The sequence below is a fragment of the Kocuria sp. JC486 genome (genome assembly GCF_011602805.1).
Taxonomy (GTDB): Bacteria; Actinomycetota; Actinomycetes; order Actinomycetales; family Micrococcaceae; genus Kocuria; species Kocuria soli.
In genome coordinates this window covers 1-105,147 of record NZ_JAAOZS010000010.1, presented here as the reverse complement: position 1 = coordinate 105,147, position 105,147 = coordinate 1, and the positions used below count along the sequence as shown (strand labels likewise).

Annotated in this window: 87 protein-coding genes and 2 tRNA genes; 28 read left to right on the top strand and 61 right to left on the bottom strand. The window is 68.1% G+C overall.

Going from position 1 to position 105,147, the window contains the following annotated elements:
- Positions 1-109: 109 nt before the first annotated feature.
- The 10 genes from GWK18_RS07205 to GWK18_RS07160 form a co-directional block, all read right to left on the bottom strand.
- Positions 110-1,663, bottom strand: coding sequence for a lipopolysaccharide biosynthesis protein (locus tag GWK18_RS07205; RefSeq protein ID WP_166834208.1), 1,554 nt, complete (start codon positions 1,661-1,663; stop codon positions 110-112).
- Between the two features lie 153 nt (positions 1,664-1,816).
- Positions 1,817-3,808: a hypothetical protein gene (locus GWK18_RS07200; protein ID WP_166834206.1), complete on the bottom strand. Its 1,992-nt coding sequence runs from the start codon at positions 3,806-3,808 to the stop codon at positions 1,817-1,819.
- A 30-nt stretch (positions 3,809-3,838) separates the two neighbouring features.
- Positions 3,839-5,626: a hypothetical protein gene (locus tag GWK18_RS07195; RefSeq protein WP_166834204.1), complete on the bottom strand. Its 1,788-nt coding sequence runs from the start codon at positions 5,624-5,626 to the stop codon at positions 3,839-3,841.
- Complete coding sequence (locus GWK18_RS07190; RefSeq protein ID WP_166834202.1) at positions 5,619-8,387, bottom strand: hypothetical protein; 2,769 nt, start codon at positions 8,385-8,387, stop codon at positions 5,619-5,621. The genes GWK18_RS07195 and GWK18_RS07190 overlap by 8 nt, the downstream gene beginning before the upstream one ends.
- 1 nt (position 8,388) lies before the next feature.
- The gene (locus GWK18_RS07185; RefSeq protein WP_166834199.1) at positions 8,389-9,426 is read right to left on the bottom strand and encodes a DUF1839 family protein; all 1,038 of its coding nucleotides are present in this window, start codon (positions 9,424-9,426) and stop codon (positions 8,389-8,391) included.
- On the bottom strand, positions 9,423-10,508 hold the full coding sequence (locus GWK18_RS07180; RefSeq protein ID WP_245192986.1) for a hypothetical protein: 1,086 nt from the start codon (positions 10,506-10,508) through the stop codon (positions 9,423-9,425). Before GWK18_RS07180 ends, GWK18_RS07185 begins: the two co-directional genes overlap by 4 nt.
- The gene (locus tag GWK18_RS07175) at positions 10,505-11,758 is read right to left on the bottom strand and encodes an acyl-CoA dehydrogenase family protein (RefSeq protein WP_123825061.1); all 1,254 of its coding nucleotides are present in this window, start codon (positions 11,756-11,758) and stop codon (positions 10,505-10,507) included. The genes GWK18_RS07180 and GWK18_RS07175 overlap by 4 nt, the downstream gene beginning before the upstream one ends.
- Positions 11,758-12,609, bottom strand: a complete 852-nt coding sequence (locus GWK18_RS07170) for an acyl carrier protein (RefSeq protein WP_166834197.1) — start codon at positions 12,607-12,609, stop codon at positions 11,758-11,760. The genes GWK18_RS07175 and GWK18_RS07170 overlap by 1 nt, the downstream gene beginning before the upstream one ends.
- The gene (locus tag GWK18_RS07165; RefSeq protein WP_166834195.1) at positions 12,606-13,811 is read right to left on the bottom strand and encodes a glycosyltransferase; all 1,206 of its coding nucleotides are present in this window, start codon (positions 13,809-13,811) and stop codon (positions 12,606-12,608) included. The genes GWK18_RS07170 and GWK18_RS07165 overlap by 4 nt, the downstream gene beginning before the upstream one ends.
- Before the next feature lie 371 nt (positions 13,812-14,182).
- Entirely contained in the window at positions 14,183-14,563 is a 381-nt protein-coding gene (locus GWK18_RS07160) for a hypothetical protein (RefSeq protein ID WP_123825058.1), read from the bottom strand.
- A gap of 160 nt (positions 14,564-14,723) precedes the next feature.
- Between GWK18_RS07160 and GWK18_RS07155 the strand changes: the two genes are divergently transcribed.
- Positions 14,724-15,221, top strand: a complete 498-nt coding sequence (locus tag GWK18_RS07155; protein ID WP_166834193.1) for a DUF2505 domain-containing protein — start codon at positions 14,724-14,726, stop codon at positions 15,219-15,221.
- A gap of 148 nt (positions 15,222-15,369) precedes the next feature.
- Positions 15,370-16,668: a Na+/H+ antiporter NhaA gene (gene nhaA, locus GWK18_RS07150; protein WP_166834191.1), complete on the top strand. Its 1,299-nt coding sequence runs from the start codon at positions 15,370-15,372 to the stop codon at positions 16,666-16,668.
- 37 nt (positions 16,669-16,705) lie between these two features.
- Here the strand turns inward: nhaA and GWK18_RS13445 are convergent, their stop codons facing one another.
- The 6 genes from GWK18_RS13445 to GWK18_RS07120 form a co-directional block, all read right to left on the bottom strand.
- Entirely contained in the window at positions 16,706-19,552 is a 2,847-nt protein-coding gene (locus tag GWK18_RS13445; protein WP_166834189.1) for a LuxR C-terminal-related transcriptional regulator, read from the bottom strand.
- Positions 19,549-22,113 (bottom strand): LuxR family transcriptional regulator, encoded by a 2,565-nt coding sequence (locus GWK18_RS07140; RefSeq protein WP_166834187.1) that lies wholly within the window; start codon positions 22,111-22,113, stop codon positions 19,549-19,551. The genes GWK18_RS13445 and GWK18_RS07140 overlap by 4 nt, the downstream gene beginning before the upstream one ends.
- Positions 22,110-22,583: a Fe-S cluster assembly sulfur transfer protein SufU gene (gene sufU / locus GWK18_RS07135; protein ID WP_166834185.1), complete on the bottom strand. Its 474-nt coding sequence runs from the start codon at positions 22,581-22,583 to the stop codon at positions 22,110-22,112. The genes GWK18_RS07140 and sufU overlap by 4 nt, the downstream gene beginning before the upstream one ends.
- A gap of 15 nt (positions 22,584-22,598) precedes the next feature.
- A complete protein-coding gene (locus GWK18_RS07130) occupies positions 22,599-23,852 on the bottom strand; it encodes a SufS family cysteine desulfurase (protein WP_245193012.1) in 1,254 nt (417 codons plus the stop codon).
- 285 nt (positions 23,853-24,137) lie between these two features.
- Complete coding sequence (gene pth, locus GWK18_RS07125) at positions 24,138-24,719, bottom strand: aminoacyl-tRNA hydrolase (protein ID WP_166834182.1); 582 nt, start codon at positions 24,717-24,719, stop codon at positions 24,138-24,140.
- A 123-nt stretch (positions 24,720-24,842) separates the two neighbouring features.
- Positions 24,843-25,481, bottom strand: a complete 639-nt coding sequence (locus GWK18_RS07120) for a 50S ribosomal protein L25/general stress protein Ctc (RefSeq protein ID WP_123825051.1) — start codon at positions 25,479-25,481, stop codon at positions 24,843-24,845.
- Positions 25,482-26,127: 646 nt separating this feature from the next.
- Here GWK18_RS07120 and GWK18_RS07115 point away from each other — a divergent pair.
- The 3 genes from GWK18_RS07115 (at position 26,128) to GWK18_RS07105 (ending at position 31,221) form a co-directional block, all read left to right on the top strand.
- A complete protein-coding gene (locus tag GWK18_RS07115; RefSeq protein WP_245192984.1) occupies positions 26,128-27,822 on the top strand; it encodes a sugar transferase in 1,695 nt (564 codons plus the stop codon).
- A gap of 195 nt (positions 27,823-28,017) precedes the next feature.
- A complete protein-coding gene (locus GWK18_RS07110) occupies positions 28,018-29,781 on the top strand; it encodes a GH25 family lysozyme (RefSeq protein ID WP_348535877.1) in 1,764 nt (587 codons plus the stop codon).
- 210 nt (positions 29,782-29,991) lie between these two features.
- Positions 29,992-31,221 (top strand): S-layer homology domain-containing protein, encoded by a 1,230-nt coding sequence (locus GWK18_RS07105; RefSeq protein WP_166834178.1) that lies wholly within the window; start codon positions 29,992-29,994, stop codon positions 31,219-31,221.
- 91 nt (positions 31,222-31,312) lie between these two features.
- On the opposite strand, the gene GWK18_RS07100 is transcribed toward GWK18_RS07105, so the two are convergent.
- The 3 genes from GWK18_RS07100 to GWK18_RS07090 all read right to left on the bottom strand — a co-directional run bounded on the left by GWK18_RS07100 (position 31,313) and on the right by GWK18_RS07090 (position 33,968).
- A complete protein-coding gene (locus tag GWK18_RS07100) occupies positions 31,313-32,293 on the bottom strand; it encodes a ribose-phosphate diphosphokinase (protein ID WP_123825049.1) in 981 nt (326 codons plus the stop codon).
- Positions 32,290-33,810: a bifunctional UDP-N-acetylglucosamine diphosphorylase/glucosamine-1-phosphate N-acetyltransferase GlmU gene (gene glmU / locus GWK18_RS07095; RefSeq protein ID WP_267900143.1), complete on the bottom strand. Its 1,521-nt coding sequence runs from the start codon at positions 33,808-33,810 to the stop codon at positions 32,290-32,292. Before glmU ends, GWK18_RS07100 begins: the two co-directional genes overlap by 4 nt.
- Positions 33,811-33,895: 85 nt before the next feature.
- Positions 33,896-33,968, bottom strand: a tRNA-Gln gene (locus GWK18_RS07090).
- A 150-nt stretch (positions 33,969-34,118) separates the two neighbouring features.
- Here GWK18_RS07090 and GWK18_RS07085 point away from each other — a divergent pair.
- The gene (locus GWK18_RS07085; RefSeq protein ID WP_166834176.1) at positions 34,119-35,969 is read left to right on the top strand and encodes an ABC-F family ATP-binding cassette domain-containing protein; all 1,851 of its coding nucleotides are present in this window, start codon (positions 34,119-34,121) and stop codon (positions 35,967-35,969) included.
- Positions 35,970-36,074: 105 nt separating this feature from the next.
- On the opposite strand, the gene GWK18_RS07080 is transcribed toward GWK18_RS07085, so the two are convergent.
- Positions 36,075-37,535, bottom strand: a complete 1,461-nt coding sequence (locus tag GWK18_RS07080) for an APC family permease (protein WP_123825047.1) — start codon at positions 37,533-37,535, stop codon at positions 36,075-36,077.
- A 250-nt stretch (positions 37,536-37,785) separates the two neighbouring features.
- Between GWK18_RS07080 and GWK18_RS07075 the strand changes: the two genes are divergently transcribed.
- Both GWK18_RS07075 and GWK18_RS07070 read left to right on the top strand, forming a co-directional pair.
- Complete coding sequence (locus tag GWK18_RS07075; RefSeq protein WP_348535876.1) at positions 37,786-38,811, top strand: zinc-dependent alcohol dehydrogenase family protein; 1,026 nt, start codon at positions 37,786-37,788, stop codon at positions 38,809-38,811.
- 107 nt (positions 38,812-38,918) lie between these two features.
- Complete coding sequence (locus GWK18_RS07070) at positions 38,919-39,926, top strand: MFS transporter (RefSeq protein ID WP_348535875.1); 1,008 nt, start codon at positions 38,919-38,921, stop codon at positions 39,924-39,926.
- A 3-nt stretch (positions 39,927-39,929) separates the two neighbouring features.
- On the opposite strand, the gene pdxH is transcribed toward GWK18_RS07070, so the two are convergent.
- Complete coding sequence (gene pdxH / locus GWK18_RS07065; RefSeq protein ID WP_245193010.1) at positions 39,930-40,628, bottom strand: pyridoxamine 5'-phosphate oxidase; 699 nt, start codon at positions 40,626-40,628, stop codon at positions 39,930-39,932.
- Positions 40,629-40,728: 100 nt separating this feature from the next.
- Here pdxH and GWK18_RS07060 point away from each other — a divergent pair, with 100 nt between their 5' ends.
- Positions 40,729-42,000, top strand: a complete 1,272-nt coding sequence (locus GWK18_RS07060; RefSeq protein ID WP_166834172.1) for an aminoglycoside phosphotransferase family protein — start codon at positions 40,729-40,731, stop codon at positions 41,998-42,000.
- On the opposite strand, the gene GWK18_RS07055 is transcribed toward GWK18_RS07060, so the two are convergent.
- The 5 genes from GWK18_RS07055 to rsmI all read right to left on the bottom strand — a co-directional run bounded on the left by GWK18_RS07055 (position 41,979) and on the right by rsmI (position 47,543).
- Positions 41,979-43,115 carry an acyltransferase gene (locus GWK18_RS07055; protein ID WP_166834170.1) on the bottom strand — a complete coding sequence of 379 codons (1,137 nt, stop codon included), beginning with the start codon at positions 43,113-43,115 and terminating at the stop codon, positions 41,979-41,981. The two genes, GWK18_RS07060 and GWK18_RS07055, sit on opposite strands and share 22 nt — an antisense overlap.
- Before the next feature lie 273 nt (positions 43,116-43,388).
- Positions 43,389-44,381 carry a 4-diphosphocytidyl-2C-methyl-D-erythritol kinase gene (locus tag GWK18_RS07050; protein ID WP_166834168.1) on the bottom strand — a complete coding sequence of 331 codons (993 nt, stop codon included), beginning with the start codon at positions 44,379-44,381 and terminating at the stop codon, positions 43,389-43,391.
- Positions 44,382-44,545: 164 nt separating this feature from the next.
- Entirely contained in the window at positions 44,546-45,529 is a 984-nt protein-coding gene (gene rsmA / locus GWK18_RS07045; protein ID WP_166834165.1) for a 16S rRNA (adenine(1518)-N(6)/adenine(1519)-N(6))-dimethyltransferase RsmA, read from the bottom strand.
- A 27-nt stretch (positions 45,530-45,556) separates the two neighbouring features.
- Positions 45,557-46,585, bottom strand: a complete 1,029-nt coding sequence (locus GWK18_RS07040; RefSeq protein ID WP_166834163.1) for a TatD family hydrolase — start codon at positions 46,583-46,585, stop codon at positions 45,557-45,559.
- Positions 46,586-46,667: 82 nt separating this feature from the next.
- A complete protein-coding gene (rsmI, locus tag GWK18_RS07035; RefSeq protein WP_348535874.1) occupies positions 46,668-47,543 on the bottom strand; it encodes a 16S rRNA (cytidine(1402)-2'-O)-methyltransferase in 876 nt (291 codons plus the stop codon).
- Positions 47,544-47,604: 61 nt separating this feature from the next.
- On the opposite strand from rsmI, the gene GWK18_RS07030 reads away from it, so the two are divergent.
- On the top strand, positions 47,605-49,266 hold the full coding sequence (locus GWK18_RS07030; protein WP_348535873.1) for a phospholipid carrier-dependent glycosyltransferase: 1,662 nt from the start codon (positions 47,605-47,607) through the stop codon (positions 49,264-49,266).
- Between the two features lie 58 nt (positions 49,267-49,324).
- On the opposite strand, the gene GWK18_RS07025 is transcribed toward GWK18_RS07030, so the two are convergent.
- From GWK18_RS07025 to GWK18_RS13135, 4 genes are all read right to left on the bottom strand, one after another.
- Positions 49,325-50,281 (bottom strand): TIGR01906 family membrane protein, encoded by a 957-nt coding sequence (locus GWK18_RS07025; protein ID WP_245192983.1) that lies wholly within the window; start codon positions 50,279-50,281, stop codon positions 49,325-49,327.
- Between the two features lie 60 nt (positions 50,282-50,341).
- Positions 50,342-50,605, bottom strand: coding sequence for a hypothetical protein (locus GWK18_RS07020; protein WP_123825038.1), 264 nt, complete (start codon positions 50,603-50,605; stop codon positions 50,342-50,344).
- A gap of 121 nt (positions 50,606-50,726) precedes the next feature.
- Positions 50,727-51,392: a DUF3499 family protein gene (locus GWK18_RS13310; RefSeq protein WP_166834157.1), complete on the bottom strand. Its 666-nt coding sequence runs from the start codon at positions 51,390-51,392 to the stop codon at positions 50,727-50,729.
- Between the two features lie 17 nt (positions 51,393-51,409).
- Entirely contained in the window at positions 51,410-51,874 is a 465-nt protein-coding gene (locus GWK18_RS13135; RefSeq protein ID WP_123825036.1) for a WhiB family transcriptional regulator, read from the bottom strand.
- 355 nt (positions 51,875-52,229) lie between these two features.
- Here GWK18_RS13135 and GWK18_RS07005 point away from each other — a divergent pair, with 355 nt between their 5' ends.
- Entirely contained in the window at positions 52,230-53,120 is an 891-nt protein-coding gene (locus GWK18_RS07005) for a TIGR03089 family protein (RefSeq protein ID WP_166834155.1), read from the top strand.
- Here GWK18_RS07005 and GWK18_RS07000 read toward each other — a convergent pair.
- Complete coding sequence (locus GWK18_RS07000; RefSeq protein WP_166834153.1) at positions 53,107-53,703, bottom strand: GtrA family protein; 597 nt, start codon at positions 53,701-53,703, stop codon at positions 53,107-53,109. The genes GWK18_RS07005 and GWK18_RS07000 overlap by 14 nt on opposite strands.
- A gap of 204 nt (positions 53,704-53,907) precedes the next feature.
- On the opposite strand from GWK18_RS07000, the gene GWK18_RS06995 reads away from it, so the two are divergent.
- From GWK18_RS06995 to GWK18_RS06980, 4 genes are all read left to right on the top strand, one after another.
- Positions 53,908-55,134: a 5-(carboxyamino)imidazole ribonucleotide synthase gene (locus tag GWK18_RS06995; protein WP_348535878.1), complete on the top strand. Its 1,227-nt coding sequence runs from the start codon at positions 53,908-53,910 to the stop codon at positions 55,132-55,134.
- Positions 55,135-55,277: 143 nt separating this feature from the next.
- Positions 55,278-55,796, top strand: coding sequence for a 5-(carboxyamino)imidazole ribonucleotide mutase (gene purE, locus GWK18_RS06990; RefSeq protein WP_166834151.1), 519 nt, complete (start codon positions 55,278-55,280; stop codon positions 55,794-55,796).
- Between the two features lie 50 nt (positions 55,797-55,846).
- Entirely contained in the window at positions 55,847-57,637 is a 1,791-nt protein-coding gene (locus tag GWK18_RS13440; protein WP_348535872.1) for an LCP family protein, read from the top strand.
- Between the two features lie 50 nt (positions 57,638-57,687).
- Complete coding sequence (locus tag GWK18_RS06980) at positions 57,688-58,743, top strand: peptidoglycan bridge formation glycyltransferase FemA/FemB family protein (protein ID WP_166834149.1); 1,056 nt, start codon at positions 57,688-57,690, stop codon at positions 58,741-58,743.
- Between the two features lie 70 nt (positions 58,744-58,813).
- On the opposite strand, the gene GWK18_RS06975 is transcribed toward GWK18_RS06980, so the two are convergent.
- Together GWK18_RS06975 and glpX are read right to left on the bottom strand one after the other, a co-directional pair.
- Positions 58,814-60,775, bottom strand: coding sequence for a hypothetical protein (locus tag GWK18_RS06975; RefSeq protein ID WP_166834147.1), 1,962 nt, complete (start codon positions 60,773-60,775; stop codon positions 58,814-58,816).
- Positions 60,776-60,964: 189 nt separating this feature from the next.
- Complete coding sequence (glpX, locus tag GWK18_RS06970; protein WP_233568733.1) at positions 60,965-61,960, bottom strand: class II fructose-bisphosphatase; 996 nt, start codon at positions 61,958-61,960, stop codon at positions 60,965-60,967.
- Between the two features lie 156 nt (positions 61,961-62,116).
- Here glpX and GWK18_RS06965 point away from each other — a divergent pair, with 156 nt between their 5' ends.
- The 4 genes from GWK18_RS06965 to GWK18_RS06950 all read left to right on the top strand — a co-directional run bounded on the left by GWK18_RS06965 (position 62,117) and on the right by GWK18_RS06950 (position 67,021).
- Complete coding sequence (locus GWK18_RS06965) at positions 62,117-62,800, top strand: DUF4245 domain-containing protein (RefSeq protein WP_166834143.1); 684 nt, start codon at positions 62,117-62,119, stop codon at positions 62,798-62,800.
- An 87-nt stretch (positions 62,801-62,887) separates the two neighbouring features.
- A complete protein-coding gene (locus GWK18_RS06960; protein WP_123825027.1) occupies positions 62,888-63,574 on the top strand; it encodes a carbonic anhydrase in 687 nt (228 codons plus the stop codon).
- Positions 63,575-63,649: 75 nt separating this feature from the next.
- Positions 63,650-65,062: a class II fumarate hydratase gene (locus GWK18_RS06955; protein WP_123825026.1), complete on the top strand. Its 1,413-nt coding sequence runs from the start codon at positions 63,650-63,652 to the stop codon at positions 65,060-65,062.
- A gap of 213 nt (positions 65,063-65,275) precedes the next feature.
- The gene (locus tag GWK18_RS06950; RefSeq protein WP_348535871.1) at positions 65,276-67,021 is read left to right on the top strand and encodes a pyruvate dehydrogenase; all 1,746 of its coding nucleotides are present in this window, start codon (positions 65,276-65,278) and stop codon (positions 67,019-67,021) included.
- 57 nt (positions 67,022-67,078) lie between these two features.
- Here the strand turns inward: GWK18_RS06950 and GWK18_RS06945 are convergent, their stop codons facing one another.
- On the bottom strand, positions 67,079-67,594 hold the full coding sequence (locus tag GWK18_RS06945; protein WP_166834139.1) for an NUDIX domain-containing protein: 516 nt from the start codon (positions 67,592-67,594) through the stop codon (positions 67,079-67,081).
- A gap of 104 nt (positions 67,595-67,698) precedes the next feature.
- The gene (locus GWK18_RS06940) at positions 67,699-68,214 is read right to left on the bottom strand and encodes an A24 family peptidase (protein WP_166834137.1); all 516 of its coding nucleotides are present in this window, start codon (positions 68,212-68,214) and stop codon (positions 67,699-67,701) included.
- A 100-nt stretch (positions 68,215-68,314) separates the two neighbouring features.
- Here GWK18_RS06940 and GWK18_RS06935 point away from each other — a divergent pair, with 100 nt between their 5' ends.
- Entirely contained in the window at positions 68,315-69,145 is an 831-nt protein-coding gene (locus tag GWK18_RS06935; protein ID WP_209280907.1) for a hypothetical protein, read from the top strand.
- 114 nt (positions 69,146-69,259) lie between these two features.
- The gene (locus GWK18_RS06930; RefSeq protein WP_166834135.1) at positions 69,260-70,639 is read left to right on the top strand and encodes a glycosyltransferase 87 family protein; all 1,380 of its coding nucleotides are present in this window, start codon (positions 69,260-69,262) and stop codon (positions 70,637-70,639) included.
- On the opposite strand, the gene GWK18_RS06925 is transcribed toward GWK18_RS06930, so the two are convergent.
- Both GWK18_RS06925 and GWK18_RS06920 read right to left on the bottom strand, forming a co-directional pair.
- The gene (locus GWK18_RS06925; RefSeq protein WP_166834133.1) at positions 70,589-71,950 is read right to left on the bottom strand and encodes a PhoH family protein; all 1,362 of its coding nucleotides are present in this window, start codon (positions 71,948-71,950) and stop codon (positions 70,589-70,591) included. The genes GWK18_RS06930 and GWK18_RS06925 overlap by 51 nt on opposite strands.
- A gap of 151 nt (positions 71,951-72,101) precedes the next feature.
- The gene (locus GWK18_RS06920; protein WP_123826398.1) at positions 72,102-72,863 is read right to left on the bottom strand and encodes an isoprenyl transferase; all 762 of its coding nucleotides are present in this window, start codon (positions 72,861-72,863) and stop codon (positions 72,102-72,104) included.
- Between the two features lie 307 nt (positions 72,864-73,170).
- Between GWK18_RS06920 and GWK18_RS06915 the strand changes: the two genes are divergently transcribed.
- The gene (locus tag GWK18_RS06915) at positions 73,171-73,947 is read left to right on the top strand and encodes a hemolysin III family protein (protein ID WP_233568868.1); all 777 of its coding nucleotides are present in this window, start codon (positions 73,171-73,173) and stop codon (positions 73,945-73,947) included.
- Between the two features lie 96 nt (positions 73,948-74,043).
- Here the strand turns inward: GWK18_RS06915 and GWK18_RS06910 are convergent, their stop codons facing one another.
- Together GWK18_RS06910 and mca are read right to left on the bottom strand one after the other, a co-directional pair.
- Positions 74,044-74,349 carry a hypothetical protein gene (locus GWK18_RS06910; RefSeq protein WP_123826396.1) on the bottom strand — a complete coding sequence of 102 codons (306 nt, stop codon included), beginning with the start codon at positions 74,347-74,349 and terminating at the stop codon, positions 74,044-74,046.
- Positions 74,350-74,431: 82 nt separating this feature from the next.
- Positions 74,432-75,379: a mycothiol conjugate amidase Mca gene (gene mca, locus GWK18_RS06905; protein ID WP_348535870.1), complete on the bottom strand. Its 948-nt coding sequence runs from the start codon at positions 75,377-75,379 to the stop codon at positions 74,432-74,434.
- 151 nt (positions 75,380-75,530) lie between these two features.
- Here mca and GWK18_RS06900 point away from each other — a divergent pair, with 151 nt between their 5' ends.
- Together GWK18_RS06900 and greA are read left to right on the top strand one after the other, a co-directional pair.
- Positions 75,531-75,953: a DUF4307 domain-containing protein gene (locus GWK18_RS06900; protein ID WP_123826392.1), complete on the top strand. Its 423-nt coding sequence runs from the start codon at positions 75,531-75,533 to the stop codon at positions 75,951-75,953.
- 239 nt (positions 75,954-76,192) lie between these two features.
- Positions 76,193-76,699, top strand: a complete 507-nt coding sequence (gene greA, locus GWK18_RS06895; RefSeq protein ID WP_166834129.1) for a transcription elongation factor GreA — start codon at positions 76,193-76,195, stop codon at positions 76,697-76,699.
- 187 nt (positions 76,700-76,886) lie between these two features.
- Here the strand turns inward: greA and ilvA are convergent, their stop codons facing one another.
- Positions 76,887-78,188 carry a threonine ammonia-lyase gene (gene ilvA, locus GWK18_RS06890; protein WP_166834127.1) on the bottom strand — a complete coding sequence of 434 codons (1,302 nt, stop codon included), beginning with the start codon at positions 78,186-78,188 and terminating at the stop codon, positions 76,887-76,889.
- A complete protein-coding gene (locus tag GWK18_RS06885) occupies positions 78,188-79,843 on the bottom strand; it encodes an AI-2E family transporter (RefSeq protein WP_123826386.1) in 1,656 nt (551 codons plus the stop codon). The genes ilvA and GWK18_RS06885 overlap by 1 nt, the downstream gene beginning before the upstream one ends.
- Before the next feature lie 84 nt (positions 79,844-79,927).
- Between GWK18_RS06885 and GWK18_RS06880 the strand changes: the two genes are divergently transcribed.
- The gene (locus tag GWK18_RS06880) at positions 79,928-80,530 is read left to right on the top strand and encodes a hypothetical protein (protein WP_123826384.1); all 603 of its coding nucleotides are present in this window, start codon (positions 79,928-79,930) and stop codon (positions 80,528-80,530) included.
- A 125-nt stretch (positions 80,531-80,655) separates the two neighbouring features.
- Here the strand turns inward: GWK18_RS06880 and GWK18_RS06870 are convergent, their stop codons facing one another.
- Positions 80,656-81,501, bottom strand: a complete 846-nt coding sequence (locus tag GWK18_RS06870; RefSeq protein ID WP_123826382.1) for a Bax inhibitor-1/YccA family protein — start codon at positions 81,499-81,501, stop codon at positions 80,656-80,658.
- 231 nt (positions 81,502-81,732) lie between these two features.
- On the opposite strand from GWK18_RS06870, the gene GWK18_RS06865 reads away from it, so the two are divergent.
- Positions 81,733-84,165 carry a heavy metal translocating P-type ATPase gene (locus GWK18_RS06865; protein WP_166834125.1) on the top strand — a complete coding sequence of 811 codons (2,433 nt, stop codon included), beginning with the start codon at positions 81,733-81,735 and terminating at the stop codon, positions 84,163-84,165.
- Positions 84,162-84,515, top strand: a complete 354-nt coding sequence (locus GWK18_RS06860; protein WP_166834123.1) for a metal-sensitive transcriptional regulator — start codon at positions 84,162-84,164, stop codon at positions 84,513-84,515. Before GWK18_RS06865 ends, GWK18_RS06860 begins: the two co-directional genes overlap by 4 nt.
- A gap of 15 nt (positions 84,516-84,530) precedes the next feature.
- Here GWK18_RS06860 and GWK18_RS06855 read toward each other — a convergent pair whose 3' ends face one another.
- The 3 genes from GWK18_RS06855 to GWK18_RS06845 are packed head-to-tail and all read right to left on the bottom strand — an operon-like array spanning position 84,531 to position 86,683.
- Positions 84,531-85,118: a TetR family transcriptional regulator gene (locus GWK18_RS06855; RefSeq protein ID WP_166834121.1), complete on the bottom strand. Its 588-nt coding sequence runs from the start codon at positions 85,116-85,118 to the stop codon at positions 84,531-84,533.
- Between the two features lie 48 nt (positions 85,119-85,166).
- Positions 85,167-85,922 carry an ABC transporter permease gene (locus tag GWK18_RS06850; protein ID WP_166834119.1) on the bottom strand — a complete coding sequence of 252 codons (756 nt, stop codon included), beginning with the start codon at positions 85,920-85,922 and terminating at the stop codon, positions 85,167-85,169.
- The gene (locus GWK18_RS06845) at positions 85,919-86,683 is read right to left on the bottom strand and encodes an ABC transporter ATP-binding protein (RefSeq protein ID WP_245192981.1); all 765 of its coding nucleotides are present in this window, start codon (positions 86,681-86,683) and stop codon (positions 85,919-85,921) included. The genes GWK18_RS06850 and GWK18_RS06845 overlap by 4 nt, the downstream gene beginning before the upstream one ends.
- Positions 86,684-86,745: 62 nt before the next feature.
- Between GWK18_RS06845 and GWK18_RS06840 the strand changes: the two genes are divergently transcribed.
- Positions 86,746-87,543 carry an SDR family oxidoreductase gene (locus GWK18_RS06840; protein WP_166834117.1) on the top strand — a complete coding sequence of 266 codons (798 nt, stop codon included), beginning with the start codon at positions 86,746-86,748 and terminating at the stop codon, positions 87,541-87,543.
- A 17-nt stretch (positions 87,544-87,560) separates the two neighbouring features.
- Here the strand turns inward: GWK18_RS06840 and GWK18_RS06835 are convergent, their stop codons facing one another.
- The 16 genes from GWK18_RS06835 to GWK18_RS06760 form a co-directional block, all read right to left on the bottom strand.
- Positions 87,561-88,220, bottom strand: a complete 660-nt coding sequence (locus GWK18_RS06835) for an HAD family hydrolase (protein ID WP_166834115.1) — start codon at positions 88,218-88,220, stop codon at positions 87,561-87,563.
- A gap of 141 nt (positions 88,221-88,361) precedes the next feature.
- Positions 88,362-88,435 (bottom strand) — tRNA-Leu (locus GWK18_RS06830).
- Between the two features lie 51 nt (positions 88,436-88,486).
- Positions 88,487-89,872, bottom strand: coding sequence for an FAD-dependent oxidoreductase (locus GWK18_RS06825; protein WP_166834113.1), 1,386 nt, complete (start codon positions 89,870-89,872; stop codon positions 88,487-88,489).
- Between the two features lie 126 nt (positions 89,873-89,998).
- On the bottom strand, positions 89,999-91,522 hold the full coding sequence (locus tag GWK18_RS06820; RefSeq protein ID WP_348535869.1) for a S8 family serine peptidase: 1,524 nt from the start codon (positions 91,520-91,522) through the stop codon (positions 89,999-90,001).
- Positions 91,523-91,586: 64 nt separating this feature from the next.
- Positions 91,587-92,552 carry a Ppx/GppA phosphatase family protein gene (locus GWK18_RS06815; RefSeq protein ID WP_166834111.1) on the bottom strand — a complete coding sequence of 322 codons (966 nt, stop codon included), beginning with the start codon at positions 92,550-92,552 and terminating at the stop codon, positions 91,587-91,589.
- A 38-nt stretch (positions 92,553-92,590) separates the two neighbouring features.
- Positions 92,591-93,166, bottom strand: a complete 576-nt coding sequence (locus GWK18_RS06810; protein WP_123826366.1) for a DUF501 domain-containing protein — start codon at positions 93,164-93,166, stop codon at positions 92,591-92,593.
- A gap of 9 nt (positions 93,167-93,175) precedes the next feature.
- Positions 93,176-93,772 (bottom strand): septum formation initiator family protein, encoded by a 597-nt coding sequence (locus tag GWK18_RS06805; protein WP_166834109.1) that lies wholly within the window; start codon positions 93,770-93,772, stop codon positions 93,176-93,178.
- 137 nt (positions 93,773-93,909) lie between these two features.
- Positions 93,910-95,190, bottom strand: a complete 1,281-nt coding sequence (gene eno / locus GWK18_RS06800; RefSeq protein WP_123826362.1) for a phosphopyruvate hydratase — start codon at positions 95,188-95,190, stop codon at positions 93,910-93,912.
- Between the two features lie 213 nt (positions 95,191-95,403).
- Positions 95,404-96,141: a MazG family protein gene (locus tag GWK18_RS06795; RefSeq protein WP_348535868.1), complete on the bottom strand. Its 738-nt coding sequence runs from the start codon at positions 96,139-96,141 to the stop codon at positions 95,404-95,406.
- Positions 96,138-97,388, bottom strand: a complete 1,251-nt coding sequence (locus GWK18_RS06790; protein ID WP_166834107.1) for an adenosine deaminase — start codon at positions 97,386-97,388, stop codon at positions 96,138-96,140. The genes GWK18_RS06795 and GWK18_RS06790 overlap by 4 nt, the downstream gene beginning before the upstream one ends.
- Before the next feature lie 12 nt (positions 97,389-97,400).
- Positions 97,401-98,963 (bottom strand): hypothetical protein, encoded by a 1,563-nt coding sequence (locus tag GWK18_RS06785; protein ID WP_166834105.1) that lies wholly within the window; start codon positions 98,961-98,963, stop codon positions 97,401-97,403.
- 50 nt (positions 98,964-99,013) lie between these two features.
- Positions 99,014-100,342, bottom strand: a complete 1,329-nt coding sequence (locus GWK18_RS06780; RefSeq protein WP_166834103.1) for a thymidine phosphorylase — start codon at positions 100,340-100,342, stop codon at positions 99,014-99,016.
- Positions 100,343-100,393: 51 nt separating this feature from the next.
- The gene (locus GWK18_RS06775; RefSeq protein ID WP_123826354.1) at positions 100,394-100,840 is read right to left on the bottom strand and encodes a cytidine deaminase; all 447 of its coding nucleotides are present in this window, start codon (positions 100,838-100,840) and stop codon (positions 100,394-100,396) included.
- A 2-nt stretch (positions 100,841-100,842) separates the two neighbouring features.
- On the bottom strand, positions 100,843-102,165 hold the full coding sequence (locus tag GWK18_RS06770) for an ABC transporter permease (protein WP_166834101.1): 1,323 nt from the start codon (positions 102,163-102,165) through the stop codon (positions 100,843-100,845).
- A complete protein-coding gene (locus GWK18_RS06765; RefSeq protein WP_166834099.1) occupies positions 102,162-103,400 on the bottom strand; it encodes an ABC transporter permease in 1,239 nt (412 codons plus the stop codon). The genes GWK18_RS06770 and GWK18_RS06765 overlap by 4 nt, the downstream gene beginning before the upstream one ends.
- The gene (locus GWK18_RS06760) at positions 103,397-105,013 is read right to left on the bottom strand and encodes an ABC transporter ATP-binding protein (protein ID WP_166834097.1); all 1,617 of its coding nucleotides are present in this window, start codon (positions 105,011-105,013) and stop codon (positions 103,397-103,399) included. Before GWK18_RS06760 ends, GWK18_RS06765 begins: the two co-directional genes overlap by 4 nt.
- Positions 105,014-105,147: the final 134 nt, after the last annotated feature.

Below are 105,147 nucleotides of genomic sequence, written 5' to 3'. Positions count from 1 at the left end.
CCCCCCAACTACCCACATCGCCCGGACCCGCCACGCGCCAGGGGGGGCCCCCCCCCCCCCCCCGCCCCCCCCCCGCCCCCCCGGGCCACGGCCCGCTGCACATGACCCGTCAGTCGCCCGTCGCCTCGCGTTCGCCCATAAGCGCTTCGGAGTTCTCCTCGCTCATCTCGGCCACCACCGCACCGTCGGCGCGCACCAACTTGAGCATCCGCAACGCCATGACGGCCAGGCCCGCGCCAACCACCGCGATGGTCGGCCAAGCGGGCAGGAAGTGCGCCAGGATCAGCGCAACGCCGCCGAACGCGACGGCACCGGCCACCATCCCCGTCCAACGCATCAGGTCGGCTTTGACGATCCCGTAGGAGACGTCCTTCTCCGCCAGGTACATCTGCAGGCCGGAGAGCAGGAAGCTCGGGAGGACCGTGGCCAGGGCGACCAGCGTGATGCTGTCCGTGTGCGTGGCCGCCCACACCGAGGGCAGGGTCAGCACCAGCACCGCCAGGCTGAGCATCGAGGCCCGCATGGGTGACCCGCGCAGGTTCATCACCAGGTTCGCGGGTTGGGTGATGGCCTCCCCCATGATCCCGAAGGTCAGCATGGCCAGACCTGTGGCGGCGAACGCGAAGTCGTCGCCCATCCAGGCGGTCATCAATTCGGTGGGAATCACCGCCAATGCCGTCCCCATGAGCACTCCGATGCCGAAGGTCAGCGTCAGGCAGTTCTTGAGGATCCGGGCGGCCTTGTCCGCGGTGGCGATCCGCAGCGGGTAGCCGTAGGGCAGCGCGATCCAGGACACCACCAGTCGACAGGACTGGTAGACCCTCATCAAGGCACCGAAGGCCGTGGTCGCGTGGAGGCCGAGCGTGGGGCCCACCAGGAACAGTGGCAGCTGGTAGATGCCCAACTGGGACAGCGCACCGATGGACATGACGGAGGAGACTTTGATCAGCGGCTTACCGTGCTCGGACCACAGTCCCTTGGCGAAGACCGGCGAGTGGAACCGACGCCCCACCGCGATCAAGCACACGAGCGGCGGGAGCATGAGGGACAGGCACTCCACGATCACGATGCCGAGCAGCCCCGTGTCCGTGACCATGACGATCCCGTAACCGGCGGCGCGCCCGAGGATGGCCACGACGGCGGCCTTGCGTTCGATGTCCGGGCGGTTGAGACCCCACAGCACCGAGTTCATGCCACGCCCGATCAGGGAGATGAACAGGGTCAGTCCGGCCAGCACGGTCATCGGCCAAAGGATTGAACGGTCCTGCTCCGGAATCGTGACCGTCTGGAGGTAGAACGGGAACACGGCGACGTAGACCGCCGTCAGCACCGTGGCAAGGATCAGAAAGACCAGGAAGGCGGCGGTGACGAACATGCGCCGTTCCCGCTGGTAGGACGGGTCGTCGGGGATGCCCGTCAAGGTGCGGACAATCCCCGCTCCCAGACCGAAGTCCGTCATGGTGAGCATCTGGATCGCGCCGATGGCCAGGACCCACAGCCCATAGGAACTGGCGCCCACGATGGTGACGGCCAGCGGGTAGAGCAACAGCAGGCCGAAGATCGAGGTGAACCCGGAGAGGTAGTTCCACAGGATGTTCTGACCCAGGCGGGAGGCACTGGTGTCGGCGCCCGTCGTGTGCTCTTCCTGGTCCGGTTTCCCCACGTGATGTCCTGTCTGTCTCGGCGCCGGATCCTCGGCGCCCGCTTGTGCATTTGCCCCCACTCGTTGCTTCGAGACAGGCGGCTCCGTCCCACGGCCCGATCCGGGCCGGACGTCTTCCCCCGAAGGACGCCCCGACCCCGCCGTGTTCACGCGTCAGTCAGGTGTTCGGACAAGGAGCTCGTGGAGGATGGTACGCACGGCATCCCTTGCAACGGCACTCAGCAGCCCGTGGTCAAGTTCGGGGACAGACCGTAGGACGACGCCGGATGCGCGAGATTCCAGGGGTCCGGCGGCCTGCGGGGTGAGCAGGATCTCAGGGACCGTAACGCCGTCGCGCCCGCCGCGTTCCGTGGTGCGGCCCTTCATCCGGCTCAGGGCCCAGGGGCCGTGCAACTGTTCGAAGCGCTGCAGGTCCTCCCGGCCGAGGATGAGGTCCACGGCGGGTGGCATGGCGGGGTCTGCCAGGACGACGGACGGCGCATCGACGATGCCGGTGCGGCCGATGGCGTGCCACAGCCAGGCCGGGGCGTCCGCCTCCACCCGCGCCTTGGACACTGACAGGAAACGACGAGCGGACTTCTTGGCCCTGCTGAGCGTGGAGTCCGACGGGACCACGTCCGGGACCAGACCGGCGGGGGCACCGTCCCAGGTCGCGATCTCCCGGTACACCCGCTGGTAGAAGGCCGTGCCGGTTCGCCAGGCGATGTTGTTGAAAGCGATGACCCGGGACAGGTTCCCCCCGGTCCCCGTCCGCAGGAGCAGCCAGGCCCCGACGCACAGCCCCACACCCGTGACGGGCAGCCCCGTCCGTCCCGCGAGCCAGTGGGCGTCGTCGGCGACGGCATCGATCGCTGCGTCCTCGTAGGGCACGGGCGGGTCGTCGTCCAGCGGGTCCGTGGACACTCCGCACCTCGGCCGGTCCGACCGCAGCACCGTGAGTCCGTGGGCCGCGAGGTCTCGCGCACAGGTGGTCCACAGGCCTGTGGGACCGTCGGCGGGTTCCGCCGCTGCGGACACCATCAAGACGGCGGTCTCCGCGGGCAACGGGGTCGCATCCGCGGGTTCAGTGAGGATCCCCGGGTGCCCGGCGGTGGTGCGCACCAGGGTCTCCGTGATGTCGACGCCTTGATGGGTGCTACGGACGACGCTCACGGGTTCCAGGTCCAACCCTCTCGCGCCGTCGTCGCCGTTCGCGCCGTCCGACCCGTGCGGATCGTCCGAGCCGCTCGAACGGGGTGCGACGGACGTGGCCAGTTCGTCGGCGATGGCCTTGACGGTGGTCCGGGGCACCCGGGCGAACTCGCTCGAGACCTGGTACAGCAGCTCGGCCGATTCGGGATCGGATTCCACGTGGATGCGCCAACCGGTCGGAAGGGAGGCCCGCGCGGGGTCCGCCAGACGTTTGAGGGACGCGGCCTGGGCGGGTGAGTACAGCTCGCCGGCGGTCTCCGTTCCACGATCCGCCTCGACCGTCTCCCGGTCCAGGCTCATCCGCCGGAGCGCGGCGGCCCTGCGCAGGTACGCGCGACCGCCCACTGGCTCCCACAGGATCACCCGCTGCGGGCGCACGGCCGACGGGGGTTCGCGCACGAGGGCGGTGGACAGCGCAGCGGCACCCATTCGCAGACCCACCGCCGTGAGGGGCAGGCCGGGACTCCGTGCGGCGAGTTCTGCCAACCCGGCCTGCACGTCCGCCGCCCACGCCGCCGCCAAGTCCTCCGGGGCCGCGGAGGAATCTCCCGTGCCTCGCAGGGCGATACGCAGCACCAGAGCACCGCGCATCGCCAGCTCATGACTCAGCGCCACGACGGCGCGCAGGCTCACCACGTGCTCCCGTCCGACGGGGTGAACGAGCAGCACCGCGAAACGGGCCCCTCCCCGCCCCGTGACCCCGTGCGGCCCCGCGAAATCGGATTCGGAATCGGGTTCGGAGCCGGACACGGTCATCTGGGCGGTCGCAGGGGCTTCGAGAACCCCGTGGAGCACGGGGCCCGTTGCGACGTCGCGACCTTCCACGGTCTGCGCGTCCCGTCGCGTCGTGGTCGGGGCGAGACCCTCCGCAGTGTCGCGTTGGGCTGCGGTCTCCGGCACCCGGACCCAGGTCGGAATCGGACCGCTGGTCCTGTTCTCCGTCGTGGACGACATCGTCCGTTGCCCCTTCACGTCACGTCCCGATCATGACCCGGCCGCGGCCGGGCGTTTGGGGGCCTCCCGAGTGACCAGTTGCTGCCGAAGTGTGTCCAGCACCGTGCGGCACCCGGTGGCCGTGATCACGGAGTGGTCCAAGCGGTCGGAGGCAATCGCCGTGATGTCCCTGCCCGCTGCGGCCAGCCGCTCGACGGCCCGGTCGGCACGGGTCTCCACCCACCTCGGCAGATCGTCCGGGCCGTTGAGAACCACCACCCGCGCGTGCCTGGTCGCGGGTTCCAACACGCGTTCCGGGGTCTCCATGACGCCGAGCCGGCCGGCCACCCGCCACAGGACGTAAGGCATTCGGGTCCGCACGGCCACGACGGCCGCTTCCCGGGCCCGTCGTTTGAGTTCGCGCACCCCACCCACCCGGAACACCTCGCGGGCCCATGCCGCTCGGTCCAGCAGACCCACGAGCCCGGGTCGGAACGTGGGGTCGGGCAGACGCAGGGCGGGTTCGCTGCGGGCCGCGCGGTTCGACGCCGCGGGGGCGTCTCGCGGGGCGTCCGCGTTGTAGAACTCGCGGGCCTCGGCCCAGAGTTGTTGGTCCATCTTCCACTCGGAGTGACCCACGAGCACGATGGTTTCCGCGTCCACAGCAGCGCCGTCGTGCAACTCCCCCAGGCAGGCCGCCCAGGCTGACGCGCACAGCAGGGCGGCGCTGACGCGTCCGCAGCCGTTGGCCCGCAACCAGTCCAGGGACTCCCGGAAACTGAGGGCACTGCGCAACGTGTAGCTGTTGGTGGCCCGTAGGGCGTCCACCGGGGTCGAGTCCCCCACCAGCGGGCGGTCCACGCGTAGGGTCACGATCCCGTCGGCGGCCAGTTCCCGGGCGATCATGGGCCACTCGCCGCTGCCCACGCGGCCGTCGGGCCCGCCCCCGGATACCAGTACCCCGTGCGCTCCGTGGAACTTCCCCGGAGCACCCTCCTGGTCGCGCCAGGTCACCACGCCGATCCGACGCTCGGGGCCGATCTCCACGATCCGTTCGTTGAGTCGGTTGCCCGCGGAGTCCGTCCAGGTGTTCTCGCGGACCGTGGCAAGACGCGCGGCCACGGGTTGCGGATCGCCGCCTGGCAGGGCCTCGATGACCGTTCGGAAGACGTCGTCGTGCAGGCGCAGGTCGAAGGGCTCGACTGCGTACATCGCCTTGGCGCGGCGCCGGTCCGCCTCCTTGACCTCCACCACCGGGGTGGATCCGTTGTCGTCGCCGGGACGGGGCGCAGGCAGGGCCGAGAACTGATCGGTCTGTTCCTGTGTGAGGGCCATGCCGAGCAGGTCGATCAGTCCCTCGGACGCCGGAACGTGTCCCGCGACGGTGCCGCGCAACCGGGACCACTGGCGAACGAAGGCCTGTCCGGACAGCGGTTCCCAAGACACCACGGTGCGGAACCGCTCGGCCACGGAACCGACGACGGCGGCCCCGGTCCGGTAACCGATGGCGTCCACGGGAAGGTCATCGGCACCGAGCAGGCCCTGGGTCGCTTCCACCACGGCGGCGAGGTCCTGCTGCCAGGCGACCACGGCGTCGTCGGTGGCGGAGAGCAACTGGGAGTCCTTGCTGCCGCGCCACCCGAAGCGCACGGCCGTATACCCCTGCCTGGCCAGAAGGATGCACAGGCGCCGCACCGTCAGTTCGGACAGCATCAGCTCCCGACCCGCGGGGGGTGCCACCACCACGATGCCGCGGCTGGTGGCGTCTTCAGGGGTGTGGATCCAGGCCAGGACCGCCGAGGCATCGGCTCCGATCCAGGTCGGTTCGCCCTCAATCATTCCCGTCTCTCCTTGAAAAGTACGCCGAAGCGGGCCAGTGCTGCACCGGTCGGACGGTGAGGATCCGTCGTCCGCCCGGTGGCATGTCCATGAAGTCGTCGTCCGGGACCAACCCCGGCCCCGGATCGACGGCGACTGCGGCAGCCGCCCGTCCCGCCGTCAGTTCCACGGTAGTGGGCCCGATCGAGTCGTGAACGCCGTCCGTGTTTGCCGCGTCGACGGTTCGCCGTTCCAGCCCCTGACCTTCCCGGAGGTCGGCGAGCGCGTGCCGGTGACCGCCCCCGAGAAGACGTACCGCCCGCAGCGATTCGACGACCTGCGGCTGGGCCTTCGATGAATCGTCCGGGACCAGCTCGACCTCCAGGGCTTCCCACTGCCGGTCGCCGAACCCCCAGGCGTGGTCGAGGTCCAGGAATCCGCCGAGGAGCTTTTCGACGGGGTACACCAACTCCCCCGGACCCGTCAGTTCAACGGACAATTCCGCTTGTGGACCCGGATTTTGATGCACTGTCCATGTTCTCACATACAGCCTGCCCGTGAGGACGACCGGTTGGTCGTGGTGCACGTGAACGTGCAATCCGGACAGACCGTCGTCGATTAGTGTCACGGCGGTCTCCGCACAGGCCCTGCGCATGGCGTACCACGTGGCCTTGGGTCGGCCCGTGGAGTCCAGCAGACCCCATCCGGCTCCCGGAGTGAGGTCCCTGGAGGCCAACACGATGACCCCGTCGCACCCGGAGTCCCCGCGGCGCAGGTCGGTCAGCGTGTGTTCGACCGCTTGGGCTACCGCGGCACGTTCCGCGTGCAGTTGGGTATCCCGGGACAGAGCGGACCACGCGCCGTCGGAATTGCCGGTGTCCGACAGCCTGACCGGCGGGGTGGAGGACTCGGCACCGGCTGCCCCGGTGTCAGCCTCCATCCCGGGTTCGATCCACCGGCGGGCGTAGTGGACGCTCGTGTCCTCGAAGTCCCATGCGGCGCCGGGGTCCCGAGCGGCCGCGGACCGCCAGTCCGCCGCAACCGAGTCGTCAGAGTCGGCCGTCCCGGTGCCGAAGAACCGTGTGATCTCCGAAGGCGCCGGGGGCACCCCGAAGGCCAAGGCTTCCGCCGCGAAGCGCACGCCACAGGTCCGGACGTCGCTCAGAGGCCTGCGGTAGGCCCCCACCCCGAACCAGTGCGAGATTCCGTGGTCCGGCCGAATCGGCGGCTCACCGCCACACGGTGTGCTGCTCACGTGGACCACCTGCGGTGCAAGCTCCGCCGTCAATCGAGGGATCAGGTCATCGATCACCGGAATCGGGAGCTGGGAGAGGTCGCGTCCCCACAGGACGGGTTGTTGGAGGACCTCGTTGCCGCCGGAGAACACGGCCACGCACGGATGCGCCCCGAGTCGCGGCAGCCAGGTGCGCAGCTCGTCTTCGACCAACGCCAACCAGGACGGATCGGAGGGTGGATCCAGGGTGGCCAGCATCGCATCGTGCCAGACCAGGAGTCCGTGGCGGTCGCAGGCACGGTAGAAGGCCTCGGCCTCCCATGCGTGGGTGCCGGAGATGCGCAGGAGGTTTGCGCCCGCAGCTCGCATGGCGCGCACGGTCCGGTCGATCTCGGCGGGGTCGTCCCCGAGGGTCAGGGCGTCGACGGGCGTCCAGACCGCTCCGCGAACGAAGACACGGGTCCCGTTGACCTCCAGGGTGAAACCGCCGTGGTCCGTGCGCGCCCGGATCTGGCGGAAGCCCACCCGTCGGCGTTCCACGAGTTGTCCGCCGGCCTGAACCTCGAGGTCGTGCAGGGTGGGGGTTCCGTGGGTCGCTGGCCACCACAGTGCAGGGCCCCGGACCTCCAGGGCCACTCGGTGCTGCCCGGCCGCGAGCGTGGCCGTGTGCTCCGCCCCCGCACACCGCACGGTGAGTGTCGTGGCCCGGTCGGCGGTGAGGTCGACGTGCACCGTGGCCGGGCCGCCGTCGGTTTCGCTCAGCTCAGTTCGGACCGCGGTCACGGACACCCCGTGGTGGGGCACAGCGCGCAGGGAGGATTCTCCCCACGGGCCCACGACGACGGCTGTCCCGGCCCACGGGATACGCCCGATCAGCGGCGTCCGACGCCAGCGGAGAGAGGAGTCCGAGACCAGGGTCGAGCGCCATCGGGGGCGCGGCTTTCGAGGCACGGGGACCAGTTCGAGCGCGCGGCACACGATGGCCAGTTCGTGCTCACCGGGTCGCGCGGTCAGATCGGCCACGATGTCGTCCAGGCCCGAGACCGATGCCGCCACGCGGCGGCCGTCCCAGAAGACCTCGCTCACGGTGGCCACGCCCCGCAGTTCCAACCGGTAGGCCCGTTGGCCCGGTGACTCCTGTGGGTCCTGCGAGTCCTGTGGGTCCTGTGGGTCCTGTGGAAGGTTCACGGTGGTCGTCCACCACCAGTCGTGCGCATCCGCCTGGAACGTGGCGGACGGGAGCTCAGCGTCCCGCCAGGCACCGGCCGCGGTTCCGGGCACGGTCGCCGCCAGAACATGATCCGCGGCGGCGGCCACCCGGTCGGCGAGCCTCCCGTGCTCCCCTTCCACGGCGTCGTCGTCCGATTCGGGGGCGGCAGAAAGCGCAACGGAGTCACCCCGGACCTGGGAGGCGGGCGGTTGCGCGGGCGCGGACCGCGTGTCCCAGTTCAGGTCCCCTCGCCAGGAAACCGCCCCGGGGGCAGTCCGGTACAGGTACCAAGCGTCCCGCGGCAGGTGATCACGAATGTGGTCGGTACCCGTGAGCATGTCAGCCGGCCCAGCGGCGCAACGTGGCCGCTGCGTCGTCCCACTGATCGGTGATCGTGGTCATGGTGGATTCCAGCGACTTGGACGTACGTCCGCGGGCCACGCGAGCCAGCTGGAACTGGAGGGCCTTGGCCTCCCTGCTGACGGTCTCCCAGGAATCTGCGGCCGACTGCAGTTCGGGCACCTGGCTGAATCGCACGGCGGCGGCGGCCAGGAGGGCCACCAGGCCCAGTTGGCGGGTGGTTTCGAAGCACAGGGCGTGATATCCGTCCATGCCCGCGCCCTGGAGCCAGTCGAAGCGGGAGCGCAGGACGTCCATGAGCGCCAGAGCCGGGTTGTGGTCCGGGGCACGGCCTGCGTGGTGGGCCAGCAGTCGCATGGTGTCCTCGCGCGCACGGGAGTCGTCCGCCGGGACCAAGCGGTCCAGCCGCACGAGTTCGACGTAGGGCGCGGGCACGATCCCCTCGCTGCGGCGCTCCCCCAAGACGAAGTCGAAGTCCTCACCCCGGAGTTCGTGCAGTCCCTCGTTGTGCAGGTAGACCAGGTGCTGCGCCGTCACGTCCAGGTGCAGCGGGACGATCGAGGTCTTGGTGTGCTCCAGCCCGTAGGACACCCCGCGGGTGTCGGGAAGCCAGTGAGCGTCCGCCTCCACGATCATGAGGTTCCCGGCCTGCATCTGGGTGCGAACGTGATCGACCAGGGTGGTCCACACGTCGTACTCCCCGACCCGGATGCCGTGAACCTCCTCCAGGTCCCGGTGGTCGATCTTGAGGAACTCGAACTGTTCGACCTGGGTGTCCGCCGCAACCGCCGCCGCGAACAGCGGTTCGGGGCGGCGCCCCAGACCGTGCAGCAGCTCGATCCACACGTCCAGGTAGCAGTTGGTGTTGGACCACACGGATTCCTCCCCGTGGAGGGTATGCCGCGAGAAGCCCTCCGGCGTGAGTCCGGGGGCGGACACCGTGACCGGGGCCGTTGCCCCGGTCCCGTCGACGGCGCGGGCGGGGCCCGCCGTCGATCCCGTGTCCGTGCCCGTCACGCCTGTTCCAATCCCAGCAGGTCGCGAGTCCGCGCGGGCCAGGTGGTCAGGTCCGTGCCGTGCCTGCGGGCCAGGGCCAGGGCGATCCGCTCGAGGCCGAACCCGAAGCAGGCGGAGTGGGCGACGGCGCCGTCGTCCGTGGTCAACCCGAACTCCGCGCCGAAGTGCTCGTCGTGATAGTTCCCGGAAGCGATCGCGGTGTCCCGCCCCGCGTAGACCTGGGTGGTGATCTCGAACTTGAGTTCGGCCGCCCGTTGGCCCTTGGCCAGCATGACCCCGGCCCGGCCGAAGAAGGGATCGTTGGCCCCTTCCACGCTCACGGTCAGGCCGAGGTCACGCAGCAGCTGCGAGCCCAGCTCAAGCATGGCGCCGCGATGGGCCAGAGCCTGCTCCGGGGTTCCGAGGAGGACGAACTCGAGCATGCGGAAGCTCACCAGCCGCATCGGGTCCGGCGAGGGTTCGTTGCGGAAGCAATCGCCCGTGAGCGCCCAGACGGTGCCGTCGACAACCGCCCGGGTCTCCGGCTGCCCCCCACCGTCGCCGTTGGGCTCACCGTGCGCGGGAGCGGTGTTCCCGGTCATCGACAGCCACGCATAGAGCGGGTGGCAGGCCGCGGGTACCAGCGCGTAGTCGCTCGTGTGGAGGTGCCCGTCCCAGGGCAGCCCCGCTTCCCGGTCCGCCAGGAGTCTCCGGTGGGCCTTCGTGTCACCGGTGAAGACGTCGATCGTGCCGAGCAGCTGGGGGAAGCTGGCCACGTAGTCGGTGCGTTCCAGCATCGAGCGCCCGTTGACCGGTGGGAATCGCACCGCGCGGACGGCCCCCGGACGGTCCAGGTGCTCCTCGACCCGTTGCCGGGCCAGGACTTCCAGGCCCCGGATCACGGCTTCCATGGCCACCCCCGTGCCGGTCACGCCCGGTCCGAGCGTGGGCAGCAGCCACTGCGCCTCGAGCAGTTCACGCTCGAAGGCAACCTCGGCTTCGGCCGTCGGGTCGGCTTCGGTCTGGTCGGTCGGGTTCGGTTCGGTCGGGGTCGAGTCGGTGGGTTCGGTCGGGGTCGAGTCGGTGGGTTCGGTCGGCGTCATCGTCTGCCCCTCGAGACCATTTGGAGGGTCGCGGTGTTGTGGAGGATGCGGTCATTGTTGACCTGAAGGGACGGGCCCATCGCGTCGCGCAACGGCCGGGCCAGGGACAGGGGGCCCACGTTGGAGTAGGAGGCGATGCCCACGATCACCATGGCGTCCGCCACGATCTTGCGCACCAGTTCCGAGGTGGACACCTTGAGGGTGTTCATGGCGATCGCGAAGGACATGGAGGACAGTTCCTCCGGGTCCTCGGCGTGGTCGTCGAAGCGCTGCACGTTGGTGCGCACGACGTCCGTCATCCGCTGCAGGTCGATCTCGAGTTCGGCCAGGCGCAGCCCACCGGGCGGCAGCTGCCCCGGGGTGGCGCGGGCCTTCTTCTGCACGAACTTGCGCGCAACGTCTCCGGCGTTGGAAGCCAGTCCGAGCCACGAGGAGGCCCAAAGCGTATGGGAACCGGGCAGCATGGTGCGAGCGGAGATCGTGGCGAAATCCACCGGGAGTACGTACTCGGCCGGGACGGTGGCGGCCAGTTCAAAGCCCTCGGACATCGTGCCGCGCAGACCCAGCGCATCCCATTCGGAGGTCCGGTCCAGCTCCAGATTGGCCTTGGGCACGGCCACGAGCGACTGCTCGGAGGACGGTGCCTCCGGCGTGGACCGGGCGGTCACGAACACGGCGTCGGCGTACCGGGCGTAGGAGATCACCGGTGCAGACTTACGGACGGACACGGTGCCGTCGCCGTTGTCCACCACCGCACAGGAGGAGGTTCGGGTGTCCCCACCGATGTTCTTCTCGGTGGTGGAGGACGCGATCAGCCACTGCTCGGTGACCACCCGCTGCGTGAGCTCGGTCAGCGGTGAGTCCTGGCTCAGGTCCACGTGCCGGGTGAGGCAGAGCTCCTGGCTGAAGTGCATGGCCACGATCGCCGCGGTCGAGGCGCACACGCGTCCGAGTTCCTCGACCAGTTCGCAGATCTCACCAATCGAACGACCGGCGCCACCGTTGGCGGACGGGACCGCAGCACCGAAGATTCGCTGGGCGCGGCACTCACCGATGGCTTCGTGCGGAAACCGGCCCTCGGCGTCCACGGCAGCCGCGAACTGCGCGGCCACGGCAACCACGGAGGCGATGCGCTCCGACCAGTCGGCCGCGGTGTCCTCGGCCAGTTCACGGACGATGGTGGTGCCTGACGGAACCTCGTGTTCGTCGATCACCTTGGCGGACGTGCCCAGTTCGCTGCGCACGCTCATCACTGCTCGTCCTGCAGTTGCGCGACGGCGGCGGCGATGGAGTTCAGGGACTCGAAGGTCTCCTTGGTCAACATCTCCTCGGGGAACTCGATGTCAAACGCGTCCTCGACCCCCAACATGACGTTGACGGAGGCGTGCGAGGTCATGCCCGCCCCGTACAGGCTGTCGGTTTCTGCCAGCGTTGCGGCGTCGGTGCTCAGGTGCGCGTGCTGCGCCACGACCTGGCGAACGGTCTCCACGGCGTCGTTCACGGCGTCGGTCTGTTCCTGACTCATGTGTGTTTCCCCCAACCTCGGCGCATCGGCCGTTGTGCGTTCCGGTACCCCGCCCGGCATGTCTGCCACGGCCGTCCGACCTCCCCCGAGGTCGGTTGTCCGGTGGCTCTCGACGGCGGTGCAGTCACCGCGTCGAGTCTCCATCATGGCCCGAATCGATGATTTCGCACCAGCCAGCGCGAGCACGGTTGCGATTGCCGTGTCACATGTGTCACCTGGGTCGGCCTCGACCAGCCAGTGCGTGATCCCGGCGGTCCGTGCATAGCTACGGGCGGCTCCGGTCAGGTGGACCTGCCACACCTGCGCTGCCGGCTCGGGGCCGGCGGGTTCAGCCGACCGCGCACCGAGCACGGAGATCTCGCGCCAGGGCAGCGGCTGATCGGACCGGACCTGCAGTGCCTTGGCCACCGATTCCTTCACGGCGAACCGCAGCGCCATGAGTGGCACGTCGGCGGAGGCGCTACGGCGTTCGAGCGGGGAGAACACGGTTCGCAGATACCGGTCGCCGTGGCGCGACCATGCCGCCCGCACCGGCTGGTGCGCCTGCAGATCACATCCGATCCCCGCGACGGTCATGATTGCGCCGGTGCCACGATCAGGTCGATCCCCAGGGCCCCGGTGGGCAGCAGCTCGATCCCGTAGGCCTCCGCCAGGCGTTCGCGCTGCATGGAGCGCGTGTTCTCCCACAGGGCTGCATGCTGCTCGGCCACCACGGTCGAGCGGGCCTGTGGATCCTTGAGTCGCCCCCAGTGCTGCACGATCTCCGCGGGTTCCTGGAGCACTAACGGCATGCCGATGTCGTCGAACGCGCGAATTCCGCGCACAGCCATCGGCCGGTCCAACCGGGCTGCCTCCAGCACGGTGATGGGGAACCCTTCCCAGCGCGCCGTGTGCACGTACAGGTCCGCCTGGGCCAGATGCTCCAGTACGGTGCCCGGATCCACCCAGCCGGTCACTTCGATGTCCTGCGCTTCCAAGGAGGCCTGGAGGGCGTCGTCGCCGCCACCGACCCACAGTGCACGCACTGACTCTCCCGAGGCACGAAGGGCGGCGATGAGCTGCGCGAACCACTCGGGGTCCTTCTGCATGGTCAACCGCCCCGACCCCACGACCAACGGCCCGCGGGGATCCGTCCATTCCTGGATCGGAGCGCCGGTGATCTCACGCTGCGGATCGGGCGCCACGTTGGGCACGTAGACAGTCTTGAGCTTGCTCCCCCACTTACGGGCTTCCTGGTTCTCCGCGCGCGAGCACCCGGCCAGCACGTCCGTACGGCGGCTCAGCGCGCGCTCGACGCTGCGGTAGGTGCGACGTTCGGCCGCGGATTTGTCCTCCCGGTCGAAGGCCCAGGCGTGGGGGGTGTAGACGCAACGGACGCCGTCGATGCCGACCAGCGCGGTCCGCGCCCACACTCCCGCATAGCTGCTGTGGGCGTGCACGACGTCGGGGCGGAGCTGCGCCAGGGTGGCGCGCACGAACTTGGTGGCTCCCATGTGGCCGCCGTCGATCCGGTGGATCGAGGCGAACTCGTCGATCCACTCCGGTTCCAGCGTGTCCGCCTCCGGACGCAACCGGCACACCAGGTGGTGTTCACACTCGGGCAGCGCACGTACGTAGTCCCGCACGGCGGCCGCGACGCCGCCACCGAAGGCCTCGACGACGTGCAGGACACGGCGTCGATGACCACCCCGCCCGGCCTCCGGGCCGCCCGGAGTGGAGTGCTGCGCGCCGGATCGGGTGCGGTCGATCGCCCCCGATGCACGATTGGGCAAAGCCATGTAGGTGTCCCCTGTGGTTTCTCTCTGAGTGGCGCTCACGCATCCCCGTGCCCTGCGCACCCGCGTCATGTTCCGGCCGATGATCCACCCGCTGCCGAGGGTCGCGACACCAATCCGTGTCCGGCCCCCGGCAAGTGTATGTATTTGCGAACCTGCCCATCATGCGCCCATGACCCCACTTGAACCCACACCGCGAAAACACGCGCGCCTGGGGCGTGAACCTCGCCACAGGCGCGGCTACGGAGCAATGGGGGGTCGCCATGCCGTTTAGGACCGTGGCCTCCCTCCACCCCTGTGGAGGTGACCGACCGGTTGAGCCCCGGGTGCATCACCTCAGAGGGGGGTCGGCGAGGCGCCGCCGTCCAGCTGCGTCATGAGTCGCGATGGACCCGCTCGGCGCGGACTATGAGGTCGGCCTGCAACGGCAGGCGACCCAATGAGACGAGCTGCCATGGCCACGACTTGTGGCGCCAGTTCCAGGCCATCTGAACGTTCCCGGGGAAGACGCCGAGGTACAGCACCGTCGCGGCTCGGCCTGCGGCACGGCGGGCCTGGGGTACCAGCAGGCCGCCGGTGATCACGAGTTCGGCGACCCCGCTGGCGAGCGTCCAGAAGCGCGGCGAACCGGGCAGGGCGCGCGGAATTAGGGAGTCGAATGGCTTGGGCTTGAGGAAGTGCAGGACGCCGAGGCTGCCGGTCAGGCCAGCCAGCAATTTCGCATCGCGGCGAGCTCGTTTGGTCTTGTCATGCATCACTTGGCCTCCGTGGGTTGCGTCCCGCCATCCTCGCATCAGTTTCGTTCCTTCATCCCCCACCAGGTGACCACAACGTCATGACCCGCAACAACTACGATGGTCGAGCCGGTGATCGGACCCGGCGCCAACCCCGACCCCCTTATCCAAGGAGGAACCCATGGCTGTTTCCGCGCAACAAACCGTCAATGCACCGGTCGACAAGGTGGTGGCCACTTTCCTCGACGAATCCTTCAACCGGCACGTCGCCGAACGCGCCGGCGCCACGCTGGCCTCCCAGACCGTGGACGGGGACCCGTCCGGTCCGTTCACCGTGACCACGGTCCGCAAGATGGGTTCCGAGAAGCTGCCCGACATCGCAAAGAAGGTCATCAAGGACGGCCTGACCATCACCCAGGTGGATTCGTGGGACGCCCCGGAGGCGGACGGGTCACGCAGCATCCGCACGGAGATCACGGTGGGCGGCCTGCCGGCCTCCGGCCAGGGCAGTCAGCGTCTGACCGCCTCCGGTGACAAGACCGACGTTGCCGTGGAAATGACCCTGACCACCAAGATCCCGATCCTGGGCGCCAAGATCTCCGCCGCCGCCGAACCGTACGTGGGCAAGGCGCTGTCCCTGCAGGCCCGCGAAGCCAACGCTTGGATCGCCTCGCACTGATTCCGCACGAACGAGGGCCCAGGTAACCACCGATGCCCCGCCTGGACCGGCCGGGAAGTTTGCCGTCACCCGGCCGGTTCCATGGCCCTTCGTGGATCCAACCCCGCGTAGACTGACTCGCTCGCACCACGCTTCAGGAGGACGTCCCGTGTCCGATGCACCGACCCAACACGCCACCTCGGAAAGCGCTCTCGGAGCCTTCCTCCGGAAGGACCTCGTGGGCGGTGCACTGCTGCTCGGCGCTATGGTGGCCGCTCTCGTCCTGGCGAACTCGCCCTTGGCCGACCTCTACTTCCAGGTCCGTGACTACGAGATCGGCACGGAGGCAGTTCCCGGACTCATGCACACGGTGGGTGAGTGGGCCGCGGACGGATTATTGGCGATCTTCTTCTTCCTGATCGGCCTTGAGCTCAAGGCAGAGTTCGTGGACGGCGAGCTGCGCAATCCACGACGCGCGGCCCTGCCGATCGTGGCGGCCGTCGCCGGAGTCGCGCTGCCGGCTCTGATCTTCGTGGGCGTCAACACGCTGAACCGGGCAGATCCCACCACCATGCACGGTTGGGCGATCCCCACCGCCACGGACATCGCCTTCGCCGTGTCGGTCCTGGCCGTGGTCGGGTCAAAGCTGCCCGTCGCCATGCGGACGTTCCTGCTGACCCTGGCCGTCGTGGACGACCTGATCGCGATCATGATCATCGCAATCTTCTACAGTCACGGCATCAACCTGCTGTCCCTGGGTGGCGCACTGATGACGGCAGCCGTGTACTGGGTGATCACGCACCGTTTCACGGACTTCTTCATGACCAAGAAATGGGCCGCATGGGCAGTCCTGCTTCCATTGGCCGTTGTCACCTGGTTGTTGATTTACAACGGTGGGGTGCACGCAACCATCGCCGGAGTTCTGCTCGGATTCGCCACCCCGGTGTTCCGGGTTCCTCCGCGCCTGATCACAGATGAGGCGCCAGTTCTGGGTCTGGCCCCCGAGCTCGAGCACCGTTTCCGGCCGTTCGCGAATGCCATCGCCGTTCCCGTGTTCGCGTTCTTCTCCGCGGGTGTGGCGGTGGGTGGATGGTCCGGGTTCAAGGACTCCTTGGGCGACCCCGTGGCAATCGGGATCATCTTGGGTCTGTTCTTCGGCAAGGCTGTTGGAATCTTCGGATCTTCCTGGCTCATGGACCGATTCACCCCTGCCAGCAAGGACTCCGACTACTCGTGGATCGATCTCCTGGGGCTCGCGATCGTGGCGGGCATCGGATTCACCGTGTCGCTGCTCATCGCCGATCTGTCCTTCGGGACGGGCTCCGCTCACGACGACCACGCCAAGGTGGGTATCTTGACCGGCTCGATGATCGCCGCACTCGTGGGCGGCTGCCTGCTGCTGATTCGCAACCGTCACTACGGTGCGTTGCGCGCGGCCGGACACGAGGTCGACACCTACGACGCCTGAGCGCCTCGGTTTCTGAAGAGCGGCACCACGGGGAACGTCAGCCTCTGAGGGCGTCCTCGACCTCGCCGCGCTGAGAAATCCCCAGTTTGTCGAACAGGCGGTACACGTGGCCTTCCACGGTGCGCCGCCCGAGCCCCAGCTCCGCAGCCACCTGGGCATTCGTGAGTCCTTGCGCGACCAGTTCGGCGACCTGTTGCTCCCGAGCGGTCAGGGTCGCGTTCCGTCGCCCTCCTGCGGCCGAGCGGGGACGCATGTACCGGCCCGTGGCCTTGAACGCCGCGTCGGCGGCCTCCGTGACCGCGGTGACCACAGCCTTCGGCGCGTACGGGCTCAACAACACCAAGGAGCGTTCCAGCGCGTCCCCCGCTAGGCCGTCGATTCCAGCGGCGTGGCACTGGAGACCGACGGTGACCAGCTCCTCCACGTCCACGGACAGAACAGCCCGGCAGATGCGGTGGACCAGTTCCTGGTAGAGCCCGCTGGTGCCGTGTGAGACCTCCAGGAGCTTTCGGATGAAGGCGTCCTCGCCCGTCTGCATGATCTGGGCGAGCGCGAAGTGCGCGGTGACCACTTCACCGTCGGCCGTGGCCGACTCCAGGACCCCCAGGATCGTGCTGAGGTCCGCTGCGTTGTCCTGAGCAGTGCGCGCGACGGCGTCGAACAGTGCCGCGGCCCATCGCAGCGGAAGCAGGTCTGCGTCCGGCAGGGACGGGTCCGTGGGTTCCGGCAGGTCCTCCCGTTCCGCGAGTCGTCCGGTGGTGAGGAACGTGGTCAGTTCCAGGGCGCGCCGACACATAGCCAGGAGGTGCGGTGCCGTGTCGTCGCGCGAACACGCCACGGCAGCCCGGAAGTAGCCGTGAGCGGAATCCGCCGTGCCGCGGATGAGGTGGTGCATGCCCGTGGCCGCGTAGTAGTGGCCGGCCAGGGCAAGGTACGGGGCCGAGTCCTCCGGGCCCCATGTGTTGGGCAGTGCACTCAGCGGGGTCACGGGGTCACCGCTGAGGGCCCCCGCCCAGAGTCTTCCGATACGCGCCGAATCCGTGAACACGCCCAGCAGCCCGGGCCGGTCCTCGGCCAGCAGGAGCGCCCTCGACCATGCCTCGGCGGAGGCATTCAGGTCGGCGCGCCGGGTCAGGTGGCGCCCGGAGAGGCACAGTCCCAGCATGGCGATCTCGGGGACGTCACTGTGGCAAGCGTGCTCCCAGACCTCCGGGCGGTCCTCCTGGCCGAAACGTCCCCAGTCCGCCCAGAGCTGGACCAGCTCGGCGCAGTGTTCGAAGAACCGCTCGTCCTCCGCCGACGAGCCGTCTTCGGCACCGTCTCCGGGGTCATCTGCCGCGTCACCCGCCTCGTCGTCTCCCGCGGCCAACGCACTGCGTGACAGCTGCTCCCAGCGGCTCGCCCACGTCGCGGGAGAGTACGGCAGTTCGCCAGTGCCCAGGAGGATCCCCTCGCAGGTCATGAGGAGACGAAGCTGCCTCGTGTCCAGCGCGGAGGTGTCGATGGCCGCGGCAATCGCCCCCGCCTCCAGGTGGTGGCGCAGCTTGATGCGGGCCCGGAGCCGTTCGAGATCAGCGGCGGACTGCCGGGCGGTGTCCATGGGGCCCTCCACCGTGCGGAGGGCGTAATCGGCCCAGAGCCTGTCATTGGCCGCTGCCGCCAGGGAGACGAGTTCACCGCTGTCCACCGCCGTCCCCGTGTTCACGGCCCACGCGGCGCGGGTTTCCGGGCCGAGCCCGCCGTCGAGAACGGAGTCGTGCTGCGCGCCCAGGTGGACCGCCAACCCCGGGGGAAGGTGTTGCCGGACGGCCTCGGCGAAGTGCTCACAACTGGGAAGCAGGCTCCACCGCTGGCCCTCGAAACGGCTCTGCACCATCCCGGATTCCAGCAGGGCCTCCAGGTCCTCACCCAGGGCGCCGTTGACGCGGGGGTTCATCTCGATCCGCTCGGCCAGGACGACGACGAACAGTGCCTCCCGCTGCGCGGCGGTCAGCTGGGCCAGTTGCACCGCCACGACCTCGCGCAGTTCGTCGGAAACACCTTCCACGGGCCCCGTGAAGTGCCACAGACCGTCGTCGAAGACCAAGAGTCCGTCCTCGCGGGCCCGGTCCAGGTAGGAGATCACGAGGCGCGGAACACCCGCCGTGAGCATCGTGGTCCACTGCGCGGTGAGTGACGGAACCACACCACCGAGTTCTTGTTCCATGAGCTCCCGCACACCGTCGCCGTCAAGGGCGGACAGGGTGTGTGCGCGCAGCAGCCCCCGGCGCAGCACGGGGAGGAGATCCCCGGCTGCATGGGTAGCCGAGGCCGTGGACGCGACCAGAATGACCTTCACCAGCCCCGCGCCCAGCAGCGCGGAGACCATCTGCTGGGCAGCCGGGGGCATGCGATGCAGATCCTGGATGACCATGACGGGCGTGGGCCCGGTTGCGCTTCGTCGCTCGCGGCAGACCCCGGCCACCAGGTCCAGTGCCGCCGCGGGGTCGTGGAGCGGCGCTTCGGGAAGCCCCCGGTCCTGCGCCAGGGCGGCCACCATGAATGCAAGCCCACCCAGCGGGGAGTCGATGGTGCCCTCCGGCTGGTGTTCGGCGCGCAGGATGGGTACGGCCCCCACGAGTTCCGCCAGGACGGCCCGCGCAACCGTGGAGGTTCCGGCCCCGAAGACGCCGTGGATCACGACGCCCATGCACGCACCGTCCCGCAGGTCGTTCACGGCCGCCTCCACGGCCTGGGCCCGAGAGGCCACCAGGTGCGTCGGCTGCAGACGGGCTCGAAGTCGCCGGTGTCTGGCACTGCGGTCACCATCCGCCGTGGGCTTGGGCAACACGTTGCGGTGCCCAGGTCCTCTGCTGCGGTCGATCGTCGTGTTCGAAGGGTTCACGCAGTCCCCACTCTCCACGTGTCCACCAGTTCGGTACGCCGTGACAGTGCGAGCTTGCGCAGCACCTGCCGCATGTGACCTTCGACGGTGCGGCGGGACAAGCCCACCTCCTCGGCGATGGCCTGGTTGGTCAACCCGGCCGCCGCCAGATCGGCGACCTCCCGTTCCCGGGTCGTGAGAACGGCAGCCATGACCAACGACGGGGTGTCCGTCACCCCGGCGTCATCGCCCCCGAGTTCGTCGTCGGGAAAAGCGACGACGGGCCCCGCTGTCGTGGTGTTGCCACGTTCGCCGACGAGGCGTTCGAGGAACCCTGCGAGCCCGAGATCCCCCATGGCAACGGCTCCGCGCAATGCGGCGCGCATGTCCGTGATCCGCTGCCCGTCCAGTGCCTGGGCAAGTGCTCCGAGGGTCTCCGCCCAGGCGCCCTGGCACCGCGCGGAGACGGTGAGGAGATCCTGCACGGCCAGCTCGGAACCGGCCCTGGCCAGAGCTTGCAGAAAGACCAGTGCCAGGCCGTCGGCTCCGCGCGCCACGGCGTCGTCGGCCCGGGACCGCCACCGCTGCACACCATCGGCCACGTCCCCCAGCAGCAGTTCCGCCAGTCCGCGGAAGTAGTCACCGACGGCTCGGTAGAAATATGACTCCTGGACATCCATGGTCTCGACCATCCGGAGCAGGGCCTTGGCCGAGTCCGATTGACCGATCCACGCGTAGGCGCACGCGGTGGCGCTCACCACCAGCTGCGGCACCGGGAAGTCGTTGTCGGACTCGCTGTCCCGCAGGCCCTCGGAGAGGTGCTGCAGCGCCTTGCGGGGCCGACCCGAGAGCAGGAGCACCGCCCCGAGCACCAGGTTGTGGCGAACCCAGCCAGGGTTGTGGGCGAAGGCATCGTCCCCCCGCCACGCCTCTTGGAGGATCACCGGCCACTCCCCCGCCAGGATGCCGGCGAGCATCGCGGCGTCCACCGTGTGGCGCTGCGCCAGATTCGCGTTGCGGGCCGAGGTGTCGACTCGAACAGCGCGGGCCAGCTGCGCCTGCCCGTCCAACGGGCGCCCGGCGATGGCGCTGGCTTTCGCCGTCATCCCGACCATGAGGGCGCGGGTGGTGCGGTCCACCCTGCTGCCCGCGGACACGCGACTCACCGAGTCCGCCAGGTCCGTGTACTCCCCCAGGAAGTCGTCCATGACCCACCGGCCGGTCAGCGCAGCCTCCCGCAGCGCCTTGGCCTGGGCCAGCGACTGGGGGGCGTCCGAGTCTTGAACGAGTTTCCTGTGCTGGCGTTGCGCGGTCTCCAGGAGCTGCTCGAATTCACCAGGCTCACGCCTGGACTGTGTGCTCATGGCCGCCAGGACGTAGAGCGCTTCGACCTCACGGGTGGTCAGGCCCTTGGCCTGCGCGTCCGCGTCGGCCTCCAACAAGGGCCGTGCGAGTTCGGTGGCGGCGTCGATGCGCCCCAGGCTGGCCAGAGCCAGGGTGTGCAGGCCGCGCAATGGTGCCGATTCGTTGCCCAGGGTCTCGATGAGAGCGTGGACCGTTCCGTAGTCCGCGTTCTCGGCCGCTTCCTCGGCCAGTTGCGCCACCCGCGACTCGTCCAACGCGAGCCCCAGGTCATGGCGCCACAGGAGCAGGTCCGCGGCGGCTCCGGCACTCAACCGGACGTCGGTCAGATACGGCGTCAGGCTCTCGCAGAGTTCCCGGTCGATCTCGGGCGGGGTGGTGGCGGCAACGGTGTCCGCCACCCAGGGGTTCGCGATGCACACCGCTCTGGCCACCCCCGAACCCGTGAGGCGCAGGACGTCGGTGTCCCGCAGGGCGTCCAGGTCCTCGGCCCCGTACAGGTCGACCAGGATGACCGCCGCGAAGTCACGGACCCGGGCCAGGATGCGCAGAATGCGCTCCTGGTTCCCGCTGACGTCGGGAACGTGCGCGAGCGAACGCGGTCGCCCAGGAGTCGCGTCCAGATGACCCAGCGCAGCCACGGCGTGCCCGGGAATTCCAGCCGAGGCCCTCAGCACCGCGGTGGCTTCCGTGAACGGCACCCTGCGTTGCAGCAGGAAGCGGCCCAGCTCCATGACGTCCGTGACATCGAGTTCCGGTACCCGACGTTCGTGGAGCATTCCGTCCCGCCACAACGTGCCCAGTGCGCGACCTGCCAACCGGACCGCCGTTGCCGTCACCAGCAGGCCGATCTCCTGGTTCCGGACCATCTCCGTGAGGGCTCGCCTGTCGGCCTCGGCCACCGTGTTCACGTCGTCCACGACGACGACCGTGGGTCGGTCGTTTGAATCCGCGGCCAACCGGGAGCGGTACCGAAGGTAACGGTCCACGGCCGAATCAGCGCCCATGGGCTCGTCCATGTCCTCCCACCGCACGATCCGTGAGGTGGACTGCAGCTGGTCCACGACCTCCTCCATCAGGACCGATTTGCCGATGCCCTGGGGGCCGGTCAGGAGCACGTTGAGTCCGTAGGATTCCCGGCGACCCAGCGCGACGAGTTCCTCGACCAGCGCGACCCGGTTGGGCAGGCGTGCCCGACCGGCTCGCTCGGAGGTGCTCATGCGGACTCCGCGAGCGCCTTGGTCAACGCCGCTTCGGTGGCCACCCAGGCCAGCGCGGCGCATTTCACGCGCGCCACGAAGCGGGAAACCCCCACGAATGCGACGGCGTCCCCCAGCAGTTCCTCATCGGGTTCGTGGTTTCCGCGCGAGCGCAGCATCTCCCGGAACTCTTCGATCTGGGTCCGCAGGGTGCCCAGGTCGGTACCCGGGGCCATCTCCGAGAGCACGGAGGCCGCCGCCATGGAGATCGAGCACCCGTCGCCCTGCCAGCTCAGGGACGAAATCCGGTCGCCGTCCACGCCCACGCGCACCAGGATCTCGTCACCGCAGGTCGGGTTGTATTCGTGATGACATCCGGCGGCGGTCTCACCTTCCAGGGGTGATTCGTCCGGCGCCGCCAGACCTTCGCCGATCCGGCGCTTGGAATGATCGAGGATGACGTCCTGGTACATCTGATCCAGTGCGCTCATGGTGGTTCAGCTCCTTCAGTCGTCCACGCGGAAGTAGCGCCGCACCCCGGAGAGTTCTTCCAGGAACCGGTCGACGTCGTCGGTCGTGTTGTAGAGGTAGGTGCTCGCCCGGGTGGTCGCGGTCAGGCCCAGCCGCCGGTGCAGCGGCTGGGCGCAGTGGTGCCCGACCCGCACGGCCACACCGGCGACGTCGAGCAGCTGCCCGACGTCGTGGGAGTGCACGCCTTCGACCGACACGGAGGCCAGGCCCACCCTCTCCTGCCCCGGCCGGGGGCCGACCAGGCGAACCCCGGGCAATTGCGAGACACCGACGGCGAGCCGTTGACCCAGGTGCGCCTCCCACGCGGCCACCTTGTCCATTCCGACGTCGGTGAGGAACCGGACCGCCGCCGCGAGGGCCACGGCCTGGGAGATGCGCTGGGTCCCGGCCTCGAACCGGGTGGGGGCGGGGAGGTACTCGCTGCGTTCCATGGTCACGGAGGTGATCATCGATCCGCCCGTGAGGAAGGTGGGCAGCGAATCCAGGAGTTCACCACGTCCGTAGAGCACCCCGATGCCCGTGGGGCCCAGCATCTTGTGGCCCGAGAACGCGGCGAAGTCCACGTCCAGGGCATGGAAGTCCACCGGAAGATGCGGGACCGACTGGCAGGCGTCCAGCACGGTGAGGGCGCCCACGCGTTTGGCGGCGGCCACGAACGCGGCGACGTTGTTGACCGCCCCCGTGACGTTCGAGACGTGGGTGAAGGCGACGACCTTGGTCCGTTCACCCACGAGGTCGTCCAGGGTGTCCATGCGCAGCAGTCCGTCGTCGTCCACGGGGACCCAGCGCAGGGTCGCGCCGGTGCGCGCGCACAGTTCCTGCCAAGGCACCAGGTTGGCGTGGTGCTCCGATTCGGTCACCAGGATTTCGTCTCCCGGGGCCAACGCGAAGCGTCGGGAGTCAGGTCCTGCCCCGTTGCTTCCCGCAGTGGCGTTGGACATGGCGTAGGTGACCAGGTTGATCGCCTCGGTGGCATTGGAGGTCCAGACCACCTCGCGTTCCTCCGCGCCCACGAACTGCGCCACGGTGCGCCGGGCGTCCTCGAAGGCGTCGGTGGCTTCGACGGCGAGCGTGTGCGCCCCGCGGTGCACCGCGGCGTAGGACTGCGTCAGGAAGGTCTGTTCCGCGGACAGAACGGCCTCCGGCCGCTGGGACGTGGCACCCGAGTCCAGGTACACCAACGGCTTGTCCCCGACCGTGCGGCGGAGGACGGGGAACCGCGCCGCCAGTTCCCGTGCCTGTTCGTCGTCCAACACCCCGGTCCGCTCACCGGGAGCGGGAACGACGGAGGGAACGACGACGGGAGCGGGTCGATCAGGGCTGCTGTCGGAGTGCACGAGGGACCTCCTGGGGGATCTGCGCTGCGGCGGTGGCGCGATGCGGGTGTTGCGGGTGTGGCAGTGGGGGTGTCCGCGCGACCGCCACCGGGGTGCACGCGGGCGAAGCGTGGCTTCCACGGTAGTCCAGTGCCGGAAAACCACGGGTCACACGTCGTCATTGCGTCCGGTGAACGGTCAGCGGGCGTGGACGCTGTTCTGCGCGGCGGTCAGTCCGTCGTCGATGATCTTCTCGACCGCGTCCGCGGCGGTGTCCAGCAACAACGGGAGGGCAGTGGCCTCCGTGGTGGTGAAGGGCTTGAGGACGAACGCCGCGGTGTCCATCCGACCCGGAGGGCGTCCCACTCCCACCCGGACCCGCAGGTAGTCCTTGGTGCCCAGGACCTTGGAGATGTCCCGCAGCCCGTTGTGCCCGCCTTCGCCCCCACCGCGTTTGAGTTTGACGGTGTCGAAATCGATGTCGAGTTCGTCGTGCACGACGATCAGGTGATCCGGGTCGGCGCCGAAGAACTTCAGGATGTTGACCACCGGAGCACCGGAGACGTTCATGTACGTCAGGGGTTTGACCAGCACCACTCGCGGGCCGCCCGGCCGTAGCCGGGTCTCCGCGATCTGGGCGCGCGACTGCTTGTGCACGGAGAACTTCTCCCCCGTGCGAGCCGCCAATTCGTCCACGACCATGTGTCCGACGTTGTGTCGGGTGCGTTCGTACTGCGGTCCGGGGTTGCCCAGGCCCGCCACGATCCACCGATCCGTCATTGCCTCATCCCATTCAGTGCGTTGCGTTCATCCGCCACCGGGCGCCGCCCGGACCGTCAACGGGTGACGGCACCCGAACCGGTCTGCGGTTCGGGTGCCGTCAGGCGCATCGGGGAGATGCGCTCACTCGTCGTCGGAGGACTCCTCGGAGGATTCCTCGGTAGCGCCCTCGGCTTCCTCGCCCTCGGTCTCTTCGCCGGTCTCCTCTTCCTCGCCCAGGTCCTGCTCGACGGGCTCGGAAACGTTGACCACCAGCATCTCGGCGTCGGTGACCAGCTCAACGCCGGCCGGGAGCTCGACGTCGCTGGCCAGGACGTGCTCGTTGGGCTCACGGCCTTCGATCGAGACCTCGAACTGCTCGGGCACCTTGAGGGCGTCCACCAGGACGGTCAAGGAGGTCTCTTCCTGGTTGTACATGGCGGTCGGGGCGACCTCGCCGGTGAGGACCAGGGGAACGTCCACCTCGACCTTTTCTCCGCGCTTGACCGTCAGCAGGTCGATGTGGAGGATCTCCGGGCGGATCGGGTGACGCTGGACGTCCTTGAGCATGCACAGGTGCTCTCCGTCGGCCAGGACCTCGATGACGGCGTTGGAGTTACGTGCGACCAGCATCATCTCGTGGCCCGGGAGAGACACGTGGATGGGGTCGTGGCCGTGGCCGTAGATGACGGCCGGAATCTGATCGTTCGCGCGGATGCGGCGGGCGTAGCCCTTGCCGAAATCGGTGCGGACCTCGCCGGGGATGCGGATGACGTCGACCATGGTGGTGGACTCCTCGTGTTGATGAGCAATGACAAATGTGTTGCGCCGGCCCAGGGCGACCGACTCATTGCCTCAACACGGTGATCTCGTCGTTGCCCCGCATGAAGCGCGGAAGCGTGCTTCCGCGGGGCGGAATGCGACGGGAACTCGTGCGATTTCCAAGCCAGCCTCGTCGATAACGGGTCCTCCTGCGGCGTGACGCGCACGCGCGGACTTCCCCTCGCCTCGGCAACCCGACGACTTTAGCACGAGAGCACCACAGCGCCGCGACCTGCTGTGACACCCACCACTTGGTCCACAGGTCCATGTTTTGGACACATCTGGGGACGCCTATAGTGGGCCGTTGCTCGTAGGATAAAAAGGGCTGGGTCAAGCGACGGACGCCCTAACCGCGATGGGGATCGCGCTGGTTTCGTCGCCCGGCCACAGTCGCCCGGTTGGACACGGGCGGCTCTTGGGGCTTTCAGCCGAATGCAACGGTCCAGCGCGCGACGGCGAACCCGTTTCCGTGCTGCCCGCCTGCTCTCCGGCTGTGTCGGCACACCCGGCAATGACGGCCCGATGCGGTGTCGAGGATCGACACCCTGAATCGTCTTGAACGGTTGACTGCACAACGGTTGACCTCATGAGGGGGAGGAACAACACGATGGCCAGTATCACCGACTCCTCGGTGGACGGCATGAGTGCCCGGCATCGGACCACCGGAGCCGCTCGTCACGACCGTGACGCCCAACGCGGCCCGGCACCCGCCCGGATGCCCGCCGAGAGTGACGGCACCCAGGCGCAACCCAGCACCGGTCCGGTCCGGATCCTGGACCCCAGCGGTCCGGAAGTAATTCCGGGCGAGACCCCTTCCGTGCCGGAGTCGCCCATCAAGCCCCGTGACGACTGGCGCTCCGCCTACGTGTGGTCCATGCGCCTGGTCGACGCCGTCGCCATCATCGCGACGCTGCTGCTGGCCCAGCTCGGACGCTTCGGGGCCGATGGGTCCAGGGGCGGCGGCGATCTCGAATGGCACGGAATGACCGTGAGCTACTGGTTCGTCGGCCTTGTCCTGGGCATCACCTGGTGGGCCTGGCTCGACCTGCGCGGGGCCCGGGCCATCCGCCTGATCGGGTACGGCGTGGAGGAGTCGCGCGAGGTCTCCACCGCGACGTTGATCTTCTACAGTGCGATCGCGATCATCTCGTTCGCCCTGTCCCTGCCCTTCGCCCGCGGGTACGTGATGATCGCCCTCCCCCTTGGGCTGGTCTTCCTGGTTCTCGGACGCTGGGGCCTACGCACCAGCTTGCTGTTCCGCCGTCGTCGTAATCGCTCGGCCATGTCCAGAACCATGGTCGTGGGCCGCCAACGCGGCACCCTGGAGACGGTGCAGTCGTTGCAGGACCACGTGGAAGCCGGCCTGGCACCGGTGGTCGCTTACTACCCCAAGGGGAAGCAACCGATTCCGGCCAAGTTGAAGGACATCGAGATCCGCAACACCCTCCCCGTCGGCGAACGCCCCACCGTGGCGGGAATCCTCGAGGCCGCGCATCGCAACCGCGTCCAGGCCCTGGTACTCACCAACAACTCGCCGTTGAGCTCTGCGGAGATCCGGCACCTGAGCTGGTACCTGGCCGACGCCCGCATCCGTCTGGTCATGAACACGGGCCTCACGGACATCGCCGGCCCGCGCATCCACACCCAGCACCTGGCAGGTCTTCCGTTAATCCACGTCTCCACACCGCATCTTTCCCGGTCACGACGAATCATCAAGCGCGGCATGGACATCCTGGGCTCGATGTTCGCGCTGCTCGTGCTGTCCCCCGTCATGATCGTCGTGGCAGCCATGATCAAGGCACATGACCGTGGCCCGGTGTTCTTCGGCCAGGAGCGCGTGGGACTGGACGGATCACGGTTCAAGATGCTGAAGTTCCGCTCCATGTACACGGACGCGGAGGAACGCAAGGCGGCCCTGCTGGCCGCCAACGAATCCCAGGGCGACGTGCTGTTCAAGATGAAGGACGACCCCCGGGTGACGAAGCCCGGCAAGGTCCTCCGCCGGTACAGCCTGGACGAGCTACCGCAGTTCGTGAATGTCCTCAAGGGCGAGATGTCCCTGGTGGGCCCCCGCCCGCCGTTGGAGTCCGAGGTGGACAAGTACGAGGACTATGTTCACCGGCGGCTGCGGGTCAAGCCCGGGATCACCGGATTGTGGCAGGTCTCGGGACGCTCGGACCTGGACTGGGACCAGTCGGTGCGCCTGGACCTGTATTACGTGGAGAACTGGTCCGTGCTGGAAGACACCTTGATCCTGCTGCGGACGGTCAAGGCGGTCTTCGCGCCGTCGGGCGCGTACTGACAGCCGCGTCCGTACGCCAACCACCCGCCCGAATCCACCCTGCCGGTCCTGCTCGGTTGGAACCCCTGGTCACCAGGGGTTCCAACCGGGCAGGACCGCAACATAACGAAATGATCACGCTATACTCGCAGCGGTTCGGCTTCCAGCTTCCCCTCCCCCAGACGCCGGATGACCCCCCGAAGAATAGGCGTACGCGTGATCCACACCAATCACTCGTCGCGGGGCTCTGCCACCGCGACCGCTGTCACCCTGTCCCTGATCCTCACCACACTGGCCATCTCCACCTCTGCCCCGGCCAATGCAAAAGAGGCCCCAACCCCGTCCGTGGTCAACGAATACGTAAGCCAGGAAGGAACTCCCCAGGGAGAACTCACCCTCACCGACGGCGATGTCGTGTCCTACGACCCCGGCGCGGTGGCCTCCTACGACGCACCGGAACTCCCGGACGCACCTCCCACGACCGGCGACGACAGCCCCGGAGCAACCATGGGCATGTACCAGAAGAGTCTTGATTCTGCGGGCCACCTATCGGAGGACTCCGCCGAAACCATGGACCAGATCCGCGAGGAGACCGACTCCCCGCAGGACGCGCCTGTCACCGGGTCGACGCCGTCCCCGTCCACTTCCTCACCATCCACCTCCTCCCCTTCCACATCCGCAACGGCCGACGACGGCGCCGCGACCCCGGCGGCCATGGGCCCGGCCGGGGCGATGTCGATGGTCACCGTGGGCGGTGCCTGGCAGCCCGCGGGCATCCAGGGCATGGACGTGTCCTCCTGGCAACCGTCCGTGAACTGGACCGGCGAGTACGCCATGGGCTCCCGGTTCGCCTACATCAAGGCCACCGAGGGCACCTCCTACCGGTCGCCGAGCTTCGACGAGCAGTACATCGGGTCCTACCAGAGTGGAATGATCCGCGGCGCCTATCACTTCGCCGTTCCCACCAAGACCTCCACGGGTGCCGCCCAGGCGGATTACTTCGTGAACAACGGCGGCGGGTGGTCGGCGGACGGGCGCACGCTGCCGGGCCTGTTGGACATCGAGTACAACCCGTATCCGGCCTACGGCAACATCTGCTACGACCTCACCCAGCAGGAGATGCGCGCCTGGATCAAGAGCTTCTCCGATCGCTACAAGCAGCGCACCGGCCGGCTCCCCGCCATCTACACCACCACGGACTGGTGGGAGCAGTGCACGGGCAACACGGACATGTTCAACAACCACCCGTTGCACCTGGCCAACTGGACGACCTCGCCCGGGCCCATGCCCAACGGGTGGAGCACGTACGACATCTGGCAGTACTCGGAGGCGGGCCCGTTCTCCGGGGACTCGAACGTCTACGGCGGCTCATGGTCACAGCTGCAGGACTTCGCCCGCAACGCCAACTACAAACCCCTGGGTGGGAGCTCCGGCACGGGCGTGACCGCACCGTTCAAGGACGTGTCCGCGACCAACCAGTTCGTCACGGAAATCAGCTGGGCCAAGGACAGGGGTTATCTGAAGGGATGGCCCGACGGGACCTTCCGCCCGACCGAGAACATCGACCGGGACGCGATGGCTGCCGTCACCTACCGCATGGCGGGTTCACCGGCCTACACCCCGCCCGCCCGGTCGCCGTACTCCGACGTCCCCACCACCCACCAGTTCTACAAGGAGATCGCATGGGCCCGCTCAAAGGGCCTGCTCAAGGGCTGGCCGGACGGGACCTTCCGACCCAACGCGGACATCACGCGTGATGCGACGGCGGCCCTGTTCTACCGCCTGGACGGTTCGCCCGCCTACACGGCACCGGCCACGTCGTCGTTCGCCGACGTCCGCCCCGGCCAACAGTTCTACAAGGAGATCCACTGGTTCGCGAACCAGGGCATCACCACGGGCTGGCCGGACGGGACCTACCGGCCGTTGAACGCCACCAACCGTGACGCCATGGCCGCCTTCCTCTACCGCTACGTCAACTGACCCCCTGGCGATCACCCGGTCGCCAGGAATCGGACCGTGGTCGGTCGGGCCCAACAGCCCGACCGACCACGCCGTCCGGATCCACCTCATCCACCCGCCCACAACAACCACAACAACCACAACATCGAATTCGGTGACAGCCCGGAACGCGTCAGCGGCCTTCCTCTCCTGGGTTGAATCTCAACCTGTGCCCGAAAGGAACAACCGCTCATGCCCATCGTGCCTGCCCAGCCGCCGCGCGCCACCCAGTCCTCCGCCGCAGCCCCGGCCTCACCCAGGCCCGCACGCCTCTGGCTGGCCGCGGCCGTGGTGTCCGCGGCCGCCGTCGTCACGGGCCCCCTGCTCTCCACGACGCCGGCCCACGCCGCCCAAGGGGACATCGTCAGCACCTCACAGGCAACACGTGACGGACATCGGCAGACGATCCTCACGGAGATCAACAAGTACCGCGCCTCCCGCGGGCTGGCGCCGGTCAAGTACTCCCCCACGCTCAGCGGAATCTCCCAGGACGAATCCAACCGAGTGGTGCGTGACGAGAACTTCAACCACTCCAACAACTTCCTCTCCGACTCGAGGTTCGGCGGAGCGACCACCAAACGGGAGATCACGGCCCTGGAGTACAGCGTCAATCCCGTGGCGCTGGTCAACTGGTGGAAGGGCTCCCCGTCGCACAACGCCGTGCTGCTGGATCCCAAGGTGACCGTGGTGGGCATCGGCGTCACCTTGGCGGACGGGAGCCTGGCGCGGACGGGTCAACCGTGGCGCATCGTCTCCGTGGTCAACGGTGGCGGATACGCCAACGGCGGCAAACCTGCGGACACCCGCAGTTCGGTGACCGGATCGACCACCACCCAGTCCGCCCCGGTCAAGGCCGCACCCACGTCCACACCCAAGCCGGCCGCGGCACCCGGCCCGTTCGTAGACGTGTCCGCCGCCCAACAGCACGCTTCCGCGATCTCCTGGGTCAAGAACCGGGGCTACCTGACGGGCTGGTCCGATGGAACCTTCCGCCCGCACTCCCCGATCGACCGGGACGCCATGGCCGCCGTCGCGTACCGGGTCTCAGGATCCCCCGCTTTCACGCCCCCAGCGGTCTCCCCGTTCCGCGACGTGTCCACGAGCCACCCGTTCTACAAGCAGATCACCTGGGCCAGGTCCCAGGGCCTGCTCGAAGGCTGGCCTGACGGAACGTTCCGGCCCAACGATGACATCACGCGTGACGCCACGGCCGCTCTGTTCCACCGCATGGCCGGATCTCCCGCAGTCGGCTCCGCGGCGAGCTTCACCGACGTGTCAGCGGGCCAGGCTCATTCGGAGGCGATCCGTTGGATGGCAGCGTCGGGGGTGTCCAAGGGCTGGTCCGACGGCACCTACCGCCCACTGGAGACCACCAACCGGGACGCGATGGCCGCCTTCATCCAGCGGTACCTCCAAGGCTGACCGCAGGGTGGTCTGAGCAGCTTCCGACAGGGAAAAGTGCCGATCCAGTGACTGGATCGGCACTTTTCCGTGTCGAAAGCTCTCGTGTCGATCAGGAGTGGCCGTTGAACAGGCTCGTGACCGACCCGTCCTCGAACACTTCCTGGATCGCGCGCGCCAGCAGCGGCGCGATGGAGAGCACCTCCAGGTTCTCGAACCGGTGCTCCTCCGGCACCGGCAGAGTGTCCGTCACGACGACGGAACGCGCCCCGCAGTTGGACAACCGCTCGACCGCGGGGTCGGAGAACACAGCGTGCGTGGCCGCGATGATGACGTCCTTCGCGCCGTGCTCCCGCAGGACCTTGACCGCACCGGAGATGGTTCCCGCGGTGTCGATCATGTCGTCGATCAGCACACAGGTCCGGCCCTCGATCTGGCCCACGACCTCCTTGGACTCTGCCTGGTTCGGGCGGGTGATGTCACGGGTCTTGTGCACGAAGGCCAGTGGCGTGTGGCCCAGCAGCTCGGCCCACATCTCAGCCACGCGCACGCGACCGGTGTCCGGGGAGACCACGGTGATCTCGTCGTCGCCCACCATGGACTTCACGTAATCAGCCAGGATCGGGATGGCCATGAGGTGGTCCACGGGCCCGTCGAAGAAGCCCTGGATCTGGGCCGTGTGCAGATCCACCGACATCAACCGGTCCGCGCCCGCGGTCTTGTACAGGTCCGAGATCAGACGGGCGGAGATGGGCTCACGGCCACGGTGCTTCTTGTCCTGCCGCGCGTACGGGTAGAACGGGGCAACCACGGTGATCGAACGCGCCGACGCCCGCTTGAGGGCATCCAGCATGAGCAGCTGCTCCATGATCCACTGGTTGATCGGCGCGGGGTGGGACTGGATCAGGAACGCATCGGCGCCGCGCACCGACTCCCCGAACCGGACGTAGGTCTCACCGTTGGCGAAGTCATAGGCATCCGTGGGCACCAGATCGGTCCCCAGTTCACGGGCCACGTCTTCTGCCAGCTGCAGGTGGGCCCTGCCGGAGAGCAGGACCATACGGTTGTCACCTGAGTTGAGGATCCCGGTCATCGTGACTCGCTTTCTCGAGCATCGCTGTGGCTGGTGGTCGAATCCTGGGCGGCCTGGGCTGCGTCGGCTGCTGCGGTTCCCGCGCGGTTGTCCAGCACCCAGTTCTCCACGATGACCTGACGGCCTTCGGTCAGTGCCAACGCCCCCGCCGGAACGTCCTTGCGCACGGTGGTCGAAGCACCCGAGTAGGCACCGTCGCCGACCGTCACGGGAGCAACGTACATGTTGTCCGACCCCATGCGGACGTGGTTTCCGATTGTGGTCCGGTGCTTGTTCACGCCGTCGTAGTTCACGAAAACGCTTGCGGCCCCGATGTTGGAGTGCTCACCGATGGTGGCATCCCCCACGTAGGACAGGTGCGGGACCTTGGAGCCCGCGCCGATCTGCGCGTTCTTGGTCTCCACGTACGTGCCGATCTTGCCGCCGGCACCCAACTCCGTTCCCGGACGGAGATAGGCGAAGGGTCCGACGCTGGAGCCTTCGCCGAGAGTGGAGTCGGATCCGTGGGTACGCACGACGATGGCGCCGCGCCCCACCCGCACGTTGGTCAACGTGGTCTCCGGGCCCACCACGGCGTCCTCGCCCACGGAGGTGATGCCGTGCAGCTGGGTGTTGGGGTGGATCACGGCATCGGCGGCGATGGCCACGTCCGAGCCGATCCAGGTGGTCGCGGGGTCGATCACGCTCACCCCGTTGCGCATGTGGGACTCGACCGTGCGCCGGTTGAGGTAGCGACCCAGCTCGGCAAGCTGGACGCGGTCGTTGGCGCCCTCCAACTCCATGTAGTCGCCCATGGTCAGGGCGTCCACAAGCCCGCCTTCGGCGCGGGCGATCGCGGGGACGTCCGTCAGGTACATCTCACCCTGGGCGTTGTTGACGTCGACCTTGTCCAGCGCGTCACGCAGGACGGTGGCGTCGAAGGCGAAAATCCCGGAGTTGACCTCGGCCACGGCCCGTTCGGCCTGGTTGGCGTCCTTGAACTCGCGGATGTCGGCGAAGGAACCGTCCGCGTCGCGCAGGATCCGGCCGTACTTGCCCGGCTCCGGGTGGATGGCGGTCAGCACGGTGACGGCGTTGCCGCGGGAATCGTGGTGGGCCACCAGGTCCCGCAGGGTGTCCGCGGTCAGCAGCGGAACGTCACCGTAGGTGACCACCACGGTGCCTTCGACCGGGGCGTTCTCGTCGAGCTTCTGCAGCCCGGCCAGGACGGCCGATCCCGTTCCGGGGACGTCGGACTGGTCGGCGATCAGGGCCTGGGGGTCGAAGTCCAGGACGTGCTGGGCCACGCGGTCACGGTCGTGGCGAACCACGACGACCAGTCGCTGGGGGTCCAGGGTGCGGGCCGCGGCCAGCGCGTGCCCCACCATGGACCGGCCACCGATCTCGTGCATGATCTTGGGCAGTTTGGACTTCATCCGGGTGCCCTGACCCGCAGCCAGGACGATGACAGCGGCCGGTTGCGCGATGCCCTCCCCTGCGTTGTACTCGGGGCCCTGCTCGGCGTCGGTGCTGGTCACGATCTGGCTGCTCCTCGTGATCGACTGGCCCGCGCCCCGTCCGCAGAACTGCGCCGGGTGGCGGGCATCGACTGGTGTCGATTCGTTCCGCCTCTAGGGTTCGAACCTAGACTCCACGGCTCCAAAGGCCGGGGTGCTGCCAATTACACCAAGGCGGAGCGTCACGGGAATCCCCGTGGTCAGCCCGGTGAAGGGACCGTCAATTCCCGGGGTGACTTCCGTGACGGTGCACGAAGTGCACGGTCAGTCACCCTATCATTCGGGCCGCACCGGACTTTTCCCTTGCGCGCAGTCCGTACCCTTGTCTGGTGGCTCATTTGTTGAACGGCGAGAACCTGCACCTGTCCTTCCCCACCCGCACCGTCCTGGAGGGTGTGACGGTGGGTATCGACGGCGGCGACCGCATCGGGATCGTCGGCCGCAACGGCGACGGCAAGTCCACGCTCATGAAGATTCTCGCGGGGCGACTCGACCCCGATGAAGGCCGTGTGACCTCTCGCTCCGGCACCCGGATCGGCATGCTCGATCAGGCGGACGTGTTGGACCCGACCCAGACCGTGGGGCAGGCCGTCGTCGGGAATCGCGACGAACACGAGTGGGCGGGCGACGCCAAGGTCCGCGACGTCATCGGTGGCCTGGTGGCGGATCTGGACTGGAAAAAGCCCGTGGGCGAGCTCTCCGGCGGACAACGACGACGCACCGCACTGGCAGCCCTGTTGGCCCAGGAATGGGACGTCCTGTTCCTGGACGAGCCCACTAACCACCTGGACGTGGAGGGTATCGCGTGGCTGGCCCAACACCTCAACAAGCGCTGGTCCAAGAACCAAGGTGGGTTGGTGGTCGTGACCCACGACCGGTGGTTCCTGGACGAGATCTCGACCTCCACCTGGGAGGTCCACGACCGGATCGTGGAGCCCTTCGAAGGCGGGTACGCCGCCTACGTGCTGCAGCGCGTGGAGCGCGACCGTCAGGCCGCGGTGGCCGAGGCCAAGCGGCAGAACCTGATGAAGAAGGAGCTGGCCTGGTTGCGCCGCGGCGCACCCGCACGCACTTCCAAACCGAAGTTCCGGATCGACGCCGCCAACGAACTGATCGCAGATGTCCCGCCGCCGCGGGACACCGTGGCCCTGTCCAAGATGGCGGTCACCCGGCTGGGCAAGCGCGTGGTGGACCTGGAAGACATCTCGGTCACCTATATGGGCTCCCGCGAGGGGTACTCCCCCGACGGCGAATCGGTGGCCTCGACCGAGCCGCGCACCGTGCTCGACGGCGTCACCTGGCAGATCGCCCCCGGCGAGCGCACGGGGATCCTGGGTCGCAACGGTGCGGGCAAGTCCACCCTGTTGCAGGTGGTCACGGGTGAACTCGAACCCACCGCGGGGCGAGTGGTGCGCGGCAAGACCGTCAAGGTGGCGGTGCTGACCCAGCAGCTGCGGGAGCTGGAGGAGGTGGCGGACGACCGGGTCTCGGACGTCGTCGGGCGGAAGAAGACCTCCTACGTGGCCGACGGAAAGGAGATGACTCCGGGTCAGTTGCTGGAACGCCTGGGATTCACCAGCGCGCAGTTGTCCACTCCGGTCCGGGATCTCTCCGGCGGGCAGAAGCGCCGACTGCAGTTGCTCATGATCCTGTTGGACGAACCGAACGTGCTGGTGCTGGACGAGCCCACGAACGACCTGGACACGGACATGCTCGCGGCCATGGAGGACCTGCTGGACACCTGGCCGGGCACGTTGCTGGTGGTCTCCCACGACCGGTATCTGCTGGAGCGCGTCACCGATCAGCAGTACGCCTTGTTGGACGGGAGGTTCCGCCACCTGCCCGGTGGGGTGGACGAATACCTCCGGCTCGCGGCCGCGACTGACACGGGCGCGGCGGCGTCGAACCCGCTGGCTGCCGCGTCCGCGGCCTCCGATTCCGCTTCCGACGACCCGAAGCTCTCGGGGGCTGAAGCTCGCGCGGCTCAGAAGGAGGTCGGGGCGATCGAGCGGCGCATGGAGAAACTCGCGGGCCTCATCGAGGCCAAGCACACGGAGATGGCCGCTCACGACCAGTCCGACTTCGAAGGCCTCGGCAAACTCACGGAGCAGCTGCGTGAACTCGAGGACGAGAACACGGAACTCGAGGAACGCTGGCTCGAGCTCTCCGAACAGCTCTGATCCCAAGCCCTACCCAAGCCCTACGAAAACACCCTTATGTCTGTGTGGAGTCGGCCTCGTAGGCGCACCGTCTCCACGCAGACATAAGCTTGTGAGCGGGAAGGATCAGAACCGAGTGATCTCCTCGGTCGGTTCCTTCTCCGGGCTGCGCAGCAGGTTGGCCACCCAGGCGACGAGCCACAGCGCGACTCCGATGACCAACAGACCACCGGCGATTTCATACTGCAGCCATTCCTCCCGGGAACGAGCCCAGGGGCCGGCCAGGAACAGCGAGAACAGTGCGCCCAGGACGGGCAACACGGTGGGAGTGCGGAATCCGCCCTCCGGTGTGGGGTCGCGCCGCAGCACCAGGACGGCGACGTTGACCACGGCGAACACGCACAGCAACAGCAGCGCGGTGGTGCTGCCCAGCGCGGACACGATGCCGCTCTCCGAGTTCTGGTTCACGTAGGCGATCAAGCCGATGGCCAGCAGGGTGCTGAAGATGATGGCCACCCACGGGGACTTCCGCTTGGGCAGGACCTTGCCCAAGACCTTCGGGAGCACCTCCTGCCGGGCCAACCCGTAGAGCAGGCGGCTGGCCATGAGCATGTTGATCAAGGCGGTGTTGACCACGGCGAAGACGGTCAGGAACGGGAAGATCGCGTCCACGGGGATCCCGGGAGCGCCGATCCGGACGACGTCCAGCAGGATGCCGGCGTCGGGATTCTTGGGGTTCGCGATGTCGCCCGCGGGGACGACCATGATCACGGTGGCGGCCACGAGCATGTAGATGATCGCGCACAGTCCCAGGCCGGTGAGCATGATCTTGGGGAAGATCTTCTTGGGGTTCTTGGTCTCCTCGACCAGGTTGACCGAGTCCTCGAAGCCCACCATCGCGAAGAAGGCGATCGCCGTGGCCATGGAGACAGCGCCGAACACACTGCGGTCCTGCGGGGTCTCGAAGACCACCAAGCGCCCGGGATCACCCTCGCCCTGGGCGATCGCAATGCAACCGATCACGATGATCACGGCCATGACCGCCAGGGTCACAACAGTTAGCACCACGTTGAACTTCACGCTCTCGCCCACACCACGCAGGTTGATGGTGGCCAGCACCACCATGATGCCCATGGCCATGAACATGGTGGCGGTGGCGGTCTGCGGGATGCCGTCGATGTACTGGCTCACGCCGATCAGCAGGTTCTTGCCCACTAGCGTGGCCGAGGTGGCGGCGCTGGTGATGCCCGAGCTGGCCACGGTGAACGCCACGATGAACGTCACGAAGTGAATGCCGAAGGCCTTGTGCGTGTACAACGCCGCACCGGCCGCGTACGGGTACTTGGTCACCAGCTCCAGGTAGGAGAACGCGGTGAGCGTGGCGATCACGAACGCGAGCAGGAACGGGAGCCAGGCCATGCCGCCCACCTGACCGGCGACTCGTCCCGTGATCGCGAAGATTCCGGCGCCGATGATGTCACCCATGATCAGGAGCAACAGCAGTTTGGGACCGATCACGCGGTGCAGTTCACCGTCGTGATCTCCACCTTCGATCATCGCGACGGCCTGGGTGTCGAGCTTCGACATGACCCCACCTCTTTCCTAGGTCTTCGGGGTTCACCAGCAACTCACAGCAAAATCTTGTGGAACCCGCAGGTGAAGAAGATAACCCGCCCGGGCTCCCGTCACTGCATCCGACAACCCTCACGCCGTAAACAGGACGTTACGGGTTCGTGTGGGGGGTTGTGACAGAACCTCCCCTGAAGCCAGTTCCGGATCGTTTCATAGAACGTGGGCGCCGATACTGGTGGCACAGTCGAACGCGAAGGAGGACACCGTGCGCGGAGTCATCATGGAAAAGCCCGGGGTCGTCACGGTCGTGGACCGCGAGGACCCCACGATCGTCGACCCCACGGACGCGGTCATCTCGATCAAGGCGACGTGCATCTGCGGTTCGGACCTGTGGCCGTACCGGGGCATCGAGCCGGCAGACCACCTCAAGATGGGGCACGAGTACGTGGGCGTGGTCGAGGAGGTCGGTTCCGAGGTCACCACCATCGCACCGGGCGATTACGTGGTCGGTTCCTTCGTCATCTCGGACAACACGTGTGAGATCTGCCAGTCGGGATTCCAGTCCAAGTGCGTCCACGCCGAGTTCGTGCACGGCGGCATCGGAACCCAGGCCGAGAAGGCTCGCATTCCGTTGGCCGACGGCACCCTGGTCAAGACCCCGGGCGAGCCCGACGCCGAGATCGTGCCGTCGCTCCTGGCGGCCTCCGACGTGCTCGGCACGGGGTGGTTCGCAGCCGTCGGCGCGGAGGTCGGACCCGGGAAGACGGTCGCCGTCGTCGGTGACGGCGCGGTAGGCCTCATGGCCATCCTGGCCGCCAAGCAGCTGGGTGCGGAACGGATCATCGCGATGTCCCGCCACCCGCAGCGCCAGGAACTGGCCCGCTACTACGGCGCCACGGACATCGTGGAGGAGCGCGGGGACGACGGCGTGGCCAAGATCAATGAGCTCACCGACGGACTGGGTGCCCACTCGGTCATCGAGGCCGTGGGAACCCAGGAGTCCTTCATGCAGGCCGTGGGCGCCACCCGCGGCGGTGGCCACCTGGGCTACGTGGGCGTGAACTACGACGTGACCATCCCCGGCATCCAGCTGTTCTTCGCGGGAATCCACACGCTCGGCGGCCCCGCCCCCGTCCGCCGGTTCCTGCCCGAACTCATCCAGTTGATCTGGGACCGCAAGATCGACCCGGGCAAGGTCTTCGACCTCACCCTCCCCCTCGAGGAAGCGGCCGAAGGTTACAAGGCCATGCACGAACGCCGCGCCACCAAGGTCTTCCTGACCACGGACTGAGGCAAACGCAGCCGACGGCCGCCCGCGGTTGTCCGACCCGAAAGGTCCCGCCCTCATCGTGACGCACGGAGAGGGCGGGACCGTTGACGTGTGCGAGGATCTGGGCCGTGACATCACGCTCTGAGAAGCTGCGCTCCGTCCACCCGGCGTGGTGGGTGGCCGCGGTCGCTTTCCTGGCCCTGTTCGGCGCAGCAGGCTTCCGCGCGGCACCCGGGGCGCTCATGGTTCCGTTGCAGACCGAGTTCGACTGGAGCATGGGCAGCATGTCCCTGGCCGTGAGCGTGAACCTGCTGCTCTACGGGCTGGTGGCGCCGTTCGCGGCCGCTCTGATGGACCGCTTCGGCATGCGCCAGGTGATCTCCACCGCCCTGGGCCTGATCGCCCTTGGTGCGGCCGGGAGTGTGTTCATGACCGATGCCTGGCAGCTCATCGCCTTCTGGGGTCTGTTGATCGGTTCCGGTACCGGCTCCATGGCGCTCGTGCTGGCGGCCACCGTGGCCGGACGCTGGTTCGTGCGCCGCCGCGGACTGGTCATGGGCGTTCTCACGGCCGGTTCCGCGACGGGCCAGTTGGTGATCCTCCCGCCCGTGGCGGCGTTGGCGGAGCATCTCGGCTGGCGCGCCGCATCACTGCTGATCGCGGCGACGGCGATCGTCGTCGTCCCCCTGGTGTGGGCCGTTGTCCGTGACTACCCGGAGGACCGCGGCGTCCAACCGTTCGGGGTGGACCCGGACGTCTACGCCGCGCCGCGCCGGCAGCACGGTGGTGCCGTGGCCCGGGCCCTGGAGGGCCTGACCTACGGTGTCCGGCACCGTGCTTTCTGGGCCCTGGCCCTGGCTTTTGCAATCTGCGGGGCAACGACGAACGGGCTGATCGGCATCCACTTCATCCCCTCCGCCCATGACCACGGGATGGCCTCCACCACGGCGGCCGGGCTGCTGGCGGCCTTGGAGGTCTTCGACGTGATCGGGACCATCTTCTCCGGATGGCTCACGGACAAGTTCGATCCCCGGTTGCTCCTGGTGGCCTACTACACCTTCCGCGGCGCCGCTCTGTGCGTACTCGCAGCTGCACTGTCGGTGGCGGTTCGAACCACGCCCGTCGCCGACCGCTGAGACTCAGGGTTGGAGACGTTGCAGCGTCCAGCGCTCAGGCGAGTCCAACGGATGCGGGGTGCCGTCGGTGCTGCGCCACAGGACACGGTCGTGCAGGCGGGCGGGCATACCCACCCAGAACTCGACCTCCACGGGCCGCAGCCGGTATCCGCCCCAGGTCTCCGGCAGGGGCACGTCCACGTCCAGGAACCGGGCCTCGGCTGATTCGAATCCCGCGGTGACGTCCTCGCGCCGGTCCACCGGGGCTGACTGTCGGGAGGACCAGGAGGCCACCTGGGAGGCGTGTGGTCGGGAGGACCAGTACTCCAGGTCCTCCGCCGGGTCGGTCTGTTCCACGTGCCCGCGGAAGCGCACCTGCCGGAACATCGGGTGCCACAGCATGACCAGGGCCGCATTGGGTGTGGCCGCGAGTTGGCGCCCCTTGGCGGAATCACGGTTGGTGAAGAACCGCAGCCCGTGGGCGTCGAAGTCCTTGATCAACAGGATGCGGTTGTCGGGCAGGTCGGTGGCGTCGTCGTAGGTCGCCAAGGAGGCCGCCGAGGGTTCCCCCACCCGGGGGTCCGCAACGGCCTGGGCCCACCAGGATTCCAGGAGTTCCAGGATCGTTGGCCCGGTGGCCCCGCGTCCCAGCTCCTCCAGCCCGGACCCGGCATAGACAACGCGCTCGTACTCGTCACCGCGCACGGCAACCTCCCCGTCCATGACAGCCACCAACACCTGGGCCCGGAGTCCAGGCCTGTTTCTTCGTCGACTTTACGACCGTGCGACGCACATCCTTGCGCAAGCCTGCAAGGATGTGCGCATGTCCCCGCAATCTCCGTCAGAGGAAACTCGTGCGATCGAATTGTTGACGGACACGCAAGCGGACCAGGCACTGTCCAAGGTTCTGGACTCGCTCGATCTGGCCCCGTACCAACGCACTGGCCACGGACTCGGTGCGGGGAGCTGGCGGCTGGTGCAACTCAACCACCGACCCGGGGCCGGTGTGACCGGGGTCTTCGCCGTCGAACTGTCCTCGCCCGCCGTGGGCCTCCCCCGGCACCTCGGGCTGGACGAGAACGAGGTCCTGGTCTGTCTGAGCACAGCCGCCCTTCCCGACGACGCTGCCGTGGTCACCCTGGACTGGAACGGTTGCCGTTTCGCCTCCTGGTTGTGGCCGGACGACCCGTGGCTCCCGGGGTTGCGCCAGGCCGCAGATCCGACGACGCGCCTGGTGTCCCGATCCGACCTGCGATCCGTTCCCGTGACCTACCGCCCCACGCGGCGGGCCGTCCTCCGGCTCACCGACGCAGATTCCCTGACAACCGCCTACGTCAAGGTGGTACGGGCTCCGCGGGAGGCGGATCTGGTGGTGCGCCACACGGTGCTGGCGAATCACCACGTCCCTGTTCCGCGCCCCCTGGCACGTTCCGGCGACGGTGCTGTGGTGCTCTCTCATCTGCCGGGACCAACCGCCGTGGGCCCGATCCGCGAAGAGGGGACCGGCGTCGTGGCCCCGGAACACCTTTTGGCACTGTTGGACCGGTTCCCCTCTGCGGTCGCGGACTTTCCCCGGCGGGCGGCGTGGAGCGATCGTGCCGTCGACTACGCCCGGTCCGCACAGGCCGCCCTCCCAGAGGAAGGCGTCCGGGTCCAGACCCTTGCCGAGGCCGTCGAGGTGTTCGTGCGCAGCGGCCAGGACGTGGACGACGACGGCCCGGTTCCCGTCCACGGTGACTTCCATCCGGGCAACCTCATCCTGGGGCCCAACCCGGTCGATCCGGCGCTCGGCCCAATCACCGGGCTGCTGGACCTGGATGCAGTGGGACCCGGACTGCTTGCGGACGATCTGGCCTGCTTCGTGGCGCACACCTGGTTGCTCGCGATCGATCCGAGCGATCCGTCCTCGGTCCCGTCCGTGGTCAAGGCCTACTTGGACGCCTTCGACGAAGTCGTGGACCCCGTCGGGCTCCGGGTGCGCACCGCCGGGGTACTGCTCTCCCTGATCGGGGTGGCAGGACGACGTCGCGGCGCCTCGGCCGCCCGGGCCGGCCTGACCGTGGCGGAGTCGGCCTACCGGTTGGCGTTGGTCTGAGCGGTCACCACCTCGCCCGTGATCCGCTTGGGTGCGGTCCTGGGCGCAGGGAGGCCCCAGACGTAGGGGACGCGGTCGGTCAGTCGCTGGATCACCAGACAGATCAGGAGGGCGATCACCATGAGCACGGGCACACCGATCCAGGTCACGGGTGTGGCGAGCGCGCTCGTCGTCGGGTTGAGCACCACAACGCTCAGTGCAGCGATCAAGAGCTGCAGCACGATGGGGTGCAAGACGTAGACGGACAGGCTCCGGGTACCTACGTACCGGGCCCATCCCATCCCGGGCTTGCCGTCCAGTCGAGAAAGGACCCACAGGCCCGCGGGCACGGCGGTCAGTGGCGGGAGAATGCCTCCGAAGTGCTGCAGGACGGGCACGTCGCGGGTCGGCATCCACAGCAGGATGGCCGCCAGGCAGACCACGCACCACATGACGCCCTGCCAGGGCTTGATCTGCGCCACCCAGGACCGGATGCTCTGGCTCCACCAGGCGCCGACCAGGAAGAACAGCCAGTTGGTTCCGAGCTGATTGGTGCCCCAGGAGACTTCGTCCACCATGCCCGGGACGAAGTACAGGAACACCAGGAAGGCCAGTGCCACGGCCCAGGGGACCGGTTTGGTCCCCAAGAGCCCCTGGACGGCGTAGTAGATCGCCAACGCCAGGAGGAACCAGAGGTAGCTGTCGAACAGGAGAGTCTTCTCAACGATCAGAGCGAACATCTCCCCCGCGGTCCGGCCCCGTGAAATCGCCCCGATCACGGGATAGGCCACGAAGTACACGGCGGTCCAGAAGACGTAGAGCCACACCATGTTGAGGGGCCGCAGACGCCAGAACCGTTTCCCGTACTTGGTCATGGAGCGCGTTACGAAAAAGCCCGCCACAAGCATGAACACGGGCATGCGCCACTGCCCCATCAGGACGTTGATCTGAGACCACCCGCCGAAAACGTCCCAGCCCCACTGGGTCAGCACCCCAATGCTGTGGCCGAAGACCACCAGCACAATGGCCGCCCCCTTGACGGTGTCCATCCACTGTTCACGACCGGCACCGGAGGACGAGCTCGACATCCGACCGGCGGACACGGTTGTTTCATGGGCGCTGTGATTCTGGGCCACGGTCGGCCTTCCCCCTTGGCGTGCTCATGTGTGCCGGGCCCGCAAACCGTGCTGCGCGGGCCCCAACGCTCGCCCATCCCCATGGGCGAAGCAACGTCGGTTCAGGACCGACGACGACGGACCGGGCTCTCGGCACGCGGTCGGCGTCGCTTGACTGCTCTCAAAACTATCGGCACGGGCGCTCCCTGACGACCGTTGGAGGCTATGACCTTCCCCACGTAAAGCGGTTCTGACGTGGGACGTCACGCCAGCGCACGAGTCGGCTGGCCCGGTTCAGCCGAGAACGACGGGTACCGCATGCGCGCCGACCTCGCGGAGGTGGGCCGCCAGAATACGGGCGGACTCGTGATCGCGGGTCAACGCGATCAGCGTGGGGCCGGAACCGGAGACGATCGGGATGGACCCCGCCATCCGTAGTTCCTCGAGCCGAGGAACCAAGTGCGGGGCAAGGTCCAGCGCCGGTGTCTGCAGGTCGTTGCGCAGCAGGGACAACGCCGTGCTGTCGCTGCCCGGATCGCCCGCGAGCGCCCCCAGCAATTCGTCCGGCACCTGGAGATCCTCGTCCCGGGGGGTGACCGCCTGCCCCTGTTCACGCAACGCATCCAGCCGGGAGAACACGGACGGCGTGGACAGTGCGCCGTCGTCCGCGATCAGGACCGCAGGCCACGGCGAGCTGACCGGAACGGGAGACAGCTCCGCGCCCGTCCCGGTGCCGATGGCGGCCCCACCGGTCATGGCGAACGGCACATCGGCCCCCAGGCCGCGCGCAATCTCCAGGCTGTCGGAGACCAACGTCTCGCGGCCGGTGACGGCGAAGACGAGTTCCACCGCGGCTTTGATCGCTGCTGCGGCATCGGCCGAGCCACCGCCCATGCCACCGGCCACCGGCACGGCCTTTTCGATGTGGAGGCGAACCCCGCCCGGGAGCCCGCCTGCACGCTCGATCACGGTCCTGGCTGCCCGGACGGCAAGGTTCGACTCATCCATCGGCACGGACGCCGGGTCGAAGCTTCCGCGCTCCACCTGCTGGTCCACCAGGGAGCCGGGGACCACCTCCAGCGTGCACTCGATGTGGCCCTCCGGAAGATCGGGGGCAAAGCTCACCGTGACCGCTTCCCGCACGTCCACGGCAACGTAGAGGGTCGCCAGCGAGTGATAGCCGTCGGCCCTGGTCGGCCCCACGGCCAGGAAGAGGTTGACCTTGCCCGGTGCCTCCATCCGCGACGACGGCGGCTCGCCCGTGACGGCCCGCTGCGCTGCCGTCATGGACCCGGTCTGCGTGCCATTGCCGGAGTCCGATGTCCGCACTCGCGTCTGCGTCTCTGCCCGTGGTTGTGCCTCTGCCTGCGTCCGCGGCTGCGCCGGACGCAGGCCGCCGCCGTTCTCGTTCGACGCGTGGTTTCGGTGTTGTCTCCCCCACCGCTGCCTGCTCATGCCCGGTACTGCCCTTCCGCGGAAAGGATCCCTCGCCGCACCCCCGCAGCCGCGATCGCCGCGAACTGCCCGACATCCAGTTTCTCCCCGCGTTCCGTGGGCGGCACACCCGCGGCGTCCAGCACGGTCTCGGCCTCCGCTCCGGATCCCGCCCAGCCGGCCAGAGCGGCGCGCAGGGTCTTGCGCCGTTGGGCGAATGCCGCGTCCACAACCGTGAACACGGCCTCCCTGTCGGCCACCTCCGCGCGGCTTCCGGTCAGGCTCATGGCGTCTCCGGCCCCGATTTCGGCCACCGGCTGCGCACGACGCACGAAGCGCACCAATCCCGAACTGATCCGTGGCGCCGGCCAGAAGACCTGGGTCCCGATCACGCCGGCCTTGGTGACCTCCGCGAACCAGGACGCCTTGACGGAGGGGACTCCGTACACCTTCGAACCGGGGCTTGCGGCCAGGCGGTCGGCGACCTCGTCCTGGACCATGACCAGACCGTGCCTGATCGACGGAAACCTCCCCAGCAGGTGCAGCAGGACCGGAACGGCAACGTTGTACGGCAGGTTGGCCACCAGGGCGTCGGGGGTCCTGGGGAGTTCGGTGACCGTCATGGCGTCCGCGCGCACGACGTCGATCGCCCCGGTTCGCCGGGGCCGGAACCTGGCCACCGTGCTCGGGAGCTGCTCGGCCAGCGGCGGGTCGATCTCGACCGCGACTACGTGCTCGGCGGCGTCCAGCAGTCCCAGGGTCAGCGACCCCAGGCCCGGGCCGACTTCCAGGACGGTGTCCCCGGGAGCGGCCGCGGCGCCGTCGTCGTCCTGCCCGCGGTGCAATTGCGCGGCCGCCACGATGCGCCGGATGGTGTTGGGGTCGATCACGAAGTTCTGCCCCAAGGTCTTGGTGGGGCGGATCCCCAGCTGCTCCGCCAGATCCCGGATCTCGGTCGGGCCGAGCAATGGCTGCGGGGCGGGGCTTTCGGGGTGGTTCACGCGATCAATTCTAGGGGCGGACCTGGATCAGTGTTGTCCGTAGACCTCGCGAACGGTCGTGTCCACCCGTGCGCAAAACTCCTCGAGCGGGGTCTGTAGGTGCTCGGCGATCCAACGCGCGGTCTGCACCACCAGGTACGGGGCGTTGGGGCGGCCCCGGTAGGGGTGCGGCGTCAGGAACGGCGCGTCCGTTTCGACCATGACCAGTCCAGGCCGGGCCACGGACAGGGCCTCCTGCAGGTCGTGGGAGTTCTTGAAGGTCACGGTTCCGGAGAACGACATGTACCAACCGTGTTGGTTGCAGATCCGGGCGAGTTCGGCGTCGCCGGAGAAACAGTGGAACACCGTGCGTTCGGGGGCGCCCTCCTCCAGGAGGATCCGCACGACGTCCTCGTGGGCGTCGCGGTCATGGATCTGCATCGCCTTGCCCAGTGACTTGGCCAGGCGGATGTGTTCCCGGAAGGCGTCGTGTTGATGGTGCCGTCGGGTCTTGCGGGTCCGGAAGTAGTCCAGCCCGGTCTCTCCCACGGCCCGCACCCGTTCGTGGCCGGCCAATCGGGTGATCTCGGCCATGGCGTCGTCCAACGCACCGGCCTCCGCCAACGCGGGGATCTCGTTGGGGTGCAAGGCCACGGCCGCCAGAACCCGCGGGTCCGCCTCCGCCGCCTGCACGGACCAGCGTGCGGCGTCCAGGTCACAGCCGACCTGGATGACGCCGCGAACGCCCAGGTCCTCCGCGGTGTCCAGGATGTCGCGCAGGCCGATGTGTACCCGGCCGTCCTGCATGTCGATGTGCGTGTGGTTGTCCACGATCGGCACCGGAAGGGGCTCCGGCGCGACGGGGAACGTGAGGTCCCGGGTGTGGCCGGACTCGGACTTCTCGTCCCTCCGGTTGGTTCCCGGCCCACTGGGCTGCTGCTCGGGGCGGTCCCCGTCCGTCGACCCGGTCGAACCGTAGTGCTCGGGACGGTAGGCCTCCGGTGTCGCACCGGGCAGGGTCGCGGGACGATCAGCGGGGTCGGGCCAGAGGGTTGCGTTGGTGCGTGGGTGACTCACCCGCCCAAGCCTAGCGACCCGGGGCACGCGGGCCAGGCGGTCCCGGCAGCGGACGCTCGGACAGGCGGGTCACCACCGGAGGTCAGGCATCGCGGGCGGCGAGCACGGACTCGTAGAGTTCCCGTTTGGAGACCCCGTGGGCCGCAGCCACCGCACCGGCGGCCTCCTTGAGACGCGTCCCCTCGGCAACCTTCGCCTCCACCTCGCCCACCAGGTCCTCGGCCCGCTCGGGTGGGGGCGCAGGGGCTCCCTCGACCACGACGACGATCTCGCCCCGGATGCCCTCGGTTTCCACCCGCTCGTGGAGTTCACCCAGGCTCCCGCGGAGCACTTCTTCGTGCAGTTTGGTCAGCTCACGGGCGATGACGGCACGCCGGTCGGCACCGAAACCAAGGGCCAGGGCCTCGATCATGGCCCCGAGGCGGTGTGGGGCCTCGTAGAAGACCATGGTGCGCCGCTCGCCGTCGAGCTCCCTCAGCCGTTCGGCACGCTGTCCGGCCTTGCGGGGCAGGAATCCTTCGAACACGAACCTGTCGCTCGGCAGGCCCGAGACGGCCAAGGCGCTCAGGACGGCCGAGGGCCCTGGCAGCACGGTGACGGTCAGCCCTTCTGCGGCGGCAGCGGCGGCCACCCGGTATCCGGGATCGGACACCGTGGGCATGCCTGCATCGGAGACCACCAGCACCGTGGCGCCGGAGCGCACGGCCTCCAGGAGCTCGGCAGCGGAAGCGACCTCGTTGTGTTCGTGGTGGGCCACCAGCCGCCCCCGGATCACGACGTCGAGACCCGCTGCCAGTTTGCGAGCTCGTCGTGTGTCCTCGGCGGCGACGACGTCGGCACCGGCCAGGGTGTCACGCAACCGGGGCGAGGCGTCGTTGAGGTTGCCGATGGGTGTGCCCGCCAGAACCAATGCACCGGCGGGGAGGGGATTCACGGGAGATGCCGCAGAAGTCGTCACGAACCCCACTCTAGGCCGGTCCCCCAGCGCTCCCCGTGGCGATTCACCTACCATGACCGCCGTGACCACTTCCCCCCGATACACCCAGTCCCCTGCCCCAGGATCGTCCGTCGCGCGTGCATGGACCCCTGTCCGTGGCTCCGGTGACACCGAGGCGGACCTTCGGGAACGGCTGCTTCCCTCCTGGCCCCCCGTGGCGGCGTGGATGTGGCTGCTTCCGCTCCTTCCCGTGTTGCTGGGTGGGTTCATGCGGTTCTACCAACTGGCCCGTCCGCAGGAAATCGCCTTCGACGAGACGTACTACGTCAAGGACGGCTGGGCCCTGGCCACTTCCGGTTACGAACAGGAGTGGCCGGACGACGCCGATGACTCATTCGCGCTCGGCGTCGTCCCCACGCCCGATGGGAAGGCCTCGTTCGTGGTGCACCCTCCCGTGGGCAAGTGGCTCATCGGCTGGGGGATGCTCCTGTTCGGGCCGGGAGATGCTTTCGGGTGGCGGTTCTTCCCCGCGGTGTTCGGCACGGCCATGATCGCGCTGGTCGTCGTCGCGGCGTTGCTCATGTTCCGTTCGCCCGTGGTGGCCGCAGTGGCCGGGACGTTGCTGGCCGTGGACGGGCTGCACCTGACCCACTCCCGGCTGGCCCTGCTGGACATCTTCCTGGCCTTCTTCGTCCTCTTGGCCTTTGTTTTCCTGCTGCTGGACCGGATCGACGGACGTCGGCGCCTGATCCGGAAATTCCAGCGAAGCAGTCCATCGGGGGCATCGGACACGATTGACGGGCGTAGCCACGGATTCGGGGCGTGGCTCGGTGTGCGGTGGTGGCGCATCGCCGCGGGGATCTCCTGCGGTCTGGCCGTCGGCGTCAAGTGGAACGCGCTCTACTACGTGGCGGCCCTGGGCGTGATCACGGTGCTGTGGGACCTCGGTGCGCGGCGCGCCGCCGGCATCCGCCTGTGGCTGCCGGGTGGCGTGGTCCTGGACGGTCTGTTTGCGTTCGTGTCCATGATTCCCGTCGCCCTCCTGACCTACCTGTCCACCTGGCTCGGTTGGCTGCGGACCTCGGGCGGCTACGACCGGAACTGGGCCGTCGAACACCCCGGCGAGGGTGCCCAGTGGCTTCCGGAATCTCTACGGTCCCTGTGGGAGTATCACAAGGCCGCATACGAGTTCCACATCGGGTTGGACTCGGGCCACACCTACATGGCGGGCCCCGCGCAATGGCCGATCCTGGGCCGCCCGACGTCCTACTTCTACGAGTCCCTGGAGCGGGGACAGCGCGGTTGCGAGGCCGCTGCCTGTTCACAGGCGATCCTGAATCTCGGCAACCCGGTGATCTGGTGGTCCTTCATGCCGGTGGCGGCCGCCGTGCTCATCTTGGTCCTCGTGTCACGCAAGTGGCGGTTCGACTGGCGGGTCCTCTCCCCGCTGGCCCTGATCGCCGTCGGGTGGTTGCCCTGGTTCGCATACCCCGAGCGCACCCAGTTCTACTTCTACGCGTTGCCGTACCTGCCGTTCATGGTGCTGGTCCTTGCCGGGGGTCTGAGCGTGATCCTCCCGGACCGTGGCTCCCCCAGGCTGTACCGCATCCTGTCCTGGTCGGTCGTGGGCACGTGGCTGGTACTCGTGCTGGCAGTCGCCGCCTACTTCTGGCCGATCTGGACCGCTCAGGTCATCCCGTACGAGGCATGGCATCAGCGCATGTGGTTCCCCAACTGGATCTGACCGGCACACCTGACCCGGGATCTGGCCCGGATCTGCTCGGGGGCTCACCAGCGAGCGGTCACCGCTGCGGCGTCACCGCTTTCCGACGACGCCGCAGGCTGCGGTACCCGCTGACGATCACCACCAGGCACCCCAGCACCGTCAACGCCGCGACGGAGGCTGCGGCGTCGATCCAGAACTGCGTGGGGTACAGGCGAATCAGGGTGTCGGAGGCACTGAACGTCCAGGTGCCGTCGGCGAAGAACAGGGAGTGGAACTCTGCGAAGAACGTGCTCCACCCCAGGACGGCCAGGACCACCAGGACCGCCAACAGCAGCAGGGTTCCCCACGCGCCCCACACAGCGGCCCGGATGAGCCCGGTGGCGTCCTTGCGGTGCCGGAGCAACCAGAACAGCGCGGCCAACAGGACCGTGACCAGGGCCAGGCCCAACCCGACCTGCAGGACCCCCTTGACGTCGGTCATGTGCGAGACCTCGTCGCTGGTGAACCAGGGAACCCCATTGGCGGTGCGCACGTCCCCCAGGAACGACGGCGGTGCCCAGTTCAGGATGTAGTCGACGCCCTGGGACCCTAGACTCATCCGCTCGCCGGCATCGAAGCCGTACTCGTCCGAGGGGAATCCGGGACGGTGGTACTCGATCCACAGGAAGAGGGGCGAGGCGACCAGGCGGACCGAGAGTGCCAGGAGGCCCAGCGGCACAGCCAGCCCTACGATCAGACGCGAGAGCACCTGCCAGGGACCCGAGCTGCGCCCTTTCGAGGTCATCGTTGACGACTCGGTCGAACCGTTGCCGTCAGCCCACGGGCTGCTGGTGGAACCGGCAACGGGAGCAAGCTTCGTGGAGCTGGACTCGGCCCCTGCGGGAGCCGACGACGATCGTCCGGCAGGGCTCTCCGACGAGCGCACGTCGTCGTGCGTGCGGGCAACGGCGGGACCGAGACGGGACCACTCGTTGCCCTGGTCCGGTTCAGTTCGTGCGGCTCGGTGGGGGCCGGAATCACCTGTGGTCGTCAACGGTCACATCCTCCTCCGTGGCTTCGCTGCGTGCTCTCGTCCTGGGGGTCTCAGGCACGGTCAGGACCGTCGGGCGATGGGCAGGAAATTGGGAATGCCGTCCACGACGGGAAACACCGGGTGGACACCCTCACGGAATGGCCGCTCACTCATCAGGTGGTGCTCGTCCACCTGGATCAAGTTGGCACGCGTCATGGGACAGCGCAGCACCTCCCGCAGGGCGGGGGACAGCGAGGAGACGCCGTCGCCACGGTGCAGACGGGCAGCGGGAGCGCTGTCCTCCGGGGGGTCTGACTGGCCGAACTGGCTGGGGGTGACACTCATGGGCGGGTCTTTCCGAACGCGCACGGCCCGTGGAGCCGACGGTGGTGTGGGGGCGTTGCCATGGTAGGGCGTCGGCCGCTCCAGACGCGGGACCGACCCCACCCCACACTGCCCTTTCGGTTCATCCCCGCTTGGAGCGACGCCGGAGGTGCGGGATGCGCATGGCTTTCGGCTGGTCCGCGGTCACGGGGTCTGACTCGGCGTGCTCGGAAGCGAAGATCTCGTTGACCAACGAGTGCTCCTCGTCCTCGAGGTCCTCGCCCGAGAATTCGTGGGCCGTGTCCGCCGATGGGGACGGGCTCTCAGCGGCCTGCGCGGGTGCGGGTGCACCCGTCTGGACGGGGCACTCCGGGGCAGTGCTGACCTTGAGCGGGCGGACCTCGGCCAACGGGCCGGTCCCGAAGTCGTCGGCGGATTCAGTGGATTGAACAGATTCAACAGATGGGGCTGCATCGGCAGCATCGGGTGCCGATCCGTGGTCGGGCTCCGGTGTGGACACCGCGCGCGTTATGGGGAGGGGAACGGCTGTGGCATGGGCCGCTGCCGGTTCCGGATCGGGTGTCTCCGGAATCTCCACGCGGAGGATCTCCCACCCCCGAGGAGCCGTTAGTCGTTGCGCGTGCTGACCGCAGAGGTCATACGCGTGGGGCTCGTTGTGCACCGACAGTGGGCCCACCACGGCGGTGGAGTCGGAGTAGACGTAGGTGAGGGTCGAGACAGCTTCCCGTTTGCAGCCTTGACGGGAGCACAACCGCGCGAGTGGCGCTTCAGAGGACGATGCAGCCACCGTCGGACGCTCCCTGGTCAGCGCCCTGCGCGGCGCAGACGCCGACGCTCGCGTTCGGACAGACCGCCCCAGATGCCGAACTTCTCGTCGTGCGCCATGGCGTAGTCCAGGCACTCCGAACGAACCGGGCAGGCCTCGCAGACACGCTTGGCGTCACGCGTGGATCCGCCCTTCTCGGGGAAGAACGCTTCGGGATCGGTCTGGGCGCACAGGGCGTCCGTCTGCCAGGCCAGCTCGCCTTCGTCGCCGTCGACGCCGTAGACACCGGCCACGGCCTGCCAGATGGAGCCGGGAACGCCGGCGGCACCAGGAGCCTCCTCGTAGGACTCCGCGACGGAGGTGGAGGTTCGGGCCCCGGTCAGCCGCTCAGCGGCATCGGGATCCACGGGGTCCAGGAACCAGTCCTGGGGAACGGAACGGCTGCCCCGCCGTCGCCGCGCGGTCTGTGCCACCTCGGCGTTCTGGTAGGCGGGCTCTCCCATAGCGTTCCTTCCGGTCGATCGGCCAGTCATGCCGCGTGTCTCATGCCGCACCGTCGGTGCGGTCAATGCTCGGGCGGTCACACAAGAACTCGCCCGGTACCACTCGGGGACACACTGACCTAGACTCTCGTCGTCAGCGCTTCGGGGGGCTCCGAGGGCCGGCGCAGGCCTGTACGGCGCCCCGCCACAGCGTTAATTACACGCTTGTAAGCCCCGTAACGTCAAGCCCGAACCCGAGCTTCGGGCCGTGTTCTCGGCGTGTCGCCGCGTCAACACGGGGATCCAACGTTCAGAAATCGCCGCAGGTCATGTGGCGTTTCACGACCTTCATCCACCGCGCCCAGGAAGTCACCTCATGCCATCGATCACCAGTGGAAGCGGATCCACTCCGCATGACGTCACACAGCTCCTGGACGGCATGGCCCACCAGCCCACCCCCGCTCTGGTCTTCTACGGCACCGACGGCGGACGGGTCGAGCTCTCGGGTCGGGTGTTCGAGAACTGGGTGTCCAAGACGGCGAACTTCTTCGTGGACGACCTGGGGCTCATGGCAGGCGACACGGTCGTGGTCGACAGCACCGCCCATTGGCGCACCGCGGTGGTCCTGGCCGCGGCCTGGCGCGTGGGTGCGGTCGTCGAGCTCGTGGATCCGACCCCAGGGACCTCCCCCGCGGAGGGAGACGGTGCGGGACTGAACCCCGGTGCCGGGGCGTCCGGGGCGAACTCCGCGTCAATGTCCGAGTCGGTCTCCGCGGCACAGGTGGTGGTCCTCCTGGACGGAGACGCCCCCTCCGGCGCCCCGGAATCGGCCGCGGCCAAAACCGAGGTTCTCCGGCAGTGGGGCACTCCGGAGGAAGTCCTAGTGCTCGCCTACCCGGCTCTGGCGCTCTCCTTGACGCAAGAGCGACTGCCAGACGGCGCCTTGGACTACTGCGCGGAGATCCGTGCGCACGGCGACCATTGGAGCGGGGGACCGTCTGCCGGCGCCGACCACACGGCCCTACGTGTCGAGGGACGGGCGTGGACGGGTCACGAACTCTTCGAGGAACGCTCAGAGCACGTGCGGGTGCTCTCCGAGACCCCCGTGACGGCCGTACGGCTGGAGGTCGCGCATTGGACCCATCGCAGCATCGCCCAGTTGTTGGCGATCTGGTCAACCGGGACCACGGCGGTTCTCACGGACCGGGAGGACCAGGACATCGCCCGGATCATGACCTCCGAACGGGTGGGACTCAGCTGGCGCTAGGGTCCTCGGCGCGCGAGGTGTCGGGCTCCGGTTCCTGGGCCTTGCGGGCGCCCATGGTTTCGCCCGCCTTGGGCTTGACGACGGGGAGACGGCCCGTGATGGCCGCCAGTTCGGAGGCCGCGGAGGGCGCGAAACCGGGCTCGTCGTCGAGCTCGACCGCGTAGACCCAGAACCGGTAGGCGAAGTAGCGGAAGATCGTGCCCAGTGCCGTACCCACGATGGTTCCGGAGACGAACGATGCCGTGGGGCTGGTCAGGTGCAGGACGTAATAGCTCACGCCCACGCAGGCCAGTTCGATGAGCATGCCGATCGCGTTGGCGATCAGGAACTGGATGAGTTCACGCTTGGTGTCCGACTGCCGCTTGTCCCGGAACGTCCAGTACCGGTTGGCCACCCATGAGAACAACGTGGCCACGACCGTCGCGATCGCCTTGGCCTTGACGTGCCCTTCCTCCTGAAACACGGTGTGCATGAGGATCCAGACCACACCGGCGTTGACCACGAAGGCCAGTCCCCCCACGGTGCCGAACTTCATCAGTTCGGCGACGAAAAGGTGCCAGGCAGCTTTGAAACGATTGATCATGGGGTACGGGCTCCGGGGGTGATTGCGCGAGAGGCGCCTGTGACTGGTCGGATCGCTCCAGCCGTGCGCGGGCCAGGTTTCTTGGCCAGCGCGTGCGCCCATCATAAGCGCTCACCTGAGCATTACCCTGGTGCGGTGAGCCACGCGCGCCAGTCCCCCAACGTCACCCCCGCCCCGTCGGACCAGCTGTCCGTCAACGGGCGGATCCCGTCCCCGGCCCCGGTCACCGGCCCCGTCGTCGGGGTGATCGGCGGGGGCCAGCTGGCCCGGATGATGGGCCCCGCCGCCACCGAACTCGGCATCGAGTTGCGCGTCCTGGCGGAGGCGCCGGACAGCTGCGCCGTTCCCGCCGCCGCCTCACACGAGGTGGGCGATTACAAGGATCTGGCCACCCTGCTGTCCTTCGCCGACGGAGTGGACGTGATCACCTTCGACCACGAACACGTGCCGAACGAACACCTGGAGGCCCTGCTGACGGCCGGCGTGGCCGTCGAGCCCCGGCCGACCGCGCTGGTCCACGCGCAGGACAAGATCGTCATGCGACGCGCCGTCGAAAAGCTCGGGTTGCCGAATCCGCGGTGGGCAGCCGTGAAGAGTGTCGAAGATCTCGTTGCCTTCGCCGAGGGCCGGTGGCCGGTGGTCCTCAAGACGCCGCGCGGCGGCTACGACGGCAAGGGTGTGCTGGTGGTCCCCTCGGAGTCCGAGGCCCGGAACGGGACGGCGGCGGCCTGGTTCGCCGAATCCGGGTTCGAACACCTGCTGGCGGAGGAGGCCGTGCCGTTCACCCGTGAACTCTCCGCCCTGGTCGCCCGGACACCGACGGGTGAGGTCCGCAGCTGGCCGGTGGTCGAGTCGATCCAGGTCGACGGCGTGTGTGACGAAGTCCTCGCCCCCGCCCCCGGCCTGGATCCCGAGGTGGAACAGGCCGCGGAGTCAGCCGCCCGCACCTTGGCCACCGAACTCGGCGTCACCGGTGTGGTGGCGGTTGAACTCTTCGACGTCCCGGGCCGCGGATTCCTGGTCAACGAACTGGCCATGCGCCCCCACAACTCCGGCCACTGGAGCATGGACGGCGCCGTCACAGGGCAGTTCGAACAACACCTGCGGGCGGTCCTGGACCTGCCCCTGGGTGACACGGGGTTGCTCGGCACGGCCACGGTCATGAAGAACGTCCTGGGTGGTGAGAACACGGATCTGTTCAGCGGCTTCACCCGTGTGATGAGCAGCGTCCCGGAGGCCAAGGTCCACCTCTACGGCAAGGGCGTCAGGCCCGGGCGCAAGGTCGGCCACGTCAACGTCACCGCTCCGGCAGGCGCTCCGGCACCGGAGACAAACACGGGACAGTCCGGCCAGGACAGCGCGGACCAGAGAATGTCGGCGCTGCGCGACCGGGCTCGTGAGGCGGCGGCCCTGCTGCGCGACGGCGCCTGAGACGCGAGTCCTGTCGGCTGACGTCCAGCCGGTGGGGGTAGCGTGATCCGCGGATGCCGGGGTGTTCTGCCCCGGTCAGAGAACTCGCCACGACAACGCCCACGGTGAACCGGCGCATGCGTCCGGGCTTGGAGGAGATTGCGATGGACGACAGCCAGCCCGTCGTGGGCGTTGTCATGGGATCGGACTCGGACTGGCCCGTGATGGAGGCCGCCGTCGAAATCCTGGGAGAACTTGACGTGCCGTGCGAGGTCGACGTCGTCTCCGCTCACCGCATGCCCCACGAAATGATCGACTACGGGACCAAGGCCGCCGAGCGCGGCCTGCGGGTCATCATTGCGGGTGCCGGCGGCGCAGCACACCTGCCCGGGATGCTGGCCTCCACCACCGTGCTGCCCGTGATCGGCGTTCCGGTCCCCCTCAAGACTCTCGACGGCCTGGATTCCCTGCTGTCGATCGCCCAGATGCCGGCGGGCATCCCCGTGGCCACGGTGGCCATCGGCGGCGCGCGCAATGCCGGCCTGCTGGCCGCCCGTATCCTTGCCGCTGGCACCGACGACGACGCAGCGGACCTGCGCGCCGCGCTCGAGCGGTTCGCCGGCGAACTCAACGAGGTCGCACACGCGAAAGGTGCCGCCCTGCGCGAGCGCCTCGAGGACTGACCCGTCCTCGTGATCCAGAAACCTTCCCCGAGCAACAGGCGCGAAACCACGTGACAGGACCCCACGAACCCCGTAACAGCGAGTACGACGGCCGTCCCGGTCGTGCCTCACGGCACCGGGACGACCTCCGGTTCGAGGAACCCTACGGGCGCTACGACGACCCTTACGACGCCGTCGACGACGAGTTCGGCGAGTTCGACGAGTTCGGCGAGGACCGGGGCGACGAGTTCGAAGACCGGTACGACGACGTCGTGGGTGAGGTCGGCGCCGACGAGAACATCCCGCGGTTCAACCGCGTGGCCTCCTGGCACAACGCCCTGGTCAACCCGCGGTTCACGTCGCCGCAGGCCCGGAACAAGCGGGCCGCGCTCCTGCTCGGGGGCACCCTGCTGGTTCCCGGATCTGCTCAGGTGAGTGCCGGGAACCGGCGCCTGGGACGGGTCGCCCTGGTCGTCACAGTGGTGTGCTGGCTCCTGCTCCTGCTCACCCTGCTGTCCGCACTGTTCTGGCGGACCCCTTTGATCTTCCTGACCACCAACGGGCTGACCTCCCCCGTGGTGTCGATCGCCCTGGTGGCGCTGGCCATCGGCTGGGGCGTGTTGTTCCTGGACGCCCTGCGGCTGGCGCGCCCCGGGTTGCTGAGCTCGAAGGCTCGCACTGTGGCGATCGTCAGCACGATCGTGGCCATGGTGGTCACCTCGGGCGGGTTGGGCTACACGGCGCACCTGCTCAACGTGACCCGGTCGACCGTGGGCGAGATCTTCGGCGGCGGTCTGCCGTTCCGGCCCGTCGACGGCCGGTACAACATCATGCTCATGGGCGCCGACGCCGGTGCCGACCGGGTGGGGCTGCGCCCGGACTCGATGACGGTTCTGAGCATCGACGCCAAGTCCGGGCAGACCGCGACCATTTCCTTGCCCCGAAACCTTCAGAACGTGCCGTTCCCTGACGACTCGCCCATGCACGACGTCTACCCGGACGGGTACAACTGCGGTGACGAATGCCTGCTGAACGCCGTCTACACGGACGTCACGGAGAACCACGCGGATGTCTACGGCGACGCCGAGGACCCCGGCGCGGAGGCCATGATGGACGCCGCATCGGGCGCCCTGGGCATCGATGTCCAGGGCTACGCGATGATCGACATGGCCGGCTTCGAGCAGCTGATCGACGCCATGGGTGGCATCACGATCGACGTCGGGGGCCAGGTTCCCATCGGCGGTGGCACCAATGAGCTGACCGGTCTGCCCAACCCGATCGACGGGTACATCGAACCGGGTGTCCAGCACCTCGACGGCTACCACGCGCTCTGGTACGCGCGTTCCCGCGAAGGCGCCACCGACTACGACCGCCAGGCACGCCAGCGCTGCGTCCAGACCGCCATGCTCAAACAGCTGAACCCGGTCAACGTGGTGTCCAAGTTCGAGGACATGGCTGCGGCCGGAACCCAGGTGGTCCGCACGGACATCCCCCAGTCCTCGATCGGTTCTTTCGTGGACCTGGCCGTCCAGGCGCAGGACTACGAACTGGTGGGCTACGCCGCCGGTCCGCCGTACTACGACGCGATGTTCCCCACCTACCCGGACTACGACCAGCTCCACGCCGACGTGGCCGAGATGCTGGCCAACGCCGACGGATCCGGGGACGCACAGCCCACGCCGGCCGGTGGAGCCTCGACCGCAGCGCAGGGCTCGGGCTCGACCGGCACAACCCTGGCACTGGGCGGTGGACTGGGTTCCCAGGCACTGCCCGTGACCCGCACGGAGCCCGGCGTCCCCGGGACCGACGGCACGGGCGCCCCCACGGAGCTCTCGGAGAACGGCACCTGTTCGGTTCCATGATCGGTCGCCCGGTCCGGGGGACGACGAGCGACGCCGGTACAGTAGCCACCGTGACGAACATTCTGCAGAGCAAAGCATGGGCCGATTTCCAGACCGCGCTGGGGCACACGGTGCTCCACGGCGAGGGTCCCGGATTCTCCTGGCAGGCAACCGTGGAAGGCAACTCGACCGGCCGGTACCTGTACACCCCGTACGGTCCGATCGCCGATTCACCGCAATCCTTCGACGCCGCCCTGGATTCGCTCAAGGCCGCCGCGCGTGAACACGGGTGCTGGTTCGTGCGTGTGGAACCGGCCTTCGCCCAGATCCAGGACGGTTTGGAGACCCCCGAAGCCGCGCTGCGTCGTCGTGGGCTGAAACTGGCGCCGCGTCAGGTGCAGCCGGGCCACACCCAGATCATCGACCTGGACCGGGACGAGGACGCGATCCTCTTGGACATGAAGTCCACCAAGCGCAATCTGCACCGCAACATCCACAAGAAGGGTGTGACGTTCACGTCGTCCACCGACCCCCAGGACGTCGCCGTTCTGCTGAAGTACCTGGACCAGACGGCGGAACGGAAGAACTTCAACCGTCAGCAGGACGACTACCTCCGCACGGCTGCCGAGGTGCTGGTGCCCCAGGGCGCGGGTGTGCTCTACATCGCCCGGTTGGACGGCGAGCCGATCGGGGCGGCCTTCGCCTACGACTCCGACGACACCCGCACCTACGCGCACGCCGCGATGGACTCCGCCCACCGCAAGCTGTCGGCCGGCAGCGCCCTGGTGGTCCGCATGATCGTGGATGCCCGGGAGAAGGGCCTCAAGCACTTCGATCTCTTCGGCACGGCCCCGGAAGGCGCTGGACCGGAGCACGAATGGTTCGGGTTCACCAAGTTCAAGCAGGAGTTCGGCGGGGAACCCGTGGCCTACCCGGGAACCTGGGACCTTCCGGTCTCCCCCGCCAAGTACGCGGCCTACATGGGGATCCGCGGGGCACGGGAATCGGTGTCAACGGCCAGGACCAAGGGTCCGGAGTTGGTGGCCGGGCTCAAGGAAAAGGCTCCGGGTGCCCTGTCCGGTCTCAAGCACAAGGCACGCTCGGTCACCAAGCGCAGCTCCTCCTGATCGCCGAGGGCCCCGGTGCACGCGCTCACGCGTTGCACTGGGGCCCTCGCCTGTGGTCAGCTCACGGACCTCAACGGCCGGCGGCGTCCTTGAACGCTTCCAGGCTCTCCGAGTAGAGACGCTTCCCGAAGGCCAACGGTCCCCGGGACTTCTTGGGCTCCGGCCCGGACAGCGAATCCGCCGTGCGTGCGACGGCGTCGCCATCCTTGTGTTCGGGCCGGTCCTGACGTTCTTGATCGGCCCTGGCACGGGCCTCCACGCGGGCGGGGTCCTCTACAGGTTCGGCGGGCTCGTCCTCCAGAGGCGCATCGTCCTGCTGCGCCTCGTCCTCGGTCGGGGCCTTCTCAGCCTCACCGTCCCGAGGTGTGTTCTCATGGGGCTCGTCGTCCCGCAGCTCTCCAGCAACCACGGGCTCATCGGGGGTCGAACCCGTCTCTTCGTCGGTGGCTGGCTCCCCCGGTTCCTCTGAGTCGACGCCCTGGGTCGTTTCCTGCCCCTCGGATCGTTCGCTCGTCGGTTCCGCGTCCGTCGCGCGGTCACCGGCGTCGGGGGTGTCCTGGACCGCGTAAGCGGTCGCGGTGTCGTCGTCCCCCGTGCTGACCGCGGCAGCGGGTGCCGAAGCCTCGGACTGCGGCTCTGGATCTGCCTTCGCGGCACGCTTCTCCTGGCGGCGTTGCTTGCGTCGAGCGGCCTTGGACATCTTCGGCTCACCCTCGGAGGTTTCCTCGGAGGCCGTTTCAGGGCGCTGAGAGACCGCTTCGCCGTTCTTGTCCGCAGTGGACGTCGACGCCGCATCGGCGGCCGCCGTAGCACCCACCGCAGCGCCGGTTGCAGCCGCAGGAGCGGATCCTTCCTCAGCCCGGGCCCCGCCGGATTCACTCACCTGCGCCGGAACCGGATCCGGTGCCTCCGATTGCGGCGGCGTCATTCCGGTCATCTCGATGCCGAGATCCTGGCTGACCTGCTGGCGCACTTCGTCCACGCGGCGTGGCTCGGGCTGCTCGACCTGTTCCACGACGGGTGCGGGTTCGGGCTGCTTCTTCCGCCGCCCGAACAGGCCACGCTTCTTGGTCGGGGCGTCCGCGGGGGCCGGTGCGGCCTCCGGGGCCTCAACCAGGTCCTTGCGCCACGTCCCCAGCACGCTGCGCTCGTGATCCGCCATCTCACGGACCACGGTGGGAACGTCCTTGTCCCGGGAGTTCCCGCCGTCCATGCGCTGCACGCCGCGCTTCTGGAGTTCCACGGCACCCGTGAGCAGCAGGGCGTCATCGATGCCGAGCTCCCGGGCCTTCCTGGTGAAACCCACGCGGTAGAGCATGGCCAAGCCCACCGTGTGAACGAACCACAGGTATCCCAGGGCTTCGGGTTGTTCGTCGGGGCGTTCCTGCGCGGCGACCAGCAGCAGGGAATCCTGACCCAGGTCCTTGAGCAGGTGATTGATCTGACCGGTTTTCAAACCGACGGCGCGCACCCCGCCGGAATTCGCCGTGATTTCCCGGACGGTGACATCGGAAACCTTGAGTCCCGCGCGGCAACGGTCCAGCGTTTGCGCGGACAGTCTCGAGGACAAGGCTTTCTCCGTGACCCCCAACGGAACTCGCAGGCGTTTGGGTCCCACCTCGGATTCCTCGACCTGGTCCTGCCGCTTCCAGCCGCGTTCCTCCAAGGCATCGTTGAGCGGTTGAGCTCCCTGTGCGTCCACCTCGAGGGTGATCCGCTCGGCGCCGTAGCGGTCCTCCACGTATCCCGCCACGGTTTCCATGAAACCGGGGACCATCGCGGCCCGGTTGACGTGGACCTGGTTGCCCTCCACCACCACGCGGCCGTTGTCACGGCGGATCTGCAACTGCCCGTAACCGACCATGCGCTCGTCGGCGTCCCGCACCAGAATGCGGTCCACCGTGAGTTTTTCCCCTTCGGCCGATTGTTGGACCGCGCCGATTCCCCAGAGCTGATTGGGGTGACCGCCCGTCACGCGGACGGTGGCATCCCAAGTCTTCTGGTTGAGGCTGGAACTGACGGTCAGAGCCACGGCGCGCGAATTCCTTTGAGCGGAGGGATGGTCCCGTTCCGGGGCGAACCCGAAATGTTCCCGGAAACCATGAACATTCTGTCTGCACAGTCTATGCGGCCCGTGTGGCTGTACGCCCGTGGCGCGAATGTGTTCACATTCGCGCCACGGGAAAGGGCCCTTCAAGGCGTGGTTCGCAGGAGTATCGGCTCAGTGCCGGGCGTACTTCTCCCACTTGGAGGCGACGTGTTCAGCCTCGACCACACGCACGGTCCCGGAATGCGAGCGCATGACCAGGGACTGCGTGGTGATACGACGGCCCTGGTAGCGCACGCCGCGCAGGAGGTCGCCGTCGGTGATGCCGGTGGCTGCGAAGAAGCAGTTGTCGCTGGTGACCAGGTCGTTGGTCGTGAGGACTTGGTCGACATCCAGACCCGCGGCAGCGGCCTTCTCCCGTTCCTCGTCGTTCATCGGGGCCAACCGCCCCTGGATCACGCCGCCGGTCGCCTTGACGGCGCAGGCGGTGACAATGCCTTCCGGTGTGCCGCCGGTGCCCATCATCACGTCCACGCCGGTGCCTTCGCGGCACGCGGCAATGGCGCCCGCGACATCGCCGTCCAGGATCATCCGGGTGCGCGCACCGGTCTTGCGAATGTCCTCCACCAGATCGGCGTGCCGCGGACGGTCCAGGACGCACACGGTCAGCTGGTTGACAGGTACTCCCTTGGCGCGGGCGACCAGGTGCAGATTCTGCTTGACCGGCAGTCGCAGGTCCACGAAATCGGCGGCTTCGGGCCCGACCACGAGCTTCTCCATGTAGAACACGGCGGAGGGATCGAACATGGAACCGCCGTCGGCCACCGCGATGACGGACAGTGCGTTGTTCATGCCCAGTGCGGTCAGACGCGTGCCGTCGATGGGGTCCACTGCAATGTCCGAGTTCGCACCCGAGCCCTCGCCGACCTGCTCGCCGTTGAAGAGCATGGGGGCTTCGTCCTTCTCGCCCTCGCCGATCACCACGGTGCCGTTGAAGTCCACCGTGGACAGGAACGAACGCATGGCATCCACCGCGGCGCCGTCCGCACTGTTCTTGTCACCCGCACCCACCCAGTGGCCGGCGGCAATGGCGGCGGCCTCCGTCACTCGAACCAGTTCCAGAGCCAAGTTGCGATCGGGTGCGTTGGTGGACTTTGTCTGCTGTGACACAGCGTTTCCTCGCCTTCGAATGCATGGGAGCATCGACGTCGTCGTCGACCTTGTGACCAGCCTAACGGGCGAGACTGCCGCGGTCCCGGGTACGACCGATGGTGACGCGATGACGACGGTGAGAACCCTGCCGCCGGAACGGGCACAATGGAGCCCGTGAGCCAGTACAACCCCGAGCCCTCCGACGATCCCTCGGCGCAACCCGATGCGCCCACGAGCACGTCCGGCGATACCGCCCACCCCGACGGGGACTCCCAGGTCACGCCCCAGATCACGACCAAGCAGGCCCAGCGGATCTACGCCCCGGCCCGCGGAATGATCATCTCCATGGCCGTCCTGGTCCTGCTGACCCTTCCGTTCTTCCTCTTGCAGCCCCGTCCGGACGGGCAGACCTACCGCCCGGACGTGGATGTCGCGCAGGAGGCCTCCTACGCCGCGGACGTCGCAGAGTTCACCCCGGTGGCCCCCGAACTCGGGGACGGCTACAGCCCGAACTACGCCAGGTGGCAGGGCAATTCGGCCGATGACGTGGACCGATGGGAAGCGGGATGGGTCACCCCGTCCTCCCGCTTCGTGGGGCTCGTGCAGACGGATCAGGCCAACCCGACCTGGCTGGTCGAGCAGGTCGGCCAGGCACCGCAGACCGGCACCCGCGAAGCCCACGGGATCGACTGGGACACCTACCAGGCGGAGGACGACGACGGTAAGATCACCCGTTCGTGGGTCGGCGAACTCGACGACAGCACCGTGGTCGTGACCGGCACGGCCTCAGAAGAGGAGATCTCACACGTGGCCGGTGCAGTGGTGGACGCCCAGGCCACCGAGGCCACACAGAATTGACCGACGACGGCGACTCAAGACCGTCACGCAGGAACTCACCAACGCACGAACCCAAAAGCCAGGGAAACGATGTCTGAGGAGCAGCACATGAGTCAGGGAGCCAATGCGCAGGAACCCACGAACCTGCACATCGCCGAGGACCGCACGAACCGGCAGCTCACCCCCCGGGAGGCCTGGGACAGGTTGCGCGCCGGCAACGCGCGCTTCGTCGACGACAGCGCGCAGCACCCCAACCAGAACGCCAGCCGCCGCGAATCCCTGACGCAATCGCAGCACCCGTTCGCCACCATCTTCGGGTGCTCGGACTCACGGCTGGCCGCCGAGATCATCTTCGACCTCGGCCTCGGCGACGCATTCGTGGTCAGGACCGCCGGTCAGGTCATTGCCGACGCCGTCCTGGGCACCTTGGAGTATTCGGTCGAGGTCCTCAAGGTCCCGTTGATCGTGGTCCTCGGCCACGACTCCTGCGGTGCGGTCACAGCCACCAAGAACGCGGTCGAGGACGGCAATCTCCCGGGTGGCTTCCAGCGTTCCCTGATCGAGCGGATCACCCCCGCCGTCCTGGACAGTCAGCGCTCCCACAAGCACTCGGTCAACGACATGGTGGTCGAAAACGTGCGGTTGGTCGCCGAGCGCATCCTGGACCAGTCACGCACGATCGCTGCAGCAGTCTCCCGCGGCGACGTCGCCTTGGTCGGGATGTTCTACCACCTCAGCGACGGTCAGGCGGAGCTGGTGTACGGCCACGGGTCCTGGCTGGAACTCGACCAGTAGGTTCCGCTGCAGCCGGGCGCAGCGGCGCAAGCCCATTCGTCGTCACACATGTGGTCCGGGCCATAGACTGGCCCCATGGCTGAGAACAACGCTGAATTCCGCATCGAACACGACACCATGGGCGAGGTCAAAGTCCCGGTGGACGCCCTCTATCGTGCCCAGACCCAACGCGCGGTCGAGAACTTCCCGATCTCCGGCAAGACCCTGGAGCGCCAGCACATCAAGGCGCTCGCGCAGGTCAAGAAGGCGGCAGCGCAGGCGAACCTGGAACTCGAGGTGCTCGACGGCGAGCGCTCGCAGGCCATCCAGGACGCTGCGGACCTGGTCGCCGCCGGCGATTACGACGAGCACTTCCCGATCGATGTGTTCCAGACCGGTTCGGGCACGTCGTCGAACATGAACACCAACGAGGTCTTGGCGACTCTGGCCACCAAGGCGTTGGAGTCCAGCGGCACCGAGGTCCACCCGAACGACCACGTCAACGCCTCGCAGTCCTCGAACGACGTCTTCCCGACCTCCGTGCACGTGGCCGTGACCGCGGCGCTGTCCCACGAATTGATCCCGGCCATGGAAACCCTGGCGACCTCCCTCGAGAAGAAGGCTGCCGAGTTCAAGGACGTCGTGAAGTCCGGGCGTACGCACCTGATGGATGCCACCCCGGTGACGCTCGGACAGGAGTTCGGCGGCTACGCGGCGCAGGTCCGCTACGGGATCGAGCGCATCAACGCGTCCCTGCCCCGCGTGGCCGAGGTTCCCCTCGGTGGCACCGCGGTGGGCACGGGCATCAACACCCCCGCCGGGTTCTCGGCCCGCGTGATCGAACTGCTGGCTGCAGAGACCGGGCTGCCGATCACGGAGGCCCGCAATCACTTCGAGGCCCAGGCCAACCGTGACGGTCTGGTCGAGGCCTCCGGGCAGCTGCGCAACATCGCCTACTCCTATATGAAGATCAACAACGACCTGCGGTGGATGGGTTCCGGCCCCAACACGGGTTTGGGCGAGATCGCGATTCCGGACCTGCAGCCGGGGTCCTCGATCATGCCGGGCAAGGTCAACCCGGTGATCTGTGAAGCGGCCATCCAGGTGGCGGCGCAGGTCATCGGCAACGACACCACCGTTGCGTTGTCCTCGACCAACGGGGCGTTCGAGCTCAACGTTGGTATCCCCGTGATGGCGGCCAACCTACTCGAGTCCATTCGTCTGCTCGCCAACACCTCCACGGTCATGGCGGAGAAGATGATCGATGGCCTCACCGCCAATGAGGAGCGCTGCCGTTTCCTGGCCGAGGCTTCGCCGTCGATCGTGACCCCGCTGAACAAGGCCATCGGGTACGAGGCCGCCGCCAAGATCGCCAAGCACGCCGTGGCGAACAAGGTGACGGTGCGCGAAGCCACCGTGGAGCTCGGCTACGTGGACGGCACCAACCTCACCGAGGAGCAGCTGGACGCCAAGTTGGACGTCACCACCATGACGGGCCCCAACGCCTGATCCCCCTGCTCCCGCCCGTGGGGGCATAACCAGGTCACTCATGAGTCGGCCCCGCGGATTCCTCCGCGGGGCCGACTCATGAGGTCATACCGATCAGCCGAGGGCTGACATCCCTGCGTCACCGGCGGACACGGGTTCCTATGTCTGCTTAGGATGGCGGAAATCGCCAGGACCCAGATTCACTGTGGCCCGCGTGAGATTGAGGAGGCCCTTGTGAAACTCGCCGAACAGATCGTCGCCCAACTTCAGGCCGCCGGTGTCAAGCGCATCTACGGGATCGTGGGCGACAGCCTCAACCCCGTGGTGGACGCCGTGCGCCAGACCGGAGGACTCGCCAAGGGCGGCATCGACTGGGTCCACGTCCGCCACGAGGAAGCCGCGGCCTTCGCGGCCGCCGCAGAAGCGCAACTGACCGGCGAACTCGCCGTGTGTGCGGGCTCCTGCGGGCCCGGCAACCTGCATCTGATCAACGGGTTGTACGACGCGCAGCGTTCGGGTGCCCCGGTGTTGGCCATCGCCTCGCACATCCCGTCGGCCCAGATCGGCCAGTCCTTCTTTCAGGAGACCCACCCGGACCGGTTGTTCAACGAGTGCTCGGTCTACAGCGAGCTGATCTCGACCACCAAGCAGGCACCGCGCGTGGTCCGTTCGGCCATCCAGCACGCCACCGGGCTGGGCGGCGTCGCCGTCGTGACCCTGCCGGGCGACGTGGCCCATCTGGAGGCCACGGAGAAGACCCCGCACTGGACACCGGTCATGGCGGCCTCGACCGTGCCGAACCCGGAGTGTGTTCAGGAGATCGCAGGGGTGCTCAACGACGCCAAGAAGGTCGCAATCTTCGCCGGCGACGGCGTGCGCGGAGCCCACGACCAGGTCATCCAGCTCGCCGAGACGCTGGGGGCCCCCGTGGGCCATTCCTTGCGAGGCAAGGACGCCATCCAGTTCGACAACCCGTTCGACGTCGGCATGACCGGTCTGCTGGGGTACGGGGCCGCGGCCGAGGGTCTACAGGACGCCGACGTGATGCTCATGCTGGGCACGGACTTCCCCTACGACCAGTTCCTGCCCGACACGGTGACCATCCAGGTGGACCGTGACCCTTCCGCGCTGGGCCGCCGGACGGATGTGCAGTACCCGGTGCAGGGCGACGTCAAACCCACCCTCGAAGCCCTGCTGCCGCTGCTCGAGGCCAAGAAGGACCGCAGCTTCCTGAAGAAGACCCTCAGGCGTCACGACAAGCTCATGAACAACGCCGTAGGCGCCTACACACGCAACGTCAAGCGCCTGCACCCCATTCACCCCGAGTACGTCGCGGACATGCTGGACCAGGTGGCTGCCGAGGACGCGATCTTCACGGCGGACACCGGGATGTGCAACGTGTGGTCGGCCCGCTACATCCGGCCGCTGGGGACCCGCAGGATCATCGGGTCGTACCTGCACGGGTCCATGGCCAACGCACTACCCCATGCGATCGGCGCCCAGGTCGCCCACCCGGGCCGTCAGGTGATCTCGATGTCCGGCGACGGCGGTCTGTCCATGCTCATGGGCGAACTGGTCACGGCGGCGATGTATCGGCTGCCGATCACCGTGGTGGTGTTCAACAACTCCACGCTGGGCATGGTCAAGCTCGAGATGCTGGTGGACGGTCTGCCCGACTTCGGCGTCGACGTCCCGGACGCCAACTACGCCAAGGTGGCGGAGTCCCTGGGATTCCAGGCACAGCGCGTGGTCAAGGCCAAGGACGTGGAGGGGGCGCTGAAGTCAGCGCTCTCGCACGACGGTCCGTCACTCGTGGAGGTCATCACCGACCCCAACGCTTTGTCCATGCCGCCCAAGATCACCGGGGACCAGGTCTTCGGTTTCGCCACCGCGATGAGCAAGGTCGTGCTCAACCGCGGCGCCGGTGAGGCCGTGTCGATGGCCCGCTCCAATCTGCGCAACGCCAACGCTCTGCGCTAGGTGAGTGGATTCAGGCGACCGCGATGTCGCCGCGCATGAAGGTGACCGGCAGCCACCTCATGCGGTTTCGTGGGCCCCGGCGGCGTGGTCGCCGGGGCCCGGGCGACCCGCCACGAATCGTGTGCGTCCGTCGAACTCGACGGCCATGCGGATGCGTTGCAGGAGTTCATCTTTCATGGGCGGAAGCCCGTCGAGGGGGAACCAGCCGACCTCGGTGGATTCGTCGTCGTTGACCACCGGTTCCCCGCTGACCCAGCGACACCGGAACGTGTGGTCCAGGAAGATGCAACGGTCGCCGTTGGGAAACACCTTCTCGTCCCCCGCCTTGACCCAGGCCAGTCCCTCCACCTCGCAGACCACACCAGCCTCTTCCTGGCACTCACGCACGGCGGTGTCCGCGGGCTCCTCGCCGGGGTCCACGATGCCCGTGATGGGTGCCCAGATGCCGTTGTCCGCTCGGCGCCCCAACAGGACGTCGTCGCCGCGCAGGACGACGGCCGTGGCACCGGCCAGCCACAACGAGTCGTGCCCGATCTTCTGACGCAACTCGAGGATGAAATCGGGTGTGGGCACGGTTGGCTCCTGGCGCTCGGGGACGAGGGCTGACGCCTCCGATGGTGTCACACGGCACGCGCGGAGCCTCCATGGAGACCGACGGCGGGGGCTTGAGGCAGGGGTCAGACCAGGACGAGCGCGAGCATGGCCCCGACCAGCATCGACGGCCCGAACGGCACCCTGTCCGTGAGGTGCGCCCTCCTGGTCAGCAGCAGCACCACGGCAACCAGACCGCCCACCAGGAACCCCAGAATGGTTCCCCACAGGACGGTCCACACGGAGGCGAAACCCAGAACGGTTCCCAACATGGCCGCCAGTCGCACGTCCCCCAGGCCCAACGCACCCGCGGAAGCCTTGCGCAGCAGGTAGTACACACCCCACATGCCGATGGCACCCAGGCCCATGCCCAGGAGGCGCTGCGGTTGGTCGGAGAGCACGGCGGCCAACCCCAGGAGCCCGGCGGCACCGGCCCAGGCAGGACGAACGACGACGCCGGGCAGCCGGTGGTCACGCAGATCTACGTAGATCAGCCACACGCCGACCAGGGCCAGACCGGTCAGGGCGAGCAGGACGCAGAACGTCGCCACCAACCCGGACAGCTCCCCGGCGGATGCGTGGAGTGTCAAGTACTCCCCCATGTGCACAAACATAGTCGGGGGGCAGCTCTCCGCCGCGCACCGGGCCGACCTGTGGACACTCTCCCGTGGCCGCCCGGGCCACCGTCCTTAGACTGGTGGCATGTCATCTGCCAGGGATTACGGGCGTCCGGCCGCAGCCCCCGGGACGGATCCGGACGAGTTCGCCGCGCTGTGCCGGTCCTCCCCGTGGAAATGGGACACCGTCCGTTTCACCCTCGAATGGCTCCTGCCCGCCCAGGGCGAGGGTGCCGCAGCGACAGGCGTACGGGATCCGAGCATGGGCGCCGGCACTGACACCCCGCCTGTCCCCGTCCGCGCGTGGGTGCGCCGCCCGCAGGACCTCCGGGTCGAGACCCTGGGTGGGGACCCCCTGTACACCGTGACCGACCTGGGCCGTTCGCGGCAGGACTTCTACGTGGCCTCTCGTCCGGACTCCTGGCTCCTGCCCCCTTCGTTGGTGGCGCCCGTGTACCGCCGGTCGGGCCTGGTCGAGCGCCGCCCCGAAGCCGCCTACGGGGATCCCGTCTTCGGTGGTGGGCGGTGGCAAGCCGTCCTGGACCCCGTCGAGATCGCCGGTCCCGCCCCCAAACCCCTGTACCTGGCGTCCCAGCGTCCAGCCACGATCACCGACGTCCAGGTGGGCACGGACGACAACAGACGCGCCGTGCGCAGCGCCGTCGTCACCCCCGGGGCCTCCTACGCACCCTCCGAACCGGGACATGCCCTGACACCGGCCGCCACGCGGGTGGTCGTGGACGAGCGCACGGGGATCTGCGTCTCCACCACCGTTCTGGAAGGGCCCCTCGCCGGAGCAGGTCACCGACTGCGGATCGAAGCGGTGGACGAGTACCTGCTGGACGACCTCTTCACCCCCGTGTCCTTCGACCTCACGGACGTGTCCCGGCACGTGCCGTGGATGGTGGGAGCCTGAGTCCCCCGTACTCTGGTGCGGGTCCGGCCGCGCCCCCACTCGGGCCCGCTCTGACAGCCTGAACCCGCGTCCCGCGCCCGATCACGCCCCGCCACTTCCGACCGAAGGGTCCCCATGAGTTCCTCTCGTTCCGCTTCCCCCGAGCGCTCGAGCCGTGTCCTGCGCGGCCCCGGCCCGGGAACTCCTTCGGTCGCGGCACTCGCGGTCATGGTCGGCGGGATGCTGGCCGTGTCCGCGGCATTCGTGGCCTACGTCCTGGCGACACGTCCGAAGCCGGGACTGGACATGCAGGTGTACTGGCGTGCCGCCCAGGTGCTGCAGGGAAACAACCCCACCACCTCGGATCTCTACGACCCCGTCCTGGTCCAGGCGGGCAAACTGGAATTGCCGTTCACCTACCCTCCCCTGTCCGCATTGGCGTTCTACCCGCTGGGTGGCATGACGTTGGAGCAGGCGTGGACCACCATGGCCGTCGTCGGGGTGCTCCTCACGTGCGTGCTGGCGGCCGTCTGCCTGCGCCTGGCGCCGTTCTCCCGTGACTGGTTCGGTGTGCGCGTGGTCCCCACGCTCCTGGCATTCGCCGTGTTCTGCGGTGTGCTGTGGAACCTCTACCCCTCCCGCTTCACCATCGTGTACGGCCAGGTCAACACCATGTTAGCCATCTTGATCCTGGTGGACCTGGGGCGACGGGCACGGCGCCGGTGGGGCAGCGGATTCCTCACCGGCGTGGCCGCCGGGTTTAAGATCACCCCGGCGGCCATGGGCCTGGTGCCTCTGGTCCAGGGACGGTGGCGCACCCTGGTCGGCATGGCCGTCGGTGTGGCAACGACGATCGCGGTCTCCGCCGTGTTCCTCCCCCGGGAGGTCTGGGCCTACTTCACCTCCGAACTGTGGCAGACCGGCCGCGTGGGTGAGGTGGACCGCATCTCCAACATGTCGCTCAACGGCCTCCTGCACCTGTGGGACCTGCCGGACGGACTGCTCAAGCCCGTCTGGCTGGCCGCGGTCCTGCTGGTGGTGGCCGGTGGCGCGGCTGGCATTCGGCGGGCCTCACGTGTCCAGGACTTCTTCTCCGCAACCGTGATCGGCGCCCTGGTCATGCTGTTGATCTCCCCCATCACGTGGGAACACCACTGGGTGTGGGTCGCTCCCCTCATGATCGCCCTGGTGCCCGCCGCGCCGCGGGCCGCGCCCGCTTGGCAGTGGGCCGTTGCCCTGACCTTGATCGGTCTGGTGTTCTGGTCCTTCACCAGCGCACCCTCGGTGTTCGCGGCCCAAGTGCTCGGCGAGAACTACCCCGAGGTCGTCCTGCACGGTCCGCCCGCCCTGGAACGGGTGGCAACGGTGCCGGTGGTCGTCGCCGTTCTGTCCGGAGTGTGGTTGGCGCTGCGCCCGTACCCGGCCGCACTCACCGCACTCACCACGGCCCCCGAACCCCGGGACTCAGATCTCGGCGCGCTCCAGGACCTCGGTGACCAGCGCCGCGATCGGTGACCGCTCGGACCGGGTCAGCGTGATGTGTCCGAACAGGGACTGGCCCTTGAGGGCCTCGACCACCGCGGTCACGCCGTCGTGACGCCCCACCCGCAGGTTGTCCCGCTGGGCGACGTCGTGGGTCAGCACCACCTTGGAGTTCTGCCCCATGCGGGAGAGCACGGTCAGCAGGACATTCTTCTCCAGCGACTGGGCCTCGTCCACGATCACCCAGGCATCGTGCAGGGAACGCCCGCGGATGTGGGTCAACGGCAGAACCTCGATCAACCCGCGTGAGGTCACCTCCGACATCACGTTCTCGCTGACCACAGCGCCCAGGGTGTCGTACACGGCCTGTCCCCAGGGGTTCATCTTCTCGTCCTCGGTGCCCGGGAGGTACCCCAGCTCTTGGCCGCCCACGGCGTACAGCGGGCGGAAGACGATTACCCGCTTGTGCTCCTGACGTTCCAGAACGGCTTCCAACCCGGCGCACAGGGCCAGGGCCGACTTGCCCGTTCCGGCGCGGCCACCCAGGGACACGATCCCGACCTCGGGGTCCAGGAGCAGGTCGATCGCCAGGCGTTGTTCGGCCGAGCGCCCGGACAACCCGAAGACTTCGCGGTCGCCCCGCACCACCCGGGCCGTACCGTCTTCCCGCACCCTGGCCAGCGCGTTGCCGCGCACGGAGTGCAACACCAGTCCGCAATTGGTCGGCAGGCCCTGCGCACCGGGGACGGGAACCGATTCGTCCGAGTACAGGCGGGCGACGACGTCGTCGTCCACGTCCAGCTCTTCCAGGCCGGTGTATTCGGAGTCGGCTGCCGAGACCCATTCGGCGCGGTACTCGTCGGCGTCCAGGCCCAGTGCGGAGGCCTTCACCCGCATGGGGAGGTCCTTGGACACCACGCACACGTCATGCCCCTCGTCAGCAAGGTTCTTGGCGACCGCCAGGATGCGCGAGTCGTTGTCCTTGAGCCGGAAGCTGTGGGGCAGCACGGTGTCGGAGACGTGGTTGAGCTCCACGATCAGGCGCCCGCCGTCGTCGCCCAGGGGCAATGGCTTGTTGAGGTTGCCGTGCTCCGTGCGGAACTGGTCCAGCAGGCGCAGGGCCTTGCGCGCGAAGTACCCGAGTTCGGGGTCGTGGCGTTTGCCCTCCAACTCGGTGATCACGATGACCGGCAGCACCACGTCGTGCTCCGCGAACCGCAGAATCGCTCGGGGGTCCGAGAGCAGTACAGAGGTGTCCACGACGTAGGAGCGCACTCCCGATCGCGGTTGAGCGGAGCCCCCCGTGGTGGTCTCAACGGTGGGTTCCGTGCTGGTGGTCGTCATCGCGGCGTCCTTCCGGTTCGGGACGACCGGCGTCGGTCACCGGCCGCCTGAAGCCACGGTGACACAGCAGCTCAGCCGGGCCTGCCCAGGACACGTGAATGAGCCGTGAACTCGCGGCATGTGACTCGCAACACCGAGTGGCCGCGAGGTGTCAGCCGCCGAATCGGCGCTTGCGGGAGGCATAGTCCCGGAGCGCACGCAGGAAGTCCACGTGACGGAAGTCCGGCCACAGCGCTTCGCAGAAGTAGTACTCCGAGTAGGCCGACTGCCACATCAGGAACCCGGACAGGCGCTGTTCCCCGGAGGTGCGGATGAGCAGGTCGGGGTCGGGCTGACCGCGGGTGTAGAGGTGTTCGGAGATGTCCTCCGCGGACAGGGTCGCCACCAGCTCACGGACGTCCTCCCCCCGGTCCAGGGCATCCGTGAAGATCTCCTTGACGGCATCCACGATCTCCTGCCGGCCCCCGTACCCCACGGCGATGTTCAGGTGCGGCCCGGGGTTATTGGCGGTCACGGTGCGCAGTGTCTCGAGCCTGTCCCGCAGCGCTTGGGGAAGCATCTCCAGGGCACCCACGGGTTGGGCCCGGCAGAGCCCTTCTTCCTGGAGGCGCTGGGTCAGGCCGGTGATGATCTCGATCAACGGCCCGAGTTCCGCGGCGGGACGCTTGAGGTTCTCGGTCGAGAGCACGTAGAGAGTGACCACGGGGATCTTCAGGTCCCGGCACCAGCCCAGGAACTCGATGATCTTCTCCGCACCGGCGCGGTGCCCGTCCTCGGTCGAGCCGCCGAACTGCTTGGCCCAACGCCGGTTGCCGTCCACCAGCACGCCCACGTGGTGCGGGAGGCGCTCGGGGTCCAGATCGGCCGCCAGACGCTGTTCGTAGATCCGGTAGAACGGTCGAGCTTTCGTCATTCCGTTCCCCTTCTCCCCTGCCTTCTGCCGCGCCGTCTCCACCCCAACCCGCCGACGACGAGCGATCGCCCACGAGCGGCCGACGCCGTGGCTGGTCATGACTCTGCGTGGATTCTCCCAATGTATCGCGTGTCCGTCGCGCCGCCGTCGACTCACAGCATCCACAGAAGTTCTGGCCCTAGGATTGTGTCCGGTCCCCGTGGTACCGCGTACTTCTCAGGTGCCGGTGCCCCGCCGGCGTCACCGACGGCGCATCGTTGCGGCCGAACCGTCCGCCGCTGACCGCCCCGACTTCAAGGAGGTTCCTTTGTCCGACCAAGCCTCCACCGCGCGCCAGTCGCGCAAACGACGTACGCGCCACGCCCCGGTCATCCCCGAGGTCATGGAGACCGTGGCCCGGTCTCCATTGCTGCACAAGCTGGGCTCGACCCTGGCTCACCCGCCGGTGCCGCGAAAGCCGGCCTGGCGCGGCTGGATCCACGCGGCCTTCACGCCCGTGGCCTTCGTGATGGTCCTGGTGGCCATGATCCTGGCACCGTCGCTCGAGCTGCGCATCGCCTGCGCAGTCTTCGGGGTGACCGGCCTGCTGCTCTTCGGAGTCTCGGGGATCTACCACCGCAGCTACTGGTCCCCCCGGGTCACGGCGGTCCTGCGCCGGCTGGACCACACGAACATCGCCCTGTTGATCGCCGGCACCTACACCCCGGCAGCAATCGCGCTGATGCCGGATCCCACCGTGCTGTTGACGGTCATCTGGGGTTCGGCGATCGGCCTGGTCCTCTTCCGGCTGGTCTGGATGTCCGCACCCCGGTGGCTCTACACGCCGTTGTACGTGGTCATGGGGTGCATCGCGGTGGCGTATCTGCCGCAGTTCTGGCCCGTGCAGCCCGTGGCCACGATCATGCTGGCCATCGGCGGGCTGGCGTACATCGCAGGAGCCGTGACCTACGCCCTCAAGTGGCCCATCCTGGCCCCGCGGACCTTCGGGTTCCACGAGGTGTTCCACGCCTGGACGGTCGTGGGCTTCATCTGCCACTACATCTCGATCATGTTCGCGATGTTCGGCTCGACCCTGGTCAGCTGAGGCCCCGACGGCGCCGTCGCCGACCCGCTCCCCCAACTTTCAACACGGTTTTCTACCAATCAGGCCTCCCGATCGGCAGAAACCCGTGTTGAAAGTTCACTCGGTGAAGTCGGTCGGGTCCTGACCGTCTGAAGTCGGTTCCTGGGGCGTGTCGGCAGCCTCTTCCCTGGACTCCGGCGCCTCGGTCCGCCCCGCGGCCTCACGCTCGCGGGCGTACGCCATGCGGTAGCGCAGACGCCGCTGACGGCGCATGAAGTCCAGGATCAGGGCGGTCAGGGCCAGGACCACGAAGAACGTGGCGAAGAACCCGATTACTCCGGGGCTGACCTGTTCCGGCTCCAACCCCGGCATGAGGTCGTTGGGGTCCGAGGGTGCAGCGGTCTGTAGGTACAGCGTCAACATGTGGGGTGAACTCAGCTTTCAGCGGGCGTTCGTCGGGAGGCCACGGGCAGCGGGGTACTGCGCGGGCCGGGACGGGTGACGATCAGATCTGCCAGTCGGGTTGCGGGGCGTAATCGGGATCCGGCCGGACCTCGTCCACGATCCCCGCGAACAGGCACGTCTCCGGGACCGGCGAATCAACTCGGCTCTCTGCCAGCACGTAGTCCTCCCACGGCCAGGCCGCAGCCTGGAACTCCGGAGAAACGGCGAAGAACAGGGAGTCCGGCGCAACCTGCGTCTCGTGACAACGCAGCGCCTCCTCCCGCACGGAGAAGGACTCGGGGCAGAAGATCTTGGTGGTCGTCGGATGTGCCCCCAACACGGCCTTGTTGCCTTCGGCGTCCTGGGTCTCCATGATCCGCGCGATGCGCTCCGCGAACGGGGACTCCAGCCCGCGTTCGGTCATCGCCTCGTGCAGCGCGATGAAGCGCTCCGTGTTGAAGGCCTTGTCGTAGTAGAGCTTCAACGGCTGCCACGGCTCACCCAGATCCGGGTACTCGGTTGGGTCCCCCGCGGTCTGCCACGCGTGCATGGAGACGTTGTGGGTCTGGATGTGGTCCGGGTGCGGGTACCCGCCGTTCTCGTCGTAGGTCAGGATCACGTGGGGACGGAACTCTCGGATCAGCTTGACCAACGGGGCCGCCGCGATCTCCACGGGCTGCAAGGCGAAACAGCCCGCCGGCAACGGTGGCAGCGGGTCGCCTTCGGGCAGACCGGAGTCCATGAAACCCATCCACCGGTGCTTGATGTCCAGTGCCTCGGCCGCCCGGCGCATCTCGTCCCGGCGGTAGCCCGGCAGGTCGCGTTCGGCGTGCGGGACGCCTTCCATGGCCGCGTTCAGGATGTCTCCGCGTTCCCCGCCCGTGTTCGTGGCCACCATGACGTCCACGCCGAGTCCGCGGTAATGCGACATGGTTCCGGCACCCTTGGACGATTCGTCGTCCGGGTGGGCGTGCACTGCCAAGAGGCGAAGGTCAGGGTACGAAGGCACGAACGGGCTCCTTCGGGGATCCAGGCCCCTGTCGAAACGGTCGGGTGCCGCTGTGACGCTGGTCTGCTGCGACCTACGCGGCGGCGCGACCAGTCTACGCGCCGCCGTGGACGCCGCCGGGCCCATCGGCCACCGCCACTAGACTCGGTTCATGCCCGAAAGCCAGACCGATGCCGTGCTTGAGCAGCGCTACGCCAGGCGGCGCACCCCCGCCGTGTCCCGGCGCGCCTGGTGGGTTGTCCTGGCGGTCGGGATCTTGGTGGCCGCCGCGTTCATCATCTGGACCATCGTGGGTGGCTCCAACCGCCCGTCAACCAAGGATGTCGGCTTCGAGCTCATTTCCTCGTCCCAGATCACCGCGGACTTCGAACTCACCAAGGGCGAGGACGAGGTCGTGCGCTGCGGTGTGGAGGCTCTGAACGAGAGCTACGCGGTGGTGGGCTACACCGAAACCACCATTGGTGAGGTCCCCGCGGACCAGCTCTCGGGGCAGACCAGCGCGCATCGCGTGGAGATCAGGACCACCAACCAGGCCAATTCAGCCCGGGTCGCACAGTGCTGGGTGCTGGACTGAATCCCACGGCGAATCCGCCCGCCACGTGACAGCACCCCAGTGGGCAGAGTGCTGACCATCACGGCCTTTCGGCTAAACTTTGGTGTCTGACCACGGGCCCCGCCGTGACCGAACGCCGCACGGAACAGCGGGTCGGCAACGGCACGGGGACGATTCGACGTCGGGGCGCTCCCCCGCACGGCGTAATCCCGACCATCACCACAACCGACTGAAAACCTGCAGACAGAGAGAAGACGACTGTGCCCGAGACCCCCGAAAACCAGGGCGCCTGGCTGACCCAGGAGGCTTACGACCGGCTCAAGAAGGAGCTCGACTACATCTCCGGTCCTTACCGCCAGGAGATCGTCGACCGGATCGAAGCCGCACGCGAAGAGGGCGACCTCAAGGAGAACGGAGGCTATCACGCTGCCCGCGAGGAGCAGGGAAAGAACGAGGGCCGCATCGCCCAGCTGACCTCCCTGTTGGAGAACGCCACCGTGGGTGAGAAGGCTGCCGACGACGGCATCGTCGAATCCGGCATGGTCGTGACCGCCGAGGTCGCGGGCAACGAGATGACGTTCCTGCTGGGCTCGCGCGAAGTTGCCGAGGACCTGGTGGGCGGCACGGGCATGGAGGTCTTCTCCGACCACTCCCCGATCGGCTCGGCAATCAAGGGCCACAAGGCCGGTGAGACGGTGACCTACACGGCACCCAACGGCAAGGAGATCTCCGTGGAGATCCTCGAAGCCAAGCCCTTCGAGGGCTGAGTCAACACTCAACCGCCCAGTCGACGACGGGCGGACCCTCCTTGGACGGCGTCGCTTGACGTCCTGCGGAGGGTCCGCCCGTCGTCGTCTTTGTCCTTGCGCTCAGGGTGGGGGCGCCTTCCGCGGGCCGTCAAGCGAAGCAGGCCGAGGAGGGCGCCCCCACCCTGAGCGCCGATGAAGACAGACGTCAGTGGACGACGACCGGCCGGTATCCCTCGGCCTCGAGCGCGTCGAGCACTTGACGTGAGTGTTCGTGTCCCTTGGTTTCCATGTCGATCGTGATCGACACGTCGCCCATGGCCAGCGAGCCACCGATTCGGGTGTGGTCCACGCCCGTGACATTGGCGTCCAGGCGCGAAATGATGCTCGAGATGTGGGTCAGTTCGCCGGGACGGTCCACGAGCATCATCTTGACGGTCATGTAACGTCCGGCAGCGGCCAGACCGCGCTGGATCACCTTGAGCATGAGCATGGGGTCGACGTTCCCCCCGGAGAGCACGACGACCGTCGTCCCCAGATCCCCGTAGGTCTCCTTGAGACGCCCGTCGAGCAGTGCCGCCACGCCCACGACCCCGGCGGGCTCGACCACCAGCTTGTTGCGTTCCAGCATGAAGATGAGGGACTCGGCCAGGCGGTCCTCGGACACCGTAACGACGTCGTCGGCCAGTTCCTTGATGATCTGAAACGGCAGTTGGCCGGGCTGGCCGACCGCGATGCCGTCGGCGATGGTCGACACCTTCTCGAGCGAGACCAGCGCGTCCCCGGCCAGGGAGGGCGGGTAGGCGGCGGCGTTCTCGGCCTGGACCCCGATGACTCGAGCCGGTCGGCCACCCTGGGCCTCACGCGCCTTGAGGGCAACCGCCAGACCGGCCAACAGCCCACCTCCGCCGACGCCCGTGAGGACGGTGTCCACGTTCGGGACCTGGTCCAGGATCTCCAGACCCAGCGTGCCTTGGCCGGCGATGATGTCCGGGTGGTCGAAGGGATGCACGAAGACCTTGCCGGTCTCCTCGGCCACCCGACGCGCCTCCGCGAGCGCCTCGTCCACCTTGGACCCGTGGAGGACCACCTCAGCACCGTGGTCCTGGGTCGCGGCCACCTTGGGCAGCGCCGCACCCAACGGCATGTAGATCGTCGCCTGGATCCCCAGCCGACGGGCCGCCAGGGCAACACCCTGGGCGTGGTTGCCGGCGGACGCAGCCACGACGCCGCGGGCCTTCTCCTCGTCAGTCAGCTGGGCCATGCGGTTGTACGCACCACGCACCTTGAACGAGCCACTGCGCTGCAGGTTCTCGGCCTTGACCCAGACCTCCGATCCGAGCATCCGGGACAGCGCGCGGGAATGGGCCACGGGGGTTCGTTCGATGACCCCTTCCAGCAGGGAGGCAGCGTGCTCGACGTCTTCAAGCGCGACCGGGAGATCGGCCAGGTTCGGAGCGCCCCGCCTGGGCTCCGTGACCGCTGGGTCCGCCACGTCGTTGTCAAGCATCAGGCACGTCCCGGATCGTTCTGGGTGTCGGGGTCTTCAAGGTCAGATTCCCGACGGGCACCGGGATGGGCCTCGGGGTCGGAATCCATCCCCTTGTTCTGGGGGAACTCCTCGGGGTCGTGACCGGGACTTCCAATCACGCGTTCCGGCGTCTCACGCCCGACGTCGCGCCCCAGGCCGTGCGGCATGCGAGAGGCTTCGGAAGTCTCCACGGCGGTGGCCGAACGAGTAGGGACGGCACGGGCGTCGTCGTCGGAATCCACGACGGCGCCGGCACTCGAGCGGGCATCCCGGCGGGCCTCCGCGGCCTGGACCTTTTCAGCGGCCGCGACCGCCAGTTCCTTCTCGTGGGCCGCGGCTGCCTTCTCGGCATCCTTGTTCTGCTTGCCGGCGTCCTCATTGTGACGTGACCGGGAGAAGCGGCGGAACTGCTGGAGGACCTGCTCCCTGGTCAGTTCCTCCTTCTTGGCCATCTTCCGGATCTCCCACGGGAAGTAGTACGGCTGCCACGCGATCTCGGGATCATTGCGCCAGCCCTGGCCGGAGAGGTAGCGAATCACCGAGTTCAGCACGGCCAACAGGGGCACGGAGAACAACGCACCCAGGATGCCCGCGACCACGGAGCCACTGGCCACGGCAAGGAACACGGCCAGGGGGTGTAGGGACACGGCCTTACCCATGATCAACGGCTGCAGGACGTTGGACTCCAGCTGCTGGACCAGGATCACGACTCCAAGCATGCCCAGGGCGATCCACGGCCCGTTGGCCACCAGGGCGACCAACACCGCGATGATCCCGGTCAGGATGGCACCCACCAGGGGAATGAACGAGCCCAGGAAAACCAGAATGCCCAGCGGAACCGCGAGCGGCACCCCCAGGAGGAAGGCGCCCAACCCGATACCAACGGCATCGATGAATGCCACGAAACCCTGGATGCGAACGTACTGGACCAGGGACAGCCACCCGCGGCGGCCAGCGCCGTTGACCGCCGGGCGGGAAGGGCGCGGGAAGAGCTTGACCATGAACAGCCAGATTTTTTCCCCGTCGGCCAGGAAGAACAGCAACGTGAACAGCATGATCAACATGCCGGTGACGATGTTTCCGGCGGTGGACCCGAAGGAGATCGCTCCGGACACAATGGTCGAGGAGTTGTTCTGAATCGCGCTGGTGCCCTTGTCCACCCATTCGTTGAGTGTTTCGGTGGAGATGTTGAAGGGCAGGTCCTCGATCATCCCGAGCAACGTGTTGATGCCCCGCATGGCGGAGTCGCTCAACTGACTGAATCCAAAGATGATCTGCTGCCCCGCCAGAGCCAACAGACCCAGTACGACAACGATCAGCCCGATCTCCACGGTCGCGGCCGCCAAGAAGGACGGAAAGTGCTTGCCACGCAGCCATTTGACCGCTGGTGAGAGGAGCCCGGCCAGCAGTGCGGCTAGGAGCACGGGGATAAGCACGTTGCTCACGTGCTTCAGCAACCAACCGGCACCCATGACGGCCGCAACGATCAGGATGAGGCGCCAGGACCAGGCTGCAGCGACCCGCACGGGTACAGAGACCGCCGACCCGTCCGGGCCCGTGGCACCCGGGAGCTCCGGCTCATGGATCCGCGCAAGTTTCTGTCCGGGGTCGGTTCTGGAGTTCGTGGACGACATGACCACCATGTTCGCATTGATTCAGTCCGTTGAACGACATGGTGAACACCGTCACGGCAGTCCGTGAGATGCCATGATGGAGGTATGTCCCTCCAGTTCTTGCGTGTCCTCGCCCAGCGCCGTCCGGCCCAGGCCATTACGGCCGAGGCTCCGGAGCGCGCCGAGCTGGAACGGATCGTCTCCGCGGCCGTGGGACCCGCCGTGCCAGGCACCCGCCCCGCCTGGCGGCTCATCGGCACCCGGCGAGAGGATGCACCACAGCTCGCGGCGGCTCTGTCCGGGTTCAAGAACCTGCCGGATCTCAAGGAGACGACGCCGCGACTCAAGGGCAAGCAGATGCGGCGAGTCGCGGCTTTCCGTGGGTCGCTGGCCTTCGCTTCAAACGGGGGGCTGGCTCTGGCCCTGATTTTTCGGCCGCGACGCGGGTCCGGGCTGCCCAGGCGCCTCCAACGCGGAGAGGCCCTCGGTGCCCGCGTGGTGCTGGAGGCGGCCTTTTACGCCAGTGGCTGGGCAACCCAGTGGTCACCGCGCAAGAGCCCGGACGCAGAACTCCTGGCCCGGTTCTACAGGCTGAAGTCGGAGGAGGAAGTCCTCGGTTGGCTGTTCGTCGGCCGCCCAGCGCCTGAGTTCGCCGGTGACCACGCGGCCACGCTGCCGCCGTCACGGGCGCCTTTGGAACTGCGCTGACCCGACACGCGACGACGGCGGCCCACCTCCCCGGGCCCCCGCCCCCCCCCCCCCGCCCCCCCCCGCCCCCGCGGCCCCCCCGCCCCCCCCCCCCCCCCCCCTCGCCGCGTGGTTGCCGCTGAGGTTCAGTCCTGCTGCAGCAGGGAGAGAATCCGCAGGATCTCGACGTAGAGCCAGATGAGGGTCACGGTCAGACCGAAGGCTGCGGACCAGGCGTACTTGCGTGCCACCCGGCCGATACCGCGCTCGATGGATTCGAAGTCCATGACCAGGGAGTAGGCCGCCAGCAGGATGGCGATGCCACCGATGAAGACGCCCAGCGGGATGCCGAAGATCTCGATGTCCGAACGGACGTTGAAGCCGGCGAACATGGACAGGCCGAAGTTGGCCAGGGCGAAGACCAGGTAGCCGATCATCGCCACGATCACGATCTTGGTCAGGCGCGGACTGGTGCGCAGGATGCGCATGCGGTAGAGCGCCAAGACGGCGACGAAGACGCCGATGGTCCCGATCACGGCCTGCAGCACGATGCCGGGATAGACGTTCTGGAAGATCCCGGAGATGCCGCCCACGAACAGGCCTTCGGCCACGGCGTAGAGCATGATCAGGGGAACGGAAGGCTCACGCTTGAACGAGTTGACCAGTCCGAGAACCAGACCGACCAGTGCGGCCGGGAAGGCAAGCACGGGGAACATCCAACCGACCACTGCGAAGACGATCACTGTTCCCAGCGTGAGGCTGGTGCGCATGATGACGTCGTCCAGTGTCATGCGGCCGGTCTGCTCACCGGAGGCTGCGGGGCTGTCGTACCAGCCCTGCATCTGCTCGGCCGACGGCGCTTGACCGTACTGCTGCTGGCCATACTGGGGAGCCTGACCGTACTGCTGCTGGCCGTACGGCGCCTGACCGTATTGGGGTGCAGCCGGGGCGCTGTGTTTCGAGCTGAAGTCGCGGAGCAACGGGTTGCCCATGGAAGTCGTCCTTTCGGTCTGGTCCCGAGCGTCCGCTGGCGCGGCTCCGGCAGGGGATCAGGGCGGTGGGCGTACAGGAATTCCCCGCCAACGGTACCAGCGCGTCCTGCCGGTCCCCCGGGCCTCATCTGGAGGCGAACAGAGTTTTCACCAGATTGTGACGGTGATGGTGACGAGCAGATCGCCGAACCCACTTGCAACCTATACCCCAAGGGGGTATAGGTTTGTCTCATGAGCACCCCCGACCTCACGACCGCACCACGGGCCTTGACCCACATCGACCTTGACGTTGGAGGCATGACCTGTGCCTCGTGCGCGGCGCGCGTCGAACGCAAGCTCAACAAGCTCGACGGCGTGACGGCAAGCGTCAACTACGCCACGGAGAAGGCGTCGGTGGACCTGCCCGTGGACCTGGATCCGCAGACGCTCGTCGAACAGGTCGAGCAGGCCGGATACACCGCACAGCTGCCTCCCCCACCGGCGACCGACAACCCGAGTAAGCCCAGGGCTGATGCCGCCGGGGACGCAGCAAACCCGGCAGGGCCCTCCAATGCTGCTGGCTCGGAGCCCACCAGGGCGGACACGGAACTCAAAGCCCTGCGCCAACGACTGATCGGTGCCGTGATCCTTTCCGTACCCGTCATTCTCCTGGCGATGATCCCCGCTCTGCAGTTCGACTACTGGGGGTTCGCCTCCTTGGTGCTGGCCGCCCCCGTGGTGGTGTGGGCCGGGTGGCCCTTCCACCGGGCCACGCTCAAGAACCTGCGCCACGGCGCCGCAACCATGGACACGCTGATCACGGTGGGCACGGCGGCGGCGCTGATCTGGTCCGTGGTGGCACTCTTCCTGGGACACGCCGGTCACCCGGGGATGAAGCACACCTTCGAGTTCACGCTGTCGCGCACGGACGGCCTGGACAACATCTACCTGGAAGTGGCCGCGGGGGTCATCACATTCGTCCTGGCCGGGCGCTACTTCGAGAAGAAGTCGAAGCGCCAGGCGGGTGCCGCATTGCGCGCCTTGCTCGAAATGGGTGCCAAGGACGTCACCGTCCTGCGGGACGGCCGCGAGGAGCGGATCAGCACCGACGCGTTGCGCACCGGTGACGAGTTCGTGGTCCGCCCGGGCGAAAAGATCGCCACGGACGGCACCGTGGTCGCGGGCCGCTCTGCCGTTGACACATCGATGCTGACGGGGGAATCCGTTCCCGTCGAAGTGACCGAGGGCGATGCCGTCACCGGCGCAACCGTGAACAAGGGGGGCCGCCTGGTCGTTCGCGCCACCCGGGTGGGCTCGGACACGCAGCTGGCCCAGATGGCCCGCATGGTCGAGGCCGCCCAGTCCGGAAAGGCCCGGGTACAGCGGCTGGCGGACCGGATTTCCGCGGTGTTCGTGCCACTCGTGTTCCTGGTTGCGCTGGTCACGGTGATTGCATGGTTGGCGAGCGGCGCAACCCCCGCCACTGCTTTCACCGCCGCGGTGGCCGTGCTCATCATCGCCTGCCCGTGCGCCCTGGGCCTTGCCACTCCGACGGCGCTGCTGGTCGGCACCGGGCGTGGAGCCCAGCTGGGCATTTTGATCAAGGGGCCGGAGGTCCTGGAGTCCACGCGCCGCACGGACACTGTGGTGCTGGACAAGACGGGGACCGTGACCCGCGGGGAAATGACCCTGGCGAGCGTCGTCACCGACGACTCCACCGCCCGCGCCGATGTCCTTCGCCGTGCAGGCGCCGTCGAGAACGCCTCCGAGCACCCGATCGCGCAGGCTGTGGCACGCGGTGCCGCCGCAGAGATCGGTGCCCTCCCCACCTCCGACTCCTTCCAGAACGTCGAGGGTCTGGGCGTGGAAGGCACCGTTGAGGACCACGAGGTGATCGTCGGCCGACCCCAGCTGCTGATCGACCGCGGCCTTACGCTTCCCGCGCGGCTGAGTGAAGCCGTCCACCAGGCTCAGTCGGCGGGCAGTACAGCCGTCGTCGTCGCCTGGGATGGAGTGGCCCGTGGGGTCCTGGTGGTCGCCGACGAACTCAAGCCGACCAGTGCCGAAGCCGTGGCCCAGTTCAAGGCGCTGGGGCTGGAGCCCGTGCTGCTCACGGGTGACAACCGCGCCGTTGCCGAGCAGGTTGCGGCGCAGGTGGGAATCGATCGCGTGGTCGCCGATGTCCTTCCCGCCGACAAGGTGGAATCGGTCCAACGCCTGCAAGCGGAGGGCCGTGTGGTGGCCATGGTCGGCGACGGCGTCAACGACGCTCCGGCATTGGCACAGGCCGATCTGGGCCTGGCGATGGGCACCGGCACGGACGCGGCCATCCAGGCGGCGGACATCACCCTGGTCCGCGGTGACCTGCGGACGGCCGCCGACGCGATCCGGTTGTCCCGACGCACGCTGCGTACCATCAAGGGCAACCTCTTCTGGGCCTTCGCCTACAACGTGGCGATGATTCCGCTGGCGGCGTTCGGCCTGCTCAATCCCATGCTGGCCGGCGCGGCCATGGCATTCTCGAGCGTCTTCGTGGTCTCCAACAGTCTGCGGCTGCGCTCCTTCAAGGCCGCGAATCCGCGGAGCACCGCCCGAACACCGGAAGACGCGCCACTCGAGAAGACGCCTACGGAAGCCGAAGCCCCGACGACTGCGGCACCACGAACCACAGGAGCACCACGATGACCACGCCCTCGGAACCGCTCGACATCGACGAAGCGCCCTCGGCCGATGCCCCTGACACTCCGCATCCGCACCGGGGTTACCTGGAGGACAAGGCCCGCTACCTCGCGCGGCTCAAGCGCATCGAGGGACAGGTCCGCGGGATCCACCGGATGATCGACGAGGACAAGTACTGCATCGACGTCCTGACCCAGATTTCGGCACTGACCGGCGCCATGGAGAACGTGGCCCTGGGCCTGCTGGAGGACCACCTCGAACACTGCGTGGTGGAGGCGGCACGCACCGGGGACGCGGAGGCGAAGGAGAAGATCGCGGAGGCCACCGCTGCCATCAAGCGGTTGGTCAAGTCCTGACGCGTCTGCCCCGGTTCACGCCTCGGGCTGGATGCCTTCGAGGTCGCCCGTGAGATAGCGCTGAACAGTGGGGCCGATCAACGCCGCGAGCTCCTCCACGGACATGGAGGCCACGGGTTCCAGGCCGACGAGCTTCCGCGCCACGAGCAGGCCCACCATCTGCGTGGCCACCAGGCTCACCCGCTTCTCCCCTTCCCCGTACCGGGCGCCGATCCTGGTCGGCAGGTCCCGCAGGATCGTTCCGAGGACCACGTCACGCACCACAGGGGCGGCTTCCGCAGAGGCCAGGACCGTGCGGGCGGTCGAGATCAAGGCCGCAGACACCTCGGAGTCCCAGGCGCGCAGCGCCGCCTCCACCAGGGCGGCACCCAGCTCCTCGTCCGGCTTCTGCATCGCGCCCTGAACGACTTCACCCATGTGGCGGGGAACCTCCGTGGCCGCCAAGAACAGCTCCTGTTTGGTGCCGAAGTAACGGTGCACGAGGGCTTGGTCCACCCCCGCCGCGGTGGCGACGGAACGTACGGAGACGCCGTCGTAACCGCGCTCGGCGAAAGCCGATCGAGCGGCGGTCAGGATCCGTTGTTGGGTCCGTTGTCCCTTCACGCTTGTCCTCTCACACGTGCTCCGAAGGTCTCGCCGTGGCCTGCACCGTCATCGGGTGCTGCGCGGCATGGTCAGTGCGGCGAGCAGCAGGGCACCAAGGGCCATGGCGGCCAGCATCAGCGCGTCGCCGGTGAAGTCCGATCCCATGCTCGCACTGTCCCGAATCTGCATGAGGGCGTCCACCGCATAGGTCATGGGCATGAAGTCCGACAGCCACTGCAAGGCCTCCGGCATGAGGTCTGTGTCCACCAGGAGTCCGCACAGGAAGATCTGCGGAGAGATGAACACGGGCATGAACTGGACGGCCTGGAACTCGGTGCGGGCGAAGGCACTGGCCAGCAGCCCGAAGGCAATGCCGACCGTCGAGGACAGCGCCGCGACCAGCACCACCCACCCGGCGGACCCCTCGGTGGTGACCCCCAGGAACCAGTACGTCACGGCACTGAGCAGCAGCGACTGCAACACCGCCATACCGGCGAAGGCCAGGGCGTATCCACCCACCAGGTCGGCCCGGTGCAGCGGCGTGGTCCACAGACGCTCCAGGGTCCCGGAGGTTCGCTCCCGCAACATGGCCACGGACGTCACCGCGAACATGACCAGCATGGGCAGGATTCCCAGCATGATCAGGGCGATCCGGGGGAACGGGTCCTGCCCGCCGGGCGGCACCGGCACGTCCCGGTAGACGTAGTACAGCAACGTCACCAGGACCAACGGGACGGCCAGGATGAGTCCCAGAGTGCGCCGGTCGGTGGTGAGTTGCTGAATGATTCTCAGGGCACTGGCCCCGAAGGTCCGCGGGTTCATGCCGCCACCCCTTCCGTGATGACCGACAGGAACGCCTGATCGTAGGTCGAAGTACCCGTTGCCTCCAGGAGCTCCGCGGGATCGGTGTCCTGGAGGATCACGCCGTGGCGCATGAGCACCAGACGGTCGCAGTGCCCCGCTTCGTCCATGACGTGGCTGGACACCAGGATGGTGGTTCCGCGCTCGGCCACCCCGCGGAAATGGCCCCACAGTTCCTCGCGGGTGACGGGATCCAAGCCCACCGTGGGTTCGTCGAGCACAAGGAATTTGGGGTCGGCCACCAGGGCGCAGGCGAGGGACGCGCGGGAGGCCTGGCCACCCGACATGGACTGCACCTTCTGCTCCGTCTGCTCGGTCAGGCCGGCGGCCTCGATGGTTTCTCTGACACGCTCCGCCCCCGCGCCGTACAGCCGGGCGAAGTAGCGAACGTTCTGCTCCAACGTGAGGTCGCGGTACACGGCGGCGGCCTGCGTCACGTATCCCACCTCCGAGCGCAGCGCCTTGGCACCCGGCTGCGCCCCGAGCACGGTGATCGTGCCGCTGTGGATCTTCTGCACTCCGACGATCGAGCGCATGAGCGTGGTCTTTCCGCACCCCGAAGGGCCGAACAGGCCGGTGATGCTGCCGGTGCGGAGCTTCAGGTCGATCCCGTGGAGGACCTCTTTCTTGCCCTTCCGGACGGTCAGCGACCGTACGTTGACCGCGGCCGGCCCACCGTCCGAGCGCGCTCCAGTTTTGTCATCATTCGATGATGTCATCATGTGATGACTTTACGTCGGGGTCGGTCCGAGAGCAATCGTGTTCGACCGGGCAAGATGGAAACATGACGCCACCGACCCTCGAACGCGACCCCCTCCCCCTGCGGGGGCGTTCCGTCCTCATCACGGGAGTCAGTCGGCGGTCCGGCATCGGGTACGCAACGGCATGTCGGGCAGCTGCCTACGGAGCCAATGTGTTCTGCCACCACTATTCACCGCACGACGCTCAGCAACCGTGGGGTGACGACGACGTCGACGCCGTCCTGGCGGGTGTACGGGAACACCTGATCGACGGGGCCAGGGTGGCGGACATCCATGCCGACCTCTCCGATCCCGCGGCTGCGAAGCAGGTCATGGACGCTGCTGTGCAGGAGTTCGGACGGGTGGACGCCTTGGTGTGCAATCACGCGGTGAGTGGATCGGACGGCCACCTCCGAGAGATCACGGCGGCGGATCTCGATCACCATTGGAACGTCAACACGCGAGCGTCACTGCTGTTGGCGCAATCCTTTGCTGCCCAAATGCTCTCCGGAACGATCGTCCTCATGACCTCCGGCCAGAACCAGGGACCCATGCGTGGCGAAGTCGCCTATGCCACGGCGAAAGCGGCCTTGGCAGGGATCACCGCCACGTTGGCGGACGAACTCGCCCCGGACGGCATCCGGGTCAACACCGTGAACCCGGGTCCGGTTGACACGGGGTACCTGGGGCCCGAGGCCTGGGAGTCCATGAAGCACATGTTTCCGTTCGGCCGTTTCGGCGAACCTGATGATCCTGCTCGCTTGATCACGTGGCTGCTCACGGACGAAGCTTCCTGGATCACCGGTCAAGTAATCAATTCAGAGGGCGGGTTCACGCGCTGAGTGCCCGGATCACGACCTCATGCCCCGGACTGCGACTCCACGACCAGCCCTCCGTCGTCGTCGACCGTGACGGAAAACTCGCTCAGGTCGCCCACCACCGAGTGAGCGTAGGGGGCGACTTGAGCCGCGTTGTGCGAGGTCGCCACGGCCAGCACGTGCGCGCCGGCAGCCGAACCGGCCTGTAGCCCGGCCGGCGCGTCCTCCACGACCAGACACCGGGCGGGATCGAAGCCCAAGCGCTCGGCAGCCATTCGGTACCCTTGCGGATCCGGCTTGCCCACGGTGACGTCCTCCGAGGTGATCATGACCTCGGGCACCGGCATCTTCCCGGCCGACAGGCGAGCTGTCATCAACTCCCGGTCACCGGATGTGACGGCGGCCCACCGCTGCGCCGGAAGCCGCGTGAGCAGCGCAGCTGCCCCCGGCAGCGCGATGACCTCGCTCAGATCGGCGAGTTCCAGCGCATGGAGTTCACGTTCGGCGTCGTCATGGGACTCCGGCGGGAACAGGTCCTCGATCGTGTCGCGCGACCGGCGACCATGACACACACGCAGAATCCGCTCCGGGTCCATGCCGTGGCGGTCGGCCAGTTTGGTCCAGGACCGGGTGACGGCCGATGTGGAATCGACCAGTGTGCCGTCGATGTCGAACAGGATGGCGTCCACTTCAAAGCGCATGACCCCACGGTACGCGTGGATGGACTCGCGGCAACGCTCTCGGCTCTTGCACCTTCTACATCGCCGATGGATCGACCGTAGTTTGCGATCGTGGTCGGGCATTCCGAGTACCGATTCAAGTACTGGATCCCGACCCTAGAGTGCCCCCAGTGGGACTCGAACCCACACTGCGCGGATTTTAAGTCCGCTGCCTCTGCCAATTGGGCTATGGGGGCACAGGGTAGCCCCTCCCCGCGAACGCGGTGAGGGGCTACCTTTCGATCAGCTCAGAGCCTGATCTTGGTGCGCACGACTTCCTGACCGGTGGCGGTCTGGAAGTTCAGGCGGGGGTCACGCACGTGACGGATCGGGGCGGTGTTGCGCCCGAAGATCATGTTGAGGCCCCACTCCGTGAACACGCGAACCTTGTGCTCGAGAGTCGGGATGGCGTAGCCGTGGTACAGGCGGTGCATGGCCCAGGCCGGGAAGCCCTGGAACTCCACGCCCTTGAGGTTGGCCACGCCCTTGTTGAGACCGAACCCGGCGACCGCGCCGATGTTCTCGTGGTAGTAGTCCTCGAGTTCGCGGCCCTCACGGGCGGCCAGGATGTTCTTGGCCAGGACCTTGGACTGGCGCACGGCGTGCTGGGCGTTCGGCACGCAGAAGCCACCGACGCCGCCACCGGAGAGATCCGGGACTGCTGCGGTGTCGCCGGCCGTCCAGGCACCCTGGATGGGGCCGTCGTCGCCGGTGATGCGCAGGTCCGCCCCGGCGCGGATGCGGCCGCGCTCGTCGAGCGGGAAGTCCGAGTTCTTGGACAGCGGGTTGGCGGCAACGCCTGCGGTCCAGATGAGGGTGTCCACGTCCATCTCACCGGCGGGCGACTTGTCCTGCATGTTAATGAGCTTGAGGTGGTTGTCCTCGGCCGAGTCCAGCGACGTGTTGAGCAGAACCTCGATACCGCGTGAACGCAGGTGCGCCACGACCTTCTCGGCACGCTCCTTGGAAACCTCGGGCATGATGCGTCCAGCGGCCTCGATCAGCACGAAGCGCAGGTCCGAGACCTTGAGGCGCGGGTCGCGCTCCACGGTGTCCCGGGCGAGGTCCTCGAGCTCCGCGATGGTTTCGATCCCGGCGAATCCGCCGCCCACGACGGCGAAGGTGAGGGCACGACGACGAACGTCCTCGTCCATGGACTGGGAGGCGATGCCGATGCGCTCGAGCACCCAGTTGCGCACGGCCACGGCTTCCTCGATCGACTTCATGCCGATCGCGGACTCACCCAGGCCCTTGATGGGGAACGCGCGGGTCACGGAACCGCCTGCGACGACGATCTCGTCGTAGGGGATTTCGATGACGGGCCCGTCGGCGATGGTCTGCACAGTCGCCACGCGTTCGGCGTGGTTGATGCCGGTCACGCGACCGGAGACCAGTTCACAGTCGCTGAGGTATTCCTGGTGGGAGACCACGGCGGAGCGTGCCTCGATGCTGCCCGCGGCCACCTCGGGGAGGAAGGGTAGGTACATCATGTACGGGTTGGGATCAACCACCGTCACGACACCACCGGAAGCCTTGATGCGCTTCTGAAGTTGCTGGGCGACGGTGAAGCCAACGTAGCCACCGCCGACGATCAGGATCCGGTTACGGTCCTTTGCCAAAAAAGTGTCAACCATGGTCCCGAGTCTAAACGCTGACCCGAGTCCAGACCGCGCCCGTCGGAACAACTAGACCCCATTCACGCCTTATTTGACCCGGTGTTTCCAGTCACATCCGACGCAACGAGAAGGCAGGTTCTCCGGTCAGTTGCGTCCGGACTTCTTGCCGCCGCGCAGCAGCCACCGGATGTGCCAGGCTGCCGCGCCCGTGACACCCGCAACCAGCAGGCCGAAGCCCGCCAAGATGAACACCGGCAGGGCACCCGTGGAGTTCGACGGTTCAACGGGTTCCGGTGGCTTGGCCTCGGTGGTGACCTGGTCCGTCAACGGCTGGGCACTACCGGTGGCGGTAGGGGTTTCCTTGGACTCGTGGCGCCGGTGGACCTCGACCCACTCGGCCATCGAGCCCAAGGGTCCGTTGCCTTCCATGGGCGGCACGTCACCTGAGACCGCGGCCTGGACGTCCAGGATCCCGTACCCGTACAGCGGGTCCCGCCCGGTGGCACCGGCGTCCTCTGCCGAGGCGGTGATCCTGTGCGCCACCTCTTGGGCCGACAGGTCCGGGTACTTGTCCATGATCAACGCGGCGGTGCCGGAGACGATGGGGGCTGCCGCGGAGGTTCCCGTCCAGTCCTGGTAGGAATTGCCGGGCACGGCGCCCACCAGGTCCTCGCTGGGCGCCGCCACGGAGATCGAGATGCCCTGTGACGAGGACTCCCACCCGGCTTCACCGTTACGGTCCACGCCACCGACCGTCAGGACGCTGGGGATCGTGGCGGGCGCCCCCACCTGAGTGATGCCGTTGCCGCGGTTGCCCGCCGCGGCGATGATGAGCACGTCCTTCTCCTCCGCGTACTCGAAGGCGGAGTCCCAGGACTCGGGCCAGGTCTGCTGCGGGGAACCCACGGACATGTTGATGACGTCCGCACCGTTGTCCACGGCCCACCGGACGGCATCGGGGATCTGCTCGTCAGTCGAGCGCACACCGGCTTTCTCCGTTCCCAGCCACGTGGAGACCGGGAGGATCTCGGCCTCCGGGGCCACGCCGATCACGCCCGTCCCGCCGCCGGGTTCGCCGTCGGACGCCGCACCGTGACCACGCCCGGCAGCCACGGAGGAAACCATGGTGCCGTGGGGCGGTTCCGCGCCCAAGCCCTCCTGACCGTCGGAGGAACCCGCTCCGGACACGTCCGTGCCGGGCCCCACCGCTCCCTGGAGGTCAGGGTGGCTGCCGTCGACGCCCGTGTCGATCACCGCGATCTTGACGCCTTCGCCCGTGGCTTCCTTCCAGGCGTCGCGGACCCCGTACTCGTCCAGCCAGTACTCCCCCTTGCGCGCCTCGGCCGCCGTCATCGGCATCTTGGCGTCGATGCTGGGGACGTCCGTGGGGTCGGTGACCGGGACCGACGGCGCCGGGCCGTCGGGAGACGGGGTCACCTGGGGGTCCACCGTCGTCGCTGCGGCGGGCGTCTGCCAGGTGTTGGCCGATTCCCCGTCGGCGACGACGGCGACAGTTGCCGCCCCGGCGAGGAGCACTCCCACCGTGCCCACGCCGACCCCTCGGAGCAGGACGCGCCGTGCGCTGCGTCGGTTCGCCGCGGCACCGGGGGCCTGGTGGTTGGAGGTTCGGCGGGTGGTTCCGGATGTCTCAGGGGCGTTGCTCGGCACGAAGCCTCCGGTTCGGTGGCGGGAACGGCGTCGCGGACGCCGGTGCGGATCGGTCAGGCCCCGATCAGTCCTGGGCCAGGGACAGCGCAATGCCGTCCAAAATATCGTGCTCACTGGTGGTGGACGAGACCACACGCCCGGACGTCGCCTCCGTGACGCGCTCCAGGACACGACGCCACACGAGCGCCCCGCCGCCGATCACGTCCACCCGCCCCGGGTGCATGTAGGGCTGGCGTGCGCGTTCCTCGCGGGTCATCTCGGTGAGGTCCCGGCAGGCCCGCTCGATCTCCTGGACGCTCAACTGCGTGCCGTTGAGCCGCTCGGCGTCGTAGCTGTCCAGGCCCAACGCCCGGGCCGTGATGGTGGTGACGGAACCGGCCACACCCACCAGGCAACGCGTCTCGGCCAGGGGCACGGACTGCAGCACCGTGTCGATGGCCTTGTCGACGTCGTTCAGGACCGCAGCCTGCTGCTCCTGGGAGGGAGGGTTGGAGCCCAGGTGACGCTCCGTCATCCGGACGCACCCGACGTCCACGCTGCGGGAGGCAATGATGCCGTCCGAGGAGCCGAGCACGAACTCGGTGGATCCGCCGCCGACGTCCACCACCAGAACCCGGTCCTGGGGGCTGGTCGCGGGGGCGACGAGCGATGCTCCCGCGAAGGACAGGGCGGCTTCTTCCTGGCCGCTGATGACTTCGGGTTCCACGCCCAGGCGCTTCGTGATGCCGTTGACGAACACGTGCCGATTGCCGGCGTCGCGCGTGGCGGAGGTGGCCACGAAACGAACGGATTCCACGCCGTGTTCGTCGATCAGCTCCGCGTAGCGTTCGGTGGCGGCAAAGGTCCGGTCCAACGCCTCCTGGGCCAGCCAACCGGTGGCATCCACCCCCTGCCCCAGGCGGACGATCGTGTTCAGCCGGACCACGTCGGTCACCGTGGGACCGTTGCCGCCCGGCCCACCGCCGTTGCCGAGGTCAGCGATGAGCAGTCGGATCGAGTTGGTTCCGCAGTCGATGGCGCCTACGCGCATTGAGGTCTCCTCCGGGAAAGGGTCGGGCCGGCAGTCGGTCAGGCGTCGCGCCAGGCGGGGTCGCAGCGGCAGGTCTGCGTGTCCCAGGTGGAGCTGATGCGTTCCAGGGTTTCGTCCCCGAGCAGGTTGACCCCCTGGCCGGCCGCGAGCGCGTGGCCCACCAGGACGTGAAGGCACTTGACCCGGGTCGGCATGCCCCCGGCGGAGATGCCTTCGATCTCTGGCACCTCACCCGTGCCCGAGGCAACGCGGATGCGTTCGCGCTCGGCCAGGAAGTCCTCGTGGGCGGCCCGGTAGGAGGCGGCCAGTTCCGGGTCCTCGGCAAGTCGCTCGGTCATGGCGTACATGGCACCCTCGGCCTCCAACCGGGAGACCGCCGCCGTGATGACGGGGTGGGCAAGGTAGAACACGGTGGGAAACGGGGTGCCATTCGCCAGTCGCGGCGCGGTGGCAGCCACCAGCGGATTGCCGCACACACACCGGGCGGGAATCTCCACGACGTCGCGAACCGCCCGGCCCAGCTGCCGGGACAGCACCTTCAGGTCCGTCTCCGAGGGTTCCAGGGTCTGGTCGGTCGAGTTCAGCCCGCGGGGGGCGGTGGGGTGTTCCGTCACGTGGTTACCTCAGTTCGCATCGGGCTGGTCGGCGTTGCCGGTGTCGGTGGGGGTTGCGCTGCCGGTGGGCTTCCCCGCCGAGTCCTCGGGGGTGGCCTCTCCCTCGGCCAGCTGGGGGAAGTTCTCCGCCTGGCTGGGCGCCGTGCGCTCCTCCGGCCATCCGGAGTCCAGCACCGATCCCCACAGGGCGTCGGCCCAGGCAGGCCGGTCGGCCTCCTCCTGGACCGCGGAGGACTTGGGCGCCTCAGTCCCCAAACCGTCCGCGCCGACCACCAGGTAGGAGCGTTGACCCGGCTCCACCATGAGCAGGCGCTCCCGTGCCTGCTGGCGGACGTAAGCCGGGTCCTCCCACAGCTTCACCTCGGTGCTGAGGTCGTCCCGGGCCGCCTGTTTCTCGGCGATGCTCTGTTCCAGGGCCCGGACCTCCGCCCGTTGGTCCAGGTAGATCTTGGTGGTCGGGGCGGCCAGGAATACCACCAGGAGCACGGTCACGACGGCGAGCAACATGCGTCGTCGTGCGCTGAATCCACCTGCCAGACGAGCGGCGGACAAGGGTTCCGGGCTGCCGTCATCCGTGCGCGCGTCGGGGAAGTCGCGGGTGGGCACGGGAGTTCTCCTGGGGTCGAGGCCGGGGTTCGGGCGAAAGTCTAGTGGCCGGAACCGGGTGCGGGCGGCGAAAACACCGTGACCGCCCGGGGTTCCCGGGCGGTCACGGTGTCAGGTGCCGCGGAGCGGCTCGGTGATCAGGCCGAGAAACGCGGGAAGGCGGATGCGCCGGCGTAGACGGCGGAATCGCCCAGAGCTTCCTCGATGCGCAGCAGCTGGTTGTACTTGGCCACGCGCTCCGAGCGTGCCGGGGCGCCGGTCTTGATCTGGCCGGCGTTGGTGGCCACGGCGATGTCGGAGATCGTGGTGTCCTCGGTCTCGCCCGAACGGTGGGAGACCATGCACCGGAAGGTGTTGGTCTGTGCCAGGGTGATGGCCTCCAGGGTCTCGGTCAGCGAACCGATCTGGTTGACCTTGACCAGCAGGGCGTTGGCCACGTGCTCCTTGATGCCGCGGGCCAGGAACTCGGGGTTGGTCACGAACAGGTCGTCACCGACCAGCTGGACCTTCTGACCGACGGAGGCCGTGAGCTTGGCCCAGCCCTCCCAGTCGTTCTCGTCCAGCGGGTCCTCGATGGAGACCAGCGGGTAGTCATTGACCAGCTGCTCGTAGTAGGCGGCCATTTCCTCGGCCGACTTCTGAGCGCCCTCGAAGGTGTAGGAGCCGTTCTCGAAGAACTCGGAGGAGGCCACGTCCAGGGCCAGGGCGATGTCCTTGCCCGGGGTGTAACCGGCCTTCTGGATGGCTTCCAGGATCAGGTCCAGGGCGGCACGGTTGGACTCGAGGTTCGGCGCGAAGCCACCCTCGTCACCCAGGCCGGTGTTCAGGCCACGGTCCTTGAGCACGGACTTGAGCGCGTGGTACACCTCGGCACCAGAACGCAGCGCCTCGGAGAAGGTGGCCGCACCGATCGGGGCGATCATGAACTCCTGGATGTCCACGTTGGAGTCGGCGTGGGAGCCACCGTTGAGGATGTTCATCATCGGGACGGGCAACACGTGGGCGTTGGGGCCACCCAGGTACTTGTAGAGGGGCAGCTCGGCCTCGTCGGCGGAGGCGCGGGCCACGGCCAGGGACACACCCAGGATGGCGTTGGCGCCCAGCTTGCCCTTGTTGGCGGTGCCGTCCAGTTCCAGCATGGTGGCGTCCACCAGGCGCTGGTCGGTGGACTCCAGGCCGATCACGGCCTCGGCGATCTCCTCGTTGACGGCTTCGACGGCGCCCAGCACGCCCTTGCCCAGGTACACGGACTTGTCGCCGTCACGACGCTCGACAGCCTCGTGCTCACCGGTCGATGCGCCCGAGGGAACCGCAGCGCGGCCGAAGGAACCGTCCTCCAGGCGCACCTCGCATTCGACGGTCGGGTTGCCGCGGGAATCCAGGATCTGGCGGGCGTGGACATCGATGATCATTGCCATGGGACGTGCTCCTCTGTTGGTACGTCGGCTCATTACTCTGCCCGGTGACGGCTGAGGCGCTGTGCGGGGCACGCGCGCCATCCCCCGACGGGCAGTCTGTGTCACAGCCTAGCCACCGCAGGACGGGCCTCCACCATTGTTGCCGGTCGTTCGCCGGTAGGTGAGCGATTCCACACCCCCGCGAATCCTTCCGGTCGCCCTGCGGGAGGGGCGTCAGAGGTCGGACCCGCCGCGCTGTGCGGCCCACCGGCGGGCAGTCCGGCGCAGGGCTCGTTCCGCGTCCATGCCCTGGGCCGAGGCGTGGCGAACCAGGTCGAAGAGCAGTTCTCCCAAGTCCTCCTCCGACGTGAACTCCGCTCGAGGGCTTCCGGCGGCGGAGGCCTCGGACGCCGTCGGAGTCTCCGGCTCCAGGCCGTGCCGACGGCCTTTCGCCAGGATCTTGTCCGCGTACTGCAGCGCGGGCAGGCCGGGCGGAACACCGTCGAAGGGTCCGCTGCGCTCGGGCTTCTCCTGCTTCTTGAGGTCTTCCCAGCGTGAGTGCAAGGCCGCGTTGCTGGCCTCCGTGCCCAGGGAGTCCTGATAGTCCTCGGCGAACACCTGTGGGTGCCGACGCACCAGCTTGTCCGTGATCGCCTCCAGCAAGTCCAGGACCGTGAAACCGCCGTCGACGACGGAGCGTTCCTGCGCCACCCGTGCGTGGAAGACCACCTGGAGCAGGAGGTCCCCGAGTTCCTCCGTGAGTTCCTGGCGGTGAGCCTGCGGTCCACCCTCGGACTCGATGGCCTCGATGACTTCGTAGGACTCCTCGACCAGGTACTTGACCAGGGACTCGTGGGTCTGCCGGGCGTCCCACGCGCACCCGCCCGGGGACCGCAAACGATCCATGACGCGCACCAGTTCGGCGAACCGTTCCCCCGCGGCCTCCGGTGCCGGGGCTTGCTCCGTGCTCACAGCGCGCCTTCGTCCTGGGCTGCCAACAGGTCACCCAGGCCCAGTTGCGCGCCCGCGCTGCGGACGGCGTCGAACTCCTCCGTGATGCGCGCTTCGAGCATCACGCGGTGGTCCAGGGGCGCGAAGGCGGACTGGGCCCCGTTGCGCTGGAGGGTTTCGACGTCGTCCAGGCTGAAACCGTGCACGTTGATCAGACGACCGAGTTCCGTGCTGATGTCCGTGCCGGACACCAACCGGTTGTCCGGGCCGAGGACGACGCGGAAGCCCGCGCGGAACAGGAAACCGACCGGGTGTTCGGCCGTGCCGGGGCCCAGCACGCGGACCAGGTTCTCGGGCGGGTTCCACGCGGGTGTGGCTCGGGTCTGCCGGTTGGACCGGGGGCAGATCTCCAGACCGATCCCGCGGTCGCGGGCCCAGGTGGCCACGGGGCCGAGGTCGATGGTCACGTCCCCGTCGGGGGCGTCGGTCAGCGTGATGTCCTCTGAGATGCGCACGCCGTGGCCCAGGCGCAGGGCGCGTCCGTCCACCAGGGCGCCACGGATGGAGTCCACGCCGTCAGCCTCTCCGGCGTGCAGCGTCACGGGGATCAGGTTCTCAGCCAGCAGGTCCAGGGCCGCCCGGTGCCGGGCGGGTTCGAATCCCGCTTCCGGTCCGGCCAGGTCGAAGCCCAGGACGCCACCCGGAGCCACGGGGTCATAGCGGTCGATGACCAGGCGGGCGATCTCCTCGGAACGATCGTTCTGGCGCATGGCGCACAACAGCTGACCCACGGAGATCTCATAGCCCTCGGCTGCGGCCGCGGCAATGCCTTCGGTCAGGCCGGACTGGACGGCGTCGACCGCCTCTTCGAGGGTCATACCGCCGGTCAGGTGCTGTTCCGGGGCCCACCGGACTTCGGCGTGGATGACGCCGTCGTCCACGTAGTCCTCGACCGCCTCCCGGGCCACGCGCCGGAGCGCCTCCGGGGTCTGCAGAACGGCCAGCGTGTGCACGAAGGTTTCCAGGTAGGACTCCAAGGAACCGGAGTCACCGGCCCGGACCATCCACTCGGCCAGTTCGGCCCCGGTCTCCACCGGGAGTTCGTGGCCGACCTGGTTTGCCAGCTCCACCACGGTGGCCGGTCGCAGGCTTCCGTCCAGGTGGTCGTGCAGGCTGATCTTGGGCAGGGCGCGCAAAACCCCGCCGGAGTCACCGGCGGGGTTGAGGCTCCCGGCCCCGTTGTCGTTGGGGTTCGGGAAATCGGTCATGGGTGTGGTTCCTCAGTAGTTCCAGTCCTGCAGAGCTTCATCCATGTGCTGCGGGATGTTCGCTCCGGTGCGGGGGTACATGCGCAGTTCCTCGACGTAGTTCTGGGAGGGCAGTCGCTCCGGGTAGCGCACGAAAGCCTCCTCGTCCGCGTAGTCGAAGGAGACCTCCGGGGGGATGCCGGGGCGGAAGCGGAACATGACGGCCAAGGGCGCGCCCTCGCCCTCCACGTAGGAGTCTTCCTTCAGCTCCTGGACCTTGAGTTCTTCCTCGGGCACCAGGTCGAAGGTGTTGCGCTGGTCCCAGAATCCACCCTGCCGCACGTGGGTCAGGGCGTCGTAGTAGGAGCCCAGGGTGCGGACACGGATCAGGACGGTGGAGACGTCGCGGGCGCTGCCTTCGGGGCCGAACAGCCGGCGCTGAGCACCCGAGAGGCGCTTGAGCACGTCCCCTTCGGTCAGGACCTTGTTGCCTTCGGCGAGCTTGTCCCGCGAGCCGGCTCCGGCAGCTTCACCCGCACGGTAGGACGGAGCCACGTCCGCGCCCTTGGCAAGGGTCGGGGCGTCCGAGTCGCCCGCGACGCCGCCACGGAGCCCCGCGCCGGCGGCCGCTCCTGCGGCAGCCGCGCCCGTGGCCTGCGCCCCGGTACGGCCCGCGTTGTCGTCGCGCCATTCGTCGTGGTCCACGTGCTGGGGCAGATCGTTGCCCCCGCGGGTGTCGGCCCCGGTCGAACGATCCGCGGCCGCCGGCTGGGCAGCTGCCGGTGCGGAGGTCGAGGTCGCCCCACCGGCGGGCTGTTCCGCGTCCGCGGACTCTCCGGCCTGCGAGCCCTCTGCCGAGGTCTGTGCGGAGGCATCGCCGTCGGCCTGGTCCCGGCGGCCCTGAGCTGCCGCTGCCGCCAGGGCACCCGCGCCGATTCCGGCGCCGGCACCGGCTGCGGCCGCACCCGTGCCCGCGGAGCGGTCATCGGCGCCACCATCCACGCCGCCACGGTCCACGGCATCGCGGTCGGTCGCGTCGGCGCCACGGCCGTCGGCGCCACGACCGTCCGAGTCACGGCCGTCGCCGCGGTTCCGGTCCTCCGCCGACGGCTCGGTGCCGTCCTGACTGCCGCCCGCCGCGGCACCCGCGGCGGTACCGGCTGCAGCGCCCTGGTCCAGCGAATAGCGCTCGGTCTTGTGCGGAGCCGAGGGGAAGTCGTAGTCGACCTGGACCTCGCGGGTTCCGTCGGTGTCCTTCCCCACGGCCACGACGGCGGTCTGCCAGGCACCGGTGTCCCGGGACATCGACTCGGTGTAGAGCGCGGCGACGTCCTCGAACAGCGGGTGGGACTGGTCCACGGTGCCGTTGTCCATCTCGGTCTGACCGGCCACGGAGCGCTCGGACTGCTGACTCATGGTGTTGCCGCGCTGGATGAGCGTGAGCTTGCCCGCTTCGGCGTTGTCCGCGAGCAGGCTGGTGACCAGGTTCCGCAAGGGGCCTTCGGCGGGCAGCGGCTCCGCCACCGCGGTGTTCTCCTCGCGGGGAGCCTCCGGCTGCTGCTGCTCGGGGTTCGACTTCCTACCAAAAAGTCCCACGGTCTTGGTCCTCCCGTGTTCGATGCGTACTGGGTCTGTCGGGGTCCACCCTACAAGTCCGCGGCGACAACACGGTCCAGGATCAAGTCCCTGGCCACGGGGCGTTCCGGTTGCGTGTTCGTCAACGTGTAGGCCGTGTGGATTCGCTGCACCGCCGACTCGACGCGGGAAGCCGTATCCGTGTGCACCGTGGCCAGCGGCTGCCCCTGCCGAACCGTGTCACCGGGCTTGGCGTGCAGCACCACGCCCGCTTCGGCCAGGACACGGTCCTCCTTGCGCGCCCGGCCCGCACCCAGGCCCCAGGCGGCCATCCCGATCTCCAGGGCGTCCACGCCGGTCACCACGCCGTCGCGGGGTGCCGTGACGGTCTCCGTGACGGCGGCCTGTGGCAGGTCGGCATGCGGATCTCCGCCCTGAGCGGCGATCATTGCCCGCCAGGTGTCCATGGCACGTCCGTCGCGCAACGCATCGGCGGGATCCTCGTCCACACCCGCGGCGGCCAGCATCTCCCGCGCGAGCGCCAAGGTGAGTTCGACGACGTCGGACGGGCCTCCCCCGGCCAGGACGTCCTGGGCCTCTGTCACCTCGCACGCGTTGCCGACGGCGAACCCGAGCGGCGTGGACATGTCGGTCAGCAGGGCCGTGGTGGCCACGCTGGCGTCGGTGCCCAACGCGACCATGGTCTCGGCCAACTCCCTGGCCGCAGCCTGGTCCTTCATGAACGCCCCGCGGCCCACCTTGACGTCCAGGACCAGGGCGTCAGCGCCTTCGGCGATCTTCTTGGACATGATCGAGGAGGCGATCAGGGCAATCGACTCGACGGTTCCGGTGACGTCCCGCAGGGCGTAGAGCTTCTTGTCGGCGGGTGCCAGGTCGCCGCCGGCGGCACACACCACGGCCCCCACGGTTTCGAGCTGGCGGAGCAGCTGGTCGTGGTCCACGTCGGCCCGCCACCCGGGAATTGCCTCGAGCTTGTCCAGGGTGCCTCCGGTGTGGCCCAGGCCCCGCCCGGACAACTGGGGAACGGCCACCCCGTGCGCGGCCACCAGGGGCGCCAGCGGCAGCGTGATCTTGTCCCCCACGCCACCCGTCGAGTGCTTGTCCACTGTGGGCAGCCGCTGCCCGTTGCGCCGCAGCCCGGAGAAGTCCATCCGCTGACCGGAGTCGATCATCGCCGTCGTCCACCGGCTGATCTCCTGCCGATCCATCCCATTGAGCAGGATGGTCATGGCCAGGGCGGCCATCTGTTCCTCGGCCACCCGCCCCTGCACGTACCCGTCGATCAACCAGTCGATCTGTTCGGGACCCAGGGCCCCGCCGTCACGCTTGGTGCGGATCAGGTCGACGGCGGTGAAGGAACCCGTGCTCTCGGTGCTCATGCCACCAAGGGTGTCACGTCCGCCGCGGCCGAGGGACGCCAGGCGATGCAGTCAGAGGTTCTGGGGACCGAAGGCGTCCGGCAGGACCTCGTCCATGCTCTTGATCCCGGAGACCGTCAGGAGGCGCATGCTCGGTGCCCGGTGTTCGTAGAGGAGCTGACGGCAACGTCCGCAGGGCATCAGGACCTCCCCCTGGCCGTCCACGCACACGAAATGGGTGAGGCGCCCGCCACCGGTGGCGTACAGCGAACTCACCAGACCGCACTCGGCGCACAGGGTCACCCCGTAGCTGGCGTTCTCCACGTTGCAGCCGGAGACCGTGCGCCCGTCCTCCACCAGGGCCGCTGCCCCCACGCTGTAGCCGGAGTACGGCGCGTAGGCACGGATCATGGCATTGCGGGCTTCCACCAACAACGCGTCCCACGGCTCGCCGAGGGAAACGTCCCCGGACGGGATGGGTGACCGGTCGTCATCGTTCGATCCGGTTGCTGCGGTCATGCTCACTCCTTGACGTACGGCTGTCCGGACGCGGCCGGTCCGCGAGTGGTTCCGACCAGGCCCGCGACCGCCAGGATGGTGATGATGTACGGCAGCATGGCCAGGAACTGGCTCGGCATGGGCGTCCCCAGGAAGGAAAGCACCGACTGCAGGTTGGAGGCAAAGCCGAACAGCAGCGCGGCCAGGAAGGCACCGACCGGGTTCCACCGCCCGAAGATCAGAGCCGCCAACGCGATGTAGCCCGCCCCGGAGGTCATGTCGCGGGTGAAGGAGGTCACGGAGACCAGCGTGTAGAACGAGCCGCCGATCCCGGCGATCAGCCCACCGAGCAGGACGTTGAGGAAGCGCATCCGGTTGACGTTGATGCCCAGGGTGTCGGCGGCCTTGGGGTGTTCGCCGATGGCGCGGGTACGCAGGCCCCAGCGGGTCCGGTAGACCGCGAACCACACGATCGGGACGGCCAGCCACATGAAGTACCCCACGATCGCCTGGTCGAACAGGATCCGCCCCACCAACGGGAGGTCGCTCAGGAACGGAATCGCGTAGGAGGGCAGGCGAGGCGGTGAGTTGAACCGCCCGGAATCCGACTCCAACAGCGTGGCGAACAGGAAGCCCGTCAGGCCGGAGACCAGCACGTTGAGCACCACGCCAACGATGACCTGGTTGACGCGATAGGTGATGGAGAAGACGGCCAGGACCAGGGAGACCAGTGCCGCGCCGATCATGGCGGCCAGCAGACCCACCCAGGCACTTCCGGACAGGGACCCGGCCACCGCGGCGGCGAAGGCGCCGAAGAGCAGCTGCCCCTCGATCGCGATGTTCACCACGCCCGACCGCTCGCACATCAACCCGCCCAGGGACCCGAAGACCAACGGGACGGACAGGGCGACGCCACCGGCCAGCAAGCCCGTGAGCGACACCGACGGCGTCTCCGCGGCGCCGACCACCCACACCAGGAATCCGGCCACGAACAACAGGCCGAAGACCAGAACGGCCCAGGAGGGGGTCAAGCGTCCCGAGCGCACGCGCAGGAAGGCATATACGGTCAGAACAACCAGCAGCGCCGTGATGAGCCACTCGGTGAGCAGCCCGGGGACGACGACGTCGGGGATCCGGAAGAGGTCGCCGTCGCCGCTGATGCGGAACGTCACGCTCCCGTCCGGTGCTCCGAGGGCGAAGACTACGAAGGAGACGAGCGCCAACACGGCGAACCCGAGGGGAGCCCTCCGCGCGGTGGAGGGAAGCGCTGCCGGGTCGACCCGGTCGGTGCCCTCACTCTGCGGGGTGGCGGGTTCGATGTCGTGAGTCTGGGTTGCGGTGCTCATGCCTGGGCCTCCTTGACTGCCCCGGCGGAGCGACTGGTCTTGCTCTTGTCTCGGCGCGATCGTCGGCCTCGGGCTGCGGTGAACAGCGGCGGAAGGGCGATGAACAGCACGATCAGCGACTGCACCACCAGCACGATGTCCACGTTGGTGCCGGTCATGGTCTGCATGGTCACGGCACCGGCGCGGAACCCGCCGTAGAGCACACCGGCCAGGAACGTGCCCAGCGGCGTGGAACGGCCGAGCAACGCCACGGTGATGGCGTCGAACCCGAAGGAGGCTGCCACACCCGCGGACAGCGACCCCTCCGTTCCGGAGATCTGCGCGACACCCGCCAGCCCGGCCAGCGCCCCGGCCAGGATCATGACGATCACGAAGCCCTTGGTCACGTTGATGCCGGCGGTCTTCGCGGCACGCGGGTTGGATCCCACGGCGCGCAGTTCGAAGCCGGTGGTGGACCGGTTGAGCAGCCACCACACGAACACGGTGGCGGCCACGGCCAGCACGAATCCCCAGTGCAGCCGGAACGGCGCGCCGAGCAGCAACGGGAACTGGGCGGTCTCGGCCACGGGCGGGCTGATGGGGTTCGTGGAGCCCTCCCGCAGGAAGCTCGGACGGGTCAGCAGGTAGGCCAGCAGGTTCACGGCGATGTAGTTGAGCATGATCGTCAGGATCACCTCGTGCGCGCCGGTGCGCGCCTTGAGCAGTCCGACGACGCCGCCCCACACGCCGCCCCCGATCGCACCGGCCAGCACGACCAGCAGCAGGTGCAGGGGCAGCGGCATGGACCAGGTGAATCCGACGTACGCCGCCAGCGTGGCGCCCATGAGGATCTGGCCCTGGGCACCGATGTTGAACAGTCCCGCCCGGAACGCGACGGCCACACCGAGTCCGGCCAGGATGAGCGGGGTGGCCACCGTCAGGGTCTCGGTGAAGGGATAGATCTGGCGGGCGAAGGAATTGCCGTTGGGGTTGAACACGGCCCCGTAGAACATGGCCTGGTAGGCCGCGGAGGCCGCGGACCACCCGGCGGACAGGGTGTCCGACGGGCGGCTGAAGAAGTAACTGGCCGCCTTCATGACCCGCTCGTCCGTGGCCGCGATCAGCAGACCGCCCAGGAACAGCGCCGCCAGAATCGCCAGCACCGGCTGGAGTGCGGACCCGATCCACGCGGGGCCGTCGGTCTCGAGGTCCTCGGCCGCGTTGACGGTGGGGCTGTTGGTGGTAGGGGTGGTCATGCCTGCTCCTCCCACGGGAGGTTCGAGACGGCGTCGCCGTCGTGATCTGTGCTGTCTGTTCCGGAGTTCTCCGGGGGCTGCGGGCCGGGGTGCGCCAGGCCGCCCTGCGACCGGACTTCCTCTTCGGTGGCCCCGGCCATCATCTGACCCAGCGTCTCGCGCGGGGTTTCGGGACCGACGATCCCCATGAGGCGACCGTGGAAGAACACGGCGATCCGGTCGGCCAGTCCGTAGACCTCGTCGAGTTCGGTGGAGACGATGATCACCGGAACCCCGTTGTCCCGTTCGGCCACGATGCGGTCGTGGATGAACTCGATCGACCCGACGTCCACACCGCGCGTGATCTGGGAGGCCACGAAGAGCTTGAGCGGACGGGACAGTTCACGGGCGACCACGATCTTCTGTTGGTTGCCGCCCGAAAGCGTCGAGGCGTGTGCGGCCGCTGAGCCGGTCCGGATGTCGAACTCCTTGATCCGCTGCTCGGCGTTGGCCCTGATCTCCTTCTGGTTCAGCGACGGCCCGGAGTGGAACCGAGGATCCTTGTAGAGGTCCAGCACCAAGTTCTCGGCCACGGAGAAGGGGCCCACCAGGCCGTCGGTCGAACGGTCCTCCGGGACGAAGCCCACTCCCGCGTCTAGCACCTGCCGGACGGAGCGGCCCACGAGTTCCTGACCCTCGAGTCGGATCGACCCGGAGGCCTTGCGCAACCCCAGCAGGGCCTCCACGAATTCGACCTGCCCGTTGCCCTGCACGCCCGCGACGGCCAGGATCTCCCCCTGGGACACGGACAGGGACAGGTTGTCCAGCAGCGTCACGCCGTTGTCCCCCACCACGGTGAGGTCCTCGACCACCAGGGCCTGTTCCCCGACCTGCGCCGGCTGCTTGTCCACGGTCAGCGAGACCTCACGGCCGACCATCATGGCGGCCAGCTCGGAGGTGCTGGCTTCGGGTGACACGGAGCCCACGACCTCACCGCGACGGATCACCGTGATCACGTCGGAGACCTCGCGGACTTCACGCAGTTTGTGGGAGATGAACACGATCGAGGTGCCGTCGGCCTTGAGCTGACGCATGATCGCCAGCAGCTCGTCGGTCTCCTTGGGGGTCAGGACCGCGGTCGGTTCGTCCAGGATCAGCAGCTGGGCGTCGCGGACGAGGGCCTTGATGATCTCCACGCGCTGCTGCACGCCCACGGGCAGGTCCTCGACCACGGCGTCAGGATCCACGGCGAAACCGTACTGATCGGAGATCTCACGGATCCGGCGTCGAGTGGTCTCCAGGTCGAGGGTGACGCCCTTGCGGGTCTCGGACCCCAGCGCGACATTCTCCGCCACGGTGAACACCGGCACCAGCATGAAGTGCTGGTGGACCATGCCGATCCCCCGGTCCAGAGCGTCGGAGGGACCACTGAACTCGACGGGCTCGCCGTCGACCAGGATCTCGCCGGAAGTCGGTCGGTACAGCCCGTAGAGGACGTTCATCAGGGTGGACTTTCCGGCGCCGTTCTCCCCGAGGAGACAATGGATCTCCCCCGGTTCGACGGTCAACGAAACGTCCCGGTTGGCGGCGAAGGACCCGAATTTCTTCGTGATCTCCCGCAGTTCGAGCTTCATGGGTGCGTGTTCCTCTGGGGCTGCTCAGGATCGGAGGGTGGTCGTGGGGGGGGGGCGCCGCGGGGGCCCCCCCCCGCCGGGGGGCCCCGGGGGGGGGTCGGCTTCGGCCCTTCCTTCCGCCCCGGGCGTGTTTT

Bases quoted from the DNA above. Each gene is read 5' to 3' on its own strand.
- GWK18_RS07195 (WP_166834204.1), bottom strand. From the start codon at position 5,626: ATGATTGAGGGCGAACCGACCTGGATCGGAGCCGATGCCTCGGCGGTC.
- purE (WP_166834151.1), top strand. From the start codon at position 55,278: ATGGACGACAGCCAGCCCGTCGTGGGCGTTGTCATGGGATCGGACTCG.
- GWK18_RS06865 (WP_166834125.1), top strand. From the start codon at position 81,733: ATGAGCACCCCCGACCTCACGACCGCACCACGGGCCTTGACCCACATC.
- GWK18_RS07175 (WP_123825061.1), bottom strand. From the start codon at position 11,758: ATGAGCGTGCGCAGCGAACTGGGCACGTCCGCCAAGGTGATCGACGAA.
- GWK18_RS07165 (WP_166834195.1), bottom strand. From the start codon at position 13,811: ATGGCTTTGCCCAATCGTGCATCGGGGGCGATCGACCGCACCCGATCC.
- GWK18_RS06870 (WP_123826382.1), bottom strand. From the start codon at position 81,501: ATGGGCAACCCGTTGCTCCGCGACTTCAGCTCGAAACACAGCGCCCCG.
- GWK18_RS07200 (WP_166834206.1), bottom strand. From the start codon at position 3,808: ATGTCGTCCACGACGGAGAACAGGACCAGCGGTCCGATTCCGACCTGG.
- ilvA (WP_166834127.1), bottom strand. From the start codon at position 78,188: ATGCTTGACAACGACGTGGCGGACCCAGCGGTCACGGAGCCCAGGCGG.
- GWK18_RS06860 (WP_166834123.1), top strand. From the start codon at position 84,162: ATGACCACGCCCTCGGAACCGCTCGACATCGACGAAGCGCCCTCGGCC.
- GWK18_RS07060 (WP_166834172.1), top strand. From the start codon at position 40,729: ATGTCCCCGCAATCTCCGTCAGAGGAAACTCGTGCGATCGAATTGTTG.
- GWK18_RS06845 (WP_245192981.1), bottom strand. From the start codon at position 86,683: ATGATGACATCATCGAATGATGACAAAACTGGAGCGCGCTCGGACGGT.
- GWK18_RS07020 (WP_123825038.1), bottom strand. From the start codon at position 50,605: ATGAGTGTCACCCCCAGCCAGTTCGGCCAGTCAGACCCCCCGGAGGAC.
- GWK18_RS06775 (WP_123826354.1), bottom strand. From the start codon at position 100,840: ATGACCGCAGCAACCGGATCGAACGATGACGACCGGTCACCCATCCCG.
- GWK18_RS06940 (WP_166834137.1), bottom strand. From the start codon at position 68,214: ATGGGGGAGTACTTGACACTCCACGCATCCGCCGGGGAGCTGTCCGGG.
- GWK18_RS07160 (WP_123825058.1), bottom strand. From the start codon at position 14,563: ATGCATGACAAGACCAAACGAGCTCGCCGCGATGCGAAATTGCTGGCT.
- pdxH (WP_245193010.1), bottom strand. From the start codon at position 40,628: ATGGACGGGGAGGTTGCCGTGCGCGGTGACGAGTACGAGCGCGTTGTC.
- eno (WP_123826362.1), bottom strand. From the start codon at position 95,190: ATGGCAATGATCATCGATGTCCACGCCCGCCAGATCCTGGATTCCCGC.
- GWK18_RS06825 (WP_166834113.1), bottom strand. From the start codon at position 89,872: ATGGTTGACACTTTTTTGGCAAAGGACCGTAACCGGATCCTGATCGTC.
- GWK18_RS07005 (WP_166834155.1), top strand. From the start codon at position 52,230: ATGCCATCGATCACCAGTGGAAGCGGATCCACTCCGCATGACGTCACA.
- GWK18_RS07105 (WP_166834178.1), top strand. From the start codon at position 29,992: ATGCCCATCGTGCCTGCCCAGCCGCCGCGCGCCACCCAGTCCTCCGCC.
- GWK18_RS07140 (WP_166834187.1), bottom strand. From the start codon at position 22,113: ATGAGCACCTCCGAGCGAGCCGGTCGGGCACGCCTGCCCAACCGGGTC.
- GWK18_RS07190 (WP_166834202.1), bottom strand. From the start codon at position 8,387: ATGCTCACGGGTACCGACCACATTCGTGATCACCTGCCGCGGGACGCT.
- GWK18_RS06960 (WP_123825027.1), top strand. From the start codon at position 62,888: ATGAGTCAGGGAGCCAATGCGCAGGAACCCACGAACCTGCACATCGCC.
- GWK18_RS07170 (WP_166834197.1), bottom strand. From the start codon at position 12,609: ATGACCGTCGCGGGGATCGGATGTGATCTGCAGGCGCACCAGCCGGTG.
- GWK18_RS07100 (WP_123825049.1), bottom strand. From the start codon at position 32,293: ATGACCGGGATCCTCAACTCAGGTGACAACCGTATGGTCCTGCTCTCC.
- GWK18_RS06930 (WP_166834135.1), top strand. From the start codon at position 69,260: ATGAGTTCCTCTCGTTCCGCTTCCCCCGAGCGCTCGAGCCGTGTCCTG.
- GWK18_RS06885 (WP_123826386.1), bottom strand. From the start codon at position 79,843: ATGTCGTCCACGAACTCCAGAACCGACCCCGGACAGAAACTTGCGCGG.
- GWK18_RS06900 (WP_123826392.1), top strand. From the start codon at position 75,531: ATGCCCGAAAGCCAGACCGATGCCGTGCTTGAGCAGCGCTACGCCAGG.
- GWK18_RS13135 (WP_123825036.1), bottom strand. From the start codon at position 51,874: ATGGGAGAGCCCGCCTACCAGAACGCCGAGGTGGCACAGACCGCGCGG.
- pth (WP_166834182.1), bottom strand. From the start codon at position 24,719: ATGACGGATCGGTGGATCGTGGCGGGCCTGGGCAACCCCGGACCGCAG.
- GWK18_RS07180 (WP_245192986.1), bottom strand. From the start codon at position 10,508: ATGACGCCGACCGAACCCACCGACTCGACCCCGACCGAACCCACCGAC.
- GWK18_RS07155 (WP_166834193.1), top strand. From the start codon at position 14,724: ATGGCTGTTTCCGCGCAACAAACCGTCAATGCACCGGTCGACAAGGTG.
- GWK18_RS06850 (WP_166834119.1), bottom strand. From the start codon at position 85,922: ATGAACCCGCGGACCTTCGGGGCCAGTGCCCTGAGAATCATTCAGCAA.
- GWK18_RS07080 (WP_123825047.1), bottom strand. From the start codon at position 37,535: ATGTCGAAGCTCGACACCCAGGCCGTCGCGATGATCGAAGGTGGAGAT.
- GWK18_RS07050 (WP_166834168.1), bottom strand. From the start codon at position 44,381: ATGACGGCAGCGCAGCGGGCCGTCACGGGCGAGCCGCCGTCGTCGCGG.
- GWK18_RS06880 (WP_123826384.1), top strand. From the start codon at position 79,928: ATGTCCCTCCAGTTCTTGCGTGTCCTCGCCCAGCGCCGTCCGGCCCAG.
- GWK18_RS06835 (WP_166834115.1), bottom strand. From the start codon at position 88,220: ATGCGCTTTGAAGTGGACGCCATCCTGTTCGACATCGACGGCACACTG.
- GWK18_RS06925 (WP_166834133.1), bottom strand. From the start codon at position 71,950: ATGACGACCACCAGCACGGAACCCACCGTTGAGACCACCACGGGGGGC.
- GWK18_RS06770 (WP_166834101.1), bottom strand. From the start codon at position 102,165: ATGAGCACCGCAACCCAGACTCACGACATCGAACCCGCCACCCCGCAG.
- GWK18_RS06935 (WP_209280907.1), top strand. From the start codon at position 68,315: ATGTCATCTGCCAGGGATTACGGGCGTCCGGCCGCAGCCCCCGGGACG.
- GWK18_RS07000 (WP_166834153.1), bottom strand. From the start codon at position 53,703: ATGATCAATCGTTTCAAAGCTGCCTGGCACCTTTTCGTCGCCGAACTG.
- GWK18_RS06815 (WP_166834111.1), bottom strand. From the start codon at position 92,552: ATGCGCGTAGGCGCCATCGACTGCGGAACCAACTCGATCCGACTGCTC.
- GWK18_RS06790 (WP_166834107.1), bottom strand. From the start codon at position 97,388: ATGACCGATTTCCCGAACCCCAACGACAACGGGGCCGGGAGCCTCAAC.
- GWK18_RS06760 (WP_166834097.1), bottom strand. From the start codon at position 105,013: ATGAAGCTCGAACTGCGGGAGATCACGAAGAAATTCGGGTCCTTCGCC.
- GWK18_RS06955 (WP_123825026.1), top strand. From the start codon at position 63,650: ATGGCTGAGAACAACGCTGAATTCCGCATCGAACACGACACCATGGGC.
- GWK18_RS06765 (WP_166834099.1), bottom strand. From the start codon at position 103,400: ATGACCACCCCTACCACCAACAGCCCCACCGTCAACGCGGCCGAGGAC.
- GWK18_RS06920 (WP_123826398.1), bottom strand. From the start codon at position 72,863: ATGACGAAAGCTCGACCGTTCTACCGGATCTACGAACAGCGTCTGGCG.
- GWK18_RS07120 (WP_123825051.1), bottom strand. From the start codon at position 25,481: ATGGTCGACGTCATCCGCATCCCCGGCGAGGTCCGCACCGATTTCGGC.
- GWK18_RS07115 (WP_245192984.1), top strand. From the start codon at position 26,128: ATGGCCAGTATCACCGACTCCTCGGTGGACGGCATGAGTGCCCGGCAT.
- sufU (WP_166834185.1), bottom strand. From the start codon at position 22,583: ATGAGCGCACTGGATCAGATGTACCAGGACGTCATCCTCGATCATTCC.
- GWK18_RS06780 (WP_166834103.1), bottom strand. From the start codon at position 100,342: ATGAGCACCGAGAGCACGGGTTCCTTCACCGCCGTCGACCTGATCCGC.
- GWK18_RS06840 (WP_166834117.1), top strand. From the start codon at position 86,746: ATGACGCCACCGACCCTCGAACGCGACCCCCTCCCCCTGCGGGGGCGT.
- GWK18_RS06910 (WP_123826396.1), bottom strand. From the start codon at position 74,349: ATGTTGACGCTGTACCTACAGACCGCTGCACCCTCGGACCCCAACGAC.